This window comes from Paraburkholderia sp. WS6 (assembly GCF_030464835.1).
In the GTDB taxonomy this organism is placed as follows: domain Bacteria; phylum Pseudomonadota; class Gammaproteobacteria; order Burkholderiales; family Burkholderiaceae; genus Paraburkholderia; species Paraburkholderia madseniana.
This window is the reverse complement of the sequence record NZ_JALQCK010000003.1, coordinates 115,344-230,686: the sequence shown is the minus strand read 5'-3', so window position 1 is coordinate 230,686 and position 115,343 is coordinate 115,344. Positions and strand designations below refer to the sequence as shown.

Here is a 115,343-nt window from a genome sequence, read left to right as displayed (position 1 = left end):
CGCTTCGCCATCTCCAACCGGTACCAGTAGAGCCGGTTGTCCGGCGCGCTCAGATTCGGGATCGTGCGCGTAAGCTGACAGGCGCGGCACAGCGTGTCGGGCGAGTCGGCGGGGATCATCCAGTTGCAGACATTTTCGACCGCGTAGTTGTGGCACTGCCGGAACAATGCACCCTCGCCACGCGGATGCAGACTGCGCCAGCGGCCTTCGCCGGCGTCTTCGAAGGCACTGATTTCGGCCAGTTCAGGCACATATCCGAGCAATGCCTCGCACCGTTCGCAACGAACGTTTTCATAGAACACAAGGTGCGAGCAGCGATTGCAGTGGAAGGTTTTCATCGATAGAGCCTGGGTGTGGGGGCAGTCGTGGAGCGAAGCCGACGCGCAATCTTCATGCCGCATTTGCCAGACGTCACTGGTTTAACGCACATTACGTGCATGATCGTGCATCGGCGCTGCGCCGCTTTGGTGCGCGGCTACCGAAAAGGCAGTGGAAAGGCGCGCTGATCGATCGACCGGACGGTCGACAGATGCGGCAAACTTCGCAGTAGGCTGTAATCCGGGCGGTACAGGCAGTTCACGCGGTTTTTCGATCCACGGCATGAAGCTTGCTTTTTGGCGGGCTGCCATCCCTTGTCCAGGAGTCCGGTGTGTCCATACGCGTCGCGTTGAATCATGTCACACATTACCGCTACGACAGGCTGGTTGCGCTGTCGCCCCAGGTCGTGCGTCTCAGGCCTGCGCCGCATTGCCGGACCCCCATTCTGTCTTATTCGATGCGGGTCGAACCGGCTGAACACTTCATCAACTGGCAGCAGGACGCGTTTGCCAACTATCAGGCGCGCCTCGTCTTCCCCGAGAAGACCCGCGAATTCAAGGTGACCGTGGATCTGGTCGCCGAGATGGCGGTCTACAACCCGTTCGACTTCTTTCTCGAACCGTCGGCGGAACGGTTTCCGTTCGAGTATGAACCCGGCCTCGCGCTGGAGCTTGCCCCGTACCTCGTCAAGCGGCCGATGACGCCGCGCTTCGCCGAGTTCGTCGCGAGTATCGACCGTAAGCCGATGATCACCGCCGACTTCCTCGTCGCACTGAATCAGCGGCTGCAACGCGAGATCCGCTACCTGATCCGCATGGAGCCTGGCGTGCAGACGCCCGAGGAAACGCTGGTAAGCGCCGCGGGTTCCTGCCGTGATTCGGGCTGGCTGCTGGTCGAGACGTTGCGGCAACTGGGGCTGGCGGCGCGCTTTGTCTCCGGCTACCTGCTGCAACTCGCGCCCGACGTCAAATCCATCGACGGCCCGAGCGGCACCGAAGTCGACTTCACCGACCTGCACGCATGGTGCGAGGTCTACCTGCCGGGCGCGGGCTGGATCGGCCTCGACCCGACCTCCGGCCTGCTCGCCGGGGAAGGCCATATTCCGGTCGCCTGCACGCCCGAACCCGGCAGCGCGGCGCCGATTTCCGGCGCGGTCGACGAATCCGAAGTCGAGTTCGAGCACACCATGTCGATCGAACGGGTACTGGAGACGCCGCGCGTCACCAAGCCGTTCACCGAAGAAGTGTGGAGCGACGTCGTTAAAATGGGCGAGCAGGTCGACCAGCGCCTCACCGAGATGGACGTGCGCCTGACGATGGGCGGCGAGCCGACGTTTGTGTCGGTGCGCGATCGCGACGCCGCCGAATGGAACACCGACGCGCTCGGCCCCACCAAACGCGGCTATGCGGTCGCGCTGATGGACAAGCTGCGCTCGCGCTACGGCGCTAACGGCTTTCTGCATATCGGCCAGGGCAAGTGGTATCCGGGCGAACAGTTGCCGCGCTGGGCCATGTCGCTCTACTGGCGCGCCGACGGCGAGCCGTGCTGGCAAGACCCTACGCTATTCGCCGACGAACGCGAGCCGGGCACCTACACGGCCGCCGACGCCCAGCGTTTCCTCGCTCATCTGGCGACCAAGCTATCGCTCGACACGGACTGCATCCAGCCCGGCTTCGAAGACGTCTGGTACTACCTGTGGCGCGAGCGCCGTCTGCCGGTCAACGTCGATCCGCTCGATGCGCGTCTGGATGACGAGCTGGAGCGCGTGCGTCTGCGGCGTGTGTTCGACGCGGGCCTGGGCGGCGCGACCGGTTTTGTCCTGCCGCTCGCACGCGAACGCGACGTGCCGAACGAGCCGCCGAAGTGGGTCAGCGGCCGTTGGTTCTTCCGCGACGAACGCATGTTCCTGATTCCCGGCGATTCGCCAATGGGTTATCGCTTGCCGCTCGATTCGCTGCCGTGGGTGTCGAAGACCGACTATCCGTATCAGCACGCACACGATCCGTTCGCTCCGCCGGTGCCGTTGCGCCCGGCTGCGCAATTGCGCATGCAATACGACGGCGAGCAGCGCACCTTGAGCGCCGCCGATGCGCGGCGTGCGGCGGCGTTGTCGTCGTCAGCGGCGGATTTGTTGAGCGGCATGGCGGGCAGCGGCGTGCTGGCCTTTGCGCCTCAGTCAGGCGACCAGCAGCCGCCGGAGCGTGGGCAGTCGTCGAAGGAAACGTTGCGTACGGCGATCTGCGTCGAAGCGCGCGACCCGAAACGGGCCGCCGGTCCGAAGGCGGAAACCGAAGCGTTCGGCAGCGGGCGTTCGCTGCTGCATGTGTTCATGCCGCCGCTCACCGAACTCGACGACTATCTCGACCTCCTTGCGGCGATCGAAGCGACGGCCGCCGAATTGCAGATGCAGGTGGTGCTCGAAGGCTATCCGCCGCCGCGCGATGCGCGCCTGAAGGTCTTGCAGGTAACGCCGGACCCGGGTGTGATCGAGGTGAACATTCATCCGGCTTCGAGCTGGGAGCAACTGGTCGACAACACGGAGTACCTGTATCAGTCCGCGGCCGAGAGCTATCTGAGCAGCGAGAAGTTCATGACCGACGGCCGGCATACGGGAACCGGCGGCGGCAATCACTTCGTGCTCGGCGGCGCGACGCCTGCCGATAGTCCGTTCCTGCGCCGTCCGGATCTGCTGGCCAGCCTGATCGCGTATTGGCACAACCATCCGTCGCTGTCGTATCTGTTTTCCGGGCTCTTTATCGGGCCGACGAGCCAGGCGCCGCGCGTCGACGAGGCGCGCAACGACCAGGTGTATGAGTTGGAGGTGGCGTTCCGCGAACTGCAGCGGCAGATCGATCTGCTCGGCGGCCGCGACAGCGCGAACCTGCCGGCGTGGATGATCGACCGCTCGTTGCGCAACATCCTGATCGATGTGACGGGCAATACGCACCGCGCCGAGTTCTGCATCGACAAACTCTATTCGCCCGATGGTCCGACTGGCCGCCTCGGCCTGCTCGAATTGCGCGGCTTCGAAATGCCGCCGCATGCACGCATGAGTCTCGTGCAGCAGTTGCTGCTGCGCGCGCTGGTGGCGCGCTTCTGGCACACGCCGTACACGCAGCGGCTCACGCGCTGGGGCACGGAACTGCATGACCGCTTCCTGCTCGGCACCTTCGCGAAGATGGATTTCGACGACGTGCTCGGCGAACTCAACCAGGCGGGCTTCGCCTTCGAGAGCAGCTGGTTCGCGCCGCACTTCGAATTCCGCTTCCCGCTGGTCGGCGAGACCACGGTGAACGGCGTCTCGCTGACGATCCGTAACGCGCTCGAACCGTGGCACGTGATGGGCGAGGAGGGCTCGCCGGGCGGCACGGTGCGTTATGTGGATTCGTCGGTGGAAAGGCTCGAAGTGCGTGCGCTCGGTTTGAACGACAACCGCCATGTGGTGACGGTCAACGGTGTGCCGGTGCCGCTTCAGCCGACGGGCCGCGTCAGCGAATATGTGGCCGGCGTGCGCTTTCGCGCCTGGGCGCAACCGTCGGCGCTGCATCCGACCATCGGCGTGGATGCGCCGCTCACCTTCGACCTGTTCGATACATGGACTGGCCGCTCGGTCGGCGGATGCCAGTATCATGTCGCACATCCGGGCGGGCGCAACTATCAGACCTTCCCGGTCAACGCCTACGAGGCCGAAAGCCGGCGGCGCGCACGCTTCTTCGCATCCGGTCATACGCCGGGGCCGCTCACGGTCGGTGTACCGCAGCGCAGCCTCGAGTTTCCGTTTACGTTGGACCTGCGCTACTGGTAACCTGGTAGACTGAAAGCGGCAGCATACTTTTAAGAACGACACGACCTTGGCCTTTCAATCGACTTTTCCTTTCGAAACGTCCGCGGCGCGCGCGGACGCTTCGTCCTTATTGCGGCTGTTGCCGGCCTACGAAGGACATTGGGACGAGTTACGCGACGCCTCGGGCGTGTTGCGCGAGCCGTGGCGGCAGTTCTTCGAGCGGCTCGGCGAAGACGGCATCGCGCGATTGGAGGATCACCGCGCGTCGATCGCGCAGCAGATCCGCGACAACGACATCAGCTACAACGTCTACGCGGATAACGGCGAGCCGCGGCCGTGGGCGCTCGACCTGCTGCCGTTCCTGATCAGCGAGGCGGAGTGGGCGCATATCGAGCGTGGCGTGACGCAGCGCGCGCATCTGCTCAATGCCATCGTCGCCGATATTTATGGGCCGCAGACCTTGCTCGATCGGGGGCAGTTGCCGCCCGCGCTGGTGTTCGGGCATCCGGGTTACCTGCGCTCCGTGAAGGGCTTCACACCGCCTGGCGGGCAATATCTGCAGGTGGTTGCCGTCGATCTGGCGCGTACGCCTGGCGGCAACTGGACGGTCATGGCGCATCGCACCGAGGCGCCATCCGGCCTGGGTTATGCGCTGGAAAACCGGCTGATCGTGTCGACGCTGTTCGCCGAACCGTTCCGCGCGATGCGCGTAAGCCGCCTCGCCCCGACCTATTCGCAACTGATCGCGACGCTTGCGCAGGCCGCTCAGGCCACCATGGCGCACGACAGTTCGGGCGCCGATGGTTTGCCCCATATCGCGTTGCTCACACCTGGACCGTTTAGCGAAACCTACTTCGAGCACGTGTTTCTCGCGCGCTATCTCGGCGTCACGCTGGTCGAAGGCAAAGACCTGACCGTGCGTGACGACATGCTGTATCTGAAGACGCTCGCCGGTCTCGAACGCGTGCACGTCGTGTTGCGGCGTCTGGACGATGCGTTCTGCGATCCGGTCGAACTGCGCGCGGATTCGAGCATCGGCGTGCCGGGCCTGTTGCAGGTGATGCGTGCGGGCAATGTGATCGTGTCGAACGTGCCGGGTTCGGGCTTTGTCGAATCGCCTGCTTTGCATGGCTTTTTGCCGGGCATCGCCGAAGTTTTACTCGACGAAGACCTCGTGCTGCCGAGCGTGGCCACCTGGTGGTGCGGCGAAAAGGCGGCGCGTGTCCACGCATTCGGGCGTCTGGACGAAGCGTTCATCGTACCGACCTGGCCGGTCGCGGCACGCGATGCGCCACCCGGGATCGAGCAGGGCAGGCAACGGCTGTCGACATGGCGTGAACGCATCGAAGCGATGCCCGATGCCTATACGATCCAGCAGCCGCAGCGCTTTTCCTGCACGCCGCGTTACGAAGACGGCACCATTGGCCGCCGTCCGTCGGTACTGCGTGTCTATGCGATTGCCGACGTCAACGGCGGCTGGCATGTGATGCCAGGCGGTTTCACGCGGATGGCCGCCGAGCGCCAGGCGACGGTGTCGATGCAGTACGGCGGCAGTAGCGTCGACACGTGGGTGCTGTCGAGTCAGCCGACGTCGACCTTCACGCTGCTGCCCTCGCCGATGCAACCCGCCGACCTCGCGCGCAAGCATCGCACCGTGTCGAGCCGCGCGGCGGAAAACCTGTTCTGGGCCGGACGTTATGGCGAACGCGCCGAAAACAATGTGCGGCTGTTGCGCCTGATTCTCGGCTCGCTGGAAGGCAACGACGCCGATGCGATGTTCCCCACGCTGGTCGAGCTCGCCATGCATTGCGGTCTCGTGCAATCCGGCGACATGTTTGCGCCGAATTCGCCGCAAGTGTTCGAGCGTGCGTTGGTCGCGAATCTGAGCGAGAGCACCGGCCCCACGAGCATTGGCCAGAACCTCGCATGGCAAGCACGCTCGAACGGCGAAGTGCGTGGGCGTTTGTCGAACGATCACTGGCGCACGATTCTCGCGGCGCGTAACGACTTCCGCGATGCATTGCAGACGTTGATGCCGGCTGCGGGGGGCAACGGCAATGGCAATGGTGGTGGTAACGGTAACGGCAGTGGTAGTGGTTCATCGCAGGGCGGCGCGAATGGTAACGGTCGCGCTGAGCGCAGCGAACGCTACGATCGTTATGACCGTGTGACACTGATGAACGCGCTTGAACGTTTATCGGTGCAGCTATCGGCGATCAGCGGCGCGCAAGGCGACCGCATGACGCGCGACGAAGCGTGGCGTCTGCTATTCGTCGGGCGGCATATCGAACGCGTGTCGGCGATGACGTCGTTCCTGCGGGTGGTCGCCGATAATGGCCAGCTCTCGACACCCGCCGGGTTCGATCTGTTGCTGCAATTGTTCGACAGCACGCTGACGTATCGCTCACTGTATCCGGGTCGTTTCGAAGTACCCGCCTTGCTCGATCTGCTGGTGATCGAGCCCACTAATCCGCGCGGCGTCTATGGCGTCTATGAGCGCTTGCGCAAGAAGCTCGACGAGATCGCCGTGGCGGCGGGCAGCATGCGGCATCGTCCGTTTGCGGAATTGATGCCGCCCGCCGCTTCCTTGCCGGCGCTCGAATCGCTGTGCGCCATCGACGAAGACGATTCATACGCCGACCTGATTGCGGTGTGCGATCAGATTGGCGGCTATGTCGGCGCGGCGGCGCATGAGATCAGCGCGCGCTATTTCAGTCATGCCAGTACGGTGGCATCGCAGGTGTGGTCATGAAGCACGCGCCGACCGTGTTGTCCGTCTCGCATCGCACGACCTACCACTACTCCACGTATGTGGAGACCGCCCAGCATCTCGCGACGATCCGGCCGATCGCCTGTGCGTGGCAGCGTGTGGTCTCGCACAGCGAAAAGATCGAGCCGGAGCCGTCGTATCAGACCAGCCGTATCGACGCTTTCGGCAACGACGTCCTGTACTTCGCGCTGGACGCCCCGCACGAGCGCTTGCAACTCGTCAGCGAAACCACCGTGGCGCTCATGCCGCGCTGGACCGACCTCGACCCCGATGAAACGCCGGAATGGGAGTGCGTGGCGGACGAGCTGCGTTTCTGGGTCGGCGGCGAGTTCCGGCCCGAGGTGGAGTTCTGCTTTGCATCGCCTAACATCGTGCCGCGGCCGTCGTTGCGCGCTTATGCGCTGCCGAGCTTTCCGCCCGGCATGCCGATCGTGGCGGGGGCGATCGATCTGATGCACCGGATTCACGAAGACTTCGCGTACAAACCTTCGGCGACGATGTTCGACACGCCCGCCGAACGCGCCTTCGAATTGAAGAGCGGGGTATGCCAGGACTTTGCGCAGGTGATGATCGGCTGTTTGCGCTCGCTGGGTTTGCCGGCGCGCTACGTGAGCGGTTATCTGCGCAACGATCCGCCGCCTGGGCAGCCGCGGTTGATCGGTGCGGATGCCTCGCATGCATGGGTGTCCGTGTATTGCCCGGAGAGTGGCTGGATCGATCTCGATCCCACCAACGACGTACTCGCCGACATGGACCACGTGACGCTCGCAATTGGGCGCGATTACAGCGACGTGTCCTTGCTGCGCGGGATGATCCTGGGGGGCGGGGCGCATCGGGTTGAGGTCGGCGTGACGGTGCTCGCGCTCTAGGCTGCGGCTTTTACCGGCCGCTTCTACTCGCTTTACCCCTTCAGCAAGCCACTTTCTAGTTGGGCGAATCCGCTCGACGTGCCGCGCGTCCGCTGCGGCACGCTCTTTTATCCCGCTTTCGGGGAAAACCCTCTCTTCTCATTCCCACTCGTCGGGAATCCAATTTTTGAAATCCGAGAATGTTCTGGCATTCTGATTCCGTTATTCATTGTGGGTAGTTTTCATCGTGAACGCGGAACAGGGTGTGACAGGGGCTGAACGGGTGCTGCTGGTGCTGGCGGCGCTCGCCAGTCATGGCAAGGCCATGTCGGTCAAGGATCTGCTCGCTGTCACCGGTCTCGCGCAAAGCACGCTGTACCGGCAAATCGCGCTGCTCAAGCGCTGGGGTTTCGTCGCTGAAAACGCGGGCCATTACGCGCCGGGTCCGATCAGCCTACAACTCGCGCTCGGCTTCGACGTGAATTCGCTGCTCGTCGAAGCGAGCCGCACGGAGATGCAACAACTGGCACGCGCGTCGCAGGAAAGCATCGGGTTGGTGGTCGCGGTCAAGCATCAGGTGATGTGCCTGGAAATGGTCGACAGCCAGCACTCGTTGCGCTGCTCGTTCGAAAAAGGCCGCGCCGTGCCGCTGAAAGCCGGTGCTTCGGCGAAATCGCTGCTGGCGTTCATGGCCGACAAGGCCCGCACCGAAGTGCTCGATAACCTGTTCGACAACGACCCCGCCGGCCGCGCCGCGATCGAAGCCGAACTCGAACAGATTCGCGCTCAGGGCTACGCCGTCAGCGACAGCGAAGTCGATCCGGGCGTGTGGGGCGTGAGCGCCCCGATATTTCATCGCAGCGGACGCGGCGCCGGAAGCAGCGCGTCGATCACGCTGATGGCGCCGTCCACGCGCGCCATCGGCCGCGAAAGCCAATTCATCGACGGGACGCTACGTACGGCCCGCGCTATTTCCGAGCATATGCAAACCGATTGATCGGGCAGGGCCGCTCGCGGCCGTATTCGATCTGGATACCGAACGAACTGAACAAACCGAACGAACCACAAGGAGCCCTCCCATGAAACTGAATCGACTGTTGTCCCTCGCATGTGTCACGTTTGCGGTGACGTTTGCCGGCTTTTCCGGCGCGGCTTCCGCACAAACGCCGGACGTGCTGAACGTCGCCACCGACGCAACCTTCCCGCCGATGGAATTCACCGAAAACGGCGCGCGCACCGGCTTCGACGTCGACATGATGAATGCGCTCGCGAAAGCCATGGGCAAACGCGTGCAATGGACGGATATCGACTTCAAAGGCTTGATTCCGGGCTTGATCGCGCATCGTTTCGACGTGGCGATCTCCGGCATCTACATCACCGATGAGCGCGCGAAAGTGGTCGACTTCACCGATTCATACTACGCCGGCGGCCTTGTCGCGCTGGTGAAAAGCGATTCGCCGATCAAGTCAGTCGCTGACCTGAACGGCAAGAAAGTCTCGGTCCAGGTGGGCACGAAGTCGGTCAACTTCCTGCGCGACAACTACCCGCAAATCAACCGCGTCGAAGTCGAAAAGAATCAGGAAATGTTCGACCTGGTCGGCATTGGCCGTGCTGATGCAGCCGTGACCGGCAAGCCGGCCGCCTATCAACTGGTGAAGACGCGCGGCGGCTTCCGCGTGCTCGATAAGCCGCTGACGACCGAAGCCTACGGTATCGCCGTGCGCAAGGACGAACCGCAACTGAAGGCGGCATTCAACACTGCGCTGGCGAAGATCAAGGCCGACGGCACGTACGCGGCGATCGTCAAGAAGTGGTTCGGCGCTACCGCTCAATAACCGGCTGAACAGACACAATGGAACTCGATTTTTCGCCGGTGATTACCGGCTGGCCGGACATCATGCATGGCGCGCTGGTGACGGTCGAAGTGACCGCCGCCGCGCTCGCGCTGAGCTGCGTGCTGGGCCTGCTGATCGGTATCGGCCGGCTCACGCCGAAGCGGCGCAGCGTGTACGCCTTCTGTACGGCGTACCTCACGTTTTTCCGCGGCACGCCGTTGCTCGTGCAACTTTTCCTGCTGTTCTTCGGCTTGCCGCAATTCGGCATTCTGTTGCCGGCTTTTGTGTGCGGGATGCTGGGGCTTGGCCTCTATTCGGCGGCTTATGTGTCGGAGATCGTGCGCGGTGCGATTCAGTCGGTGGATCGCGGGCAAATGGAAGCGGCGCGTTCGATCGGCATGTCGTCGGGGCAGGCCATGCGCGCAATCATTCTGCCGCAGGCGATCGTGCGGATGATCCCGCCGCTCGGCAACGAGTTCATCGCGTTGATCAAGAACTCGGCGCTGGTGTCGCTGCTGACGATCGACGATCTGATGCATGAAGGCCAGAAGATCATCAGCGTGTCGTACCGTTCGCTCGAAGTGTATCTGGCCATCGCGCTGGTGTATCTGGTGTTGACGCAGGTGACGAATTACGCGCTGCATCGTGTGGAGCGCCGCTTGCGTGCAGGAGGGATGGTGCAATGAACACAGTAAAAGTAGATGAACCTATCGTCAGCATTCGCGGGCTGACCAAATCGTTCGGTTCGCATACCGTGCTCAACGGCATCGACTTCGACATTCAGCCGCAGCAGGTGGTGGTCGTGATCGGGCCGAGCGGCTCGGGCAAGAGTACCTTCCTGCGGTGCTGCAATGGGCTTGAACAGGCAGAAGGCGGCACGATCGATATCTGCGGGCATCGGCTGGTCGATCATGGGGCGATGCTCAAGGAGCGCTCGCTGAATGCGCTGCGCACCGAAGTGGGCATGGTGTTTCAGTCGTTCAATCTGTTTCCGCATCTGTCGGTGCTGCATAACATCACGGTCGGTCCGCGGATGTTGCGTGGCGCCAGCAAGGCCGAAGCCGAAGCGGCTGCAACCGCGCTGCTGGAAAAGGTTGGCCTCGCTCACAAGGCGCATGTGATGCCGGCGAGCCTGTCGGGTGGTCAGAAGCAGCGCGTTGCCATTGCTCGCGCGTTAGCGATGCAACCGCGCGTGATGTTGTTCGACGAGCCGACTTCCGCGCTCGATCCCGAGCTGGTCGGCGAAGTGCTGCAAGTGATGAAGCTGCTCGCGAGCGAAGGCATGACGATGGTCGTCGTCACGCACGAAATGGGTTTCGCGAAGGAAGTCGCCGACGTGGTGGTGGTGATGGACGGCGGCGTGATCGTCGAGGCGGGGCCACCTGCTGAAATCTTCTCGGCGCCGTCGCAGCCGCGCACGCGGGCCTTTCTGCAGGCGGTGTTGTCGCGCGCATGAGAGTTCCATTCGACGACAAGGTATGGAGCGGCCGTTCTGATGATGGTGAGCCCGGCGATACCCGGCGTATTTTCAATCAGGTGGTGCCGTTTGGCGGCGCGCGGCGGCATGAGGATGTTTTACGCGCTGCGCCATGCGCTGAAAGCGATGCGACTGTGATCGTCGGCTTTGGTTCTGACGAAGGCGTGCGGCGCAATCAGGGACGCGTTGGCGCGGCTCAAGCACCTAAGGAATTGCGCCGTGTGCTGGCCGGTCTGCCGGCGAAAACGTCGATGACGACGCTCGCCGATGCAGGCGATGTGGTGTGCGACGACGGCGACCTCGAAGGCGCGCAGGCGGAACTCGCGAACGTGGTGAGCGACGTGCTCGCGAACGGCGGCCAGCCGTTGGTGTTCGGCGGCGGGCACGAGGTTGCGTGGGGGACATATAGCGGTTTGCGCTTGCATGAGGATCGCGTGGATGGGGCTCGAGCTGAGGCCATGGCAACCGCAACCCGCAAGCTACTCATCATCAACTTCGACGCTCACTTCGATCTGCGTCAGAAGCGGCCGGCCAATTCGGGCACGCCGTTCGATCAGATTGCGAACGACTGCGCCGAGCGGGGCGTGCCGTTCAACTACGCCTGCTTCGGTATCAGCGATCTGGGCAACACCGCTTCGCTGTTCGCGCATGCAGAGGAACTCGGCGTGCGCTACGTACTCGACATCAACATGCAGGAGCCGCAATTGCCGCAGCGTCTGGACGATCTCCAGCAATTGCTGGATTCAGCGGACGACGTTTATCTGACCATCGATCTCGACGTGCTCCCGGCCGCTACCGCGCCGGCTGTATCGGCGCCTGCCGCATTGGGCGTGCCCTTGTCGGTGGTCGAAGCGATGGTGCAGCGCGTGCGTGCGTCGGGCAAGCTGCGCGCGGCGGATATTGCGGAGTACAACCCGTCGCTCGATCAGGATAAGCGCACGGCGAGGGCGGCGGCGAGGTTGGCGTATCGGTTGCTTTAATGCACGCTAACTGCACCGTGCGGCATTGAAAAGGTCGCAAGACAAAACGGCTCACCGGATTACTCCGGCGAGCCGTTTTTTATTTGCTCTTACACACGTTCGGACTTTTCGTGTGCATTTTTCAGCGTTGTCCAGTACCACTCGCAGACAGGAAACGCCAGTCTCTCGGAATAAGATTTTTTCAACCCCCAGGAGACTGACGCATGACACATAACGCACGCAAAGAAACGACCTGTCCGTTCGCCACAATAGGATCACTGGAGGAGAGAGGCGGACGCATCACAACGACTACCGGCGGCCTCACAATCGCAGGTCTGGCGAAATCGGAGTGATTCACATGCTCCGTTTGTATATCTGCATCGGCGATCAGCCAGAGACGGGGCGCGCGATCGAGCCATACGTGGGGCCGCCCACAACGTTTTACGGACATCAGGCGGCGATGATTGGCGCAGGCGTTTGCTGCAACGCCTGCAAGAGTACTGGCGTTATCGCCAAGGCAGGCGGGCCGCGCCGCCGGAAACACCACGGCAACGAAATCGCGCTCGACGGCGATATTCTGCTCTGCGGCTGCACGCGATCGCCTCGCATGGTTGCATCAATGCAACGCAATGCCCGGTTCGACGATCTTGCCGAGACGATGGGAGTGGTGGCTTCTGCGAGGACCGCGGGCGGTGGTGTCGCGTCCGTGCTGCTAGGCGCCTATGACGAACAGGTCGAAGCGAGACGCGGAGCGCGGATTGAAGGTTACCCCTATTTCATCGAAACCGAAGACGGGCGCGTGTTCTCGGGGAGGCTCGAATCCGGCTGCCGCCTACCGCGCGTATATACCGCAGTTTCTGATAACTACACCGTATATTGGGGCGATGATGCTCTCGCGAGACAGGATGGAGTCTAAGCAATGCCCAACAAGAAAACCGTAGTTAGAACGAACTCAACGCCTGGCTCCGTCAAGATCGTGGAGTTGAAAGTGGCTACGTTTTCCGAGCTATGGGTAGCCTATCCCAAGAACGAGCCATGCATTGACCCATCGACGGGCAAGCCAGCGTTCGAAGACGAATGCGCGTCCGCCTTGGCACCTGCCTCGCGAACGTGGGAATTACCAATAAGTCTTTCAAAGGCGAAAAGTGCTGGTTCCATGGGCATCCGCCCTGCCACATGCTTCGGGCGAAGGAGGTCGCACAGTGGCTTTATCGGCGCCCGTTTGCTGGCTGTCCTCTACCGGAGACGGTAACAGGAAAAGAATGGCAGACGCGTGTGGAGGGCAGGACCGGTATTATCTTCTTTGGAAGCTACTGGCGTCGCTCGCTCAAAGAGAAAGACCCTTCGGGCGATCATATCGACTTATGGAATGGCGAACGCCTCACGCCGAGTACGCAAACTACATTAAGGTTTGACGTTGGCATTCCAAAGGTCTGGAATCCCTTGTCTCTTATCGGCGTCGGTCCAGAGAATCTTTTCTCCAATCTCGCGGACGCGAAGCAGATTCTGTTTTGGGAAATAGCATGAAGACTGCGATGCAAGTACTTGCGCTATTCGTCAGCGGAGCTATCGTCGGTGGCTTGATTGGGCTGTTTTTCGCTCTGCCGCCTTCGATGGTCGAGTGTGGTGATGAGTGCGGCGTGCGAGCTTTGATTTTCTCCCTTCGCTGTGCATTGGCCGGTGGTGTCGTGCTTGCTGTCGCCGGCCGGATCATGGTGAAATCACGCCTTCGCAGTCGAGCACGTTAGTTTATGCTGCCCGGTGCTTTGCTTCGCAATAAGCCGAATTGGTGGTGAGCCGCTGGATTTCGGACTTAAGTGGACACAGCTCAAAGTTGAGTGAATCCCGATACTTACGCCGAAATTTCAAACAGACATGTGTATGAATTTCCGCATCGGAAATGCTCGTGGCCAGATTCCGCAACATACTGTTCAACGCAAGTGAACTTGACAGAGTGCGTATGCACATATACACTGCGCAGCATGACCCGTCCTCTCTCTTACGACGAATGCAACTGTTTCGCGCTGCGCCAGGCGGCCCGGCACGTCACGCAAATCTACGAACGCCATCTCGGCGAGGTAGGGCTAACGGCTGCGCAGTTCACGATTCTCGCCAAGCTCGCGCGCACGCCGAACCTGCCGATGGTGGATCTCGCGGATGCCATGGTCATGGAGCGCACCACGCTGGTCCGCGCCATGAAACCGTTGCAGCGTGACGGGCTGGTGGTCGCTGAATCGGCGGAGCATGACGGCCGCACGTTTCTGTTCAGTCTCACGGAGAAGGGCGAAACGACCTTCGATCAGGCGGCAATCGCATGGCGTGCCGCGCAGGACGAGTTCGAGGAAAAGTTCGGTCACGCACGTGCCAAGGCGCTGCGCTCCGAGCTTTTCAGCATCACCGGATAAACAACGCGTATGAGCTCGTTCCGACGAGCTTTTTTACGCCGGATTATGTGCATACGCACTCACGAAAAGGAAGCGCAGCGATGGACGGGCTTTTCGACGACGACTGCTTTGCGATCCGCCAGGCCGCACGCTATGTGTCGCAGATTTACGACCGTCACCTGGAGAATGTCGGCCTCACCATCACGCAGTTTTCGCTGATGGGGCGCTTGAAGCGCGTGGGTCCGATGACCATGAAGCAACTGGCGGAAGCTATGCGCATGCAGCGCACCACCCTGGTCCGCACGATCCAGCCGCTGCGGCGCAACGGACTGGTCTCGAGCGAGACGCTTGGGGCGGATGTGCGGGCGTTGTCGATTGCACTGACGGCCGCCGGCGAGGAGCGTTTGCAAGCCGGTCGCAAGCATTGGCATGCGGCGCAAGCCGAATTCGAGGATCGCTTCGGCGAGCAGCGCGCGGCGGCATTGCGTACGGAGTTGTTCGCCATCACAAAAGACCCCGTTTGAATCTGCCCCGCGTGAAGCGGGTCAAGTCCGGCGCAGCGCAACGCGCTTTTTTTCAAGCTTAACGAGTGCATACACACATACAGCCATCATGTCCACTACACCCTCGACTATTGCACCGCCCAGCGTGGCGAACGCCGCCAAACCGGCACGGCGCATTCCGTGGATGCTGCTCGCGGTCATCACAGTGCTTGCGGTGCTGGCACTTGCGGCGTCGTACTGGTTCTTCGTCGGCCGCTTTGTCGAAACGACGGACGATGCCTACGTCGGCGGTGATGTAACCGTGATGTCGCCGAAAGTGAACGGCTTCGTCACGGACGTGCTGGTGCGGGACAATCAGTTCGTCCATGCGAACCAGGTGCTGATCCGGCTCGATGCACGCGATTACGACGCTCGTCTCGCGCAGGCGAGTGCGGAAGTTGAGAGCGCGCAGGCGGCTGTCACCGAGTTGCAGGCGAAGAAGTCCCTGCAGCTTGCCACCATCAACGAGCAGGCAGCCGAAGTTCGCGCGTCCGGCGCCGAGTTGACGCGCAGCACCGCCGATCAGACGCGCTATCGCCAACTGGTGAAGGACGATGCGGTATCGAACCAGGTCGTAGAACGCGCTGATGCCGATCTGACCAAGGCGCATGCCGCGGTCGACCGCAGCAGCGCGGCCTTGATCGCGGCGCAACGGCAGATCGCCGTGCTCGACGCGCAGATCGGTGACGCAGAGGCGCGCATCGCCACTGCACAGGCGGCGCAGCGGGTCGCGGCATTGAATGTGGAGTACACCACGATTCGCTCGCCGATCGACGGTTACGTCGGCAATCGCACCGCGCGCGTCGGCTTGCTGGCGAACATTGGCGTGTCGCTGCTGACCGTAGTGCCGTCGAGCGGACTGTGGATCGACGCCAACTTCAAGGAAGACCAGTTGAAGAAGATGCACGTTGGCGACGGTGTCGATGTCGATCTCGATGCGTCGAGCAAACGGATTCACGGCGTGGTCGAAAGTCTCGCGCCTGCGACCGGCGCGACCTTCAGCGTACTGCCGGCGGAAAACGCGACGGGCAACTTTACGAAGATCGTGCAGCGCGTGCCGGTGCGCGTGCGCCTCGAGGTGCCGAAGGATATGCAAGGCGTGCTGCGCCCTGGCCTTTCGGCGACGGTGAAAGTGCACCTCGACGCTGCTCACGGTTAAACGATCATGACTCAGGTCCTTGCCAATCCCGCCGACCTGCCGACGCGCACCAAAGTGTTCGCGTTCGTGCTGATGTGCCTCGGTTTTTTCATGGCGACACTCGATATCCAGATCGTGGCGTCCTCGCTCAAGGATATCGGCGGCGGCTTGTCCGCGAGTCAGGACGAGCTCTCGTGGGTGCAGACCGCGTATCTGATCGCGGAGATTCTCGTGATTCCGATGTCCGGTTGGCTCACACGTGTGTTCTCGACGCGCTGGGTGTTCGCATTTTCCGCGCTGGGCTTTACGGTCACCAGTATGCTGTGCGGCCTTGCATGGGACATCAACTCGATGATCCTGTTTCGCGGTCTGCAGGGCGCGCTCGGCGCCGCGATGATTCCGACCGTGTTCACGACGGCATTCGTGCTGTTCCCCGGCAAGCAGCGCCTGATTGCGTCCACCACCATCAGCGCGCTCGCCACGCTCGCACCGACGGTCGGCCCGGTGATCGGCGGCTGGATCACATCGCAGTGGTCGTGGCACTGGCTGTTCTATCTGAACCTCGTGCCGGGTCTCGCCGTCACGCTGTTGGTGCCGAAGTACGTGCACTTCGACAACGTCGATCTCTCACTGCTGAAAAAGGGCGACTATCTCGGCATCCTGTTGATGTCCGGTTTTCTCGGGTGCCTGGAATACGTCCTGGAAGAAGGGCCGCGCAAGAACTGGTTCGGCGACGACGTGATCCTGACGTGTACCTGGATAGCGGCGATCTGCGGATTCCTGTTCATCGTCCACGCGTTCACCGCAAAAGAGCCGATCGTCGATTTGCGCGCACTGGCGATCCGCAACTTCGGCATTGGCAGTCTGCTGTCCTTCATCACAGGGATCGGGATTTTCTGCGCGGTGTTCCTGACGCCCGTGTTCCTGTCGCGTGTGCGTGGCTTCGATTCACTGCAGATCGGCGTGGCGTTGCTGTCGGTCGGGTGTTTTCAGTTGCTCGCGATGGTGGCCTATTCGATAGTCGCGCGTTTTATCGACATGCGGGTGCTGATGGTGTTCGGCCTGGTGCTGTTCGGTGTTGGCTGTTATCTCTACGTGCCGCTGACCAATCAGTGGGGCTGGCAGGAGTTGCTGATCCCGCAGGCGTTGCGCGGCATTGGCCAGCAGTTCTGCATTCCGCCCATCGTCACGATGGCGCTCGGTTCATTGCCGATGTCGAGGCTTCGATCCGCCAGCGGCCTCTTCAATCTGATGCGCAATCTCGGCGGCGCGATTGGCATTGCCGTGAGCAGCACGATGCTCAACGATCGTTTGAATCTCCATTACGAGCGGCTCGACGAGCATTTGAGCGCGGGCCGTCCGGTGATCGAGTCGGTGTTGCAGCAGCAAAGCGCGCACTTCGCGGCAGTCGGCGGCGATGCGCTGAATGCGGCCAATGCGGGCCTCGGGGCGTTGCATTCGGTTCTGATGCGCGAAGCGCTCGTGCTCACGTTCTCCGACACGTTCTTTGCGCTGTCGCTCTGTTTCGTCGTCGGTTTGTTGAGCGTGCTGTTCTCGCGCCCGTTTGGCAATACCGCGCCGCCGCCCGATGCTCATTGAGGAACTCAGCATGAAACCAATCGTTATGAAAGTACTCGCGAGCGCGGCACTGCTGACACTTGCGGCATGCGCGGTGCAGCCTGAAACGCATGCGGACCTGCAGCACACGGTCCAGACCGTTGCACCGACCGCGTGGAATGTCGATGCCCCTCAAGACAGCATCAACGCCAACACGTGGTGGGCGCAATTCGGCGATCCTGCCATGCATCAACTGGTGGAGTCGGTGCTCACGGGCAATCTCGATGTGCAGGCCGCGGTGGAACGCGTCAAGCAGGCGCAGGATCTCGCGAAGCAAAATCGGGCGGCCTTGCTGCCTGAATTGAACGCTAGCGCGACCGCATCCGATTCTCGCCAGAACACGCCGCCACCGCTCGGCTATGTGCGTCAGGCCGGCGTCGGCGTGACGGCGAGCTGGACGCCGGACGTTTTTGGCGGCGAACGTCTCGCTGTTCTCGCAGCCGAGGCTCAAGTGTCGGGTCGGCAGGCGGCCTTGAATCAACTGCGCCTGGCACTCGCGGCGAACACAGCCGCGGCGTATATCGATCTGCGCTGGGCGCAATCGCAATTGCAGATTCTCAGCGACAACGAACAGATCCGCGCCCGCGCCCTGAAACTCACGCAGGAGCGTTTGCATTACGGACTGTCGACGCAACTCGACGTCGCGCGTGCACAGAATCAGTTGGAGGATTTGCAGGCACAGGTCCCGCGTATCCAGTCGGCCGTGCAGCATCAATTGAGTCTGATCGCGGTGTATTCGGGGCGTACGCCCGAGAGCGTCGACGGTTTGCTGCTCGCTAACGCTCGCGACATTCCAGTGCCCGCGCAAAGCGTGCCGCAGATGCTGCCGTCGGAAGCGCTGTTGCAGCGCCCGGACGTGCGCAATGCCTACGCCACGGTCGAACAGCGCGCGGCGGAAGTGGGGGTGTCCAAAGCGCAACGCTATCCGCAGTTCAGGCTCAATCTTGCCGATGGTCTGCTGGCCTCGTCGTATCTTGGCTTGCCGACGCTGACCGATAACCTCTTCAGCGCGGCATTGAACGCAACGAGTCCGATCTTCAACGCCGGCCGCATTACCGCGAATATCGATGCGAGCGAGAGCCGGATGCGCGAATCGCAACTCGGCCTGCAGCAAACCATGCTGCAAGCGCTCAAGGAAATCGAGGACAACCGCAGCGACCTGGTGAGCGGCGCGGTGCAGGTGCAACGCCTGGGCGGCGCGCTCGATGCGTCGAACCACGCGCTGCGTCTGTCGAGTGAACTCTACAAGGGCGGCGCGACGGACTTCCTCGATGTGCTCACTGCGCAGGAGGCGTATCTGCGCGATGCGGAATCGTTGAATCAGGCCAAACGCGAGCATGCGCTCGCAGCGGTCGCGCTGTACCGCTCGCTCGGCGGCGGCTGGGATGTCCCCGAAACGGTCACGGCCGCATCGGCGAATTGATGCGCGTGGATGTGGCGTTGAAAGTAGTAGTCCAACTGGAGATGAATGATGAGTACGCGTGAAGTAGTGATCTGCAATCCGGTGAGAACGCCGATCGGCGCATTCGGCGGATCGTTGAAAGAAGTACCCGCGACGGAACTCGGCGCGGTCGCGGTACGTGAGACGCTGCGGCGCAGCGGCCTCGATCCGGCCGCGTTGGCCTCGGTGGTGCTGGGCAACGTGATTCAGGCCGGCAACCGGATGAATCCGGCGCGTCAGGCGTCGATTGGCGGCGGCGTGCCGGTGGCGGTGCCGGCGTTGACGGTCAATCGTGTGTGCGGGTCGGGCGCGCAGGCGATTGCGTCCGCGGCCCAGGAAATCTGGCTTGGTCTCGGCGATGCAGCCGTGGCCGGCGGCATGGAAAACATGGACCGCGCGCCGTATCTGCTCGACGGCGGCCGCTGGGGCTACCGGATGGGCAACGCGCAAATCCACGACAGCCTGCTGCGCGACGGCCTGAATGACGCGTTTTCCGGCGAGCATTCCGGCTGGCATACCGAAGACCTCGTCACGCAGTTTGACCTCACGCGCGAAACGCAGGACCGTTGGGCCGCGCGTTCGCAACAGCGTTTTGCCGAAGCGCAGGCGCGCGGCGATTTCGACGCCGAACTGGTCGCCGTGGAAATTCCGGGGCGCAAAGGCCCGCAGCATTTTACGAGCGATGAACAGCCGCGCCCGGATACCACGGTCGAAACGCTGGCCAAACTGCGTCCGGCATTCCGTCCGGACGGCACGATTACCGCAGGCAATGCGCCGGGCTTGAACAGCGGCGCGGCAGCCATGCTGGTCGCTGAACGTGGGTTCGCCGAGGCGCGCGGCATCGAACCGTTCGCGCGGTTGGTGGCGTTTGGCGTCGCGGCCGTCGAGCCGGGCATGTTCGGCCTCGGTCCGGTGCCGGCCGTGCAAATGGCCCTGGCTCGCGCGGGTTGGCAACTCGATGACGTCGAACGCTTCGAGATCAATGAAGCCTTCGCTGCCGTGCCGATCGCCGTGGCGCGCAGACTCGGCATCGCGGATGAACTGATCAACGTGCAGGGCGGCGCGATCGCGCACGGTCATCCAATCGGCGCGACCGGTGCGGTATTGACTACCCGCCTGCTGCATTCGATGCGCCGCGACGGCCTGAAACGCGGCATCGTCACGTTGTGCATCGGCGGCGGGCAGGGGATTGCGCTGGCATTGGAAGTGATCTGAGATCGGCCGCTGCGGTGCGTCGCGGTGCCACGAACCGCGATGGCGCCGCGGCGGCATCGGCTAGTGAAAGATCGGCAAAGCCATAAAGCCCTTGATGACGATCGCGTTAGCAATGTCGATAAAGAACGCGCCCACCATCGGGACCACCAGAAAGGCGAGATGCGAATGGCCGAAGCGGGCCGTAACGGCCTGCATATTCGCAATGGCCGTAGGCGTGGCGCCGAGGCCGAAGCCGCAATGACCGGCGGCGAGCACGACAGCGTCGTAGTTGCGGCCCATCACGCGGAATGTGACGAAGATCGCGTAGAGCGCCATCAACACGGTTTGCGCAACGAGAATCGAAACGACCGGCAGCGCCAGCGAGGCGAGGTCCCAGAGCTTGAGCGTCATCAATGCCATGGCGAGAAATAGCGCGAGGCTCACGTTGCCCAGCAGGGCGACGGCGTGATCGATAACAGGCTTGCCTGCGAGCCCGAGCATATTGCTTAGCAACACGCCCACGAATAGCACGCAGACAAAACTCGGCAGTTCGATTGCCGTGCCGGCCAATACCTGTGAGAGCGCGTCGCCGGCCGCGAGGCTGATCGCGATCAGCGCCAGCGTCTCGATGAAGGCGGCCGGCGTGGTGGCTTGTTCCGCCTTTGGTTCTTCGAAGGCGAGCGGCGCTTCGGCGGAGTTCTTGGCGTGGCTCTCCGCATGGTTTTCGGCGCGGGCGGCGTCCTTCCTGGCGACTTGCCGCATCAGCACGCGCGCGACCGGGCCACCGAGAATGCCGCCCATCACGAGACCGAAAGTCGCGCAGGCAATCGCGGCCTCCGTGGCGGACTGAAGCCCGTGGTGTTCGGCGAATACCTTGCTCCATGCCGCGCCGGTGCCATGACCGCCGGACAATGTGATCGAACCGACCAGCAAACCGTACAGCGGATCGATGCCCAATACATAAGTGAGAGCGATGCCCACTGCATTCTGCAGTATCAACAGGCCGATCACGAGACCGAGAAAACGCAGCAGCAGCGGGCCGCCGGACTTGAGGCTGGCGAGGTTGGCGTTGAGGCCGATGGTCGCGAAGAAGGCGAGCATCAGCGGCGTTTGCAGCGCTGTATCGAAGCGTACTTCGATGTGGCTCGTCGTGCGCAGGATCAGCAGGACGATTGCCACAAGGAGCCCGCCGGCAACGGGTTCGGGAATCGTATAGCTGCGCAGCAGGGGGATCCATCCGACTAGCCGGTTGCCGAGCAGCAGAACCAGTGAAGCCGTGACGAGCGTTCCGTAGATACCGACGTTCATGGTCGACCTCGTTGAGCATGATTGATGGTCATAGCGGTACGAGGCGTCTGACGGCGTGTGGAGCGGCAAAGGAGCGAGCGAGAAGCGCCTGTGGCGTGAGCGTACCTGAACGGCAGTGATCCAACAACGGTGGCAGCGAGGTGCACCGGCGCGGACCGCCTGGCCGTCGATACCGGAGTAAGACCATATTTAAAGTTTTCTCCAGCATCGGTTTCGTTTAGCATCATTGCCACTTTCACAAGAACACCAAGAGACATGGCACTGATCGCTCGAAACATCCTCGGTATTGCCGTCCTGCTGCTTATCGCTTTCATCTTTTCGACCAACCGGCGCGCCATCCGCTTACGGACTGTAATTGCGGCGCTGCTTGCGCAGATCGGGATTGGTGCTTTCATTCTCTTCGTGCCGGTCGGCAAGACGGTGCTCGCCGCTGCTGCATCCGGCGTCAATCACGTACTCGGCTATGGCAACGCGGGCATCGAGTTCCTGTTCGGCGGCCTCGTGCAATCAAAGATGTTCCAGGTCTTCGGCGACGGCGGCTTCGTTTTCGCCGTGCGGGTGTTGCCGGCCATCATCTTCGTGACCGCGCTCATTTCCGTGCTGTACTACATCGGCGTGATGCGCTGGATCGTGATCGTGCTCGGCACGATATTCCACAAGCTGCTCGGTGTATCGAAGCTTGAATCTTTCTCGGCCGTGACCACGATCTTCCTGGGTCAAAGCGAAATGCCTGCCGTGGTCAAACCGTTCACGCGCGACATGACAGGCGCTGAAATGTTCGCGGTGATGTCGAGCGGCATGGCGGCGGTTGCCGGTTCGGTGCTCGCGGGCTATGCGGGTCTCGGTGTGCGGATTGACTATCTGCTGGCCGCGTCGTTCATGGCGGTGCCCGGCGGCTTGCTGTTCGCCAAGATCATTCACCCGACCACCGAGCCGAGCCGCGTGCACCTCGAAGACCTCAGCTTCGACGAAAAGCGTCCCGCGAATGTGATTGAAGCCGCGAGTTCCGGCGCGACCGTGGGTTTGAAAATCGCCGTGATGGTCGGCGCGATGCTGATCGCTTTCGTCAGCCTGATCGCGTTGCTCAACGGCATTGTGGGCGGCATAGGCGGCTGGTTCGGCCATCCGCAACTGTCGATGCAATCGGTGCTCGGTACGGTGTTCGCACCGCTCGCGTATCTGATCGGTGTGCCGTGGAGCGAAGCCGCAATCGCCGGCAATTTCCTTGGTCAGAAGATGATTCTCAACGAGTTCGTCGCTTATGCTTCGCTGTCGCCGTATCTGAAAGATGCCGCCAGCGTGAGCGCGGCCGGCCTGCAGGCGCTCGACCCGCGTACCCTTGCTATTCTGTCGTTTGCGTTGTGCGGCTTCGCGAACTTCGCGTCGATCGCGGTGCTGACGGGCGGCTTTAGCGCCGTCGCGCCGGAACGCCGCGCTGAAGTCGCGCGCTACGGCCTGCGTGTCGTGCTCGCCGCGACGCTCTCGAACCTGATGAGCGCCACGATTGCGGGCATGTTCCTGACGCTGAATTGAATCGAATCGAGGATCGTTGCATGAATATGGAACAACTGCTGGAACACGCGGGCGTCGCGCGAGAAAAGGCCTATGCGCCTTATTCGAAGTTCAAGGTCGGCGCCGCGCTGCTGACTAAAGACGGCACTGTATTCGACGGCTGCAACGTCGAGAATGCCTCGTACGGACTGTGCAATTGTGCTGAACGTACGGCGTTTTTCAGCGCGATTGCCGCGGGCTATCGGCGCGACCAGTTCGCCGCGCTTGCCGTGATCGGCGATACGGATGGACCGATCGCACCGTGCGGCGCGTGCCGCCAGGTGATCATCGAACTGGGCGGCCCCGAATTGCCGATCCGGCTCGGCAATCTGCATGGCGCCACCCGCGACACCACCGCGCGTGAACAATTGCCGGACGCGTTTTATCTATGAGCAAGCACAAAGTTATCTACGACACCGATCCTGGTGTGGACGACGCGATGGCGCTCGTTTTTCAGGCGCTGCATCCGGACATCGAATTGCTGGGTCTGACGAGCGTATTCGGCAACGCCACGATCGAGACCACCACGCGCAATGCGCGTTTTCTGGCCGGGCGGTTCGTGCCGGGCGTGCCGGTTGCGCAGGGCGCCGCGGCACCGCTCAAGCGTGCAGCACCTGAACCGCTCGCCTGGATTCACGGCGACAACGGGCTTGGCAACATCGCGATTGAAGCCGCTCCTGAAGCCGCGCTCGATGCACGTCCCGCGCATCGTTTCATCATCGACACGGTGCGCGCCCGTCCCGGCGAAGTTACGTTGATCGCGGTGGGCCCGCTTACGAACCTGGCATTGGCGCTGGCCGACGATCCGCAGATCGCGCCGCTCGTCAAACAGGTGGTCATCATGGGCGGCGCGTTCGGCACGGACGGCGTGCTCGGCAACGTGACGCCGGCCGCCGAAGCGAACATCCTCGGCGACCCCGATGCTGCCGACATCGTGTTCGGCGCACCGTGGCCGGTTGCGATCGTGGGGCTCGACGTCACGCAGCGCACCATCATGAGCCAGGATTATCTGGCGTCGCTGCGCGATCGCGGCGGTGCAGCAGGGCGGTTCGTGTGGGACGTGTCGCGGCACTATGAGGCCTTTCATGAGCAAAGCGCGCAACTCAAGGGCATTTACGTACACGACTCGTCGGCAGTCACTTATGTGCTGGCGCCGCATCTTTATACGACTCGCAGTGGTCCCGTACGAGTGCTGACGGACGGTATCGCGGTGGGCCAAACCATCCAGAAGCCTTCTACGATGCCGGTGCCCGCGCCGGACTGGGACAGCCGGCCCGACAGCACGGTCTGCCTCGACGTGGATGTGCCCGGGATGCTCGCACTCTACGAGCGCACCATTTGCGGCACGCTGTAGGGCGATCTTGTGACGCTGCCGCCGTTTGCTAGCTGCCGCCGCCTCTTAAGTGCCTCTCTTCATTCAGCCCGGGGCGTAGCAGACGGCTGGCGGCGCGGCGATTGATCCGACGTGATTGATCTGACATAAAGAACAACGCGGAAACGGTGTGAGAAACCGCGATGCCGCGGTGCAATGCAGCAAACCGGCCCACCATTGTGGCCGATGCGTATCGTCAATCTTTGCTACATTTCTGCAGACGTGCTGCGCAGGCGGTCTTCGAAGCTTTTGCATACCGACCCGGCGCGCGTGACCCACATCTATCAAGAGGCAAAAGATGCGAATTCTAGTAGTAGGGGCGGGCGCCGTGGGCGGCTACTTCGGCGGACGTCTCGCAGCGGCGGGCCAGGACGTGACCTTCCTCGTGCGCCCCGGCCGCGCGGAAAAACTCGCGCGTGACGGCCTCGTCATCAACAGCCCGCGCGGCAATCTCACGTTGCACGACGTCAAGACGATACTCGCCGGAGTCGGCGCGGAGCCGTTCGATCTGGTGCTGCTCAGTTGCAAAGCCTACAGTCTCGACGACGCGATCGATTCATTCGCACCGCTGGTCGGCGAATCGACGCTGATTCTGCCGATGCTCAACGGCATGCGCCATATCGAGGTGCTTAAGGAAAAGTTCGGTGCGTTACGCGTACTGGGCGGTCAATGCGTGATCGCGGCGACGCTCAGCCCAGAGCAGCACGTCATGCATCTGAACGAAACGCACGCGATCACCTTCGGTGAACTGGACGGCGGCACGTCCGAGCGTGTCCAGGCGATCGCGGATGCGATGGCCGGCGCGAATTTCGATACCGTAGTGAGCGACAACATCCTGCTGCGCATGTGGGAAAAGTGGGTGTTCCTGGCCACACTGGCGGCCAGTACGTGCTTGATGCGCGGTTCGGTCGGCGATATTCTGGCTGCGCCGGACGGCAAGCGCATCGTCGAAAACCTGCTCGGCGAGTGCCGTGGCGTCGCGGAGCACAACGGCTTTACGATGGGCCCGGACTTCGATGCCCGAGCTACCCAAACGCTCTTCACGCCTTCGCCGCTAACCGCTTCAATGCTGCGGGACGTCGAAAACCACTCGCATACCGAGGCGGATCACATTCTCGGCGATCTGATCTCGCGCGGCGGCGATGCACAGAAGGGTGAGCATGGCTTATCGCTGCTGCGTATCGCCTATAGTCATTTGAAGACGTATGAAGCGAGGCAGACCCGTACGTCCTGAATGACCGGAACGCGGGCGACGGAGACGGTCACAGCAGCCTAACGTTTCGGAGGTGAAGCATGCCGAGTCCAACCGGATCCGTACCCGCGCTCAGTGCCGCTTCGGCGACGATCTTCTCGATCGGCATCGTTTTTCTCGGCTACTGGGGCTTGTACGAGCCGACCAAATGGCGAGCCTCCGACGTCTTCGTCTTCGTGTTTGCGATGATCGGCTTCGGCTGCCTCGGGCTCGTGCCGTGGATGGCGACGAGCCCGGTTGAACCGGAAAACAGCGACGTCCGCATCCGGGTTGCGCGGCACATGTTCCTTATCGGCGTGCTGTCAATCTGGCTGGGCGTGGCGATCTCGGTGATCTTCTGATTAACGCTCGATCTGCCTGTTCCAACGCGTATCCCACTGCGCGCGATGCGCATTGATCGTGTCCCAATCCACCACGGTCACCTTCTTCACCAGATCGTCGACGTTACCCAGGCTTTGCTGCATCGGCGGCGTCATCTTCGCGAGACGATTGGTCGGAATCTGCTTGCCGGCCTCGGCCGCTTTTGTCTGCGCCGGCGCGGACAGCAGGAACTGCGCGAGTTTCTGTGCCAATTGCGGATCCGGGTTGTTGTTGACCACGCACAGATCGACCAGCAGCAACACCGGACCTTCCTTCGGACTCACATAGCCGACCGGAATGCCCTTGTCCTGCAGATCGCTGACGGCAGTCGGCGTCAACGGGAACAGACCCGCTTCACCGGTCTGGACCATTTCGGAAATCTTCGCGGAATTCGGCACGTACTCCACCACGTTCGGGCCGACTGTCGTGGCCCATTTCGTGAAGCCCGGTTCGACATTCTGCTCGCTGCCGCCCATCAAACGGTTGATCGCCAGAAAGCCGTGCAGGCCGAAGGTGCTGCTCGACGCGGATTGGAACACCACCTTGCCCTTGTACTTCGGATCGGCAAAGTCCATCCACGAAGTCGGCGGCGCCCAGCCTTTTTCAGCAAACAGCTTCTTGTTGTACGCGATGCCGGTCATGCCAAGTTGCACGCCCGCGCCCATGTCGTCCTTCATGCGCGCGAACGGGTAGAGCTCCTTGAGCACCGGCGAGTCGTCGAGCTTCTTGCACACGCCCATGCTGACCGCGCGCGCCATCACGCCGTCGTCGAGAAACACCACGTGGATCTGCGGATTGGCCTTGTTGGCGAGCAGCTTGGCGAGAATGTCCGACGAGGTGCCGGGCACCACGACTACTTTGACATTGTTGGCTTTCTCGAAGTCGGGCAGCACCTGGCTCGTATAGGCCTTTTCCATAGGACCGCCGTTCATGCCGATGTAGATGGTTTTGGTCTCCGACCATGCCGGCGCGGCCGCACCGAATGCGCACAATGCGGCCAGCGCCGCGATCGTCTTGAACAGTTTCATTGAGAGGCTCCTGAGTTTCATTAAACGATAACGAGGCGATGACTGAGCGATAAGAAAGCGAAAACCGAGCGATAACCGAGCGATAACTAAGCGACGGACGGCGCAGCAACAGCAGCGAAGCGATTGATCGAAAAAGCGTCGAGCGGTGTGGTTGTGGCGCCGTCGATCACGAGATCCGCGAGTATTTCGCCGACGCCCGGCGCCAGCAGAAACCCGCCGCCCGAAAAGCCGAACGCATGGAACAGTCGCGGCACCGTGCGGCTTGCACCGATGATCGGGTTGCTGTCGGGTGTTTCGCCTTCCACGCCGCTCCACGTGCGGATCAGCAGCGCCTCGCGCAACGGGGGCAGCAGGGCGCACGCATCGCGCATTACCGCGCGAGTGGTTTCCGTCGACGGTTGACCGTACTCGCCGTCGCCATGTCCGCGCCCGCCGCCGATCACGCAATTGCCGCGCGCCACTTGCCGTGCGTAGATGCCGCCACCGTACACGCCGAGGTTGTGCGTGATGAAATGCGGCAGCGGTTCGGTGACCCACATGTTTGGGTAGATCGGTTTCATCGGCGCGGTTTCGCCGAAGTAACCGGCGACCGTATTAGCCCATGCGCCGGCGGAATTGATCAGCCAGTCGGCGCTGATACGCGTGTCGCCTGCTCGTAGCTGGAAGCGCGTGCCGTCGTGATGGATGTCGGTCAGTTCGGTTTGCTCGCGCACGTCCGCGCCTGCGGCGCGCGCGGCGCGTGCGAACGCGGGCGACACCAGACGTGGATTCGCATGGCCATCGGTCGCACAAAGCGAGCCGCCGACCGCTGCAGCGCCCAGCCATGGATAACGTTGCCGGAACGTGGCGCCGCTGATGACCTGCGCTTGCAGTCCATGGCCGCGCGCCATGTCCGCCCATGTTTCGAGCGCGGCAAGATCGGCTTCGCTGCGCGCGAGCCGCAAATGTCCTGACACGGTGAATTCGCCGTCGATGCCGATCAGCTCCGGCAAGCGGTCCCAGATGCGCCGTGCACGCATCGCGAGCGGCATCTGCTCGGCGGGCCGTCCCTGGACGCGCACGCCGCCGTAGTTCACACCGCTTGCCTGTGCGCCGCAATAGCGCCGCTCGAACAGGCCCACGCGCAAGCCGCGCCGCGCGAGCGCCAACGCCGCCGATGAGCCGACCAGTCCGCCGCCCGCAATCGCGACGTCGTAGTGCAGGGTGTCACTCATCGCGCGCCTCCTCGGGAATCTCGACGACGTCGTCGGCATACATCGCCGGCGATAGCGGAATCGGTTTGACAGGCGCCTGGCTGCGCAAACGGCCGACGGCTTCGAGGGGTTTGCCGGTTTCTTCCGCCAGCAGCGTCAATGCCGCTTCGCCGCACATGCGTCCCTGGCAACGGCCCATGCCGACACGCGTGAGCGCTTTCAGTCGATTGATCTCGCTCGCTTCGCCGCCGCGGATGCAGCGCCGCAAGGTGCCTGCATCGATTTCTTCGCAGCGGCACATGGTCATGTCGTCGGGCCATTGGGCTGCGCATTTTGCGGGTGGTGCAAATGCCGCTTCGATACCCTGGCGAAACACGGCGATACGTTGCAGGCTGCGCTCGAGTGAAGCTGCGTTGCGCATACCGAGGCCACGTGGATGCGCAATGCCGAGGTCATCGAGTAGCGCCAATGCCGTGCGGCGGCCGGCGAGTTCGGCAGCGTCGGCGCCCGCGATGCCCGCACCGTCGCCCGCCAGATAGATGCCGCGCACGGAGCTGCGGCCTGCGGGGTCGAGCTCGGGAAGCCAGCAACGGTTGTGCGTATCGAAGCGGAAGCGGCACCCGGCGAGATCGGCGAGCTGGGTTTCAGGCTTCAGGCCGAAACTGATGCCGACGGCGTCGCATGCGAGGGTTTCGGTCTTCGAACTGTCCGCCGAAGAGCGCCATTCAATCGCACTCACGCCTTGGTCGCCACGAATGCCGATCAAGCTCACGTCGCGCTCGATCCGCACGCGGTGCATCTTTAGCCAGCCGACGTAGTAAAGCCCTTTCGCGAACGTTGCAGGTTGCCGCGCGAGTTTCGGCGCCGCCGCAATCTGCTGCGATAGCGGACTCGTGTCGAGTACAGCTACCACCTGTGCACCGGCTTTCACGTACTGATAGGCCACGAGATAGAGCAGCGGCCCGGTACCAGCGAGTACCACGCGCTGGCCGATCGCACAGCCTTGCGCCTTCAAAGCGACCTGCGCCGCGCCTAGTGTGTAGACGCCGGGCAGGGTCCAGCCCGGCACCGGCAGCACACGATCGGTGGCGCCGCTTGCGATGATCAGATGCGAAAACGGCACACTGATTTCCCGTCCCGCGTGCAGCGTATCGAGACGGCCCGGTGCACAAGCCCAGGCCAGTGTGTCGGGGCGATAGTCGAGATGCGGAAGCAGCGCGGCCATCGTCGTATGTAATGCGTCGGCCTTGTGCGCTTCAAAACCGTAGAGCGTTTTCTTCGAGCGCTGGAATGCGCCGTTCGCAGGCGGTTGACGATAGATCTGTCCACCCCAGCGAGCGTTTTCGTCCAGCACGATGGGCTTGATGCCGGCCGCCACCAGCGTTTCGGCGGCGCGGACGCCCGCCGGTCCCGCGCCGACGATCACCACGCGGTGTTCGTTGCTCATTGCGTGTCTCCGTTTGCCGTCGCGGCAGAGGTAGCAGCAGTCGGAGCAGAGACGGGAGAGACAGCAGCAGTGGCAGCAACGGAAGCAACTTCAGCGAGCTGCGTGACCACCCGCATGCCTTGCGTCACCAGTGTCGAGCACGCGCGCAAACGCAGACCCTCTTCCGTACGCATCCAACAATCCTGGCAAGCGCCGATCAGGCAGAAGCCGGCGCGTGGCGCGCCACTGAATTCGCTTTCGCGCACGCGACGTTGTTGCATCAGCACGGCGGTGAGCAGCGTATCGCCTTGCAACGCGGTGACCTCGTGACCATCGATAACAAAGCTAAGCGGTTCACGCTGCGTTTCCGCAACGCGAACGAATTGCGCATCGCGTTTCGGCGCGGCGGATTCGGAAGACGGCAAATTCGACGGCATGTGAGAGAGTGCGGTAGAGGACATCAGTGCTGGCCGATCAGAATCCGGTTGAGCCCATACACGCGATCGAGCAGCAGCATCGCGCCGGCCGTGATGAAGATCACCAGCGCGGAGACGGACGCCATCATCGGGTCGATTGACTCGGTCGCATACATGTACATGCGCACCGGCAGCGTGACGGTTTGCGGCGAGGTGACGAAGATCGACATGGTCAGCTCGTCGAAACTGTTGATGAACGCGAGCAACCAGCCGCCGGTAATGCCCGGCAGAATCATCGGGAAGGTGATACGGCGAAACGTGGTCCACGCGTCAGCACCGAGCGAGTGCGCGGCATGTTCGACGCTGCGGTCGAGACCGCTGACGGAAGCCAGCACGAGCCGCATCACGAACGGCGTGATGATGATCATGTGCGCGAGCACAAGCCACGCGAACGAACCGGTCGCACCGATCAGCGCGAAGAAGCGCAGCAGTGCGATGCCGAGCACGAGACCGGGAATCACCAATGGCGACAGCAGTAAGCCGTTCAGGAAACCGCGACCCGGAAAGCGCGCACGGCCGATGGCCAACGCGGCAGGCAAAGCGACGATCAAAGACAACGTTGCAGAGGCAAACGCCAGCTTCAGGCTGTTGAAGAACGCCGAGATAAAGTCTGGGTAGTTGAGGATCGCGCGGAACCAGCGCAGTGATACGCCGTGTGTGGGCAGCGTGAGCGTTTCGTCGGGCGTGAAAGCGACCAGGACCACGATCACGAGCGGCGCGAGTACGAACGCGATGACGAGCGTGTGGAAAATCAGCGCAATGGGGCCGTTTTTTCTCATGATGATCTCGGGAGGTTCAACCGAGGCTTCTGGTGTACTTGCGTTCCAGAATCCGGTAGTAAGTGAGCATCACGATCAGATTCGCGACCAGTAGCAGGAGCGCGATGGTCGCGCCGAGCGGCCAGTTCAGCGAGCCGAGGAATTCGTCATAGACGGCGGTGGCGGCGACTTTCAGGCGCCGTCCGCCGAGCAGTCCGGGAATCGCGAACGCGCTCGCCGACAAGCCGAACACCATCAGGCTGCCCGACAGGATGCCCGGCGTGAGTTGCGGCAACACGATGCGGCGCAGCGTGGTGGCGGGGGAGGCCATCAGCGAGAGCGCGGCATTTTCCGTTTGCGGGTCGAGCTTCTGCAATGCGGTCCACACCGGAATCACCATGAACGGCAGCATCACATGCACCAGTGCAATCACGATCGCAAAGGTGGTGTATTCGAGCTTGTACGGTCCGAGCCCGATAAGACCGAACGCCTGATTCACGAGGCCGTTGCTATTGAGCAGCATGCTCCAGCCGAACGCGCGCACCACGACCGAAACCAGCAGCGGCGCGAGAATGATCAGCAGGAACATCGAGCGATACGGATCGCGCATGCGCGACAGCACGTAGGCTTCGGGCGTGCCGATCACGATGCACAGCAGGGTGGTCAGAAAGGCAATGCCGAAGGTGCGCAGGAAGATCGTGTGGAAATACGACGATTGCAGCACTTCCGCATAGTTGCCGAACTGGAATGCGGCGAGCGGGCCGCTCGACGGATCGAAGCGGTAGAAGGTCAGCACCAGCGTCATCACGAGCGGCACCAGCACGAGCGTCGCAAACAGCAGGAAAGCCGGCGCGCACATCAGCCACAACGGCAGGAACGCCTGCCACGGCGCGCGGCGCGCATTGCCGGTCTTCATGCTGTCGTTGTTCGAAGCGGGCAGCGTACTAGCCATGATGCGCATCCCGTTGAATGAAGCGGATCGCCTCGCTGTTCCAGTCGACGCCAACCGCCGCGCCTTCCGGCAACGGTTCGGTGCCTTCGTTCTGGCAGCACACCAGCACTTCGCCGAGCCGGCTGTCCACGCGGTACAACCATTGACTGCCGAGGAAGAAGCGGCTCGTCACCGTGGCAGCCAGACGTCCCGCGTTCGGCGCACACAGGCGCAGTTTTTCCGGACGAATGCACAACGTGACCGCATCGCCGACGCCGATCACGCGTTCACGCATCGGCAGTTGCGCGGTGTGGCCCGTCTCGGCGAGATCGTGTCCGAGGTCGATACGGATCGCGTCGCCGTCGCGCGCCACCACGGTGCCTGCCAGCATGTTCGCCTTGCCGATGAACTGCGAGACGAATCTGTTTTCAGGCCGTTCGTACGCTTCGTACGGCGTGTCGATCTGCGTAATGCGGCCGGCTTCCATCACCACCACTCGGTCGCTGATCGACAGCGCTTCTGACTGGTCGTGCGTGACCATGATGGTGGTCGTGCCGATCTTGCGTTGAATGGCGCGCAGTTCGAACTGCATGTCTTCGCGCAGCTTGGCGTCGAGGTTCGACATCGGTTCGTCGAGCAGCAACACGGGCGGCGCGATCACGATCGCGCGAGCAATCGCCACACGCTGCCGCTGGCCGCCGGACAACTCGCGCGGAAAGCGGTGCGCGAGCGCATCGAGCCGCACCAGTGCCAGCGCTTCGCGCACTCGCTCCTTGCGTTCGGCCTTGTCGATGTTGCGCATCTCCAGACCGAAGCCGACGTTTTCTGCGACGCTCATATGCGGAAATAGCGCGTAGCTCTGGAACACGATGCCGAGACCGCGTTTGTTCGGCTTCATGTGAGTGATGTCGCGGCCGTCGAGCGTGATGCGGCCGCGCGTCGTTTCGACGAAACCCGCGATCATCTGCAACGTGGTGGTCTTGCCGCAACCCGACGGTCCGAGCAGCGAAACGAACTCGCCTTTCTCAACCGACAGGTTCACGTCGGCGACTGCCTGCAGATCGCCGAACGATTTCGCTACGTCCGTGAGTGTGAGGAACGACATGATCTGGCCTTTGGATGGATCGACACCGGTTCAATCGGCTACTACCTCGATGGAACCGACTCTATCCAGCCAAATTGCATGGCGTCAATTTCAAATTCCGTTTGACGGTATAAGTTTAGAAAAAATTCCGATGGATGGAATGTATTCGGCAAGACTGGCATCGATCATTCCGTTCCATGACGTCCGGAAAATCCCTATGAATCTGAATAAAGTGCAAATGGAACGGGCGTGCCGGGAATATTCCATTCATGGATAATTCCCTCTATAGTGTTCCGGTCAATGAAATAAATCGGAGCGACAGAGATGAATGCTGCCACCAAACGAGATGCCGATCCCGCACTGGCCGATACCGGCAGTCCGCCCGGCCCCGGGATGCTGGAGCGCGCCTTCGCGGTGATCCGTGCGTTATCCGAAGCGCAACCCGACGGCGGTCGCGTCACGCGTCTCGCGAAGGCGGTGGGTCTCACGCAAGGCACGGTGCATCGCATTCTTCACGCGCTGATCGCGGAAGGCATCGTCGAGCAGGACGAAAGCTCAAAGCTTTATCGGCTGAGTGTCGATTTCTTCGCGCTCGCCGCGCAGGCCGGCAATCCGAGCGGCATGCGCACGCTGTGCCGTCCCGCGCTGCTGCGGCTTTGCGCGAGTCTTGGCGACACGATTTTTCTGCTGGTCAAAAGCAGCTTCGACGCGGTGTGTCTCGACATTTGCGAAGGGCCGTTTCCGATTCGCTCGTTCACCGGCGATATTGGCGGGCGCGTGGCCTTGGGTGTCGGTCAGGGGAGTCTGGCGATTCTCGCGTTCCTGCCGGAAGCGGAGCGTGAAGAGATCATCCGCTTTAATGTGCCGCGCATTCGCGGCTATGGCGTGCTCGACGAAGTGTATTTGCGCACCGAGATCGAGCGTGTGCGCCAACTCGGGTACGCGGGCCGCAATAGTGGGGTACTCGACGGCATGGCGGGCGTGGCGGTGCCGATTCTGGATCGCACGGGTGTCGCGGTGGCGGCGCTGAGCGTGGGCACGCTGGCGGCGCGTCTCGGCGACGATCGCCTGCCGATGGTGGTCGAATTGCTGCGCCGTCAGGCGGATGCGATCGGCCCGCAAACTAATCCCTTCGATGTCGCGTTGCGCCGGCCGATGCATGGTTTGTCGCGGGCGATGACTACGGAGCGGATCGCGGGTTAATCTGAAACTGAAAGCGAATAGGGCGTCACGTTGAGCCGACGCGGTTTTGCCTGTCAAGTACACCCTGCCAACGCAAAACGGAAGCCACGGCGCTACGGCAGTTTGGCGAGTAGAGTGTCCAGGAGTGACGGCGGCAGACTGATTTCACCGTCATCGCCGTCCGCTGACGTGTCGTAGATAAGCGAGTGGTCTGTCCAAGCAAGGTTCGGTGCATCAAGATTGAAATAGGTCCTTTCCGCTAACAGCTTCTTGGACTTTGCGTCGTATAGACGTAGAAGAATCTTGTTGTTCCACAGATAACTGTAGCTGGCCGTGTAGCGGGCATCCGTATCGGATGGCACGTTGTGCCACGTCGCAGCGTGCGACCGCTGTCGCACGTCCAGCAAATAATTGCCCGTATAGGCCAACGCGACCACAATGGCGAGGCGCTCGGCCGTGAGCAGGGCAATCTGGCGAGTCCGCATGGTCCTGCCGTCACCGCTCGAAAAGATGAACATGACTGACCGGACAAAACTGACCAACGTGACTGTGACGACAATGGAGAGGATGCAAAGCATCAGCATGCTCTCGCTATATCCTTGCAGCCCTTTCATAGAAACCCCAATTCAATTGGTGGATTCAGTCCAATAACCGGGTAGTCGGAATACACGATAAAATCTCCGCCGCGTTGGTGCATTAGCTGCCACTGCCTGAATGAACGGTTTCTAACTGACTTCCGGGAGGTGGAGCGTGGCACCCCCTAGGGCAATTTGGCTAGCAGTCTGTCATACAGCGAAGGTGGCAGGATTACCCAGGAAGAATCGTCGCCACCTCTCGAAAATGAAACATTGTCCTCTTTCCACCACGACAACTCTGGTACGGGTGTGCTGAATGTTCGCTCGGCCAACAGTTCGCTATTCTTTGCGTCGTACACGCGGCCTACGTAGTCAGAATCGTTTCCGGGATTCCATCGCAGTAGGCACAGTTCGGCTATGTAACGTCCTCCATCCGAGGGCGTCTTTCTGCAGTCGTGTGCCTTTGACCTCAGGTCAGCGCCGATCCAGTAATTGACGGCAATCCATAGCACGGCCACGCTGGCAATTCGTGTGACCCACAACCCGGCGATGCGCCCGACGCGAGCAGCCCGTTCCGTTGACTGCGAAAAAATGATGACCAGCGACCGGACGAAGCTAGCCAGCACAACCAACGCAATAAGGACGAGCGCGTAGAACGCCATCATGCCTTCGGAATATCCTTGCATTCCCATCATAGGTAGACCGTCATGGGTGGGTAAATCGGCACAAAACGACAATCCGAATAAACAACAAAGTCGCCGCCGCGCTTATGCTTCATCACCCACGGTCGGAATGAACTGCCCTTGACGGGGTTGTAGATGTTTCCGCTCCCACGCACAACCCCGACCGCAACGGGACAGCCAACGAAGGAGGTTGCGGTTGATCGAGAATCGAGGCCCCGGCGTTGTAGGCGGAGATAACAACGCTCTTATGCGCCTAAGCACAGGGCCTGGAGCCCCGCCCCGCTCAAAACACCTTCACCGGTACATTCACCACCAACCGGTACTCCATATTGTTGCCATCGGAGTAATAGTGCGAGGCGTTGTGCCACATCGCGATGAACGTGACCTTCGTGTCCTTGAAGCGGCCGCTTTGCAGCGTATAGCTCGGAATGAAGCCGAACTCGTGATGGTGGCCGTGCACCGGTTCACCGTTCTTCCAGTACAGGTTGTGCAGCGGCGCGGACGCCGAAGCATTGTCCGCGGCACCCGCCGACGCGTCCGCACCCCAGCCATACTCGCCCCAGAACATCGCCTTGAGCCCCGGCACGCCGGCGTATTTGCCGTCGAACGTGTAGCGCAATTGCAGCGACTGCTCATGCGGCGCGTTGTAGTCGACGTCCATCGAGTTGGTCAGGTAGATACCGTTGGTCTCGTTGACGTAGTCGAAGAACTGATCGCCGAGCACCTGCTGGTAACCGAGCAGCAGCGCATGTGGGCCGTGCTGTGCGGAAACCGACAGGCTGTACGCGTTGCTGTTGATATGCCCCTGGCGTGATGCGCCGGTATCGTGCGTCGAGTAGATATTCGCGAGACCGCTCCACTTGATCGTGGTCGGGTCGCCGAACGACTGCGCGACCGAGCCATAGTACTGACGCCAGACGTCGTCCGCCTGGTCGACGTACAGCGCCATTTCGCCGTTCTTCGCGTAGTGCCACGTTCCGCCCACGTAAGTCAGGCGGTCGATGCGCGTGCCGCCGTACGAGGTGGTCAGGTTAGTCAGGTTCGTGTGGCCGCGTGCATCGACTTTGGTGAAACTGCCGGCCTCCAGCGTCGTGTGAACCAGATCGTTGCTGACCATCGAAACACCGAGGAACGTCGGCGGCAATGCGCGGTTGTCATGCGGTTCGAGGAACGGATTGGTGACGGTCTGCAGACCGTACTTCACGACCGTTTCCGAAATACGTCCCTTGATGTCGTACATGCCGGGGTAAGCCCACGCGAGCTGCTGCGAGCCGCCGCCGTCCTTGCCGACGTGCACCATGTTGCCGGCGCCGTTGCCGCCGTCGAGCTTGAGCGCGGCGAACAGTGACGCGTCGACACCGAAGCCAACCAGGCCCTGCGTGAAACCGGATTCGTAGTTGACTTGCGCACCCTGAACCCACGCGTGACGATAGATCGAGGTGGGCGCCTGGAAGTAGTCGGAATAGTTGCGGAACTGCAGGTTCAGATGGCTATCGGCGATAAAGCCCTTGCTCGCTGCCTGGCTCGACGGCGGCGTGGCTGGCGTCACCGTCTGGCTGGCTTCCGCATTGACGACGGCATTGGTGGTGTCGGGTTGATCGTTGCGCACCTGGCCGCCCTGTTCGGCTCTGCGCTTGCCGGGCGCGTTGGCTTGCGAACTATGCGAGGCGGGCGTTGCTTGCGATCGTTGCGTAGGAGAGGAAAACGTTTGCGCGAGTGTTTGAGTTTTCGTCGTATCGGAGGTGGGCTCCAGTACGACGTCGTCGGCGTAGGCACTCGCGCCGATGGTCAGCGCGGGCAGCGTGAATGCGCAGTAAAAGAAGGTGGCTGCATTAGTTTTTTTTGACCACTTTTTTGTTCGGCTATCTTTCATGTAGTACGTCTCTGTTATTTTGGTGAGTCTTTGGCTGGCGTTTAGCCAGTCCACGCGTATCGTTTGTCCCGCTGATGGCAGGACGAACGAATCCAACGGCGCGGCGGCCCGCCGCGCCGGGGAATACGGTTTAAATTTTCAGACTGATCTCTTTAGCGATGCCCTAAGGGGACTGCTATGGAGGCGTCGTTCACGCGAATGCACGCGACGCGTGTCGCGCTCGCACCATGCGTGACAGCCTGCGGAATCTCGCTGGCGCAGGCCTCGATCGCATCCGGGCAGCGCGTGCGAAACGCGCAGCCGGAGGGTGGGCTGAGCGGCGACGCAATCTCGCCGCGCAACAGCAGATGACGGCGGGCGCGTTCAACCACCGGATCGGGCACCGGCACGGCCGACAGCAACGCACGCGTGTACGGATGACGCGGCGTGCCATATACGTCGCGCTTGTCGCCGAACTCCATCACACGACCCAGATACATCACCAGCACGCGGTGGCTGATCGCCTTGACGACGGCGAGATCGTGCGCGACGAACAGCAGTGACAGCGACAACTCGCGCTGCAGATCGCGCAACAGGTTGACGATTTGCGCCTGGATCGAGACGTCGAGCGCCGACACCGGCTCGTCGCAGATCACCAGTTGCGGTTCGCCGATCAACGCGCGCGCAATCCCGACGCGCTGACACTGGCCGCCGGAAAACTCATGCGGATAGCGGCGCAGATGCTGCGCGTTGAGACCGACGCGTTCGAGCATGGTCAGAACGCGCCGTTGCACGTCGGTGCGGGCAATGTCCTGGCCATGCGTGCGCAAGGGTTCGGAGACGATCTGTTCGATCGTCATGCGCGGATCGAGCGAGGCGAGCGGGTCCTGGAAAATCATCTGCACGTCGCGGCGCAAGCGCGAGGTATCGCGCTGCGCGCCCGTCAGTACGGTTTCCTTGTCGAGCCAGCGCACGCTGCCGCTCGCCACCGGCGCGAGGCCGATGATCGCGCGCGCCAGCGTGGACTTGCCGCAGCCCGATTCGCCGACGAGTCCCACGGTTTCGCCGCGCCGCACGCTGAACGACACGCCGTCCACCGCGCGCAGCGTCGCATTGCCTGACCATGGAAAGCCGCCGCGCGGCACGCCGAACTGCACCTTGAGATTGTCGACTGACAACAGCGTTGCCGGACTTTGGCCCTGGCTTGCAATGGAAGTGGCGTTCATACGTGTTGTACCTCCATGATTTCCTGCACCGGCCGGTGGCACGCGCGCAACGCATCGGCAGCCGTAGGCGACGCGATAAGCGCAGGCCGCGACTCGCGGCAGCGGTCGGAGCAATACGTACAGCGCGGTGCGAATGCGCAGCCCTCGCCGACTTCGCCGGGCAAGGGCGGGTTGCCGGGAATGGTTTGCAGCGGACGGTCATCGTCGTCGGTGAGGCGCGGCAGCGCGTTCAGGAGACCGATCGTGTACGGATGGGTCGGTGCGGCGAACAGCGTGGCGGCGTTCGCCTGCTCGACGGTTTGGCCGGCGTACATCACCATCACGTCGTCGCACAAACCGGCCACGACGCCCATGTCGTGCGTGATCAGAATGATCGCGGTGCCACGTTCGCGGTTCAGTTCGCGCAGCAGTTCGATGATCTGCGCCTGCACGGTCACGTCGAGCGCGGTGGTCGGCTCGTCGGCAATCAGGATTTCCGGCTCGGAGAGGAGAGCCATCGCGATCATCACGCGTTGCCGCATGCCGCCGGAGAACTCGTGCGGATACATGTTGATGCGCCGTGCGGCATCGGGAATACGCACCGTTTCGAGCGTTTCGATGGCGCGGCGGCGTGCTTCGCGGCGCGACATCTTGCGATGCAGTTGCAGCGTCTCGGTCATCTGCCGTTCGATCGTCAGGAACGGGTTGAGCGAGGTCATCGGGTCCTGAAAGATCATGCCGATGCGATCGCCGCGAATTCTGTTCAACTCGGCTTCGTTCATCGTCAGCAGGTTTTCGCCGCGATAGGTCGCGGCGCCCGACACCTTGCCGTTGCCGGGCAGGAGGCCGAGCAGCGCCATCACCGTCTGGCTTTTGCCCGAACCCGATTCACCGACGATGCCAAGCGTGCGGCCCGCTTCGAGCGAAAACGATACGCGCTGCACCGCGTCGACGGGTGCGCCCTCGCGGCGCGTGAAGCGCACGCTCAGGTCTTTGACTTCGAGTAGCGGCATGTCAGCGGTCCTTCGGGTCGAACGCGTCGCGCAGACCATCGCCGACGAAATTCACGGAATACAGTGTGATGCACAGCATCACGGCCGGGCACAACAGCAGCCAGGGCATCGAATCGAGCTTCTGCGCGCCGTCCTGGATCAGCACGCCCCAGCTCGTCATGGGTTCCTGCACGCCGAGGCCGAGGAACGACAGCACCGATTCGGTCAGCACGATATTCGGCACCGTCACGCTCGCGTACACCACCACCACGCCGAACAGATTCGGCACGATGTGGCGCGCGATGATCGAACGCGAACTCACGCCGATCGCACGGGCGGCGTCGATGAATTCGCGCGAGCGCAGCGACAGCGTCTGACCGCGCACCACGCGCGCCATGTCGAGCCACGAAAACGCGCTGATGGTGAGGACGACCAGATAGAACGCGCGGCCGAACAGCGTCATCATCAGGATGGCGATCAGCATGTAGGGGATCGCGTACATCATGTCGACGATACGCATCATCACCGCGTCGACGCGGCCACCCAGATAGCCGGCGGTAGCGCCATATGCGACGCCGATCAGTCCCGATACCAGTGTGCCGAGCAGGCCGACTTCGAGCGACACGCGACCGCCTTGCAGCGTGCGCGCGAGCAGGTCGCGACCGAGTTCGTCGGTGCCGAACCAGTGCATGTTTTGCAGCGTGGGCGCGAGGCTGATCGCGCTCCAGTCGCTATCGATCGGATTGTTCGGCAGGAACCACGGACCGGCCACGCAGGCAATCACGATCAGCAGCAAGACGACAAAGCCGGCGAACGCCGCGCGGTTGCGCACGAAGCGCGCGGCAGCGGTGGCGAGCGGGCCGCGCGAACGCGGCGCGTTGGCAATGGCCGCGAGCGGATCGAGCGCCGCGGCAGTCGTTTGAAATGAGCGGGCCATGGATCAGTACCGGATGCGCGGATCGAGCCATGCATACGCGAGGTCGACCAGCAGATTAAACAGCACGGCGACGGCGGTCGTCAGCACGACGAGGCCGAGCACGAGGGTGTAGTCGCGATTGATCGCGCCGTTGACGACCAGTTGGCCGAGACCCGGCAGCGCGAACACCGATTCGGTGACCACGGCCGCGGTGATCGACGAGATGCAGATCGAGCCGAGCAGCGACACGACCGGCATCAGCGCCGGCTTCATCGCGTGGCGCAACACGATCGTGCGGCCCGGCAGACCTTTGGCGCGCGCTGTGCGGATGAAGTTACCCGACAGCACTTCGATCATGCTGCCGCGCATCACGCGCGCGATCCCGGCGACGTTGATGATGACGAGCAGCACGATCGGCAGCACGCGATAGCGCCACTCGCCTTCGCCCCAGCCGCCGGCCGGCAGCCAGCCGTGGCCTTCGGAAGTCTTCAGCAGGATCGCGAAGATCCACACCAGCACCGGCCCGAGCACGAACGGCGGCACCACGTTGCCGATATTGCCGAGCACCATCACGAAGTGATCGACGAAGCGGTCACGCCGCACCGCGGCCAGCGTGCCAAGCGCGACGCCGATCACCAGTGCGATCGGCACCGATACGCCGCCGACGCCGAGACTCACCGGCAACGCCTTCCACACCAGATCGTTGACGCTCCAGTCGGCGTAGCGGAACGACGGGCCGAGGTCGCCGTGCAGCAACGAGCCCAGGTAATGGAGGTACTGCAGCCACAACGGTTCGTCGAGGTGATACTTGGCGTTGAGGTTCGCGAGAACGGCCGCCGACAGGTGTTTCTCCGTGTCGAACGGCCCGCCGGGGGTGAGGTGCAGCAGCAGATAGCACGCGGTGATCACGGCGAGAATCGTCGGGATCGCCCAGAGCGTGCGGCGCAGCGTATAGGCCAGCATGACGGTGCTCCCGCGCTTAGTGCTTGATCAGATACATGTCTTGCGTGGCGCGCTGGTCGACGTAATTGGTCGACGTGTAGCCGCCGACATACGACTTGACCAGCCGGTCCGCCGAGTACTGGAAGAGCGATACCAGCGGGTAGTCGTTCATGGCCAGATCGTGCGCCTGCGTGAGCAGGGCAGTGCGCTTCGCGTCGTCGAGTTGCAGGTTGCCTTCATCGACCAGTTTGTCGACTTGCGGGTTGCAGTAGCGCTGATCGTTCTGCACGCTGTTGCAGCGTATCAGATCGAAAAACGAGTTGGCGTCGTTGTAGTCGACAAACCAGCCGTCGCGCGAGGCCTGCACCTTGCCGTCGTGGCGTTGCTTGAGCAGGACCTTGTATTCGACGTTTTCGAGCTTGGCGGTCACGCCGAGCTTGGTGCGCCATTCCGAGGTGGCAAACAGCGCGACCTTCTTGTGCAGGTCGTTGGTGTTGTAGGTGAGGGTGAACGTCAGCGGCTTCGCGTCCGAATAGCCTGCGGCCTTCAACAGATTGCGCGCGTAATCGACGCGCTTGGCCATCGGCCAGCTTACCCAGTCAGGCGTGAAGACGTTCGAGCCTTCCGTGCCCTTGGCGATCAGGCCGTACATCGACACCTCGCCGTCGGCCGTTATACGCTTGGTCAGCAGGTCGCGATCCAGCACCATCGCCAGCGCCTGGCGCACTCGCTTGTCCTTGAATGCCGGGTCTTCGTTGTTCAGGCTGTAGTAGTAGGTGGCGATCTGCAGGCCGGTTTTCAGTTCGGAGCCGAACTGTTTGCTGACCTGCGCATAGATGCCCGACGGAATCGAATACGTGTAGTCGAACTGGCCGGCCTGATACATGCGCATCGCCGTTTCGTCGTTTTCGATCGGCAGATAGGTCACTTTCGTGATCACGACCTTGCTGGCGTTCCAGTACGTGCTGCTTTTGGATGCCACCAGCCGGTTGCTTGGCTGCCAGTCGGTCAGCACATACGGGCCGTTACCGACGAAGTTGCCGGGACGGGTCCAGTCACCGCCGAATTTGGTCACGGTCTCACGATTGACCGGGGCCATGGCCGGCATGGCGGTCAGTTGCGGGAAGAAGGCGGCGGGCACTTCTGTGGTGACTTCGAGCGTGTACGGATCGACGGCACGTGCGGCGAGGCTCGTCAGCGGCGCCTTGCCGGCGAGGATCGCCTTGGCGTTCTTTACGAATTCGACCAGCACCGTGTATTTCGAACCCGTTTTCGGATCGAGCACGCGTTGCCATGCATAGATGAAGTCAGCCGCCGTGACCGGCTGGCCATTGCTCCAGCGCGCGTCGTGGCGCAGCTTGAAAACCCACGTAGTCGGCCCGGTGCGCGTCCACGATTGCGCGACGCCCGGCACGATCGCGCCGGCCGCGTCGATGCGCGTCAGACCTTCGAACATGTCGAGCGCGATCGTGTCGCCGGTCCAGGATTCGATATGCGCGGGGTCGAGCGATTCGGTTTCGGCCGGTACCTGGCGGGTCATTTCCTGGCTTGCGGCGAGGGTGACACCTGCGGGTACGTTGACGGCGAAGGCGGAGGGCTGAAACGTAAGGACGAGCGCAGTCAGCGCCGTCGCGTAGGCAAACGGGGTTTTCATCGGTTGAAGTCGCAGGAAAGGTCGAGAGAAGAACGCGCTGGCGCCGGGGCGCCCGGTTATCTGCGGTGCTCGGGGCGGGGCGGCCCTTGTTGCCCGTGCTGGTTGCGCGACATGCAGGATTCCTTACATTTCGTAATGCAGGCAAACCCTGGCCGGATCAACCGGAAAAGGTGCCTGCTTTTTAAAACAGTCTCGGTGTACCCACCCAGACGACCACCGTCTCGATACGCGCGGTATTCGCCCAGCTATGAGGCACCGTCGATTCGTAATGCGCGCTGTCTCCCGCGTGCAACACGAACGTCTTGCCTTCCAGCGTCAACGACACTTCGCCGCTGATCACATACATAAACTCTTCACCGGCATGCGTGGTGACTTCCGAGCGTTTCTGCCCGGGCGGCATCCTCACGAGGATCGCTTCGAGCTGACGGCCGCCCGTCAGATTAGTCAACCGTGCAAACAGATTGGCCGAGTCCGCAAAACCGAAAAACTTCAACTGATCGCCGCGGCACATCGAGCGTTCTTCGCTTGGCGTGTCGACGAAATACTGCACCGTCACCCCGAGTGCGTGGGCAATCCCGGCCAGCGAAGTGATGGACGGTGACGCCAGACCGCGTTCGACTTGCGACAAAAACGGTTTGGAAATCCCCGCCGCTGTTGCCGTTTCATCCAGCGTGCGCTTCAGCCGTTGCCGCAGCGCGCGGATCTTGCTCCCAAGTTCGAGTGCCGGGTTGTTCTTTTGAATTGTCGTGACCATAGCAGGAGGAAATTAGCCCGTCAAAATTTGTTTGATATAAGTAAATATGGTTTGATTGCGGTCCAGGCCGGGGTGGCGGGCCGTTCGGCGCCCGGTCGTGCAAGGGGCCGCAATTTCGAGACAACGCTCTATGTTGCCAGAACCGAAATCCGCGCCAGCCGTTTTGACCGGCAATCGGCGAGAAACTGAAAGCGGATGCGGTAAAGACTGCTGTATGCAATGGGTGTCGGCATTGATGCAAATTGAGTATCAGGAGACGTTAAAGGCATGACATCAAAGACTATTTTCAGCCACACCCGACTGGGGAATGAAGGAATATGGCGCGTAAGAACAGGTAATTGGCGTGGCATCAGTGAATTCCCTGAGTGACGAACCGTGTTTCTGTTTGCAGAATCAGGCCCGCTTGGCGGATGGGCGCACGTGTTTGTATCAGACGCGACGCCAACCGCTGTTTTTTATTCCGCGCGCAGCGATCCTGCGCGGCGGAGCATTGTCCGGCACGTTCCATCAGAACGCTCGCCGGCATGAGGACATGACTATCACTGCCGATTTTTCCCGCCGTGGGCTGTGTGCCCGCCGCCCGGCGCGGCCGTCATCTGCCGCCCGCCGGATAGCCGTTCCCCACAATGCTTTATCATTGAGCCCGTTCCGCTTGCCGGAACCCGAGCCCGATGTGGCGAAGCGTCCCCCAAGGGCACTTCCTTCGGGACGTCCCGCGTGGCGGGCCTCCATCCCATTCCCTGGTTTTTCTGCTGGTACAGGCGCCTCACTTTGCAACGTGGCTTGCAGATGAGCGCGTAGCTGAGCGTGCCGCTGGCTACGCACATGCCTATGCAAATGCCTGTGCCGCGTCGCGCCGGCTCCGCCGACCGTTTTCCCAGATCCAGTTTTTCGCGCCGCGTGGCCAGTCCGCGTGCCGCTGCAACCGTAAGAACAAGAGGTTCATGATGAATTCGTCCAATCCCGCCAGCGCACCGGTCTCGCAGACCCGTTCGTTCTCGACGGTCTTTCTGATCGAGATGTGGGAGCGCTTTGGCTACTACGGGATGGCCGCGCTGCTGGTCCTGTTCATGATCGACAAGCTGAACTTCACCGACAGCCACGCCACCCTCACGTGGGGCGCGTTTACGGCACTGGTGTATGCATCGCCGTCGATCGGCGGCTGGATTGGCGACAAGATTCTCGGCGCGCGCCGCACGATGATCTTCGGCGCCGGCGTGCTGGCAGCCGGCTATCTGATGCTGGCGTTACCTAATGAGCAATTGAGCTACATGTACGCGTCGCTCGGCGTGATCGTGGTGGGCAACGGGCTGTTCAAGGCGAATGCCGCGAATCTCGTGCGTCGCATCTACGAAGGCGACGACGCGCGCATCGACAGCGCATTCACGATCTATTACATGGCGGTCAATATCGGCTCGACGGTGTCGATGCTCGCCACGCCGTGGATCAAGGACCATTGGGGCTGGCATACGGCATTCGCGGTCTGCTGCGCCGGCATGCTGCTGTCGGTGCTGAACTACTTCATCATGTTCCGCACGCTCGCGCAAATCGGCTCCACGCCGGACGCCGAGCCGATTCGCTGGAAACGCGTCGGCGCGGTTGCGTTGGGCGGTATCGTGCTTGGCGCGGTCACAATGTTCGTGCTGCAGCACAAGGCGATTGCGGTGGCTTGCGTGTACACGGCGGGCGTCGCGATTCTGGCGATCTTCGGCTACATGCTGGTGAAGTGCGAACGCTCAGAGCGCTCGGGCCTGGTGGCGGCGCTGATCCTGACCGCGCAGGTGATCCTGTTCTTCGTGTTCTACGTGCAGATGTCGACGTCGCTCACGCTGTTCGCGCTGCGCAACGTCGATCCGCGTTTCATTCTGTTCGGCCAGACGTGGTTCACGTGGAGCGCCGCGCAGTTCCAGGCGCTCAATCCGATCTGGATCATGTTGCTGAGCCCGGTGCTCGCGCTGCTCTATACGAAGCTCGCGAAGAGCGGCAAGGACGTGCCGGTCGCAGTGAAGTACGCGTTCGGCTTCGCGGTGGTGGCGGCCGGCTTCTTCGTCTATGCGGCGAGCGGCAACTACGCGGTGAACGGCCGCGTGTCGTCGTGGTTCATGGTGGGCGGCTACGGTTTGTATTCGCTCGGCGAATTGCTGGTGAGCGGCCTCGGCCTCGCGATGATCGCGCGCTACGTGCCGGCGCGGATGAGCGGCTTCATGATGGGCGCTTACTTCGTGGCAACCGGCGTGTCGCAATATCTGGGCAGCGTGGTGGCGAACTTCGCGCAGATGCCGGCGGGCAATCTCGATCCGCTCGAATCGCTGCCGCTGTACACCAAGTTGTTTAACGGCTTGGGCTGGCTTGCGGCGTTGGGCGCGCTGATCGCCGTGCTGCTGTTGCCGCTGATGCGCAAGCTCTCGCGTGAGCATCAGCGTTGCGGCGATGAAGCGCGTGAGAACGCGCGGCAAGCGGCTGCATTGAATGGGGCAGTGGTGGAGTAATCGCTTCCCGGTAGTGCAACAAAGATGGCGCGCCTCGTATTACAGAGGCGCGCCATTTTGCGTTTTATGCGCGGTTCCTTGTCGTAAATGTCCGGTACGTTTCTGCTCCGATGGCGCCGACGGAGGTAAGCTTACGGTCGGTATTGGTCTTTCGGAATAAGCATTTCCCGGATATTTAAGGTAGCCACTCGGATGGACATCCATATCGCGGTCGACGGGCGTCACGATCTGTCCGGACAGATCTACCGGCAGTTGCGTGCCGGCATACTCGAAGGGCGCCTCGCCGGCGGCACGCGTTTGCCGTCCACGCGCGATCTCGCCACGCAATTGGGCGTCTCGCGCAAGACCACACTCGAAGCATTCGAACGCTTGCTCTCTGAAGGCTATTTGAGCGCGCACGCCGGTTCGGGCACCTTCGTCGCCGATGGTCTGGAGCGTCTGCCGGCGGAGCGCTCGTCGCATGCACTAGCGGTTGAGTCGGCGCGCGAGCGGGCGAAGGCGAAGCCGAAAGCGGCAGCGCGTGCCCAACCGCTGTGGGAAGAGATGCCCGAGACTTTGCCATTGCCGCGGCCCACGGTGGCCTCGCCGCACGATTTCGTCGGCGGCGCGACCGACAAATCGCTGTTCCCCTTCGACGTCTGGCGCCGTTGCGTGAACCACGCATTGCGTGTGCAGGCGCGCGGCCCAGGCACGTATCGCGACGTGGCCGGCGAACAGGAATTGCGCCTCGCGATTTCGCGCTACCTGGCGTTCAACCGCGCGGTCACGAGCAACTGGGACGACGTGATCGTCACGCAAGGCGCGCAGCACGCGCTCGATCTGATCGCGCGCATCACATTGCGGCCCGGCGAGATCGCGGCGCTCGAAGACCCAGGCTATCCGCCGGTACAGGCGTGCTTCACGGCTACGGGCGCACGCGTGGTGCCGGTGCCGGTGGACGCCGAAGGCCTGATCGTGAGCAAGCTCCCGGACAAGGCGCGGATCGTCTACGTGACGCCCTCGCATCAGTTCCCGCTCGGCATGCCGATGAGTCTGGAGCGGCGCGTCGAGTTGCTCGAATGGGCGCAGAAACGCGGCGCCGTGATCATCGAGGACGACTACGACTGCGAGTACCGTTTCGAAGGCCGGCCGATGGAGCCGCTGAAGAGTCTCGACCGCGCCGGTCTGGTCGCATACGTGGGGACGTTTTCGAAGACGATTTTTCCGGAACTGCGGGTCGGCTACGTGGTGCCGCCGGCCTCCCTCTATGGCCCGCTTCTCAAGGCCCGACAGATTGCCGACTGTCACGGCTGCACCCTCACGCAAACCGCGCTCGCGACCTTCATGCTCAACGGCGACTTCGCCAAACATCTGCGGCGCATGCACAAGACCTATGCGGCGCGCCGCGCGATGCTGCTGAAGCATTTGCAGGGCGACCTCGCGCCGTGGTTCGAACCGATTGTGCCGACCGCCGGCATCCATATGGCGACGTGGCTGAAGGCGCCGTTGACCGAGGAGGCGCTAGTGAGCGCCGCGCGTGAAGCGTCGATCGGTTTGTATGGGCTCGCGCCGTTTTATCAGCGTGCGAAGCCGCAGCCCGGTTTGATGTTGGGTTACGGCAGCATTGCGGTCGAACATATCGACGCGGCCCTTACCAGGCTCGCCGACATTCTGCCGCGGCTCGCCCGCTGACGACTCAAAACACGCTCGAAGATTACTTAAGCCTATCCTTGAAACGGCCTGCGATTTTCTGTCGCAGAGCAATGTTAGCCGCCCCTTGCAGAGACTTTCGCTGCAGGGGGCGTGTTTTTTCCGTCGCGTGAATCGGCGTGGCGAACGCGTCGGCGAGTCACGGTTTCGCCATCGAGTCGCTATCCGTCGACGATCGCCCGGTGCCGAAAGTGCCTCAATTCAGGCGTCGAAATGGCTTGTAACGCACGTTACGTGTTCGTGTTGCAGACCGGTCCGACGCGCGCCGCCGCACGTTTACCCGCTAAAACAAGGATCAAAATGTGTTGCGCAGTCTGCGCCGCGCAACAAACCTTCGCTGTTATACACAAAAGAGTCGCGCAAATCGTATTAGCGCTTGTAGAATCCGGCGTTGAAGCGTGCGCATACCGTGTGCGCTTCGTGCAATTTACTGACCACTACAGGTAGGAGAAACATGCCGACTTCCGCAAAAAAGGTGGCCAAGAAGGCTGCTGCCCCGGTACCGACCAAGAAGGTTGCTGCAAAGAAAGTCCCTGCGAAGAAAGCCGTCGCAGCTAAGAAGGTCGCCGTGAAGGCGTCCAGCGCTCCGTCGCCGATCAAGGACACCTTCACGAAGGCCTCGCTGGCTGCACACGTCGCTGAACGCGCTGCTGTGGAACCGAAGACCGCCAAGGCCGTTCTGGCCGCGCTCGAAGACACGATCCTCGGCGCTGTGCACAAGAAGGGCGCTGGCGAATTCACGCTGTCGGGTCTTCTGAAGATCGTCGTGCAAGCTGTGCCGGCGAAGAAGAAGCGCTTCGGCAAAGACCCGTTCTCGGGCGAAGAGCGTTGGTTCCCGGCCAAGCCGGCTAGCGTGCGCATCAAGGCACGTCCGCTGAAGAAGCTGAAAGACGCAGCAGCAGGCTAATCGTGCTTCATGCGTTGCCGCGGTTTTTGAGCGTGGTTGTTTAACGGTGCGTTTTTAACCGTGCGCTTTTAACCTTGGTTAACGTTTGAGCCGACCCGCAGTGCGAGTTGTCCGAATCCCCGTGGATGCGAATCCGCGGGGATTTTTTATGCGCGCCTGCCGTGGTTTGGCGAACTCGCCGCTGCCCGCCAAGGTGCCGCTTATGCACCGTACTAGCGCATCATGAGCCGCCGCAGTACGATGGCAGCGAGGCCATGCCGGTCGGGATGCGCTGTTGGCGTGCATGCACTGTATTTGGCACGCGAAAAGCTCAATGGCATAGCGCTTGCTTCAACGATTGTCGAACACCGAATGCGCAGCGCATTCGCCTTCTATCCGACAACAAGAGCGGGGCGTGACATGCGATGCTATGACGAGATGCGTCATCATGACGATGCCGTGCGGCCACACTACGCGCGCTTTGAGCGGTGGCTGGTGAAGCAGGGCAATGAGGCGATCGCACGCAAGCGTGCGGAAGCCGACCTGCTGTTCCGCCGGGTCGGTATCACCTTCGCGGTGAACGGCGATTTGTCCGGCACCGAGCGGCTGATCCCTTTCGATCTGATTCCGCGCATCATTCCGCGCAGCGAATGGCAGACGCTGGAGGCCGGTTTGCGCCAACGGGTGCAGGCGCTCAATCTGTTTATCCACGACGTCTATCACGATCGCAACATCGTGCGTGCCGGCATCGTGCCGGCCGAACAGGTTTATACCAACGCGCAATACCGGCCTGAAATGCAGGGCGTCAACGTGCCGCTCGGTGTTTACGCGCATATCGCCGGCGTCGACGTGGTGCGCGCAGGCGACGAGGGCGAGTTCTACGTGCTCGAAGACAACCTGCGGGTGCCGTCGGGCGTGTCCTATATGTTGGAAAACCGCAAGATGATGATGCGGCTTTTCCCCGAGCTGTTCGTGCAGAACCGCATTGCGCCGGTCGCGCATTATCCCGATCTGCTGCTCGACACCCTGCGCTCGGTGGCGCCCGAAGGCGTCGACGATCCGGTCGTGGTGGTGCTCACGCCGGGCATGTACAACTCCGCGTACTTCGAGCACACCTTCCTTGCGCAGCAGATGGGTGTCGAACTGGTGGAAGGCAAGGATCTGTTCGTCGACGACAACTATGTGTTCATGCGCACCACGCAGGGACCGAAGCGTGTCGACGTGATCTATCGCCGCGTCGACGACGATTTTCTCGATCCGCTCGCTTTCCGCAACGATTCGGCGCTGGGCGTGCCGGGTCTGTTGACCGCCTATCGGGCCGGACGTGTGGCGCTGGCGAACGCCATGGGCACCGGTATCGCCGACGACAAATCGATCTACCCGTACGTGCCGGAAATGATCGAGTTTTACCTCGGCGAGAAGCCGATCCTCAACAACGTACCCACGTTCCAGTGCCGCAAGCCTGACGATCTCGCGTACACGCTCGCGCATCTGCCCGAGCTGGTCGTGAAGGAAGTGCACGGCGCGGGCGGCTACGGAATGCTGGTGGGACCGGCATCGACGAAAGCCGAAATCGAATCGTTCCGGGAGCGCCTGATTGCGCGGCCCGCGGGTTATATCGCGCAGCCTACGCTCGCGTTGTCGGCGTGTCCGACCTTTGTCGAATCCGGCATCGCGCCGCGCCATATCGACTTGCGGCCGTTCGTGCTGTCCGGCAAGAGCGTGACGATGTGCGCAGGTGGTCTCACGCGCGTGGCGTTGCAGGAGGGCTCCCTCGTCGTCAATTCGTCGCAGGGAGGCGGGACCAAAGATACGTGGATGGTCGACTGACGCGGTTGCCAATGCGGTTGCTCATGCTGGAGTTATTGCAGCATTTCATGCAACCGCGCCCGCAACCCAACGTGCCGGCGAAGTAGTCGAACCGCCGCCGGTGCACACGGATAACCAGCGCGAGCCTTTTTACTTTTACCAGGGTCTCGCGTCATCAGATACGGAACGCCGTCATGCTAAGCCGAACCGCCGATCACCTCTTCTGGATGGCCCGCTACATGGAGCGCGCGGAGAACACCGCCCGCATGCTCGACATCAACCTGAAGGCGCTGCTGTTGCCGCAAACGCCCGAACAGGAAGCGCGCGCGCAACGCTCGGTGCTGCGCATTTCCGAGCTCGAAAGCGCGTTCGCGCAGCGCTACGACGAACCGACCCGCGAACATGTGCTCGATTTCATGGTGGCCGATGCGACCAATCCGTCGAGCATTCACTCGTGTTTGCAGGCCGCGCGCGAAAACGCCCGCGCCGTACGCGGCACCTTGACGACCGAATGGTGGGAAACCATCAACGACACCTGGCTCGAATTCAACGAACGGAGCCAGTCCGGTCAGGCCGTGAGCAATCCGGGCGCGCTGTTCGAGTGGGTGAAGTTCCGCTCGCACCTGTCACGCGGCGTGACGATCGGCACTGCGTTGCAGGACGATGCGTTCTTCTTCACGCAGCTCGGCACCTTCCTCGAACGCGCCGACAACACCGCGCGGATTCTCGACGTGCGCTTCGCCGACGTCGAGCCGAATTCACGCGATGCCGCCCGCCAGCTCGAAGACTTTTACTACTGGACCTCGATTCTCAGTTCGGTGTCGGCGCTGGAGATTTATCGCAAGGTGTATCGCGATGTCGTCACGCCGGCGCGAGTGGTCGAATTGATGATCCTGAACCAGCAGATGCCGCGCTCGCTGCTCGCTTCGCTCGAAGGCGTCTGCACGAATCTGGCGATGCTGCGCACGCCGGGCTCGAACCAGTGCGAACGGTTTGCCGGCAAGCTGCGCGCCGAGCTGGTGTATTCCGACATCCGGCAGATTTTCGAAGCCGGCCTGCACGCCTATCTGACACAGTTCCTTGCTCGCGTGTTCGAGCTCGGCAATCTGGTTGCGCGTACCTATCTGATGTTGCCAGTCGCCTGACGGAGTTCTTTTTATGTACCTGACGATCCGCCACGACACGTCCTATCGCTACGAAGCGACTGTCCATTATTCGATCCAGCAACTGCGTCTGACGCCGGCAAGCGGCGCCTCGCAGGTGGTGCGGCGCTGGAGCATCGATGCGCCCGGCAAGCTCGACGCCACCTTCGACGCCTACGGCAATGTGCTGCATACGCTCGTCATCAACAAGCCGCACAGCGAGATTCGTCTGCACGTAGCGGGCGAAGTGGACACGATTGCGCTGAAAGATGGCCAATTGCCCGACGCGGTCGGGCCGATTCCGCTCGAGCATTTCACCTGCTCGACGCGTCTCACCGAGGCCGATGCGGCAGTCCGCGAGCTGGCCGCATCGGTGCCGAGTCTTGCGACGTCCAGCAATCTGATCGAGTTGTCCGAACAGATCGTGCAGCGCGTGAAGTACAACGCCGGTATCACCGAAGTCACCAGCACGGCGGCCCAGGCGCTCGCGCTCGGCAACGGCGTGTGCCAGGACCACGCGCATCTGATGCTGGCCTGCTGCCGCGCGCGCGGCATCCCGGCGCGTTACGTGAGCGGTTATATCGAACCCGGCGACGTGAGCGAAGGAGGAAGTCCCCTTGGGGCGGACCACGGCGCGAGCCACGCATGGGTCGACGTGTGGCTCGACGGCAAGGGCTGGATTTCCGTCGACGTCACGCATGCCGCGTTTGCCAGTGAGATCTACTGCCGGCTCGCCGTGGCGCGCGACTACGAAGCTGCCGCGCCGGTGCGCGGCCGGCGGATCGGCGGGCTGGAGGAGCATCTGAAGGTGTCCGTTACGGTCAGTGGGCAGATGCCGCAATAGGGGGCGGGGACTGACGGTCGGCTCAACTGGGCGCCCGGGGCTGCATGACAGGCCGCCCGCGGCCGCCTCCGCGGTCACATCACAGGACGGCTTACCGGGAGGGCTGGCGAGGCGTTTAAGTGAGCGTCAGCCCGCATAGCCGTTCAGATTCGGCGCGCGGCGGCCGTAAAACGGGGTAAGGCGCATGTGCGCCGCATTACAATAGCGCCGTTCAGTCGTTTTTTGCGGGTACTTTTCCTTATGACTTACTGTGTAGCGATGTCCGTCGATGACGGGCTCGTGTTCCTGTCGGACACGCGCACCAATGCGGGCGTCGATCACATCAGCACCGCGCGCAAGATGTCGGTGTTCGAGCAGCCGGGCGAACGCATGCTTGTGCTGCTGGGCGCGGGCAATCTGTCGCTCACGCAAGCGGTGCTGCACGAGCTGTCCGAGCCCGTCGACCCTTCGCAGCCTACGCTCTGGAGCGCGCCCACCATGGCCGACGCGGCTCGCGTGATTGGTCGCGCGGTACGCCGCGTGCATCAGCGCGAAGCCGAGGCGCTGCAGGAGTTCGGCGTCGAATTCAATTGCAGCTTCATTCTCGGTGGCCAGATCGCCGGCAACCGGCCGCGCCTGTTCATGATCTACGCAGCGGGCAATTTCATCGAAGCGTCGGCTGTGAACCCGTATTTCCAGATCGGCGAGGCCAAGTACGGCAAGCCGATCATCGATCGCGTGCTGACGCCGTCCACGCCGCTCGACGAAGCGGCCAAGTGCGCACTGATTTCGATGGACTCGACGCTGCGTTCGAATCTCTCGGTCGGGTTGCCACTGGATCTGCTGGTGTATGAGAAAGATTCGCTGCACGTCACGCGCTTCGTCTCGATCGACCACGACAATGCGTACTTCGAGATGATTCACCGCACGTGGGGCGAGCGGCTGCGTCAGGTATTCGGCGAGATTCCCGATCCGGACTGGCAGGAATCGCCTGATGTGCCGCTGCTGCAGCGCGAGCGTGCATTGGTGCTGCATCGCGCGCCGGTGGGAGCGGACGGCGTGGAGCACGAGCTCGATGCGAAACCGGCGCAGACATTGGCGCAGGCGGAGAAGGGCAAGGCCCAGCGGCGCTAGCCGGTTTCAGTTGAGGGTAGGCCGGCCACACCAGGGGCTGCAGCCGGCATCTGGGTCGTACGGATTGTGCGTTGTGTAAAACGGCTGTGCGCATCACACCAAGGTCGTCACGAGCCTGCTAGGGGCTTGCTGGCGGCCTTTTCTTTTGCATCGTCCGTTCAGTGGATCACGATGGACGTGCGGCGCGTGCGCGGTTGTCCGTCTATCCGCTACGTGTTTTGCGCATGCCAGGGTTCGCGCGCATGCGCCAGAACCAGCAGACGAAAAAAAACCAGCCACCGGCTTGCGCCCGTGGCTGGTTTTCAACTGCGTGTTGCTTCAGCAGTTGGTCAAGTTCGATTAGAACTTATGGCGGATGCCCAAGCTAACCATTTCTTGCGAGCTGGAAGCCGAGTCGTAGCCGTACGAACCGATTGCAGCGCCTGCGTTGACGACGGCCGAGCCGCCACCCGGCTGTGCCTGACGCTGATTGCCGCTGGCGTGCTGATATGCGCCAACCAGGTAGATGTCCGTGCGCTTCGACAGGTTGTAGTCGCCGCCCAGCGAAACCTGGTGGTACGTTGCACCCGTGTCGCCGCTAGACTTCGTGTAGATGTAGCCTACGCCCACCAGCATTGCCGGCGTTGCCTGGTAACCCAGGAAAGCGCCACCGACGTTGAACTTCTCGGTCGAACCGAAGCCCGACTGAGCGTCCGGCTTGTATTGAGCGTTGCTGTAGCGCAGGCTGGCCGTGAACGGGCCCGCAACGTATTGCGCTGCCACCGAAGCGATGCCGATCGACTTGGCCGTCGAGTAAATGCCGCTGACCTGGTTGTCGAACGTGCCGTCCGACGTGCCGCCCCAACCCGTGCGCGGAGTCGTCGCGGACGGGTTGTCGGCGCGGAAGTAGCCTGCAGCAACGCTGAACGGACCCGTTGCGAACGTTGCAGCACCCGACCACGTTTGCCCCGAACCCGTTTTACCGGCTACGCCGCCCAGAGCGTACATACCTTCGAACTGGAAGCCGCCCCACACCGGCGAGGTGTACTTGACAGCGCTGTTCGTGCGCGAGGTGTTGTCGTTGTTGTCGACGTCGCCCGGCGTTGTGAAGGTGGAACCGAAGTAGTTGTCAGCCGTCAGCGGCTGAACCAGGTCGACCACCGGGTCGTACTGACGACCCAGCGTGACCGTACCCCACTGATCGCCCGTCAGGCCGACATAGGCTTGACGACCGAACATCTTGCCGCCTTGACCCAGTGCGCCGGTGTTGACGTCAAAGCCGTTTTCCAACTGGAAGATTGCCTTCAGGCCACCGCCCAGGTCTTCCGTACCCTTCAAGCCGAAACGCGGGCCTTGCAGGTTGCCACCGAACAAGGCGACTAGATTGGCGTTCTTACCGGACGCGTCTTTCGTATTGTGAACGTACTGGATCGATTCATCGATCAGGCCGTACAGGGTAACGCTGCTTTGAGCATGCGCCACGCCGGTGACGCCGAGAAGCGCCAGCGAGAGGGTAGACAGTGCGACTCGTTTCATCCATTTCTCCACGCAGATGATTAGTTTGTTGTTGCGGAAAGGAGAATAGCTCACGGCCTCAACCGGCAAGAACCGGAAAAAAAAGAGTGTCTCCAAAAACCGACAAACGACGCAAAGCCTTGTATTTAAAGCCCGTTAACGATTGTTGCTATTTCCGCAATATTGATTGGTTGACCACGCATTATTGTTGTTTTGTTGACAGTGAAGGCCTCGCCACCCTCAATTTAGACACTTGTTTGAATGGCCTTTGTAATCTAGTCGTCTAGCTGTTCTCGCCGCTTTGCAGCATCCATATAAAAATGGAGCCGGGTTTCGCTTGACGGACGCGCTAGACAGAATTTATGCGTTGTGGGCAGGCAGCAGCCGCTGCGGTTGCAGCCTTTGGTTGAGATTTGACTTTGTGGTTTGTCGTGGTGGTCGGCGGTTACGGCCCGCTGCGATGGTCCGCCGCCATGGTCCTCATGTCGGGGCAGGCTCTTCTGGCGGTGTGAGTGCGAGACGCCGCCCGCTTCAGTCTTCACGCGCCACGGCCGTTATCGTCCCCCATTGCGGCGCGCCACCGCAGCGGCAGCGAGTCCAGCCGCTGCCGCAAACAACACCGAAGTCCACGGATGCCGTCTGACATAGCGATCGGCGGCGACGGCCGTGCGGCCCGCTTCGACCAATGTGACCGCGGCGACACGTGTCGCTTGCGCTTCGGCAAGGACGACAGTGCGGCCGATCTTGACTACGGTCGCCCGCGCTGAAGTCTTCTTTCGCGGTTCCAGCGGCGGTAAAGCTGACGCTGGCGTTGCTGCGGCACGCGCCACGGCGGCAGCCGCTCCGGTTGCTGGGGCAAGCCCGGCAGCACGGGTTTCGCGGTCTTCCACGCGAGGCTGCGCATCGATCGATACCGTCGATGCCGCCAGCACCGAAGCAAGCACGGCACGGCTGCCGGGCGGCGAGTCTTCCTGCATGCCCCAGCCGCCGCGCGGATCGTGCATGCGCCCGCGCGCCGCCGAAAACTCCGCACCGAGCAGGAGCACGGCGGCCGAGAAGTACAGCCACATCAGCAGCACGGCCAGCGAACCGGCGGCGCCGAATGAACTCGCCATTCCGGCATGCGCGATATACAGCGCGAACAGTTTCTTGCCCGCCGAGAACAGCATAGCCGCGACGATCCCGCCGACGAACGCATCGCGCCACTGCACCTTGGCGTCCGGCAGAAACTTCAGCAGTCCGGCGAAGGCGAAGGCCAGCACCAGCAGGCCGACGCCTAGTTGCAGCAGGTTGCCGATCACCACATACGGCGAGTTGCCCCACAGCCATTTGCCAATGAACGTGATGACCGTATCGAGCACCAGCGAGACGATCAGCAGGAAGGCGACACCGAGCACGAGGCCGAACGAAATCAGGCGCACGCGCACCATCGCGATCACGCTCGACGAGCGCGGCCCGGTATACGGCCACACCAGATTGAGCGCGCTATTGAGCGACGAGAAGGTAGCCGAGGCGCCGATCGCCAGCATCGAGAACGAAATGATCGCCGCGATGCCGCCGGCGCTGCCGCTGTGATGAGCGTTCTCGACGATCGTTTGCACGCCCGCGGCGGCCTGGTCGCCGAGCAGGCCGTGAATGTGGGTGAACAGTTCACCGCGCGCGGCCGCGGCGCCGAAGAACCAGCCCGCCACGGCGATCACCATGACCAGCGTGGGCGCGAGCGAGAAGGCCGCATAGAAGGCGATGCTGGCGGCCATGGCCGCGCAACGGTCGTCGGAAAACTGTTTGAATGCGCCAATTGCCCAGTTGGCCTGCCTGCGCGCTACCAACTGGAGGTTCTCGGAGGAGAGCGTGTCGATGTCCATGGTCGTGTTTCTCAAGGGGATACTGGCGCCGCAAGCGCAGTGTGCGAGCCGCTAAGGTGGCCTCAATGCAGCATTTGCAGACTTCGCATCGACGCCTTTCGTAAACCTTGTGCCTGTCACTATAACAAGCGCGTCGTGCCCATGCGCGTGATACGCCGCGAGCATGTGTGCCGTTAGAATGCCGCCGCCCCGGCAAGCAGCACCAGTCAAGCTCCGCCCCATAGGTCAACGCACGAAGGCATCAAACACACGCATCAAACAAACGCTGAAGTTTTCTCCCGCTCCGCCGTTATTCCGAAGATTGACATGAACAGTTACGGTGCCCGCCCGCGCGGCGCCGGCTATAAGTACAAAGGAATACGGAGATGGAACGTTTTCGCCTGAAAGTGCGGCTTTGGCTCGCGCTAGCAGTAATGTGCATGGGAATTCTGGCCATCGGCCTGTGGGGCGGGTTCAAAACGCGCGACACGATGATCGCCGACCGTCAGGCCGAGCTGAAAAACGTGGTGAGCGTGGCCTACAGCGTGCTGGATCGCTATAACGGCCTCGTCGCGGCCGGCACGATGTCGCTCGCCGACGCGCAACGCACGGCCATGGCCGACCTGCGCGCGATGCGCTACGACGGCGCCGGCGGCTACCTTGTGCTCGAGGACGCGCATGCAAGAGTGCTGATGCACGGCGTGCGGGCCGATCTCGAAGGCAAGGACATGAGTGGCTTCACGGACCCGAAAGGCCGCCACGTGTTCAAGGACGGCTCGGATCTCGCCCAGCGCGAAGGCGAAGGCTTCATCCACCTGCAGTTCCTGAAGCCGGGCTCCAATCAGATGGCGCCGAAGATCAACTACGTGCGGCTCTACAAGCCATGGGACTGGACGATCGTCACCGGTGTGTTCACCGACGATATCGACGCCGCGTTTTACACCACCCTCGTGCAGTACGTCGGTGCCGCGCTGATTCTGTGTCTGGTGGTGGGGCTCGTGATCGGCGTGATCCTGCGCAGCATCTTGCGGCAACTCGGCGGCGAACCGGCTTACGCGGCGCAGATCGCTTCACGTATCGCCGATGGCGACCTCGATGTGGTCGTCGAGACGAAAGCCGGCGACAACGTCAGCCTGCTCGCCGCGATGCAGCGCATGCAGCATCGACTCGCGCAGGCGATCATGCAGATTCGCAGCGGCGCAACGCTGATTTCGACGGTGTCCAACGAGATCGCCGCCGGCAACGCGGACCTGTCGCGCCGCACGGAACAGCAGGCGACCGCGCTCGGCGAAACCGCTTCCAGCATGGAGCAGATCACCGCGACCGTGAAGCAGAACGCCGATAACGCCAAGCAGGCCAGTCAACTGGCGCACAACGCCTCGGAGACGGCGGCGCGCGGCGGTGAAGTGGTCGGCCAGGTGGTCGAGACGATGCGTGGCATCTCGCAGTCATCGCACCGGATCGGCGACATCATTGGGGTGATCGAGGGGATCGCATTTCAGACCAACATTCTTGCCTTGAACGCGGCCGTCGAAGCGGCGCGCGCCGGTGAGGAAGGGCGCGGCTTTGCGGTGGTGGCGGGCGAAGTGCGCAGCCTCGCGCAGCGTAGCGCGGCGGCGGCCAAGGAGATCAAGACGCTGATCGAAGAATCGGCCGCGCAGATCGAAGGCGGCTCGCAGTACGTGGGCCGGGCCGGTGAAACGATGCAGGAAGTGGTGCACGCGGTGCGCCGCGTGACCGACATCATGGGCGAGATCAGCGCGGCGTCGGTCGAGCAAAGCTCGGGCATCGAGCAGGTCAACATCGCGGTGGCGAGCATGGATCAAACGACCCAGCAGAACGCTGCATTGGTGGAAGAAGCCAGCGCGTCGGCCGACGTCCTGAAAGCACAGACCGGGCAACTGGCGGCCGCGATTGCCGTGTTCACGCTGCCCGGAAGGGGCGTGAACAGCGTGGGGCACGCGAGGCGCCAGACAGACTGAATGTCGTGGCCAAGGTGACGCAGTGGCCAGGCGGGATTGTAAAACGGGTGAGTTTTACCGCAATGTGGTCAATATGACTGGTGAGGCGAGCATAGCCGTGATCGTGGCGCGCGTGACGCCGCCTGATGGAGGCGTCACGCGACCAGTTGCGTGACAGCGCCTGACCGCGCGCCAGCGAGCGTTCGCTCAGATGATCAGACGTGAGACCTTGGTGCCTTCGAGCGACACCCCTGCCATCAAGCCGCCGTTTGTCAGCACAAACGCTTCGACCGGGCTGGTGGCGGTCGACGTATCGATCGCGCCGTTCGCACCGACCTTCAGCACGGCAACCGTTGCATCGGCGCCTGCTGCCCATCCCTGGCTGCTGAGGAATGTGTCGAGCGCCCCTTGCGTCATGAACAGGAAGACCAGCGCCTTGGACTGGGCGCCGATCTGCAAACCGAACGAACCCGCGACAGTGCTGTAGTAGCCCGTTGTGCGTCCGGCCACGCGCAACGCGCCTTCGCCATATTGCGCGCCAACCCAGAAGCCCGCGGAAATTACCGACGGGAACACCAGCACGCCTTGCGCCTTGCCGACCAGTTCACGCGAGCCGGTGACGTTCGCGTAGAGACGCGACAAGGTGGAATCGACGCCGGCGTTGATCGTGTCGCGCTTGCCGGCGTTCGCCGACTCAGACGCGCTCGAGGATGGCGACGTGGTCGTGCAGCCGGCGAGGCCAAAACCCGCCGTAGCCAAAGCGGCGCTCGTGGTCATGATGAATTGTCGTCTGCGCATGATTGTTCTCCTGGTGCGTAGTGAAGATTGCGTTTTCTTGTCTGACAGTGAGTGCCGTGACTTCGGCACATGCGTACGTCGGCAGCCCGTATGCCTGCTAATCAGCATTTAGCGTGCCTGACGCCGCGGCCTGTGTATAGACAACTGTCATGCGCTGACGTTCGCGGGGGGATTCACGGCGCTCAACGCCGCTTCCCCCCTCAACTTCCCCCTCGATTCCTAAGCCGCCGGGCGGATATTCTGATTGTGGCGGAACAGGTTGTCAGGGTCGTAGCGGTTTTTCACGGCGCCGAGACGCTCGTAGTTTGGCCCATACGCGTCAGCCACCCGGCCGCCTTCCTCCTGCGTCATGAAGTTGACGTACACGCTGCCTAGCGCGAACGGTGCGGCTGCGTCGAAGAAAGCGCGCGCCCAGGAAATGCAGCGCTCGTCATCGCTCGCGTCGTCCCAACGGCCGTGCACGTTCATGGCGTATTGCGTGTCGCGGCTCGAATAGGCCGTGGCTTCGACCGGCACGCGGCTCGTCTGCGCGCCGATCTGCCCGAAGAAGATTTCGCATTGCGGTGACGGCAGCTTGCCGATCGCATCGAGCAGCGCATCGATGAGACCATCCGATATTTTGTCGAGATTGTGCGACTTCCAGTAGTTACGAGCGCCCGGCGTGAGCAGTGGATCGAACGCCTGTTGCCACATGGCGTACGGCATCGGCCCGAGATGTTCGCCGACCGGTGTGCCGAAGCCGCGTACGGCCTCCACCACGGACGGCCCGTTTTCGATGGAGCCCGAGTAGCACATCGCGAATACGATGACCGGTTTGCCGTGCACTTCGGGCGGCAGGAACGGCAGCGGTGGCGCAAGCCGTAAAACGGCCCATACGCTCAGCTCCTCCGGCATCTGTTCTGCAGCCGTGCGGTACTTGAGCAGGGCATTTTTCGCCTGATCGATCGGCAGCACGACGAGGCCGCCGTACACGAGCGGCCCGACCGGGTGCAGCGCGAACTCGAAACGCGTCACGACGCCGAAATTGCCGCCGCCACCGCGAATCGCCCAGAACAGATCGTCGTGCGAGTCCGCGCTTGCGTGCAGCAACTCCCCGTCGGCGGTGACCACGTCTGCTGAAATCAGATTGTCGACTGTCATGCCGTATCTGCGGCTCAGCCAGCCGAAGCCGCCCCCTAGCGTCAGGCCTGCCACGCCAGTGGTCGAGTTGATGCCAAGTGGCGTGGCGAGTCCGAATGCTTGTGCTTCGTGGTCGAAATCGCCGAGCGTAGCACCAGGCTCGACATACGCGCGCTGCGCGACCGGATCGATGAATACGGATTTCATCGGCGACAGATCGATCACGAGGCCGTCGTCGCATAGCGCGGTGCCGGCGATGTTATGGCCGCCGCTATGCACCGCCAGCGGCAGATTGTTGTCGCGCGCGAAGGCTACGCCGCGGCGCACGTCGGCCACGCCGGCGCAGCGCAGAATCAGCGCCGGATGCCGGTCGATCATTGCATTCCAGATGCTGCGGGCCTCGTCGAAACCCGCGTCGCCGGGCCGCAACAGTTCGCCTCGAATCGCGGCTTTGAGTTCTTCTGCGGCGCTGCTGGACACGCTTACCATGACACACCTCCAGACATTAATGGGAGACGCTCTCGAAACACCATTGAGCTGAACAAAGCAAATTGAAAGCGTCTGGACAGGTTCAAGTTGCGTCCAGTAAACGGCCCTGCTTCCTTAAGTCAAACGAAGGTAAACCCGCGTCCGCGATCGACACCGCGCGAAAGCACGTACGGCAAGTGTCCGTGCGCTGCGGCACGAGTCATGGCTGTCGTCGCCGCTGTGTATGGTGGAAATACTTCGGGAAAAGACTGCGAGAGGAAGTGTTGGTTGTGCGCCGCGGTGGTGGCTGCGCGGCGACACTTTGGTGGGCGAACGGTGGAATTTTCGTTTGCGTACCTTGCGGACGTGTCGATTTACATGCGGCTTCGCACGGAGGAATATGCCCGTATCGACTCGTTCACGATCAATCGCTGGGGAGGCGTGATGTCCATGCAAGCTCTTGTTCTCAGGCAGCACAACGGCCCGCTCGAACTGAACGAACTACCGCGCCCCGAGCCTGCGCGGGGTGAGGTGCTGGTGCGAATCGCCGCGAGCGGCCTAAATCCGCTCGACACAAAAATTCGCGCCGGCGCCGCCGGGCACGCGAAACATCCCTTGCCGGCGGTGCTGGGGATCGACATGGCCGGCGTCGTCGAGGCAGAGGGCGCCGGTGTCGACAGGTTCAAGGCGGGTGATCAGGTGTACGGAATGACGGGGGGCGTGGGCGGCCTGCAAGGTTCGCTGGCGCAATACGCATCTGTCGATGCGGATCTGCTGGCCTTGAAACCGTCCAATCTCTCAATGCGCGAAGCCGCTGCGCTGCCGCTTGCTTTCATCACGGCGTACTCGGGCATTGTCGATCGCGCGCATCTGCAGGCAGGGCAAACGGTGCTCGTGCATGGCGGGGCAGGGGGAGTCGGATACGTCTCCGTGCAGTTGGCGCTCGCGCTGGGTGCGAAGGTCTTTACGACAGTGAGCGAGCGCGACCGCAGCGTGGTGGAGGCGCTCGGCGCCAGACCGATCGATTACCGTGCACAGTCGGTCGAGCAATATGTCCAGTCTGCGACGGATGGCGTGGGTTTCGACCTGGTTGTCGATACCGTCGGCGGGACGACGCTCGACGCATCGTTTGTCGCCGTCAGGCATTTCGGCCATGTGGTGAGCGCGCTCGGGTGGGGCACGCATGCGCTAGCGCCGCTGTCGTTTCGCGAAGCCACCTACTCGGGCGTGTTCACGCTGCATGCGTTGCTTTCCGGGAAAGGCCGCGCGCATCACGGCGAGATGCTGCGAGTGGCGGCGCGGCTTGCCGAAGAAAACAGGCTTGCGCCTCGCCTCGACGCGCGGCGCTTTGATCTGGGCACCGCGCAGCTTGCGTATGAAGCACTGGCCGACGGTAGCGCGCGAGGCAAAGTTGTGGTCGAGGTCAGTTGAGCGGAACGCTGAGCGCAGCGTTGCTGCGCGCTTTTGGATTAACCCTTCACGAGGCCGCCGTCCACGATCAGATCCGCCTGGATCGGCAGGACACGATCGCCGAATTCGTCTCTCAGCGCGTGAGCCAGCGTTTCGCTCTTACAGTAATTCACCACGACGCCGGCGCCTTCGCGTACCAGTGCGCGTGTGATCGCGGCACCGAGTCCGCGAGCGCCGCCCGTTATCAGCACCCATTGTTCGGATAAAAGCATTTCTCTTCCTGTTGTCGATGAGGTTGCGATCTTCCTGTTGTCGCCTGATTCGGTTTTCTCGCTCGCTTAGTGGGGTGGCGCACGGATAACGATGGCGCGGACGCAGAGCGCCGGTCGATGTCCGCGACGAGGCGCGCTTCGTTTGGCCGAGTGATGGGTCGCGCACCGTAGTACTGTCTGTGTGATTGCGCTCACTCCCGTCTTTGTAAATTCTCTTTTGTGTCCGGACAAACACATAGGCAAAACAATTGTTCGCGTCACGGTCCCCGTATCTCCACCGAAACTGCTCACTCCTGGGTAAATAGTTTGTTTGCGGCTGTTCGAATCATCTGATTAGGCGAGCCGGACTTGAAGTAAAAATAATAGTTTGGACTGCGTATCTGGAGATGAGGATTTCCGACGCTGTTAAAAACGGTAATTGACGATCTTTGACAGTCGTGCAGCGCAATTAATCGGAAACAGGCGAGCAATCTCGCATTGCGTGGGGTAACGCACGGTCATTGGATGACGCTCCGCATAACTTCAACTTCCATCGGGCCCCTGCTGTGCTCTTTTCAAACCTTTGTTCGCGCACAGCCAGTCGCTTCTCCCGGATCACGTCAAATCGGACCGGGAGTATCTGCGGATGCGATGCCGGGAGTCGCGCGCTTTTCGTGCGGTGCCTGGCAATGTCGACTGGGCTTTGAAGTTTCATTTTTAACAGCGAACAGAGATTCACTCGTTATCTGGATCTGTCTTTCGAATTATATGGTTAGGAGAATGAAATGAAAAAGAAAAACGGGGACACGCGGACGTTGGGGACAAGCAAAGCGGTATTGGCGATTGCTGTGAGTCTTTATGCGGCGATGGCCGGCGCTCAAACGAGCCCGGCAGAACCTGTGGCGCAGTCCGCAAGTTCGACGAAGCTGACGGTTGCGCAGGTATTGCCGATCGATTGCCCGCTATTCGACACGCTCGGCTGCAAGCAGGATGACGGTGGGCTGCGGGCGTTCGGCGGAAGTGGAGTGGCAGTGGCTGCGGGGCTGGGGTCTACATCGGCGTCGGGCTCGCAGAGCAGCAATGGCAGCGGGACTTCGTCGACTGGAGCGGGCGCTAACGGTAGCGGAGGCGGCTCGACGTCCGGCGCGGTGGGACTCGGCGCCGGAAGTGTAGGGAGCGGCGGTGGAGGGAAGGGCGGGACGGGTGGTGGAACGGGCAGCGGTGGAACGAAGGGCGGGACCGGTGGTGGAACGGGCAGCGGTGGAACGGGCAGCGGTGGGACGGGAAGTGGTGGGACGGGAAGTGGTGGAACGGGAAGCGGTGGGACGGGTAGTGGTGGAACGGGAAGTGGTGGAACGGGAAGTGGTGGAACGGGAAGCGGTGGGACGGGTAGTGGTGGGACGGGAAGCGGTGGGACGGGTAGTGGCGGGACAGGCAGTGGTGGGACGGGTAGTGGCGGGACAGGCAGTGGTGGGACGGGAAGTGGTGGAACCGGCAGTGGTGGAACCGGCAGTGGTGGAACCGGCAGTGGTGGAACAGGCAGTGGTGGAACAGGCAGTGGTGGAACGGGCGGAAATGGCAACGGCGGCCACGGCGATGGCGGCCACGGGGATGGCGGTCATGGCGATGGCGGTCATGGCGACGGCGGTCACGGTGACGGTGGCCATGGCGATGGCGGTAATGGCGACGGTGGCCATGGCAATGGCGGTCATGGTGACGGCGGTCATGGCGATGGTGGTCACGGTGACCGTGGCCATGGAGATGGCGGTCATGGCGACGGCGGCCACGGCGATGGCGGCCATGGTGACGGTGGTCATGGCAACGGCGGCCACGGCGACGGCGGTCATGGTGACGGTGGTCATGGTGATGGCGGTCATGGAGATGGCGGTCATGGCAACGGCGGCCATGGCGATGGCGGTCATGGTGACGGCGGCCACGGCGATGGCGGCCATGGTGACGGTGGTCATGCCAATGGCGGCCATGGCGACGGTGGTCATGGAGACGGTGGCCATGGCGACGGCGGTCATGGCAACGGTGGCCATGGAGATGGCAGCCATGGCGACGGTGGTCATAGCAACGGCGGCAAAGGCGACGGCGGCAAAGGCAGCAGCGGCCAGGGCCATGGCGGCGGTTTCGGTGGAGGCTTCGGCGGCAGTGGCGGCCATGGTGGCGGTTACGGCGGCGGCCACGGCCACTAACGCGTCTTGCAACCCTCAGCGCGCGGGCGGCCGACAAACGGCCGCCCGCGCCGCTTCAATCACCTGCCTTCTGAAGTTCGAAAAACATCCGCTCGACGCGATCCACGAAAACACAAACAACGTCCACCTGATAGAGTGCCGTCCATGATTAAATGCCGGGTCTCGCTCACCGCGTAAAACGCCAAAGCCAGCCGCCGGCGTGCACACCGCAACAGTCCATTCAGAACGGAGTCCGCGTTGAATAACAAACAGGCCTCGCTGCCGCAAGCACCTTTGCGAATTGCGGCGGCGCAAGCGCAACCGGTTTCCGGCGACGTCACGGCGAACATTGCCAGAACGGTCGAACTGACCGGCGTTGCAGCCGACCACGGCGCGAAACTGGTGGTCTTTCCCGAGAAATTTCTAAGCGGCTACGAGCCTGACCTGATTGCCGGCGACCCCGCGAAATACGCCTTCGACGAACACGACGCGCGGCTCGAACCGATTCGGGAAGTTTGCCGCGAGCGAGGGATCGCCGTAGTCGTCGGTGCGGCAACACGTTGCATAGGCAGCGTGGACGCCCTTCATATTTCGTCGCTGATCTTCAACCATTCCGGCGAGCTGATCGAGCCGTATCACAAACAGCATCTCTACAGCAGCGAAACGAAGACTTACCGACCCGGCACACAAGGCTGCATGCTGGAGATCGACGGATGGCGGCTCGCGCTCGGCGTGTGCTACGACTCCGGTTTTCCTGAGCACGCGCGCAACGCCGCTGTGAACGGCGCGCACGCTTATCTGGTGAGCGCGCTCTTCAGCGTGAAGACTGGCTATCACCAGTCGCGCATCTGGTTTCCCGCGCGTGCTTTCGACAACACCCTGTACGTGCTGTTGTCGAATCACGTCGGCATCACCGGCGGTTGGGAAACGTGCGGTGCGAGCGCGATCTGGGGCCCCTATGGCAACGTGCTGAAGGAAGCGAGCCGCGATCGGGAGGAAGTGATTACCGCGCTACTCGACCCGGCGGTGCTGGCCGATGTCCGTGAGCGCGAAACAGTGCTCGCGGACTTCAAGGCACACGCGGTTGAGACGGCGAGTGAGTACGTGGTGCGCCGACTGGATTAACCGCACGCGCGGTGGCGACCCTACGTCTCGCTCGTCAGGACGTAGCATTCTCTGTGCCACGGGCCCTGCCGCTCAACTGCCTTTGCGGCTGTGATTACCCAGCATCGGCGGTCGGTGGCACGCAACATGTCATCCGCTACAATGGCACGCACTACCCACCTGGAGACTCGCCTTGAAATCTATCGTTGCTTTGGTCGCCGCGGCTGTTCTTTCTTCCACGGCGATGGCCGCTTCCACCACTGAGAAACTGCCTTCCGGCGTAATCGTTGAACATCTTACGCAGGGCACGGGCGCCCAGCCGGCCGCAGACGATGTCGTCAAGGTCAACTATCGCGGCACGCTCGCTAACGGCACCGAGTTCGATAGCTCGGCCAAACATGGCGGTCCGGCAACTTTCCCGCTTAATCGCGTGATTCCGTGCTGGACGCAAGGCGTGCAAAAAATGAAGGTCGGCGAGAAGGCCAAGCTGACCTGCCCGTCGGCCACGGCCTATGGCGAGCGCGGAGTTGGCCCGATTCCGCCGAATAGCGACCTGACGTTTGAAGTCGAACTCGTAGGTATCGTCAAGTAATACCGCGCGAAGTGCGCTGAGACTGAACCCCGCTCGGGAGATCGAAGCGGGGTTTTTCTTTTTCAGGGCACTGCATTTGCCCACTGAAATCTATCTGTGATAGAAATCGAGTCACTCTCGCGGTGACTGAACCTGACGTGTAGTCGATCGACTGGATTCTCTAAAAGAAAAGAAGTTCTCGCCTTACTCGGCTGGCGCGAATAGCATCGACACATACACAATAGTGGACACGACGATAATGCCGACACCGACGAAGACTTTGGTACGATTGAATTCAAGGCAGCCGTTGATGGCCACGCCAATGCCGACTACGGAAGAAAGCGTACCGATAGTGGCCAGCAATACGTGAAGCTTGCTGCGTATCAGGCTACGCCGCTCCGGACTTGCGCCTTCTCTCCACTCCTTGAGTTTCATTGCAGTATCCTTTTTCACCGGTGTTCAGGTGGTCCGAAGATTCGCATGAGAGACAATGCGACAGAGCACGCCGTTTCGGCCTGGAACAGATCACCAGTTGGGGCGCCGCGATCTACCAGTTCAACAAAAACTGGTTCGGCGCAGCGATGATCTACTATCAGCGATTGACGGGCTCGGCCGCCGAAAGTCCGATCGTCACGCAGCGCGGCACGCGCAATCCGATCACGTATGGGGTAGGCGTGGCGTATGCGTTCCGCTAAAAGTAGTCGCGTTCTTTTTAAAGTCCTGTTGCACTCGGTCGTTTACCCTCTGCGCGTGCGGCGACACTGCAATCGCCGCTTTGCGCATTGCGGAAGATCTAGCCGTCATTCGTCGCGCGTCAGGAGCGTCTGCCATGAATATCGACTTTCACTACGGGGTGGTCTATATCGTCGCCCGTACCGGCGGGATGGCGCCCGCTGAGGCGCTCACGGTGGCCCATGCCTGCCAGTATGTCGACGATGCGACCACTTCAGGAATACTGCGTTTTGCGGGCGGCGAGACTTTTGAGCGCTTTGCCACGGCGCACAAGCTATTCGACTACACCAACACGGAAGACGACCAGAACCGTCTGGTGTGGACGCCATTTCATTTTCTGCCTGCCGGTGAGGGGGAGACGCTTGAAGAGAAGGCGGTGTGCCGGCCGGATAGCGCTGTTGCTCGCGAGGTGGTGCGCCGCGCGATCCGGCAGCGGGGCACGGACACGGCATTGCACCGCTTGGGCGTGACGCTGCACGCGTACGTCGATACGTGGGCTCACCAGGGCTTCGCCGGTATCGAAAGCCCGATGAACCGCGTTCATATGCTGGAGGCGGAAGATTGCACGCGGGAAGGCTGGCTTGCCCGTCTTACCCGCGCCACGCGGCATCTGGTCCAACACGTCGAGGAAGATGTACTGACGCTTGCACTGCCCGTCGGTCATGGGGCCGCTTTGCACTATCCCGATCAGCCGTGGGCGAAATGGCATTACATCGACGGCAGAAATGAGCGCGTTAAAAGGCACAATCTGCCGGAGTTCATGCAGGCGGCCGAGATGACTTGCCGCGCGGTGCGCGCCTATGTCGCGGGACGGGAAGATTTTGAATCCCAGCCTGGCTTGCCGGAAGATGTCAAAGCCGCGCTCACGAAGCTTCTCGATACCAATCGGAATCTCGACGACAACAAGCGCCTGCAGATCATTTGCGAAGCGGTGAAAACCGACGCCATTCCAGGCCTGTCAGAGTCGATTCCGGACTATGTAGCCAAGGGGCTCGGCTCCTGGAAATATAAAGCCACCGGTTTGCAGTCCGACGACGACAGCGGGGACCGCCCCCGGTGGAGCGACGTCTTTGAGAAAAGTGATTACCGGCGCTTTCACGACGCCGTCAAAGAGCACCGTTTTGTGATTACGCAGGAGATTCTGCCGACTCGCGGTCTACGGATCGCGTGAAAAGAGGGCGCTTTTGCGCGTCATTTCAATAGCCGCCCCAGCGGCCGCGTCCATGCCATTCGTGCTCGCGCCATTGCTCGCGACGCCATTCACGTTCACGCCATTCGCGGCGTTCGCGCCACTCGCCGTGGCGGTAGAAGGACAGTCCGGACGCAGGTGAAACAGCGCTGCGAGATTGGTAACGCGGGGTTACCGGCAAAAAAATGAACTGCTGCCCTTTGAATCTCCGGATGCTTGCCTATAGTAGAAGCGACTATTGCCGCATTGCACGGCGGCCGGCTTCTCTTGACATAGGTGACGGGGAAATAGAAATGACGCCATCGAATGCTGCAATCTATCAGGCTCAGGCTTGCACGCCGGATTCATTACGAACGCTTGCGGCCTATCTCGAACTGGCGCTCGACGAGGGAGAAAGCGTGGTTCTGATGCGGATCGGCACGCAGGTGCGCAGTATTTATGTCGGCAATCCGTCCGGCACGCTGGAGGATTTGACGGATCACGGCGTAGTGGCCGCTTTCCAGGCCGACGAGATGCTCGCATTGACGCAGTTGGGACTCAACCGGATAACCGCCGACGATCAACAGTACCGGTTCGTGCGCAGCGTGCGGTATATCGCCGACCGCCAGGTTGTCGTTTTTACGCCGACTTGAGCGGCTGGCTCGCAATGGGAAAAGCTAAAGAATGCGGCTATCGGGTACAGGACGCGAAAGGTTCGTACTCCACGCGATGCGCTCCCGCGTAAACCTGATGCCCTTATAGGCGCGTAGATCTGCCTTTCTCGCGCTATTCATGGCATAGTGCGATCGATTACCACATAAGGAGCAATCAAATGCCCACGTTAGAGCAAATCCAGGCGAAGCTTAAGAAACTCCAGGCGCAAGCTGACGTCCTTATTGCCAGGAAAGCACAAGCCGCGGTCGACCAGATTCGCGACCTGATGCTCAAGCACGGCCTCACTACCGCAGATATCGAAGAAAAGGCAAAGGCGAGACGCGCCGCGCGCGCCTTGAATGGTCATGCTGCAGGTGGCAAGGTAAAAGCAGTCAGCGCGGGTAAGTCGCTGCCGAAGTACCGCGACCATAAAACCGGCGCGACATGGACAGGTCACGGGCGTGCACCGGCCTGGATTGCTGCCGTGAAAGACCGGACTCAATTCCTGATTGAAGGCGCAAGCGAACTGAAGTCCGCGGCAAAGGCAGCGGTGACTCCCAAAGGCAAAAGTAAAGGCCAGCCTAAAGGCGCGCAGCCGCCCAAGTACCTCAATCCGAAAACCGGTGCGACCTGGAGCGGACGCGGCCCGGCGCCGGCATGGCTCGCCACGGTCAAGGATCGCACCAAATTTCTGATCGATAGCGCTGCGGCCACCAGCAATGTCGCCGCCCAAAAAACCGTCACGGCGAAAAAGGCAGTGGCGTCCAAAGCGGCTGGGAAGAAGGGTACTGCGGCGACTAAAAAGGCTGCGGCAAAGAAAAGCGCGGCCAAGCCCGCTGCGAAGAAAGCCGCGGTAAGGAAGACTGCCGTGAAGAAAACCGCAACGGCCAGGAAAGCACCGGGCCGCAAGACGGGTGGTAAAGGCAAAGCCGGCGCGACGAGCGTTGCCGCAGCGCCGCAAACCTCGACGGTACAAGCCGGCGTGTGAGCGCAACGGAGTCGTGAAGTAGATGACCAGCATGCTAGAAGTACCCCAGCAGGAGGACCATGTCGTCCTGCTGGACTCCGTTCCTCATCCGGCAGCCGATGCCGCCGAACCATTCATTGTCGCCAGCGACCGCCGGGTGATTCTGGCTTATCCGATTGCTGAATCCGACTTCGAACGGTTCGGACCATTCGATTCCGACGACGATCCATTTTGCACGGTGCTATTTCCCGACGCCGTGTTTCATCGGCTCGGGCCGCCCGGCGATGTCGATCTCGAGATCCATCCACTCGCGTCGCAAGGGCTCAGTGGGTACTCGGTTCACGAAGTCATGAATTCGTCGCTGGCCGCCGAGATTTCGGCCGTTACGTCGCCCGGTCCTGTACAACGCCATTTCGTCATCACGTTTCAGGGCGCGACGTTCGAATGCGTGGCGTCGGACTATACGGTGGTCGGCGTGTATGGCGCGGGTGAGATCGCCTGCCGGGAAGCCGTCTCGCTGGTCCGATAGTGTTGCTCACGCCCGTCGGGAAGTTCGCGCCGCTGCTGGCTACGCAGCGGCGACGGAATGACTGCGCAACGCGCTGCTGTTTCCTTTCAATAACATTTTCCCACCAAATTCGAACATATGCTCAATGACTTTTTTTAGCTTTTATTTTTGAAACATGTTAAAAAGATTTCCGTCATCGTATATTGACATGAAGTCTTCACGCAGTGAGGGCAGACTGGCGTCAACGAATGGCGTGCCGCAGAGATTGAAGCAACGTATTCGAAATTACATATAAATATATTACGAGGCATCGAACGCTCGATTGAAGCGGACCTGAGTTCAGGCGCGCGTCACGAAGAGCAGGCGGGTATCACGTCGAGTGGTACATGTTTTCGGTGCAGCAGCGGTCGTCGCGGATCGGATTTGCCGGCGTAATGGTACGTAAAGGCAAATCGCATGGGCCTGATCCCCGGTAGTACGGCCGCAAGGCGTCCGCGAGCGCGGGCGCGGTATCGGTACGCATTTGCCTTGCGCAAGTGCATGCGAATACGCCATGCCCATCGAAAAACTCCTTGTTCCGCTACCGGCGGGCCTGAAAGTCTACGTTGAACGTCACGTATTCGATCCGGCCTTCGAGAGTGTCATTCTGATCAACGGCGCGCTGGCCACCACGGCGTCGTTCGGACAGACAATCAAATACCTCGGCGAACGCTATAACCCAATTTGTTTCGATTTACCCTATGCGGGTCAATCGAAAGCGCATAACGTGTGCGACTTCGTTCTGACAAAAGACGATGAAGTCGACATTCTGCTGCATCTAATAGGCTTATTCGAGCCAAGCTTCCTGTTGTCGGTGTCGTGGGGCGGGGTGGCGTCGCTGCTGGCGCTCTCGCGGGCGCGCACCAGCGTGCGACGCGCTGTGATTGCGTCGTTCTCGCCGCGGCTCAACGCGGCGATGACCGCGTACGTGACCGCGGCACGCGACCACATCGCCGCCGGCGAAAATCTGAAGGCCGCGCAGTTGCTCAACGATACCGTTGGCCAGCATCTGCCGCGCATCATGAAGCTCTATAACTACCGCTACCTCTCAACGCTGCCACGCGATGAGCAGGATCAGGTGGCCTTTCACGTCGACCAGATTCTGGCCATTCGTCCAGAGGACTATCTGCACGAGTTCCGCAACATCGAGTGCGGTCTGAAATTCCTCAACGGCGAGATCGACGACTACACCACACCGGAGGACGCCCGCTCGCTTAGCGCGCATCTGAAGCGCGCCGAGTTTCTGACGATCGAGCAGGCCGGGCATTTCCTCGATCTCGAAGGGCGGGCCGCGCTGCGCCAGGTTCGGACGGCCATTTTCGATTACTTCGGCGCCGCGCGGGCGCAGGCGCCAGGCCGTGGGCTCGACTGTTTCGACACGTTCGCCGCCCGCGCGCCCATCATGCCGGTGCAACAACCCGCCATCGCGAACGTCGCGAATGTCGCGTTGCAAGCTTCCGCCGATCACTCGTTCCAACAGGTCGAACTACCGTGAATATCGCTCAGAGCATCGCTATCGTCGTACCGTGGACGCTGTGGCTGCTGTATTGGATCGCGACGTCGAACCGGGTCAAAGAAACCGCGCGCAAGGAGGCGTCTCTATCGCGCACGTTGCAGTCGATTCCGTTGATCGGCGGAGGCGCATTGATCGTCCTGCCGGACTTCAACACAGCGGCGTTGTCCTTCGATCCGCATGCGATCGGGCCGTTGCAGTTGGCAGGCCTCGCCGTGCTGCTGGCCGGCCTCGCATTTTCCGTGTGGGCGCGGCTGCATCTCGGCACTAACTGGAGCGTGTCGGTCACACTGAAGGAAGGGCATGAGCTGGTGCGCAGCGGACCTTATGGACTGGTTCGTCATCCGATCTATACCGGCTGCCTGCTGGCGCTTCTCGGCGCTGTCCTGATCGGCGCGCAATGGCGTGGCGTGGCTGGTTTATTGCTGATTTTCGCCTCGCTGGCGTACAAGGTGCGGGTCGAAGAGAGCTGGTTGACCGGTCACTTCGGCCGCGCTTATTCGCAGTATCGTCGCGACGTCGCCGCGCTGATTCCCGGTCTCTTCTGAGCGACCTGAATGACGAAAGTCATCATCACCGCGATCGGCTCGGCGGGCGACGTACATCCTTTACTCGGCATCGGCGCGGCGTTGGCTGCGCGCGGCCACGAGATCGTCTTCTGCACGCATCCGCCGTTCGCGGAGGCTGTCTCGCGCCAGGGTTTCGCATTCGTGCCGATCGGCACCGCCGCCGAATATGAAGCGGCGATGGCGAACCCGGCGCTATGGCATCCGCGTACGTCATTCCGCACGCTGTGGGCGGTGATTACGCCGACGCTGCGACCGCATTTCGACACGCTGGCTGCGTTGACCGATAGCGACACTGTGCTGGTCGGCACGTTGTGGGCTTTTTCAGCGCGGTTGATGCAGGAGCTGTATCGGGTGCCGTTCGTGTCGGTGCAGGTCTCGCCGTCGACACTGCTCTCCGCGCATGCGCCGCCCACCCACCCGCGGCTGACGATTCCGCGTGGCTTGCCGCTGGCTGTAAAAACGGCGCTGCTGCGGCTGATCGAGCGCCAGGCGCTCGACAAGGTCTGCGGCCCCGCATTGAATGCGTTGCGCGTGGAACTGGCGCTCGCACCGGCGCGGCGCATTTTCGGCGAGTGGCTGCATTCGACCGACGGTGTGCTGTGTCTCTTTCCGGACTGGTTCGCGCAAGCTCAGCCGGATTGGCCGTCGCCGCGCTGCCTCAGCGGTTTTCCGCTGTTCAACGACACGGGCGTGCACGCGCCCGATCCGCAACTCGACGCCTTTCTCGCCGCGGGCGAGCGGCCGGTGGTTTTCACCGCCGGTTCGACCTTGATCGATCAGGCGCGCTATACGAATGCAGTGAGCGCGGCGCTGGCGGAAAGCGGGTTGCGCGGGATTCTTTTGACGCCGGATGCGCCGCAAGCTCCGTTGGACGGGCAGACAGACGCACAGGGCATGCTGCTCAAGCGGCGCTACGTGCCGCTACAGAAGCTGTTGCCGCGCTGCCGGGCGCTGGTGCATCACGGCGGCATCGGCACGGCGGCGCTTGCGTATGCTGCCGGCATTCCGCAAGTGGTGACGCCGTTCGCGCACGATCAGTTCGATAACGCGCAGCGTGTCGTCGTGAGCGGTTGCGGCGTTCGGCTCGATAAGCCACTGGAGCCGCAGGCGCTTGCGCGTGCGCTGAGGCATTTGCTCGGCAGCCCGTCAATCGCGACGCAGTGCGGGCGCGTGCAGGACCGGCTCGCGTCGTCGCAGGATGGTTGCGAGGCGGCCGCACGCTATATCGAAGGTTTCATGCCGACCGGCATGCGCGCGCAAACCGTCGGCCGCATGTCTTTGCCGGCATTCGCAGACAGCGGGCATAGCGTATGAGCGCCGCCACGCCATTGCCGAAACGCGCCGCGTCGTTTGACGAGGCGCATGGCGTCGGCCCTGGCGCCACCGGCGAGCGCAGCGTACCCGGCATGCGCGGTGCGCGGCTCGCCTTGCTGACGTTCGCGCTGTCGCTGGCCACATTCATCGAAGTCCTGGATTCGACGGTAACCAACGTCGCGGTACCGGCTATTTCCGGCGGCCTCGGCGTGTCCAACAGCCAGGGCACGTGGGTGATCAGCTCGTATTCCGTGGCCGCCGCCATCGCCGTGCCCTTGACGGGCTGGCTCTCGCGGCGGGTCGGCGAAACGCGGCTGTTCCTTGGCGCGGTGATCCTTTTCACGTTGACGTCGCTGCTATGCGGCGTGGCCGGCGACTTTCATCTTCTGGTGGTATGCCGGGCATTGCAGGGGCTCTTTTCCGGGCCGATGGTGCCGCTTTCCCAAACGATCCTGCTGCGGACCTTTCCGCCGGATAAGCGCGTCGTGGCACTCGCGCTGTGGGCGATGACGGTGCTGCTTGCGCCGATCTTCGGTCCGGTGGTGGGCGGCTGGATCATCGACAATTTTTCGTGGCCGTGGATCTTCCTGATCAATCTGCCGATCGGCATCTTCTCGTTCGCAGTGTGCATGACGCTGCTGCGCCGCGATGCACCCGTCGGCAAGGCGGTGCCGATCGATCTGCCTGGCATTATCTTGCTGGTCGTCGGCGTGGGCTCGTTGCAGACGGTGCTGGATCTCGGTCACGACCGCGGTTGGTTCGATTCGCCTTTGATCCTGACGCTGGCGATCATCGCCGGGTTGGCGATCGTGTCGCTGTTGATCTGGGAGGCGGGCGAACGGCATCCGGTGATCGATCTGAGCCTGTTCCGTGATCGCACGTTTTCGTTCTGCGTGCTGATCATTTCGCTGGGCATGATGAGCTTCTCGGTGGTGGGCGTGATCTTTCCGCTCTGGTTGCAGGCTGTGATGGGCTACACCGCGTACCAGGCCGGACTCGCCACCGCGCCGCTTGGCGTGCTCGCGCTGGTGTTCTCGATTCTGGTCGGCATTTATGCGGCCCGTTTCGACGCGCGCGTGCTCGCGACTTTCGGCTTTCTCGTGTTCGCGGCCGTGCTCTGGTGGGATGCGCATTTCACGCTGACCATGACTTTCACGCAGATCATCACGCCGGGTCTGATTCAGGGCATCGGCTTGCCGTGCTTCTTCATTCCGTTGACGGCAGCGACGCTCTCGCGCGTATCCGACGACAAGCTCGCCGCGGCCTCCAGCCTGTCGAATTTTTTGCGCACACTGTCGGCGGCGTTCGGCACGGCGATGAGCGTCACGCTATGGGATAACCGCGCGCTGTATCACTACGACGTCGTCGCGCAGTCCGTGACGAAATCGTCCGGTAATACGCAGCGCTTCGTTCAGAGTCTGCACGGCATGGGCATCGACGGCGCGCGCGAACTCACCACCTTGCATCACGTCGTGCAGCAACAGGCCTACATGATGGCGACCGGCGACATGTTCTACATGGCAAGCATCACCTGCCTCGTGCTCGCCGCCATGATGTGGCTCACGCGTCCCAAGCGCGGCGCGGCGATGGCTTTAGGTCACTGAGGAACTTCGAATGACGATCCTGGGCGCGTTGATCATCCTGTTTCATCCGAGTGAAGAGCAGCTCGCGCGTGCGGTGGCGATGCGTTCGGCGTGCGACCGCTTGCTGGTGGTCGACAACTCGCCGTTGCCGGACGCGCGCGCCGCGATGGTCCTGGGTAAGGCGGGCGTCGCGTTGCTGCATCACGGTAATCGCAACGGCATTGCCGGCGCCTTCAATTGCGGCTTGAGTGCGCTGTTCGACGCAGGCGCGGATGCGGTCGCGCTGTTCGATCAGGATTCCGAGGCGCCGGAGGCTTACTTCGCCGTGATGCGCGACCGGTGCACGTCGATGAGTGGCCGGGCATTTTTAGCGGGCCCGCGCATCTTCGATGAAAACGATCAACGCTTCCTGCCCGAACTCGCGACGAGCGGTTTGGCGGTAGAGAGGCTGTCGATACACGCCGACGCCGCGATGCAGCGCTGCGCGTTTCTGATTTCGTCCGGCTGTGTCATTTCACGCGAGGCGTTCGCGCGCCTCGGCCGCTTTGACGAAGCGCTCTTTATCGACCACGTCGATACCGAATACTGCCTGCGTGCATTGCTGCGTAATGTGCCCGTGTACGTGGTGCCGTCGCTCGTGCTGCTGCATCGGATCGGCTCACGGCGCCGCCACAAACTGGGTTCTCTGGAATTGACGACGATGAATCACCCCGGTTTCCGCCGCTATTACAGCGCGCGAAACGCGATGCAGCTTGCGCTGCAATATGGAATGCGTCTGCCGGTCGCAATCGTGCCGAACGTGCTAACGCTCTGGCAAATCGTGCAGATTGCGCTGCTTGAAAAAGACAAGCTGGCCAAGCTCAACGCGATTGCGCTGGGTCTATTCGATGGGTTCTTCGGACGAATGGGGCCGCTTGAGCGGACCCGTCCGCGATTTGCGGCCAAAGTGGCCAGGTCCACGAATGCGGTTAACGCGGCGAATTCGGCGAGCTTTGGCGAGATGAATACGCCGGTAGCAGGAGAACGTGCAATGCCTCTTACCCGGCACTCATGAGACGGCATATGCAATTCCCTATGCCACGCACCTTGCCGTTGCTGCTGCCGCTGCTGCTGATTGCAGCGGTGCTGACCGGTTGCGTGAGCGAGGCGGGTCTGCAAGCGAACGTCAAACCGATCAAGCCATCCGCCGATGCACTTTCGCAGACCATCGGGCCAGGCGCGAACGGTGCATGGCCCGCGCCCGATTGGGTCAAGCGCTACCGCGATCCGCAACTGGATGAGCTGACCGTCGAAGCCTTGCAAAACAATCCCGACCTGCAGATTGCCAAAGCGAGAGTGGGTGCCGCGCAGGCACAACTCGAACAGTTTGCATCGCTCACCGGCCTCACCGGCACGGCGGGCGCGACGGTGAGTAAAGCCCGCTTACCGCAGCCGAACGATGTGGCCAACGTATCCGTCGGCGGCCAGCAGATTCCGGTGCAGTTGTTCAATGATCCGGTGGTGTCGCCGGCCGCGTTGTTCGCAGGCCTGAGCTACCAGCTCGACCTGTGGGGCAAAAATGCCGCGCTGACCGGTAGCCTGCTGTCCACGCGCGACGCCGCACGAGTCGATGCGGAGCAGGCGCGGCTCACGCTGACGGTCGCGCTCGTGACGCTCTACTGCGAGCTCGACCGCGCCTTTGCGATGCAGGACATTTTGCTGCAAAAGCAGCAGGCCGCGGACAGGGTCGATGCGGTCTTGCGCGAGCGTGGCGCGCGTGGCATCGATAACGCGTACGACTCGGCCGATGCCACACTCAAGCGAAGCCGGCTCGCTTCACAGCAGGCGCTCAACGACGAGCGCATCAAACTGACCGAATTGCAGATCGGCGTGTTGACGGGGCGCGGCGCGGAGCGGGGTTTGTCGCTGCATCGTCCGCAACTGGCCGCGGCGGCCGATGCGCCGATGCCTGCGCAATTGCCGGTCGATCTGTTGGGCCGTCGGCCCGACATCGTGGCGGCGCGTTTGCGGGCTGAAGCGGCGCTCGCCAACACCGACGCCACGCGGGCCCAGTTCTATCCGGACGTGAATCTGGTGGCCTTTGCCGGACTGACAGCATTGACGCCCGGCGCGCTTTTCTCGCGCGCGGCGTTGACCGGCTCGGTGGGACCGGCGATCTCCTTGCCGATTTTCGACCGGACCCGGTTGCACGCGCAATTAGGCGGCGATTACGCCAACGTCGACGCTGCGATCGGCCTTTACAACAAGACCGTCGACGAGGCGCTCGGGGAGGTCGCGCGTCAACTGACTTCCTTGCGCACGGTCGATACGCTCGCGACCGAGCAGACGCGCGCCGTGGAAGCGGCGTCGCATATCGTCGCGATCGCTGAAGAGCGGCATCGCCGCGGCATCGGCATGCAGAAGGACGTGACGCTGGCCGACCTGTCCTTGCTCGACGAACGCGCGCAGCAGGTGGATTTGCAGGGCCGCCGCAGAATGCTGCAGGTTGCGCTGGTCGGCGCGCTCGGTGGTGGCTTCGACGTACGCAAGGTGGCGGGCGCACCGATTTCTCACTATCAGGCCACCTTTCCCTCCCACGCACGCATCACGGATACGCACTTCGATTGAATGCACAACGATAAACAGGCACAACATGCCGCGGGCTGGACCGAGGAGCAGGCAAACCCGGCAAACGCGGCGGGCGTAACGAGCGACGCGCATGATTCGAAACGGGCGGCGCGTCGGCGCCGTTTTGCCGCTTTCTTCGGCGTGGTGGCGCTCGCCGGTGTGGCGTGGCTGACGTATTGGGGCTTAAGCGCGCGTTTCTTCGAAGAGACCGACGACGCCTACGTGGCGGGCAACATCGTCCAGATCGCCGCGCAGATACCCGGCACAGTCACCGATATTCTGGTGGACAACACGCGCCAGGTGCGAGCCGGCCAGCCGCTCGTCAAACTCGACGATGCCGAGGCAGCCGCCGCGTTTGCGCAGGCCAAAGCGCAACTGACACTCGCCGTGCGACAAGTGGCAAACGCGACGATCTCGCGCAAGCTCTATGTCCAGTCAATCGACGCGCGCCGAGCCGAACTCGCGTTGGCGCAACGTGCGCTGGCGGCGCGCGATCATGCGTCGGTGGAAGTCGTGTCGCCGGAAGAATTGGCGCGCGCTCGCGAAGCGGTAGCAGTCGCGCAAGCGAACCTCGCCTCGGCGCAAGTCCAGCTCGATGCCGCCCGCGCGCTCGGCGGGAAATTCCCGGTCGAAGCCAGCCCGCCGGTTCTGCAAGCCGCGGCGCAATTGCGGCTCGCTTACCGTAATCTGCAGCGCACCACTGTCGTTTCTCCCGTCGACGGCACGGTCGGACAGCGTTCGGTGCAGATCGGCCAGCAGGTCGGGCCGGGGCTCGCACTCATGTCGATCATTCCGCTCGAGCGTCTGTGGGTCGAGGCGAATTTCAAGGAAGGCCAGATTCGCAGCATGCGTGTGGGTCAGCCGGTGCGAATCGTGTCGGATGTGTACGGCTCGCAGGTGGTGTATCAGGGGCACGTGGAGGGCTTTTCTGCAGGCACAGGCAGTGCGTTTTCGATGCTGCCCTCGCAGAACGCTGCCGGTAACTGGATCAAGGTCGTGCAGCGCGTGCCGATCGTGATTTCGCTCGACCCGGCCGAACTCGCGGCGCATCCGTTGCGGCTCGGCCTGTCGATGCAGGTGTCGGTGGATACGCATGTGCGCAGCGGTCATCTCATCGGCAACGATACGCCGGCGGCCACGCAGAGTACCCGCGTTCACGATAACGTCTCGCGCGATGCGGACGTGCTGATCGCGCAAATCATTCGGGACAATAGTGACCGTGGTGGTGCTACTGACTAGATTGCCGCCGCTGCACTACTGTGACTAGTTGCCCGGATCGATCACAGGCTTGTCAGGATCTGCCAGCGTTTTATAGGGTAGCGACGCTGCGTGCGGGTTGGTTGTGGTGTCGTCGATCACGCGATCGACGTCCGCTGTTTTCGCGAGTTCCGCGAGGAACATCTGTTTGTCGAAGCCTGGTGCGACGCAGCCTTGCACGTAGATGAAACGACGTTGCAGCGTGAGCCACAGCGTCGACTGTTCGCGCCAGTGGGTGGCGTAATTAATGTTGGTGAGACGCCGTTGGACGGCGTCGGCGATTTCCGCGTCGTAGAGGTAAGCGTTCGACAGACGGCAACGGCCCTCCACCCAGCAGCTATTGCCGCGCTCGATCCGGTAATGACTGTCGTCGAGCCATTCCTGCTCGGTCTCGAGTGGGCCTAAGGGCGCCGGGCAGTCGCTGATCGCTTTGGATATCTGAAAGAACGGGTCGTGGCCGCGATTGACGCGTTGCGCTTGCGCCTGGGCATGCGTCGCGGCCATGCAGATCAGCAGACTCGCCAGGTGCTGTTGGATCAGGCGCTTCATCGTCTTGGGCTCCGGGATTTGAGCGTGGGGCAGACGGACCGACGGTTTTGATTCTCGACTACCCAGTCGAGATTATGCAGCGGCTCAGGGCATCACTGACTCTTGCGACGATTTTCAACGGCGAACTTGATCAACTCGGCCTGGCCTTCGATATCGAGTTTGCGCTTCAGGTTCAGCCGATGCGTTTCCACCGTGCGCACCGAGAGGTCGTTGCGTTGAGCGATCTGCTTGCTCGAGAGACCTTCCGCGAGCGCATCGAGAATATCGCGCTCGCGCGGTGTGAGCCTTTCAATGGGCGACTGCGTCGCCGATGCCTGGATCAATCGCGCGCCCAGCCCCGCGCTGAAAAACGTCTTGCCTTCCAGCACCGCGCCAATCGCCTGAATGATTTCGGTGGCGGGCGAGTCCTTGAGCACATAACCGCTGGCCCCTGCGCGCACCGCCTGGGTCACGTACTCGAGGTTGTCGTGCATGGAGAGCATCAGCACGCGTATCGCCGGGAAGCGCTCATGAAACATGCCGGCCAACGCGATGCCGTTCATTCCGTTCATGCCGACATCCATCAGCACCAGATGAGGTTCCTGGCTGGCGGCGAGTGCGAGTGCTTCCTGCGCATTGCCCGCTTCGCCGACGATTTCGATGTTGCGCACGGCTTCGAGCCGGGCGCGCAAGCCGTCGCGTACAAGCGGATGGTCGTCGATCAGAATCAGACGTGCGATGGCAAGTGACATGTCGTTCATAGTGAGGTTTCCTGCAAGGCCGGCGATTGAAGCCCAGACGCAACGATCGGCACGCGCGCGGTTACGATCGTATGACCGGCTTGCGAACTGAGCGACAGCTTGCCGCCCAGTACGTCCAGCCGCTCGCGCATATTGCGCAGACCCACGCCTGCGCGTGGACTGACGAGTGCGTGCGCTACATCGAATCCGCGCCCGTTGTCCGAAATCGTCAGCGTGACGGCGTCGCTCGATACTTCCAGCGAAAGCGCCGCGCTGGACGCCTGTGCGTGCCGCACGATGTTCGTCAGTGCTTCCTGGGCGATACGGAACAGGACCGTATTCACGGCTTCCGGCAAAGCCGCTGCATGGGTGTGGGCGATCTGCGTGAAGCCGATCTCGATGCCGGATTCGTCGCTCAACTCGCGCGTGAGCTGCTCCAGCGCGGCTGCAACGCCCAGGTCATCGAGCATCGACGGACGCAGCGCGTGGGAAATGCGGCGCACTTCACGCAAGGTATCGCCGATGCGCGCCACGCTGGTCGATAGCGCGGCTTCCGCCGCAGGCACGCGTACATCGCTGCGTTCGAAGCGCGCCAACGCCGATTCGAGCAGCAACTTCACGGAAACCATCATCTGACTGATGCCGTCGTGCAATTCACGCGACAGGCGCGCCCGTTCGTTTTCCTGCGAGTCGACCACCTGCTGCGCGAGCCGCTTGAGTTTTGCATCGGCACTGCGGTATTCGGTGACGTTGAGTACCAGCGCACACAATGCGATCACGGCGAGCCCGGCGAGTGCGATGGCGTCGATCCACTGCATCGTGCGGTCGATGTTGGCCGCCGCGCGCTGATCGATGTCAGCGAGCGTGGCGTCGACGTCGTCGAGATAGATGCCGGTGCCGATCATCCAGCCCCAGCGTTCGAGCGGCACCACGTAACCCAGTTTCGACGCGAGCTTGCCCGTCGACGGACGATGCCACACGTAGCGCACATAGCCGCCGCCGCGCGTGGCCGCGGCGAGCAATTGCTGGATCGTCAGCTTGCCTTGCGGATCGCGCAGCTCCCAGAGGTCGCGTCCGACGAGATCGGGTTCGCGCGGATGCATCAGCGAACGGCCGTGCATGTCGTAGACGAAGAAGTAGCCGTCCTTGCCGAAATCCATTTTCTCGAGGATGCCGAGCGCGCGGGTGCGCAGCATTGCGTCGTCGCGCGCGTTGTCCTGGCCGGCGTTGTAGAGCGGGGCGATCGCCGTCGTCGCGAGCTCGACGTAGTGTTTGAGTTCGATTTCCTTGCTGGCCAAGTACGCGGCCTGGGTGGTCGCGTGCTGCGTTTCGGCGAGCGCCGTGGCTTCCCGGCGCACGCCAATTTCAATGCTGGCGATGGCCGCCAGAAAGGGCACGATCGCCAGCAGGACAATCTTTGCTTTGAGTTTCATCGTAGACAGGACGGCCGACGGGCTACGTAGTATTACGTAGCCGGCTTACGTAGTTGCGCGCTTGTGAGAGCGCTCACGAAGGCGAATACTACATCCCCACGACGCACCGTGCTTTTCGGCGCGCGGTTTCAATAATAGACCTAGGAGACGTTTGTGGAGACCTCCCAATCTGCCGGCCGTTCATGGCTATGGCTAATCCTGCTGATCCCGTACATCGCGTTGCTGTGGTTGCCGTTCTATAACGACACGCGGCCCTCGTTCGCCGGCTTTCCTTTCTTCTACTGGTATCAGTTCTTGTGGGTTCCGTTGACCTCGCTACTGATTTACGTCGTGTACCGAGGTGTCAAATGAGCGATGTCAATCCTGTGAACCCGGTCGCGATGACCGTCTTTATCGCGTTCTTTGTTCTCGTCACTGTCATCGGGTTTTTTGCCGCGCGCTGGAAGCGGGGCGATCTGACGCAACTGCATGAGTGGGGCCTGGGTGGCCGCCAATTCGGCACGGTGATTTCGTGGTTCCTCGTCGGCGGCGACTTCTATACCGCTTATACGGTGATCGCGGTGCCCGCGCTGGTGTATTCGGTGGGCGCGTATGGCTTCTTTGCGCTGCCGTACACGATCATCGTCTATCCGTTCGTGTTCGCGGTGATGCCGAAGCTGTGGAAGATCGCGAAGGCGAAGGATCACATCACGGCAGCGGATTATGTGCAGGGCGAATACGGTGGCAAGTGGTTCCCGGCTGCGGTTGCATTGACCGGCATTGTCGCGACGATGCCATATATCGCGCTGCAACTGGTGGGCATGCAAGTCGTGATCAAAGGGCTAGGTGTGACGGGCGAGATGCCGCTGATCGTCGCCTTCGTGATTCTTGCGCTTTACACGTACGCAAGCGGCCTGCGGGCGCCGGCGATGATCGCGTTCGTCAAGGACATCATGATCTATATCGTCGTGATCGCGGCGATTTGGCTGATTCCGGCGAAGCTCGGCGGCTATGCGCATGTGTTCGATGCGGCCGATACGTATTTCAAGGCCAAGGGCGGCGCAACCGGGATCATTCTGAAGCCGGCGCAGTTCACTGCTTATGCATCGCTGGCTTTGGGTTCGGCACTGGCGGCGTTCATGTATCCGCATACGATGACGGCGGTGTTGTCGTCATCGTCGGCTAATACCGTACGCAAGAATGCGATTTTCCTGCCGGCTTATACGCTGTTGCTGGGGTTGATTGCGTTGCTCGGGTATATGGCGATTGCGGCCGGTGTGCATGTGAAGTCGGCGTCCGATATGGTGCCGGCGCTGTTTAACACGCTGTTCCCGTCGTGGTTCGTTGGCTTTGCTGCTGCGGCTATTGCGATTAGCGCGTTGGTGCCCGCCGCGATCATGTCGATTGGTGCGGCTAATCTGTTCACGCGGAATTTGTGGCGTCCTCTTGTTTCGCCGGATATCACGCCTGAGGCTGAGGCTTCTACGGCGAAGATCGTTTCGCTGGTTGTGAAGTTTGGGGCGCTGTTGTTTATTGTGTTCTTGCCTACGCAGTATGCGATTGATTTGCAGTTGCTGGGTGGGGTTTGGATTTTGCAGATCTTTCCAGCTATTGTGTTTTCGTTGTATACGCGGCGGTTGAATACGGCGGGGTTGTTTCTTGGGTGGGTGGTCGGGATCGTGCTTGGGACCGGGCTTGCTGTTTCTCAAGGGCTAAAGCCGGTGTTTGCTTTGCATGTTGGGGATGCGGTTTATCCGGTTTATATTGGGTTGATTGCGTTGGCTGCGAATGTTGTAGTTAGTTTTGTTGTGTCGGTTTTGTCGCCGCGGAGGGTTGTTGCGGCGGTTTGATGTTGCTGTTTTGGCTGGCTGGCGCAGTCGGAGTGCTTGCTCGGGCGGCGTTGGCCTTTCCTTGTTTTGTTAGTGGTCTATTAGCGTTGCCCCTGTGCGGGGCGGCACTTACTTCTCTTTGCCGGCTGCAAAGAGAAGTAGGCAAGAGAAAGCAGCTCAAACCACTCCTGCTAAGCGGGGCCCATAGTTTACACAGGGTAGTGGTGCATCTGGAATCTGTGTGCGTGCACCTGCATACGCTTGTGACAAGGGCGTCATACTTCCGGCGGCGCTGCGCTCGCCGAAGAGTACTTCGAAGACCATTGGTCATCTGTAGCCTAGCTCCGTCGAGGTGCGATGGCGACGCAACGGCGTGATTTTTATCAGCGTCTCCGCCGGAAATTAATCCCCACGAATACCGCCATCAATGTCAAAAATCCGCCAAACAACAGGGCGGAATTGACGACAACGTGTCTGACGCCAAGCACGTCGACGTAAAAAATTCTACGGCGTGCTACGTGAAACACCGACCGGCTGCAAACGGTTCACTACCTCGGGTATAGCCGAGCTTGCGGGCGACGTTTCATCAATTGCCGTACGGCCGCCGTCGTGGAAGAACGCGAGTTCCGCAGCCTTATTCAGCACGAGAATACTGATCCGCCGATTGGTCGGTTCGTCGGCGACGTTGCTGTTCAGCGGCAATACATCGGCGAGTCCGCGCACCTGCAGCAGCTTCTCGCCGCGCATGCCGCCGGCCACCAACGCGCGGCGCGCGGCATTGGCCCGGTCGGACGATAGTTCCCAGTTCGAGTAGCCCTCGGGCCCGGCCGTGTATGGCACCGCGTCGGTATGGCCGGCTATCGAAATGCGGTTCTCCACGTCGTTGAGCGCGGCGCCGATCTGCGTCAGGATCGTCACGGCGTAAGGCTGCAACTTCGAACTGCCGGACGGAAACATCGGACGATTCTGCGAATCGACAATCTCGATGCGCAGACCTTCGTTCGTGATCGAAATGCGGATCTGATCCTTGAATGCCCTCAACGCCGGGCTCTGCTCGATCAAGGCGGTGAGCCTCTCTTTCAATTGCTGAAGCCGTGCCGCGTCCGCTGGCGCCACGATCGGTGGGGCCGTGGTCGGCGGCGTCGGTTCGGTCTGGCTCTTCTTGCCGTCGCCGGGCCGGGTGTCGGAAATGTCGCGCCCGCCGCCCTGGATGACGCTCGGACGTGCCGCTGCCGTGCCCTCGTTGCCGCCGAGCAGGCTCGACAGCGGAGTGTTGAAATAGTCCTCGATGCCCTGCTTGTCGTACTTCGACGTCGAACCGAGCAGCCACATCAGCAGGAAGAATGCCATCATCGCGGTGACGAAGTCGGCATAGGCGATTTTCCATGCACCGGCGTGATGGGCGCCATGATCGTCGCTCTTTTTCGAGCGGCGCACGATCACGGGAGCGGGTGTTTCGACCTGTTGGGACGCGCGCGATCTTCTTTCACTCATGATGCCGCTCCTCGTCAGGCCGATTTCGGCATCTTGGTGGCGCGCACGGCGTCGTCCAGTTCCTGGAAGCTCGGACGGTCGGCGGTGAACAGCACCTTGCGCCCGAACTCGACGGCGATCGGTGGTGCATACCCGGAGAGCGAGGCGAGCAACACGGCCTTCACGCACTGATAGGGTTTGGCTTCGGCGCGGCCCTTGGCATTGAGCAGATCGGCGACCGGACCGATAAAACCATAGGCGAGAAGAATGCCGAGGAAGGTGCCGACCAGTGCGCCGGCGATCATTTCGCCGAGCACGGCGGGCGGCGCACCGACCGAGCCCATCGTATGAACCACACCCATCACGGCGGCAACAATGCCGAATGCAGGTAAGCCGTCGGCCATTTTCTGGATCGCGTTGGCGGCGATCGACACTTCCGCATGATGCGTGGCCAGTTCTTCGTCCATCAGGTCCTGCACTTCAAGCACGTTCACGTTGCCGCCGGACATCATGCGCAAATAGTCGACGATAAAGTCGAGCAGATGCTGGTCCTCCAGCACGTGCGAATACTTCTGGAACAGCACGCTTTCTTCGGGCGCGGCGACGTCGGCTTCGAGCGACATCATGCCTTCCTTGCGTGCCTTCTGAAGCAACTCGTAAAGCAGCGCGATCAGTTCAAGATATTTTTCCTTCGTATACCCACCGCTTTTGAAACACGAAGGAATCGCCTTGATCGTTTTCTTCAGCGTGGCGGTCGGATTGCTTACGACAAACGCGCCTATCGCCGCGCCAAAAATGCATAGCAATTCGAACGGTTGAACAAGCGCGGGAAGATGCCCGCCTACGCCGACAAAACTACCGATCACAGAAGCGATTACCACTACCCAGCCGATTGCGACAAACATGCTCTCTCCATTATCTTGCACGACGCACGTTCGGTGGAACAGGCCCTATTTCAAGGGCTTTTTCGAAGGCGCCACTAGTATTCTGTATGTACAGGTAAACGGCCAGAGTCGCGCTGTCTAAAGTGTGCGCATCCGTGAAAATAAAAATATTCACCGATTGGTTAATCGATCGAATCGACTTCCGGTAATTTTGTCCGTCGTGTTGCGACCAGTCGTTGTGGTCGCAACCAATAGTGGCGATTTGCGGACCGGATGATTAAGGATGTGGTTGCATGATCGGGTTATCCAAAACGCATGGTGTGGCATTTTTACCGGGCGGTCTGCTAGCATGGCAAACAATTTGTAACGACAGCCGGTTCCGGCGCTCAATGCCGCCACGCGGCTTCTCGTCGGCTCACGAATGCCGGCAGCGACAGCGGCCCATCCGGAGATGCGAAAAGCATGTGGAATCTGAATTCTGCCGAGAACATCAAGCTGACGACCAAAGCGGCCTCCTGCATTGCCGGTCTCGGGCTCCTATTCGCGTCCAACGCGGCTCACGCCCAGGAGTTTTCCCTATTCGGCGGCGGCTCGCGCGCGGGCAGCACGAACACCTACACGTGGGCAATCGACTATCAGGAAGGGCTCGGGCAATACTTCGCCGCGAGCTTCACGTGGCTGAATGAAGGGCACATTCCCAATCATCATCGCGACGGCCAGATGATCCAGCTATGGGGCCGTATTCCCGTCGGCAGCCCGCAGTTCGTCCTGCAGGCGGGCGTCGGTCCATACCGTTACTTCGACACCACCACGGCCGTGCAAGGCGGAAGCTATTCGGACACTCACGGCTGGGGCGTCGTGTATAGCGTGCGCGCGGCGTACTACGCGTCGAGCCGGTGGATCACGCAACTGCAGTTGAATCGCGTGCATGTGCAGCGCGGGCCGGATGCGACCAGCGTGATGTTCGGCGTCGGCTATCAGCTCGATGCCCCGGGCACACCCGGTCCGCGCGACTGGGCGAGCGGCAGTACGCAAAAGGTCACCAACAACGAAGTGGCGGTGTACCTCGGCGAAACCATCATCAATTCGACCAGCTCGCCGACTGCACTTGGCGGCGCGATCGAGTACCGTCGCGGCCTCGCGAAATACCTCGATGTGACGGTTGGCTATCTTCACGAGGGCAGCAGCAAGGTGGCGCGTCGCGACGGCTTGACCAGCCAACTGTGGGCGACGCGTGCCTTCCTGAACGATAAGGTATCGCTCGGGCTCGGCGTCGGCGCCTACTACGCGATCAACGAAAACGAGAACAGCCTCACGCCGGGGCCGGGCGCCGGGAAGTTTTCGGGCCTCGTCACGATCGCCGGCTCGTACCGCTTGACTGATCACTGGAATGCGCGGATCGAATGGAATCGTGTCGTGACACGCTATGATCGCGACTCGGATGTGATTTTCGGCGGTGTGGGCTACCGTTGGTGATGGCTCACCGTGCCAGCAGAAGCAGTCTTCTAGAACCGATAGTAAAGATTCACACAAAAAAACCGGAGAAGAGCATGAAAGCCAGCACCATCGCCGAACGGGAGGCCCGTGGCCGTGCCGCCCGTGAGCACTCGAAGCGTTCGAGCCATCGCGCGGTAGGCGAGTTGCATCGCAACCCGATCGAATTGCTCAAGCAAAGCAGCGAGGGGCGAGTCGAAAGGCTCGTGCCGCTGCGCTACGGGCGTATGTCGGTGTCGCCGTTCACCTTCTATCGCGGCACCGCGATCATTCAGGCACACGACCTGAGCCGTGTCCCCGACACCGGCCTCACCATGCCGATTTGCGGCGACGGCCATCTGATGAATTTCGGCGGCTTCGCGACACCGGAGCGTCAACTCGTATTCGATCTGAACGACTTCGACGAAGTCGCCACAGGTCCCTTCGAATGGGACCTGAAACGCCTGACCGCAAGCCTCGTGGTCGCCGCGCGTCATATGCGTTTGAGTCGTGGCGCAGCGGAGAATCTGGTGATGACCGCCGTCACCGAATACCGCGACCGCATGGCGCAATACGCGCAGTGCGGCGCGCTCGAACTCTGGTACGACCGCATCACCTTCGACCGCATGGCGGAAACCGCGCTGACCCCCGAGCGCCGCCGTATCGTGCGCCGCGGCATGGAAAAGGCCGCAAGCCGCACCCACGAAAATCTGCTGGAGAAAATGGCCGAGCACGACGGCGACCGCTGGACGATCCGCGATGCGCCGCCGGCGCTGTTCCACGTGCTAGGCGCGAACACGCTGTTCACGCCTGAAGAAACCGAGGCATTCAAGGGCCACAACTGGCGCAAGATGCTCGAACGCATGTGGGGTGAGTACCTGAAGACGATGTCGCATGACCGGCGCGAGTTGCTCAGCCATTTCACCGTGCAGGACATCGTATTCAAAGTGGTGGGCGTCGGCAGCGTCGGCACGCGCTGCATGGTCGTGCTGAACGTGGATCACATGGGCAAGCCATTGTTTCTGCAGCTCAAGGAGGCGCGGCCGTCGGTGGTCGCCCAGTACTACAAGTCGCCTCCCGTCAAGCACGAGGGCGAACGCGTCGTGCAAGGGCAGCGCATGTTGCAGGCCGCGAGCGACATCTTTCTCGGCTGGGCGAACGGGCCGTTAGGGCGCCATTTCTACTTCCGGCAACTGCGCGACATGAAGCTGTCGGCGAACATCGAACTGTTCGACACCGACCTGCTGGAGGGGTACGCGAAACTCTGCGGCTGGATCATGGCGCGCGCGCATGCCAAGGCGAGTGGCGAGGCGATCGAAGTCAGCGCGTATATCGGCCGTAGCGACCAGTTTGCGGAGTCGCTCGCGGCTTATGCCGCCAGCTACGCTGACCAGGTGGAGCGTGATTACGACGTGTTCCTGAAGGCCTGCCGCAGCGGCGAGCTCGAGGCGCGCACGGACGAAGACATGGCGGCGGATTTCCGCGTGTAACAGTCAATCGCGCCTGAGCTGTGCTTGAGCCGCGTGAGCAATGTTTGCGTGGCTCGCCGCGTGCCGTGGCCGAACCACGCGGAAAGATTGCTCACAGTTCAGTCGTCGATGCGTGCTTCGCGCAGCGTAACGAAGCGCAGGTGCTGGCTGCGCGCCGCGTCGATCACGCGCGGCAGGACGGCGAGTATCAGCGGTTTGCCCTCGATGGTGAGCGCGGCATTGCCATCGTGCAGCAGCAGGATGTCGCGCGGCGCCAGGCCGCGGAGTAGCCGGTGCGCGACCACGTGGGGATCGCGCTCGCGCGTGTCGTAGCCGCGCCGCGTCCATGCCGCGAGCCGCAAATCGAGTTTGCGCAGCACGGGCTCGAGAAAGATGTTGCGCAACCCCGCCGGGGCGCGGAAGAACATCGGCCGCTCGCCGCTCAATGCCTCGAAGGTGCGCTGCGCCGCGCCGATCTCGCGGGTGAGCGCGCCCGGAAACGTGATCGAAAACGTGTGGACGTGAACCTGCGAATGGTTTTCCAGCGCATGGCCGCGTGCGACGATTTCGCGTGCGAGTTCCGGGTAGCGCTGCGCTTTCGCGCCGATACAGAAGAAGGTGGCGCGCACCTTGAAAGCGTCGAGCAGATCCAGCACTTGCGGGGTGACGACCGGGTCGGGGCCGTCGTCGATGGTCAGTGCGATCGCGTCTGCGTTGCGCGCGCCGGCGGGCAGGTGCGTCCAGTTCGGGCCAAGCAGCGAGGTGCGCGGCAAAAGGCCGGCCACGGTAAAAATAGCGTGATTCACGAAGATCGCGGCGAGCCACCACGGCCATGCGGCGGGTGCCAGCAGCCAGCCCGCCAGTACGAATACGTGCCATGCGGCGGTGGCCGTGAGCATCGCGGGATAGCTGGTGCGCGGCCAGCGGCGCTGCGGCGGAGCCTCGTTGCGTTGCTGCGGCGTGAAAAGTTCGTTCATAAAGCGTGCTTCCTGTCTTCCTTCCTCCGTCCTGGGAAGGCCCTGAATCGCGCGCGTGACGCGCAACAGCCAACGATACCATTGATGCGCAATGCGACGCTGTTGCGGAAGGTAACGATAAGTAATGAAAGAATGCTGAAAGACGCCATGCTTCGCGACGGCTGCGCCGTTGCATTTGTGATGGGCGATCCGCTGTTGTATGGTGCTAAGGCCCAGGAAACGGAGCAGGAGAGGTGCTGTGACAGGAACGGGAATCAAGAAAGTCGCGCTGGTGACGGGCGCGGGCAGCGGCATCGGCCGGGCCTGCGCGCTCAAGATGCTGGAACACGGTTATAGCGTCGTACTCGCCGGCCGTCGCCAGGCGCCGCTCGACGCTGTGGTCGAAGAAGCGCAGCAACTGGGCGGCGACGCGCTTGCAGTGGCCTGCGACGTGACGGATGCCGACAGCGTCGCCGCGCTGTTCGACACGATCCGCTCGCGGCGCGGCCGTCTCGACGTACTGTTCAACAACGCGGGCCGCAACGGCTCGCCGGTGGATATCGATGAGCTCGATGTCGACGAATGGCGCTCGGTGGTCGACACCAATCTCACGGGCGTGTTTCTTTGCACACGTGCCGCCTTCGGTCTGATGAAAACGCAGACGCCGCGGGGCGGCCGCATCATCAACAATGGCTCGATTTCCGCGCATGCGCCCCGGCCGAACAGCATCGCCTACACGGCGACCAAGCACGCGATTACCGGCATCACGAAAGCGGTTTCGCTCGACGGCCGCAAATACGACATCGTGTGCGGGCAGATCGACATCGGCAATGCGGCGACAGAAATGGCCGAGCGGATGGCGCGCGGCGTGCCGCAGGCGAACGGCGAAATTGCGGTCGAGCCGTTGATGGACGTGCAGCACGTCGCCGACGCGGTGCTGCATATGGCCGAATTGCCGTTGTCGGTGAATGTGCAGTTCATGACCATCATGGCGAGCAAGATGCCGTTCGTCGGGCGGGGCTGAGCGGGGCGCCGCACGCATCGCGGAAGATCAACTTATACTGGGCGCTTCCCGCCTTCTGGAAAAAGCGATTCGCCGTGCCCCGCGCCACACCCAAGGACGACCCGCAGCCGGTGCCGCCCGCGCAGCCCGACCTCGACGATTGTTGTCATAGTGGCTGCAATCCGTGTGTCTTCGATCTCTACGATGAAGCGCTCGAACGCTATCAGTCAGCGCTCGCCGAATGGCAAGCGCGGCAGGCGGCACTGAAGGTGCAAAAGGTACGAACGGTGCACGCACGGCCGAGCAAACCGCGTACGCGCCGCTAAACGGTGTTTCAGGTTTTACGCCAAGGCCGCAGCCATACCCCGTCCCCGTCATGACCGACCTTCAGTCCGCACCCCTCGAACCCTTCAACGAATCGCACACGCTGGACGACCTGCATACCTTCGTGCAGCGTTATCCGCGTCTGTTCGTGCTGACCGGCGCGGGCATCAGCACTGACTCCGGCATTCCAGGCTATCGCGACGACAACGGCGAGTGGAAACGTTCGCCGCCGATCACGCTGCAGGAATTTCTCGGCACCGCCGCGATGCGCCGGCGCTATTGGGCACGCAGCATGGTGGGCTGGCCGGTGGTGGCCGACGCGCAGCCGAATGCCGCGCATACGGCATTGGCCCGGCTCGAGGCCGCGGGCCATGTGCCGACGCTCGTTACGCAGAACGTCGACGGTTTGCATCAGCGGGCGGGGAGCCGTGAGGTGATCGAACTGCATGGCGGTATCGACGGCGTGACGTGTCTGGACTGCGGCATGCAGCATTCACGCGCGTCGATCCAGCGCACGCTGGAAGCCGACAATCCCGCGTTGCTGAACGTCACTGCCGAAACCGCCGCCGACGGCGACGCGCATCTGGAGTGGCACGATCTCGACGCTTTTCGCATTCCGGCGTGCACGAACTGCGGCGGTTTATTGAAGCCCGCCGTGGTGTTCTTCGGTGAAAGCGTGCCGCGCGAGCGTGTCGAAGCGGCGTCGCATGCGCTCGACGCGGCGGACGCAGTGCTGGTGGTCGGCTCGTCGCTGATGGTCTATTCGGGCTACCGCTTCTGCGTGTGGGCGCAGAAGCAGGGCAAGCCGATCGTCGCGATCAATCTGGGGCGCACGCGCGCCGATCCGCTGTTGTCGCTGAAAATCGCCGCGCCCTGTGCCGACACGCTGACCGCGCTGGCGAGCCGTCTGGCACTGGATTGAGCGGACCGCCTGAGCCTCCCGATCAGCGCGCGGCCCACATAAATCGTCGATAATCCCAATCCCACGCAGCGCCGCCCTCACAAAAAGCAACCGTCCCGCAAAAAGGAACGCCGATGTTGACGACGATCGAACAGCTCGAAGCAATCTACGGTCAGCCCCACGAACGCGCAGTGAAGAAAGAAATTCCCTATGTCAACGAGGACTATCGCGCGTTCATCGAAGTCGCGCCCTTCGTCGTGCTCGCCACTGCCGGTCCGGAAGGCCTCGACTGTTCGCCGCGCGGCGACGCGCCGGGCTTCGTGCGCGTGATCGACGAACGCACGCTCGCGTTGCCGGACCGCATTGGCAACAATCGCGTCGACAGTCTGCGCAATATCATCGTTGAGCCGCATCTGGCGCTGCTGTTCATCATTCCGGGCGTCGGCGAAAGTTTGCGCGTGAATGGCCGCGGCCGCATTTCCAACGATCCGGAATGGCTGGACAGTTTCGCCGTCGAAGGTAAACTGCCGCGCACCGTGCTGCTGATCGACGTCGACGCGGTGTACTTTCATTGCTCGAAGGCGCTGGTGCGCTCGAAACTGTGGGATCCCGCGCGTCACGTCGAACGTTCGCGTCTGCCGAGTGCCGGCGAGATCCACCGGCGCATCAACGGCGCGAGTTTCGATGCCGCGACCTACGACCGTGAACTCGCCGAACGCGTGCGCACGGCCCTGTACTGAAACAACGTGAATATGACTGATTCCCATCCGGCGTTGCGGCAACACTCGCCGTCCGCCGAACGCAATCGCGAACCGATCCTTGCCGTATTGCGCGAAGTGCTGCCGGCCACCGGCCGCGTGCTGGAAATCGCGAGCGGCACGGGGCAGCATGCTATCTGCTTCGCCGGCGCATTGCCTGGGCTTGACTGGCAACCGAGCGATATCGATGCGGATGCGCGTGCGTCGATTACCGCGTGGATCGCGCATGCAGGGCTGGCGAACGTGCGCGCACCGCTCGCGCTCGATGTGCATCAGCCGGAGTGGGGCGCGCAAACGCTGGATAAGGTCGATCAGTTCGACGCCGTGGTCTGTATCAACATGATTCACATCTCGCCGTGGAGCGCGACAGAAGCGCTATTCGCCGGCGCGAGCCGCCGATTGGTCGACGGCGGTGTACTGTATCTGTACGGCCCTTACAAACGTGGTGGAGCGCAAACCTCGCCGAGCAACGATGCGTTCGATCAGCAATTGCGCAGCCGCGACCCCGCGTGGGGCGTGCGCGACATGGAAGCGGTGGTAGCGTTGGGCGCATCGGTCGGACTTGTGTGCGACGAGCCGATCGAGATGCCGGCCAACAATTTCAGTCTGGTTTTCAGGAAACGCGTGGACGTGGCGCGGGTCTGACGGACGTTGCGTAGTGCGGTGCGTCATAAAGCGCATCACAGGGCGCCGCATAAAGTATCTCGTGAGGGCCCGCACACCGTGGAAAGCCCGCTCGTTGAGTGTTAATGCGCGCCAGCGAGCGGCAAGCCGGCATTTCTTTTATCCTTTCACCCTCGACGTTCCGCCGACGTTCTTTCCGGCGCGGCGTCTCGACATTTTTTGGACTCTGGAGAATTCACATGGGCAAACAGGCAATCGGCGTGGTGGGGCTAGCGGTCATGGGCCGCAATCTGGCGCTCAACATCGAAAGCCGCGGCCACGCGGTCTCGGTGTACAACCGTAGCCGCGAGAAAACCGACGAACTCATCGCCGAATATCCGGACAAGAAGCTGGTGCCGGCCTTCACGCTGGAAGACTTCGTGGAGTCGCTGGAAAAACCGCGCCGCATTCTGCTGATGGTCAAGGCAGGCGAGCCGACCGACGCCACCATCGCGCAACTCAAGCCGCTGCTGGACAAGGGCGACATCCTGATCGACGGCGGCAATACGCATTTCACCGACACCATCCGCCGCAATCAGGAACTGGCGAAAGCCGGCCTGCATTTCATCGGCACGGGCGTGTCGGGCGGCGAAGAGGGCGCATTGAAAGGCCCGTCGATCATGCCGGGCGGCCAGCGCGACGCCTATGATCTCGTCGCGCCGATCCTCACCGAAATCGCCGCCAAGGCGCCGGACGGCGAGCCGTGCGTCGCGTACATGGGTCCGGACGGCGCGGGCCACTTCGTGAAAATGGTGCACAACGGCATCGAATACGGCGACATGCAATTGATCGCCGAGAGCTATGCGGTGCTCAAGCAGGTCGTCGGTCTGTCGAACGAGGAGCTGGCCAAGGTCTACACCGAATGGAACGAGGGCGAGCTCGACAGCTACCTGATCGAAATCACCTCGAAGATCTTCAAGAAGAAAGACGAAGAAACCGGCAAGGATCTGGTCGACGTGATCCTCGATCGCGCGGCGCAGAAGGGCACCGGCAAGTGGACCAGCCAGAACGCGCTCGACCTCGGTGCACCGCTGCCGCTGATCACGGAAGCTGTGTTCGCGCGTGTGTTGTCGTCGCTGAAAGTTCAGCGCGTGGCGGCGAGCAAGGTGCTGGAAGGGCCGGCAGCCAAGCCGCTCGGTGCCGAGCGTGACGCGTTCATCGAATCGGTGCGGCGTGCGCTGTACTTCAGCAAGGTGATTTCGTACGCGCAAGGTTTCGCGCAACTGCGCGCGGCATCGGAAGAGTACAAGTGGGATCTGGATTACGGCGGAATCGCGAAGATTTTCCGCGCCGGCTGTATCATCCGCGCCCGCTTCCTGCAGAAGATCACCGACGCCTATACGAAAGACAAGGCAATCGCCAATCTGCTGCTCGATCCGTACTTCCGCGATATCGCGAAGAACTATCAGTCGGCGTTGCGCGAAGTTGTGATTGCCGCCATCAATGCGGGCGTGCCGGTGCCGGCATTCGCGTCGGCCGTCGCCTATTTCGACGCGTATCGGTCGGAACGCCTGCCGGCGAACCTGGTGCAGGCTCAACGCGATTTCTTCGGCGCGCATACGTTCGAGCGTATCGACAAGCCGGGCAGCTTCCACGCGAACTGGAGCTGATCGTTTGAATCGTGGCACGGCGCGCGCTTGCTGCAAGGCGCGCCGGGCCACGCCAGCGATTGAAATCGAGACGGGCAATTATTGCTGATAGCTATCGGACAGATAGCGTGGCAGCACGCCGGACCGTCTACTATTGCGAATTTTGGAATAGAGTTTCATCGTTTCAGGGGTTTCCCCTAGATGTCGACGCTCCTAAACTTCTACTTAAGCGCTACGGGACAACGAGCCCAAAGCGCATTAAATACAAGTTCTGGAGGTTTACATCATGAAGACGCTTATCTCTGCTGTTGTCGTCGCTGCCGCTCTGGTCGCTCCTGTTGCTTCGTTTGCTCAATCGAACCAGCCGCTTACCCGCGCTGAAGTGCGCGCTCAACTGGTGCAACTGGAAAAGGCCGGTTACAACCCGATCGGCGATCATGTCGACTACCCGGCTAACCTGCAGGCTGCGCAAGCCCGCGTCGATGCAGAGAACGGCACCGTTCAAGTTGTGAACAGCGGCTACGGCGCACCGATCGCTGGCACCTCGCAAGCCGGCCGTCCGGTGACCGGCAACGACCGTAACTCGGTCTACTTCGGCAACTAATTCGCCAAAGTTGATGTGAACGCCGCCTGGCTGACAGGCGGCGGGTAATGAAAAAAACGCCGACCGGATTGCCGGGCGGCGTTTTGTCGTTTACGGCCAAGCCTATAGCCTGGCCGTCAGATCGATTTGAAGACGCGCTTCAACGGTTCGGCAAATGCGGAATCCCTTCGTTGCTGGTCAGATTGAGCTGGTGAATCTGCCGATGCGCCTTGTTCAGATGCGCCTGCGCGGCGACGCGTTGCGCTTCCAGTTGCGACACCTCCTTGCGCACCTGATGCTGCCGGTTCGACACGGTCTGTTCCTGCGCGCCACGCCGTTGCAGGTCTGTGCGCAGCCGTTCGGCCTGCGCCTCGGAGCGCGCGATCATGCGAGCAAGCTGTTCGTTTTGCGCCTCGAGTTGCGCGCGGCGTGTTTCGCCGTCCGAGAGCCGCGTCGCCTGTTCCTCGAAGTGATGGAAGGCGGCTTCCGCGGCTTCAAGGTCGGCGGCTTTCAGCGCGCGCCACAGCGAGCCGTCCTGATAAAGCGCGACGTAGTACGTCAGTTCCTTCGCGTGGAACAGCAGACTGACCGAATAGGCGAAGCTGCGGAACACGCGGAACGGTGTCAGCGCTTCTTCTTCGGCGAGCCATTCGATTTCGGCGGTGTCGGCCATCTGCACGCCGCGCGCGCTGACCTGCGAGGGCACCACCGGCACTGGCCGTAACGTCGTCACCGGCCGCGCCGGCTCGGCGGTTGGTGCGGCCGGTGCGCCAGCGGGCGTGACGCCGGCCGCCGCGGCCAGCGCCGCCTCCTCGCTGTCGTCGGGCGTTACGGGATCGGCGGCGTTCTCTCGAGCGACCTGCACGAGATGCGATGGACCTGCCAGCACGCTGCGGCGATTCAGGAGACTTTTCACGGCGGTTCCTCCGGTTGACTCGCCCGAAACCTTCAGACGGCGTCGACAGTCAAGCATGCCGGACAATCTGGCGGTTCGGGCGGTGAGCGAAAAGTGGCGGACCGGCGGCACTAGCGCTGAGCACCGGGGTGCGCGGCAGTGCGGATGCGTTTTCCGCGAGCGCGGCTTTAATGCAACGTGCGATGCCGGCGGCCTATTTCATCGAACAGCGCGCGGCTGGGTTCGAGAGCAAGCAACCAGGATTCGTCGTAACCGCTGAGATTGTCGAGCGCCTCGCGTAGCCGTTCGATCGCCAGAGCCGGAATCTCGACGCTGGCTTCGACGCCGCTCGACAATCCCGCGATGCTGGCCAGTTGGACCAGTGCGTCGGCGGCTTCGGCGACGTCTGCCGCGAAAACCAGATGGGTGTTCAGCAACTCGACCAAACCGGGCGACGCCGCAACATCGTCGACGTTGAGTTGCACGGCCAGAAACGTGGCTTTGTTCATCCTCAACTCCTCGCAGGATCCAGGCGTTTGCGTACGGTGCGTTGCGGCAGCATGACTGAGTATAGGCGAGGGTTGAAAGGATTCAATAATCACACGAATGCGCTCGCGCGGCCGTGCGGCGGCGGTCGGGCCTGCCGCAACACCTATAATGGGGGCCGTCGAAACGCGTGATCCTGCTGGGCCGGGCGGCTCGGTATGCGGCACGGATAACGCCTCGACAGCGACTGTTTCTCAACCCACTATTCACCATGAAGATCATTCGCAGCAAGAGCTTCACCGCGACGCGTCCGTGGGGCGCGCTCGATATCGCCAACATGGGCGGCATCACGACGCGCCTGCATTGGACCGATCAGCCGTACAAGTGGCATGTCAACGACGGCGAGGAAGTGTTCGCCGTGCTCGACGGCCGCGTGGAGATGCGCTATCGCGAAGGCGGCGTGGAACAGTCGGCGATTCTGGAAACGGGCGATGTGTTCTACGCGTCGGTGGGCACCGAACATGTTGCGCATCCGATCGGCGTGGCGCGCATTCTGGTGGTCGAGGCCGAGGGCAGTGTCTGACGGTTCCTTGGCCCATGGCGTGTCGAAGTTGTCGCCAACGCGCACGGCGGCATAATGGATACGCGCCGTGGCGCCCGTACCGAGCGGCACGGCGAATGCTTGGGGCTGATTGAATCCGATTGAATCTAAGTGTCGAGGAAAATCACATGACAAGACAATGGCAATTCACGGCGGCCCGGTTGCTGATCTCAGCGACGCTCGGCGTGATGATCAGCGGTTGTACGTCGATGCCGTGGGAAAGCACGCCGTTCTATAGCAGCGCGCCGTCCCGCCCGACTACCCTCGGCACGGTCCCTGTGCCGGCCGGTTACTACCGCGCCAATCCGGGTGACACGCTGGCGGGCATCGCGTCGGCGTACGGTCGCAAGCCGCAGGAGATTGCAGTATGGAACGGCCTCGCATCGAATGCGGCGGTCAATCCGGGGCAGGTGCTGCGGGTGGCGCCGCCGATTGCATCGGGTAGCGTGGTGACGCCGCCGGTCAATGTGGCCGGTCAGAATGGCGCTGCCGCCACGCCCGGTGCGGCTGGCGTCGCGCAGCAAGGCGTGCTGCTGTGGCCGCTGCGGGGTCCCGTGCTGAAGGCCTTTGCGCCGGGCAAGTCGAACGGTATCGTGATCGGCGGTCGCGCAGGCGATCCGGTCAAGGCCGCCGCGACCGGCCGGGTCGTTTACGCCGGCACGGGTATCGAGGCGTACGGTCCACTCATCATCATCAAGCACGACGACTCGCTGATTACCGCCTACGGGCAGAACAGCACGCTGCTGGTCAAGGAAGGCGACGCTGTCGCGCAAGGACAAACCATCGGCGAAGTCGGCGTGGATAGCCGGGGCGTGGCGTCGATCCAGTTCGAAGTCCGCCAGAACGGCCAGCCGGTCGACCCGCTTGCATGGCTGCCGAAGTCAGGTGGGTGAGCCGCGCTTATTAGCGCGGTTCTCAGCGCTGCGTTAATTAATTGAATACACTGTGTGGCTCCACAGCCGGAGTCGTGGCCGTTCATCGAAGCAGATGAAGCAGTGCGCGGGCCGGCGGTCACAGGCTTGTCATGCATTGACACAAACAGGGACACACGAGGCTCTCACCATGATCGATTTGCGCAGCGACACCGTAACCCGTCCAACTCCTGCCATGCTCGCGGCGATGTCGGCCGCCGAAGTGGGCGACGACGTCTGGGGCGACGACCCAACCGTGCTGCGCCTGCAAGCAACGGTCGCGGAGCGCACCGGCAAGGAAGCCGGCCTGTTCTTCCCGAGCGGCACGCAAAGCAATCTGGCGGCGTTGATGGCGCATTGCGCGCGCGGCGACGAATACATCGTCGGCCAGTTGGCGCATACCTATAAGTACGAAGGCGGCGGCGCGGCGGTGCTCGGCAGCATCCAGCCGCAGCCGCTCGAGAATGCCGCCGACGGTTCGATCCCGCTCGAGAAGATCGCGGCCGCGATCAAGCCGATCGACAACCACTTCGCGCGCACGCGGTTGCTGGCGCTGGAAAACACCATCGGCGGCAAGGTGCTGCCGGCGGGTTACGTCGACGAGGCGGTGCAGTTGGCGCGCCGGCATGGCTTGTCGGCTCACCTCGACGGCGCGCGGGTCTACAACGCGGCGGTCGCATCGGGCAAGCCGGTTGCGGCGTTGTGCGAACGGTTCGATTCAGTCTCGATCTGTTTTTCGAAGGGCCTGGGCGCGCCGGTCGGCTCGGTTCTGGTCGGCAGCCAGGCGCTGATCGATGTGGCGCATCGCTGGCGCAAGGTGCTGGGCGGCGGGATGCGTCAGGCCGGCGTGCTGGCAGCGGCATGCCTGTACGCGCTGGATCACAACGTCGAGCGTCTCGCCGACGATCACGCGAACGCCGCGCATCTGGCGGCCGGTCTGGAATCGATCGACCAGGTCAAGGTGCAGTCGATCGCGACCAACATGGTGTTCGCGCATTTTCCGCAGCAACATTGCGTACCGCTCGAAGCGTGGCTCAAGGAGCGCGGCATCCTCACGCAGATGCTCTACGCGTCGCGCTTCGTCACGCATAAGGATGTGTCGCGCGCGGATATCGATACGTTTATCGGCGCAGTGAAAGGGTATTTCGCCGCGCATTAATCGAAATGCCGGGAAGGAAAAAAGGGCGCACTGCCACAGCAGTGCGCCCTTTTTGTTTACTCCGCCGACGCTTTCGCGTGCACGCCCGCGCGATGCGACGGCGCGAACAGCCGCAGTCCGCTCGCAAGGCTCGCCGCGCCTGCAAAGAAGGCGCCGGCGCTGAGCGCGAGTGTGGGTCCATGCCGGCCGGCGATGCCGAAGCTCAGCGCGACCAGCGCTGCACCGGTGGTCTGCCCAAGCAGCCGGGCAGTCGCTACGATGCCGCTGGCGCCGCCGCTGCGCTCGGGCGGCGCGCTCGCCATCAATGCCTTCAGGTTAGGTGACTGGAAGAAGCCGAAGCCCGCGCCGCAAATCGCCATGCGGATGCCGATGTCGAGCACATGCGGATGCACCGGCAACAACGCCAGCGACGCCATCCCCGCCGACATCACCGCAAGGCCGATCGCGCCCAGCAGGCCCGGTGGATAGCGGTCGGACAGACTGCCCGCCAGCGGCGCGGCCAGTGCGACCACCACGGGCCACGGCGTCATCAGAAAGCCGGTCTCGACCTGGCTGCGATGCAACACGTCCTCGAAGTAGAAAGGCAGCGACACGAACGCCAGCCCTTGCGCGGCGAACGAGCACACCGCGGTCACCGCCGACAACGCAAACACCGGCCGCTTGAACAGATCGACCGGCAGCATCGGCGCGGGGTGACCGGCTTCACGGCGAATCAGCAGTACGCCGAACACCACGGCGATCGCGGCCGCGCTCAGCACCAGTTGCGTCGAGGCGCGCTGGGCCGCTTCGCCCAGCGCGAAGATCAGCGCGGCGAAGGTGATCACGTTGAGGAGCGCCGCAATCGGGTCGAAGTTGTGCTTGCCGCGCTCGGTGTGCGGCAGCGCGGGCCATGCAAAGGCCAGCGCCAGCAGACCGAGCGGCACATTGACCGCGAACAGCCACGGCCATGCGGCAACGGACAGAATCAGCGACGCTACCGTCGGCCCGACCGCGAACGACACGCCGACGATCAACGCGTTAGTGCCGAGGCCGCGTCCGAGCCGATGCGGCGGATATAGATAGCGGATCAGCGCCGTATTGACGCTCATGATCGCGCTCGCGCCGAGCCCTTGCAGCACGCGCGCGGCGGCCAGCAGCGGCAGTGTCGAAGCGAGCGAGCAAGCCAGCGACGCCAGCGTGAACAGCGCAATGCCGCCGATATAAATCCTGCGATGCCCGACGATGTCGCCGAGTGCGGCAAGCGGCAGCAGTGTCGCGACTATCGCGAGCTGGTAGGCGTTGATGATCCACACCGACGCCGCGGGCGCCGCGTGCAGATCCGCGGCGATGGCGGGCAGGGCGGTGTTGGCGATCGCGGTGTCGAGCGTGGCGAGCGCGACTGCGAGCATGATCGCGGCCATCGCGCGGCGATTGGCGGCGCTCATCGGGCCGTCCACTGGAAAGGTCTGGTCGAGCGTGGCGCCACGGGTGGCGCTGGGTTTGTCGGACAAGGCGTGGCTCGTCGGGTTATGCATGCCGCAGCGCCGGGTGCGTCGGAGGGACAGCGCGGCGGCGTGCAGGCGGCAGGGTTGCGAGGCATGAAGCGCGGGGCCCGAGTCCAGCGGTCAGGGCGGCGCGCGCGGCGAATGAAGTGATTGTTACAGAGACGTGGAAATCGTGCTGGGAGGCCGGCAGGGCGGGGCGCTCGGTCGGACGTCCACAATGCAACTAACGGTCAAGCCCGCGCGGCGTCTTCGAATCGGCGCGACCCAGCGTTGTCGCATATCGCTCCGGCGTAACAGTTCAGCAGACGAGGCGCTCCGATTTGACCACGTATCGAACCAGTCAACGCATTCATCGCCACGTCACACGTCGAAAAAGATAATCATGCTGCCTCTCCCATGCAGTCGGCTTTCATTGCTTGCCGTCGTTTGCCTGTTTTGCGGGCCGATGCACGCGCCCAGTGCCGCGCACAGGCTGCCTCTGCACCGCGTGCGTGCGCGGAATGCGTGAAGCCCCGCATGTCGGCGGGCATGGCATGTGCATGAACACCCGCTCGCGCTCGCCGGTGTCCGCGCGCCGTAAAATGTCGTACTCTGTTTGTTAACCCGCCTGACCGACCCGCGCCTCCCGTCCGTCATCTATGCGGTTCGCGTATGTCGCGTCGTTATTTCCCGGAGGCTTCGATGACAGCCGTCGATCTGGATTTCGACCAGCTCAACAGTACCGTCGACGCGCTACGGCGCTCAATTTCCAATCGCATGATGTACGGCGTCGGCAAGGACGCCGTCACCGCTCATCCCCATGACTGGCTGCACGCCGCGGCGCTCGCCGTGCGCGACCGGCTGGTCGCGCGCTGGATGAAGACCACGCGCCTGCAGTACGAACAGGACGTCAAACGCGTCTACTACCTGTCGATGGAATTCCTGATCGGCCGCACGTTTACGAACGCGTTGCTGGCGCTCGGCATCCACGATCAGGTGAAGGAAGCGCTCGCGGGTCTCGGCGTCGACATGGAGACGCTGGTCAATATCGAGCCGGACGCGGCCCTCGGCAACGGCGGCCTCGGGCGGCTCGCCGCCTGTTTTCTCGATTCGATGGCGACGCTCGGCATTCCGGGTTTCGGCTACGGCATCCGTTACGAATACGGCATGTTCCGTCAGGAGATCGTCGACGGCGAGCAGGTCGAAGCGCCGGACTACTGGCTGCGCGCGGGCAATCCGTGGGAGTTTCCGCGGCCTGAGATCAAATACATGGTGCATTTCGGCGGGCGCACGGTGCAGCGCGGCGAGCATGTCGAGTGGATCGACACCGAGCATGTGAACGCCACCGCGTATGACACCGTCATTCCGGGTTACGCGACGGACGCGACCAATACGCTGCGCCTATGGTCGGCGCGCGCCACCGAAGAACTCGACCTCGGCGCGTTCAATCGTGGCGACTACCGCAACGCGGTCGATACGAAGAACATGTCGGAGAACGTCTCGCGCCTGCTGTATCCGGACGACTCGACGCCGGCCGGCCGCGAACTGCGGCTGCGGCAGGAATACTTCTTCGTCTCGGCGACCATGCAGGATCTGATTCGCCGCTATCAGCGCACGCACAGCACGTTTGGCCGCTTCTCCGAAAAGGTGGCGGTGCATTTGAACGACACGCACCCGGTTCTGGCGATTCCGGAACTGATGCGTTTGCTGGTGGATGTTCATCATCAGCCATGGGACAAGGCGTGGCATCACGTCACGAAGATTTTCTCGTACACGAACCACACCTTGATGCCCGAAGCGCTCGAAACGTGGGACGTCGAGATGCTTGCGCGTCTTTTGCCGCGGCATCTGGAGATCATCTTCGAGATCAACGCGGGCTTTCTCAAACATGTCAGCGAACAATCGGGACACGACGGCGAGATGATCCGCCGCATTTCGCTGGTCGACGAGTACGGCCAGCGGCGTGTGCGGATGGCGTATCTGGCGATCGTCGCGAGTCACAAGGTGAACGGTGTATCGAAGCTGCATTCGCAACTGATGACGCGCGATATTTTCGCCGACTTTGCACGCATCTATCCGGACCGCTTCACGAACGTCACCAACGGCATCACGCCGCGGCGCTGGCTGGCGCAGGCGAGTCCGTCGCTGTCGTCGTTGATCGATCAGCAGATCGGCAAGCATTGGCGCAGCAATCTGTTCGAGCTGGAGCAACTGCGCAATCTGCGCAACGACAGCGCGTTCATCGACGCCTTTCATGAAGCGAAGCGGCAGAACAAACTGCGGCTCGTGCAGCGGCTTGCGCATCACACGAAACTGAACTTCGATCCCGATGCGTTGTTCGACCTTCAGGTCAAGCGCATTCACGAATACAAGCGGCAGTTGCTGAACGTGTTGCACGTGATCGTGCGCTACAACCAGATTCGCGCGAATCCGGAGCGCGATTGGGTACCGCGCGTGGTGATGTTCGCCGGCAAGGCTGCGTCCGCGTATCGCATGGCGAAGACGATCATCAAGCTGATTGGCGATGTCAGCGAGAAGGTCAATCACGATCCGTTGATCGGCGATCGTCTCAAGGTGGTGTTCGTGCCGAACTACGGCGTGAGCGTGGCCGAGTTGATCATTCCGGCGGCCGATCTGTCCGAGCAGATTTCAATGGCCGGCACCGAAGCGTCAGGCACCGGCAACATGAAGCTCGCGTTGAACGGTGCGTTGACGATCGGCACGATGGACGGCGCGAACATCGAGATCTGCGACGCAGTGGGACGCGAGAACATTTTCATCTTCGGCCATACCGCCGACGAAGTGGACAACCTGCGCGCCACCGGCTACCGGCCGCGGCAAGTGTACGAGGAGAATCCGCAACTGCGCATGGCGCTCGACCAGATTCGCACGGGTTACTTCTCACCGGATGATCCGCTGCGCTTTTCGGACATTTTCCACACGTTGGTGGATTGGGGCGATCACTATATGGTGCTCGCCGATTTCGCCGCGTTTGCGAAAGCGCAGGACGAAGTGGATGCGCGTTTCGTCGACAAGCGCGCGTGGACCGAGAGCGCGATCGAGAACGTCGCGGGCATGGGGCAGTTTTCGTCGGACCGCACCATCGGCGAATATGCGCGCAATATCTGGCACGTGAATCCGCTCAGTATGGAGTGACGCAGGCACGTTTGTGTATGGCGCTTGCTCAAATGAAAAAGGCCGTGCGAATTTTTTGCACGGCCTTTCTTTATTGATCGATGACTATCACGGGGCGAATCGTTCGCTCTCTTGCGCGGCATGCAACCCGAACTGTCCACGCGGGAAATCGAACAGCACGTCGATGTTCTGCATGGCCATCAAACCGACCACGATGCGGTTAGCGTCCGGCTTCGCCTTGACGATCGTGACTTGCGCCTTCTCGTAGCGGTGCACCCACGATCCAGTGCCGATGGCCGTCTCGTAGTTGCCCTGATCAAGCACATTGCCGACATCGCCGTCACCGGTCCAGTTGGGCGCTTTGTCCATTTCGAGGCGGATCATGCCGGTGCTGCCGGTTGCGAACACCAGCGGCGCGCAGAAGGTCATCTTGTTGCCCACATTCACGCAGCCTCGCGGCCATTGCGCCGTGCCGTCTTTCGACATTGTCATCGGCACCATCGTGTAGTCCTTGGTAATGGTGCTCGAGGGACTCAACACCATGTACGGCTTCGCGAAGTTCGAGTGCACCAGATAGCGTTGGCCGATATTGCCGGGCAATGCGCGCAACGGTTGCGTGTAGCTGTTGTCGTCGGACTGCGCGGCGCCGACGCCGACGATGCCGGAAAACGCCCAGCCGAATTCACCGGTGTAGCCGTCCATCCCCACGCACTTGCGCGCGTTCGGCAGGCAACGTATGACATCCACCGCTTGCGCGGCGATCGGCGTTGGCGTGGTGCCGGCGAGGCTGAACGGCACCTTCACGGCCGAGCCGAGAATCTCCACACCGTTCGCGAACGACAACGACGTCACGCCGCCGGCGCTTGCATAGTTCGAACCCGGCAGTACCGACTTCAACACCCGCGTACCTTGCGTACCCGTGTCGAGCGCCATGTACACCGGCTTGCCGTCGAGCTGGACCGGCAGGCCGAGGCGTGCGTGGTCTTCGTCGGCACGCTCCACATGCAGCGGAATCAGCAGGCCGTCGTTGCCGCCGTTGATCAACGCGGCATTGGGGGCTGGCGGCGTGGGGGTGGGGAAGGTGACGGAGCAACCGGTCAGTGCGGCGAGCGCGCCGGCTGCAACCAGTGCCGCTGCGGCTGAACGACGAAATTGAAGACGGAATTGAAAACGAAAATGAGGACCGACATGCCGGCGCGCGGCATCGAGAGACGACAGGAACATAGGATCACGCTTTGCAAAGAGGCGGGTCCCTGGCGGAGGCGATGCATCGTGAGCTGTGGGTTGGACTACTCGAACAGCACTGGCGGCAATCTCACTGGATTGCCGCGGCGTGGGCGGGGGAACCGGGACGCTTGCGGGGGCCTGCGGGAGGGAACACGCGATAACAGGAGCGGCGACTCTACACGGCCACCCGTGGGCAATTGCAAAGATGTGTAAAGGTTTGGGGGACGGCTAGCAAGTCGTCCGTGCAAACATTGATCTATGTCAATAGTCGCGCGGACGGCGGATCACGGTGGATTGTGCGCGGCCGAGCGTGGCGCGGTCGAGGGCGCTTGTCAGCAGGCTGATCACGTCGTCGAGGGTGCGCGAGGTGACTTCGACACGAAAGGTCACGCGCTCGTGTTGCTGGTCGACGGTCATGACGTAGAGGCGCAGATCGTCGCCGAGAGCGGTATGCAACGCGCGCCGTCCATGTGCCGACGAAGTGCCGGGCACGGTGACGTCGATAATCACAAGCGGAACGACGACATGCGTGCGGCGGGGAAGGCGTGATTCGCGCGCTGCGCGCGGGACGGAGACTTCGGACGTTGCAACGGGCGTGAGCATCATGATTGCGCCGATTCGGCGAGGCGGCGCGCGTTGTTGACACCCAACCACTCTAGCGGCGCGCGCCTCAACGACGCGCAAAAGCTGCCGCGTCGCGAATCAATTTTCTGTTAACGCGCCCCGCCTCGCGTATAACGGACGGCGATTGCTCAGGCCTTGGGCGCCGCAGTGACGGCCTGCGCCTCGTGCACGGCCGCGGCGACGCGCTCGACGAACTCGCGATCGGTGCTCATGAGCGCCTCACGCAGGCCATTCGCGGTCTGCACCATCAGACGATGCGTGATGTCCTGGGTCACCCAGGTGAGCCAGCCGACCACGATCAGCATCGTGCCGCACACCATGCCGACCGGCGAGCGCAATATCCCGCCGGCAATAACGCCCACGAGTCCGACGAGCGAGATCGCACGCGGCAGCGCTTTGTTCTTCTGCACGGTGACGACTTGCACGTCGACGATGTCGCGCAGCGGAAACACCTGGCCGGCCGACGAGAGTGCGTTGCGCGTGACCGACACGCCGCGATCGTTGAAAGGAGTTTCCATCGAGTCCAATGCAATCCGTAGCAAAGGGCGCAGCGTACCAGATCTTGGGTTGACTATTTCCGAAGCTCGCCTTCACACGGTTCGCCAAAGCTCGAACCGCTCGAAAGGTCGGTCTGTATTCAATCTTCCACCGAAAGCTAATCGAAAGAAATTGAATGGACCTGATGCACCCGCCAGGCATTGGCCGAGAACCCGGCCAGGTGCCAGACGCGATCGACGCGCGGCGTTATTCCTACTCCGGCCGGCCAATCCGAAGAACGTCACTGGGTTTGCCCTACTGCAAGTGTAGGGGGGTGACCCATCCCAGGCTCCGTCGCTCTTGTTCAGAATCCAGATACGGACTGATGTAACGACGTAACCAGCCCGCATTCGCAGTAGAGCATGACGTCCAGCGCGTATGGCGCTGGCTGACCCCTGGGACGGAGGTCATATGTTCAGTACCCGCGCTTATCACAGCAGTGTTGCCGCGCTGCTGTTCCTGCTATTTGCAGTTCCTTCGTTCGGCCAGTCGTTCCGGGTGCAATGCCCGCCGACCACGCCGGCGCATCCGACGGCGCTGCCGCCCGGTACGGGGGAGCCCGCCTACACCGGGCCGTCCTACACGGGACAGACCTCCACGTCGACCGGCGTCATCAACGGCGCGGTCAAGTGCCAGCAGATCTCGGGCGGTGATGGTTACGCCACGATGGCGAACGGCGTGCAGACCTACCTGTTCGCTTTCGGCCCGTTGTCCGGGCTTGCCGACATCAAGGCCGGTCTTCCCGGCACCGAGTTCGCCTCGGTGTTCAACGCCGTCGGCGACCCAAGGTCGGACCCGACCTACAACGGTGCGGTCGGCCTCGTGCCTGATCCGGAATCTGTGCCTCCGGGCCAGTTGACCGGCCACGTCGATCCGCGCCCCATCATGGATATCGGCGTGATGAACGGCAACGAGCCGGCGCCGACGATGGCGATCGACGAGGACGACGAGTTCTTCCTCACGCTGACGAACGTCGGGATGATCATGCGCCCCGACCTGTTCGAGCGGCACACGGTGCACTTCCACGGCTACCCGAACGCATCGTCGTTCTATGACGGCGTGCCGGACGCGTCGGTGGCGATCAACATCGGCGCGAGCTTCACGTACTACTATCTCGCGCCGGATGCAGGCACCTACTTCTGGCACTGCCACATCACACCGCCCGAACACTTGCAGATGGGCATGGTCGGCCAGATCTTCGTACGACCGCGCCAGAATCGCGTTCCCGGCGGTGCGTCGCTGTATAGCTCGCTGCTGCTGCAGCAAAAGGATCTGCGTACGGCGTGTGGCAATGACATTCTGTGCACGACACCGCTGCCGCCGGCGAACAGCGTGGCCCACTTGAACAACAAGAGCAACACGCCGACGCTGTATGCGTACAACGACGGCGACGGTTCGACCGCCTACGACGTCGAGTATCCGGTGCAGATACACGGCTTCGATCCGAACTTCCACTTCATCGGCATGACGTTCAATCCCGAGCCGTTCACCGACATGAAGGACAAGCTCTTCATGTTGAACGGACGCAGCTACCCGGACACCGTGAATCCGAACCCGCTGTCGACACAGGTCGCCGACGGCACACCGCATTTTTCGCAACCGCTGCCGACGCTGATCAACATTCCGGCGGGCGGCAGGGCGCTGCTGCGGATCTCAGATCTGGACGTCACTGAGTTTCAGACGCTGGCGTCGCTGGGCATTCCGATGCACGTAGTCGGTGTCAACGCCCGCTTGCTGCGCGACATGTCCGGCAACGACCTGACCTACAACACGAACTCGATCACGTTGGGGGGCGGCGAATCGATCGATGTGATCCTCGACGCCAGCGACACGACGAAATATAAGCCGGGTGCGATCTATTACCTGTACACGCCGAATCTCGATCACCTGGCCAACGACCAGGAGAACTTTGGCGGCTTGATGACCGAGGTCCACATCTGCAACGCAGTGGACCCGACCAAGAAGTCCTGCACCTAGGAGAAGAGCCGTGGGACACATCAATCACACCACATGGATCGCCACGCTCGCGCGCCTTGGGCGGCTTGCACGGTTCGGCGCGGCGATGCTCGCCACGCTCGTCTGCATGCACGCGCAAGCCGCCGCGCCCGGCATCACGGGGACGCACTTCGATTTGAGTGCCGAGGCGAACCGTATTACCCAGCCCGACGGCGCGAGCATTTATTCGTGGGGCTATGGATGCCGCACGGCGCCGTCCGGCTTTTCGCCATCCACGATCGCGGGCGCGAACTGTCCGAGCATGCAGATTCCCGGTCCGACGCTGATCGTGAAGCAGGGCGACGTCGTCACCGTGACGCTCACCAATAACCTGCCGGCGGCGGCGGGCAACACGTCGATCCTCTTTCCGGGATTCCAGGTCTGCGCCGCGGTGCTGAACCCCGACGGGACCTGTCCTGCCGCGCTCACCGGCTCGCCGGGGTTGCTGACCCGCGAGGCCGCCCACGGCAGCACGGTCACGTATAGCTTCGTCGCGGCGACGCCTGGCACGCATGCCTACTACAGCGGCACGCAGGGCGATCTGCAGATCGAGATGGGCCTGTATGGCGCGATCATCGTTTTGCCGACCTCCTCGCCCGGCACGGTTGCGGTGCCTACTGGTTGTCGCGCGGTCGCGGCGACGCTGCCGGACGGGCAGCCGGACTTCCGCAATGCCGGCGCGGCCTATAACCACAGCGCGGCCTGTTACGACCGCGAGTACCTGTTTCAGTTCGCCGAATTGGATCCACGCATCCATGTGCAGGCGGAACAACAGGCGGCGAACGCGTGCACGGCGCCGAACGGCTGCATGACCGTGGAGACGGAGCCCTATCACCCGGCCTATTTCATGGTCAACGGCCGCTCGATGCCGGACGACATGGACCCGAACTACGCGGTGCAGTATCCGCATCAGCCCTACAACGGCAATCCGCACATGCATCCGGGTGAACTGGTGCTGTTGCGGATCATCGGCACCGGCCGCTGGCAGCATCCGTTCCACGAGCACGGCAATCACGTGCGGGTGCTGGCGCGCGATGGAAACATGCTGCTCAGCAAGACGGACCCGACCAAGGTCGCCGGACCGCTGCTGTTCACGACGACCACGACGCCGGGCCTCGCGATGGACGGTATTTTCTACTGGACGGGCAAGGGTCTGAACTGGGATGTCTATGGGCATAAGCCTGGGGACCTGTACACCGATACTGATCCGAAATATGCGGCTTACGTCGGCAAACCGGTCGTCTGCATTCCGGACGTGAACGGCTATTACACGGCCGACCCGCTCGCGCCGAACTACTACGAGTGGTGCGCCGATCACGGCAAGGCGCTCGAAGCGCATCCGTTCGGCAACGTCGGCAGCGGCGGGCCGGTCACCCTGCCGGATTCGCATGTGGTGACCAACGGCTTCTGGTTTGGTGGCAGTCCTTATCTTGGGCCTGACGCGACCATACGCGCCACCGCGCCCACCGGGACGACGCCGCCGAGCGGGACGATCGCGAATCCACCCGCAACGGAAGCAGGTTTTGCATTCATGTGGCACTCGCATAACGAGCGCGAGATCACTACGAACAACATCTTCCCAGGCGGAATGATGATGATGATGCTCGTCGATCCACAGGTTTTCCTGATTGACGAATCCAATTAGAGGCGGGGAGAAGCGCGATGAGATCCACTCAGTTTAAGGCGACCCTCTTCGCCGTGCTCAAGGCAGGGGTCACAGCGTCCATTCTGCTGACTGCCAGCAGCATATCTTTTGCTCAAGTCGTCAATCTGACGGCGAAGGCGACGACTGCCACGCTGCCCGACGGGCAGGCGGTGCCGATGTGGGGCTACACCTGTACGCCGGCTGCGGTTGCGCCGGCGACCTGTGCGGCGGCAAATCCGGGCGCCGGAGCGAACTGGTCGCCTGTGGTGATCACCGTGCCGCCAGGACCGCTGACGGTCAATCTCACCAATAGCTTGCCCGGTGCCGTGCCGACCTCGCTCGTCGTGGTGGGGCAGTTGGGCGGCGGGCTGGGGACGACGGCGACGAGCATGCCGAGTCCGCCGCATCCGACGCAGACCGCAACAACCTGGCCGATTGCCACCACCGCGAGCGGCGCGACTTTCACGCCGCCCGCGCAAGGGCCTCGTGTCCAGTCGTTTGCAACCGAGGTGGCGACCGGCAAGACTACCTCGCTCACCTGGAGCAACCTCAGCCCCGGCACTTACCTGATCGAGTCGGGAACACATCCGTCGATCCAGGGGCCGATGGGACTATACGGCGTGCTGGTGGTGAAGGCACCCGTCGGTGGCACCGTAAGCTGCCCGGTAGCGTCGCAGCGGTATCAGGCTTACACGAGTCCGGCTATCTGCTATGACGCCGACGTACCGCTCGTGCTGAGCGAAATCGATCCCGTGCAAAACACGGCTGTCGCAGCGGCAGTGACGACGACAGGCTTCAGCGAAACCCTGGCGTGGTCGGGTCAGCCCGGCGGCTGCGGCGATTCGAAGTCGACGGCGTTCGGCACCTGCTATCCGCCGACCGTGAACTACGATCCGCGCTACTACCTGATCAACGGCGTCGCCTTCGACCGCACCAATCCCGGCGGGTCTTCGTTTGCCGCCACCGCGCCTGTTGCGACAGGCCAGGTGCTCGTGCGTTTCGTGAACGCCGGTTTGCGGATGCACGTTCCGTCGATAGTCGGTGCACAAACCGGCAATCCCGTCGCTTCCGGTTTCTCGCTGATCGCCGAAGACGGCAATGTGTTGCCCGGTAACGCGCGAGTCCAGTCGGAAGTGTTTCTGGCCGCGGGCAAAACCTACGACGTGATGATCAACGCACCGGCTACAGGCGCAACGGCGCTTCCGGTGTTCGACCGCGAACTGAGCCTGTCTACAAACAATCAGCGTGACGGCGGGATGCAGGCTTATGTCGCCGTCAATGGCGGCGTGCTGCCGACGGCTGGGGCCGCGAATCAGAATGCGATTGCCAATTCCGCTGCCTACTTCTTTGTCCCGGGCACCACGTTGACCGTGTCGGACCCTGCCAAGGGCGTGAAAGCCAAGGACGTGAATGTTTACGGCGTGGAGGTCAAGACGACGACCACCGGCGGCGCGCTGACGCTGAACCCGGATGGCACGTTCGTCTATGTGCCGAATGCCGGTACGACAGCCGACAGCTTTGTGTATCAGGCCAACGGCAATCCCGCGGTATCGGCGACGGTCACGCTGTCGGCCTGCAGCGCCGGCAACGGTTGTCTGTCTGGCCCGCCGGTGGCCAGCAATGGCGCTTACGTCAGCAACATCGCGTCGCGGCTGCAAATCGGCGCGCCCGGCGTGCTGGCCAATGCCTCGGATCCGAAGGGGCTGCCGCTCACCGCGGCGATTTCGGGTGCTGTGACAGGCGGGACCGTCACGTTGAATCCGGACGGATCGTTCACCGCGATTCCGACGACGCCGCCGGTCGGCAGCACTGCGACTGCCACCATGACGTTCAAATACACGGCAAAGAATTCGCAGAACACGTCGAGCACCGCCGCGACCGTGACGGTGACGTTCAAGGGCGGCAGCGGACTTATCGTCAAGCCGCTGGACGCGCCGAGCGCGGCGCCGGGCAAGACCGCGGTTCAGCTTGCCGACTACCGCTGGATCATCGAGGAAGACCGTACCTTCCAGATCGATCCCGCATGCCAGACGACCGCGACAACGCGCCCGGCTACGTGCCCGCCGCTGCCGGTTCCCAGCCTCGGCGCAAATTTCCACACCAGCTACATGCCGGTGGTGGCAGCAGGTTGTGTCGGCAAGGTCGCCTGCGAGTCGGGGCAAACGGTATATGACCCGGCGAGCAACTCGCACTTGCCGGCTGTGTGCGATATCGGCAACGGCGTGTGCCGCACGACGGCTGCGCAACAGGTGCCGGTCAATCCGAGCCAGGTGGCGCTCGATCCGAAAAAGCACTACTACATCTCGATCTTGCCGGGGGACGCCGGTAACAGCTTTGGGAACGGTGCGGGCTTGCCGCAACCGGTTAATCCGGCGAACCCGACCGGGCCGCAGAGACAGTTCGACATTTCCAAAGACTGCCCGTCGGGTCCCGCCGGCGCGGATTTTGCGCCGGGCACGGGTAAGTGCGGCCACACCATGGGTGGCGCCCCGATCGCCCCCGGACAGACCAGCGTCAACGTGCTGTTGCAGGAGACGCCGATGGCGACCGCGAAGGTCTCGGTGTTTGTCTTCGAAGACGACGCCCCGGTGAATGGCGAAGTGGACGTCAGTGGCGGTACCGACACGTTCGGCTCGGCGCGCGAACCAGGACTTGGCGGATTCGAAATCAAGCTCTGGGACGACGCGGGCGGCACCGGCGACCCAACCGGACAGATGACGTACGACATGTTCAACATGCCGCTGTCCAATTCCTTGCAGGGGACCATCGATCCGGTCACGGGGCTCAATGCCTGCCCGATTTCGACGGCGACCGACGGAATTGTCGGCATGGTCCCGACGTGTCCGAAATTCGAGTCGGACGGCAAGACGTTGTCGCCGCTCGTCGGCCAGGCCATCATTGCCAACCTGATGCCAGGCCGGTACGGCGTCGTCGCGACGCCGGCAGCCGACCGGATCGGCAGGGGAGAGGAATGGCTGCAGACGAACACGCTGGACGGACAGAAGGCACACGACGCGTTCGTCAAGGTGGGTGGGCCGGCGTACTTCCAGGAGTTCGGGCCGGCAGGCTTTCACGTGGCGGTCGGCTTTGCCAATCCGAAAATCATCAATGCTCGCCTGCCGCTCCTTTGCGCAGGTGCGACGTGCACCAGCGGGCTCAAGGGCAGGGTAACGAACCTGCACTACAGCCGTCCGCCGAACGAGAATCTGTATGGCGCCGGCTCGCGTACCTCGCTGAGTTTCACGCAGTGCTATGTCAGCGTCGGCGATCCGGACGGCGAGGATGTGGCGTTCACCAAGTGCAACGCCGACGGGACGTTCAGCTTTAGCGGCTTGCCCGCAGGCACGTTCAGAATCACGATCTTCGATCAATGGAACGATCAGATCGTCGATGGGCTCGCGACTGCGGTGCAACTGGCGACCGGCCAGACTGTGGATGTCGGGGATCTTTCGGTGCTCCAATGGCACACGAATCTCTACACCCGGACGTTCATGGACACGACCGGCTCCGGCGTCTCGCAGACGAGTTCGCCAGGGCTCCCGCTGGTTCCGACCAATATCCGCTTCCGCGACGGCAGCTATTCGAACTTCAACAACACGGACCTGAACGGCTATGCGTCGTTTAACGAAGTGTTCCCGCTGTTCAACTGGTACGTCGTCGACACCGACGAAACCCGCTTCAAGCAGACTGGCGTCCATGTGGTCTACGACGCCGGCGGCCCGCCCGACGGCACACCCGGAGGCGGCACCTCGACCATTGCGGCCAATTACGCCAACACCCTGGAATCCGCGACGGCGCACCTGCCCACGAACCTCCGGGTACCGGGCGCGGTGTATTGCAACGACGCGGACTGCAAGGACCGTACGGGGTCGAATCCTTCGACCGGCAGAGTCGATCCGCCGTGGGTGACCACGATGGGTTGGCAGGGCTTCTCGGGGCAGAGTTCCTTTATCGAGTTCGGCAAGGCGCAGTTTGGCGCGACTGAAAACGGCGGCATCCGGGGCGAAGTCATCTACGCTTCGACGCGGCCGTTCGACGATCCTTCGCTGCTGATCCACACAAAGTGGACGCCGGACGTGCCGAACGTCACGGTGAACCTGTATCAGGAGGGCGTCGCGGCGGATGGCACGACCAGCCTGACGCTGGTGGACACGACGAAGACCGCCAGCTGGGATGACTGGGCGCAGGGCTTCCGCTCC

100 protein-coding genes and 3 pseudogenes (2 of these 103 cut by a window edge) are annotated in these 115,343 nt (G+C 62.3%); 65 read left to right on the top strand and 38 right to left on the bottom strand.

All coding sequences use genetic code 11. From position 1 onward, the window contains the following. A pseudogene (locus M0D64_RS05420) lies at positions 1 to 338 on the bottom strand (putative zinc-binding metallopeptidase) (its annotated part extends 724 nt beyond the left edge of the window); the annotation flags it as partial. A gap of 311 nt (positions 339 to 649) precedes the next feature. Here M0D64_RS05420 and M0D64_RS05415 point away from each other — a divergent pair. From M0D64_RS05415 to M0D64_RS05335, 17 genes are all read left to right on the top strand, one after another. Further along, the gene (locus tag M0D64_RS05415; protein ID WP_266256908.1) at positions 650 to 4,123 is read left to right on the top strand and encodes a DUF2126 domain-containing protein; all 3,474 of its coding nucleotides are present in this window, start codon (positions 650 to 652) and stop codon (positions 4,121 to 4,123) included. A 46-nt stretch (positions 4,124 to 4,169) separates the two neighbouring features. After that, positions 4,170 to 6,854, top strand: a complete 2,685-nt coding sequence (locus tag M0D64_RS05410) for a circularly permuted type 2 ATP-grasp protein (RefSeq protein WP_154562851.1) — start codon at positions 4,170 to 4,172, stop codon at positions 6,852 to 6,854. Further along, a complete protein-coding gene (locus M0D64_RS05405; protein ID WP_266256907.1) occupies positions 6,851 to 7,741 on the top strand; it encodes a transglutaminase family protein in 891 nt (296 codons plus the stop codon). The genes M0D64_RS05410 and M0D64_RS05405 overlap by 4 nt, the downstream gene beginning before the upstream one ends. Before the next feature lie 226 nt (positions 7,742 to 7,967). After that, positions 7,968 to 8,717 (top strand): IclR family transcriptional regulator, encoded by a 750-nt coding sequence (locus M0D64_RS05400; RefSeq protein ID WP_200619279.1) that lies wholly within the window; start codon positions 7,968 to 7,970, stop codon positions 8,715 to 8,717. Positions 8,718 to 8,799: 82 nt separating this feature from the next. After that, a complete protein-coding gene (locus tag M0D64_RS05395; protein WP_266256906.1) occupies positions 8,800 to 9,555 on the top strand; it encodes a transporter substrate-binding domain-containing protein in 756 nt (251 codons plus the stop codon). Between the two features lie 17 nt (positions 9,556 to 9,572). Further along, entirely contained in the window at positions 9,573 to 10,241 is a 669-nt protein-coding gene (locus M0D64_RS05390; protein ID WP_266256905.1) for an amino acid ABC transporter permease, read from the top strand. Further along, entirely contained in the window at positions 10,238 to 11,011 is a 774-nt protein-coding gene (locus M0D64_RS05385; RefSeq protein ID WP_266239862.1) for an amino acid ABC transporter ATP-binding protein, read from the top strand. The genes M0D64_RS05390 and M0D64_RS05385 overlap by 4 nt, the downstream gene beginning before the upstream one ends. Further along, positions 11,008 to 12,012 (top strand): formimidoylglutamase, encoded by a 1,005-nt coding sequence (gene hutG / locus M0D64_RS05380; RefSeq protein ID WP_266239864.1) that lies wholly within the window; start codon positions 11,008 to 11,010, stop codon positions 12,010 to 12,012. Before M0D64_RS05385 ends, hutG begins: the two co-directional genes overlap by 4 nt. 337 nt (positions 12,013 to 12,349) lie before the next feature. Further along, entirely contained in the window at positions 12,350 to 12,907 is a 558-nt protein-coding gene (locus M0D64_RS05375) for a PAAR domain-containing protein (protein WP_266239993.1), read from the top strand. Between the two features lie 161 nt (positions 12,908 to 13,068). Beyond that, positions 13,069 to 13,518, top strand: coding sequence for a T6SS effector amidase Tae4 family protein (locus tag M0D64_RS05370; protein ID WP_266239866.1), 450 nt, complete (start codon positions 13,069 to 13,071; stop codon positions 13,516 to 13,518). Beyond that, positions 13,515 to 13,739: a hypothetical protein gene (locus M0D64_RS05365; protein ID WP_266239868.1), complete on the top strand. Its 225-nt coding sequence runs from the start codon at positions 13,515 to 13,517 to the stop codon at positions 13,737 to 13,739. The genes M0D64_RS05370 and M0D64_RS05365 overlap by 4 nt, the downstream gene beginning before the upstream one ends. Before the next feature lie 234 nt (positions 13,740 to 13,973). Next, positions 13,974 to 14,396 (top strand): MarR family winged helix-turn-helix transcriptional regulator, encoded by a 423-nt coding sequence (locus M0D64_RS05360; RefSeq protein ID WP_154562865.1) that lies wholly within the window; start codon positions 13,974 to 13,976, stop codon positions 14,394 to 14,396. 80 nt (positions 14,397 to 14,476) lie between these two features. Then, complete coding sequence (locus M0D64_RS05355; RefSeq protein ID WP_097395805.1) at positions 14,477 to 14,899, top strand: MarR family winged helix-turn-helix transcriptional regulator; 423 nt, start codon at positions 14,477 to 14,479, stop codon at positions 14,897 to 14,899. A gap of 88 nt (positions 14,900 to 14,987) precedes the next feature. After that, positions 14,988 to 16,076, top strand: a complete 1,089-nt coding sequence (locus tag M0D64_RS05350) for an HlyD family secretion protein (RefSeq protein ID WP_171927860.1) — start codon at positions 14,988 to 14,990, stop codon at positions 16,074 to 16,076. A 6-nt stretch (positions 16,077 to 16,082) separates the two neighbouring features. After that, positions 16,083 to 17,654, top strand: coding sequence for a DHA2 family efflux MFS transporter permease subunit (locus M0D64_RS05345; protein WP_154562867.1), 1,572 nt, complete (start codon positions 16,083 to 16,085; stop codon positions 17,652 to 17,654). Positions 17,655 to 17,664: 10 nt separating this feature from the next. After that, a complete protein-coding gene (locus M0D64_RS05340) occupies positions 17,665 to 19,095 on the top strand; it encodes an efflux transporter outer membrane subunit (protein WP_266256904.1) in 1,431 nt (476 codons plus the stop codon). A 48-nt stretch (positions 19,096 to 19,143) separates the two neighbouring features. Beyond that, on the top strand, positions 19,144 to 20,328 hold the full coding sequence (locus M0D64_RS05335) for a thiolase family protein (RefSeq protein ID WP_266239876.1): 1,185 nt from the start codon (positions 19,144 to 19,146) through the stop codon (positions 20,326 to 20,328). A 60-nt stretch (positions 20,329 to 20,388) separates the two neighbouring features. On the opposite strand, the gene gltS is transcribed toward M0D64_RS05335, so the two are convergent. Next, positions 20,389 to 21,615 carry a sodium/glutamate symporter gene (gene gltS / locus M0D64_RS05330; RefSeq protein ID WP_266256903.1) on the bottom strand — a complete coding sequence of 409 codons (1,227 nt, stop codon included), beginning with the start codon at positions 21,613 to 21,615 and terminating at the stop codon, positions 20,389 to 20,391. Positions 21,616 to 21,870: 255 nt separating this feature from the next. On the opposite strand from gltS, the gene M0D64_RS05325 reads away from it, so the two are divergent. From M0D64_RS05325 to M0D64_RS05305, 5 genes are all read left to right on the top strand, one after another. Further along, on the top strand, positions 21,871 to 23,148 hold the full coding sequence (locus tag M0D64_RS05325) for a NupC/NupG family nucleoside CNT transporter (protein WP_266256902.1): 1,278 nt from the start codon (positions 21,871 to 21,873) through the stop codon (positions 23,146 to 23,148). A gap of 20 nt (positions 23,149 to 23,168) precedes the next feature. Continuing rightward, positions 23,169 to 23,558, top strand: coding sequence for a cytidine deaminase (locus M0D64_RS05320; protein WP_301717209.1), 390 nt, complete (start codon positions 23,169 to 23,171; stop codon positions 23,556 to 23,558). After that, positions 23,555 to 24,520: a nucleoside hydrolase gene (locus tag M0D64_RS05315; protein ID WP_266256901.1), complete on the top strand. Its 966-nt coding sequence runs from the start codon at positions 23,555 to 23,557 to the stop codon at positions 24,518 to 24,520. Before M0D64_RS05320 ends, M0D64_RS05315 begins: the two co-directional genes overlap by 4 nt. Before the next feature lie 316 nt (positions 24,521 to 24,836). Further along, positions 24,837 to 25,772: a 2-dehydropantoate 2-reductase gene (panE, locus tag M0D64_RS05310; RefSeq protein ID WP_266256900.1), complete on the top strand. Its 936-nt coding sequence runs from the start codon at positions 24,837 to 24,839 to the stop codon at positions 25,770 to 25,772. A gap of 59 nt (positions 25,773 to 25,831) precedes the next feature. Beyond that, on the top strand, positions 25,832 to 26,131 hold the full coding sequence (locus M0D64_RS05305; protein ID WP_154562881.1) for a hypothetical protein: 300 nt from the start codon (positions 25,832 to 25,834) through the stop codon (positions 26,129 to 26,131). On the opposite strand, the gene M0D64_RS05300 is transcribed toward M0D64_RS05305, so the two are convergent. The 7 genes from M0D64_RS05300 to M0D64_RS05270 form a co-directional block, all read right to left on the bottom strand. Next, complete coding sequence (locus M0D64_RS05300; RefSeq protein ID WP_171927865.1) at positions 26,132 to 27,178, bottom strand: ABC transporter substrate-binding protein; 1,047 nt, start codon at positions 27,176 to 27,178, stop codon at positions 26,132 to 26,134. It abuts the gene before it with no gap. Positions 27,179 to 27,264: 86 nt separating this feature from the next. Continuing rightward, positions 27,265 to 28,392 carry an FAD-binding oxidoreductase gene (locus M0D64_RS05295; RefSeq protein ID WP_266256899.1) on the bottom strand — a complete coding sequence of 376 codons (1,128 nt, stop codon included), beginning with the start codon at positions 28,390 to 28,392 and terminating at the stop codon, positions 27,265 to 27,267. Then, positions 28,385 to 29,818: an NAD(P)/FAD-dependent oxidoreductase gene (locus M0D64_RS05290; protein ID WP_266256898.1), complete on the bottom strand. Its 1,434-nt coding sequence runs from the start codon at positions 29,816 to 29,818 to the stop codon at positions 28,385 to 28,387. The genes M0D64_RS05295 and M0D64_RS05290 overlap by 8 nt, the downstream gene beginning before the upstream one ends. Next, positions 29,815 to 30,258, bottom strand: a complete 444-nt coding sequence (locus M0D64_RS05285) for a (2Fe-2S)-binding protein (RefSeq protein ID WP_266256897.1) — start codon at positions 30,256 to 30,258, stop codon at positions 29,815 to 29,817. Before M0D64_RS05285 ends, M0D64_RS05290 begins: the two co-directional genes overlap by 4 nt. Beyond that, positions 30,258 to 31,052 (bottom strand): ABC transporter permease, encoded by a 795-nt coding sequence (locus M0D64_RS05280; RefSeq protein WP_054040373.1) that lies wholly within the window; start codon positions 31,050 to 31,052, stop codon positions 30,258 to 30,260. The genes M0D64_RS05285 and M0D64_RS05280 overlap by 1 nt, the downstream gene beginning before the upstream one ends. Positions 31,053 to 31,068: 16 nt before the next feature. Beyond that, positions 31,069 to 31,983, bottom strand: coding sequence for an ABC transporter permease (locus tag M0D64_RS05275; protein ID WP_266256896.1), 915 nt, complete (start codon positions 31,981 to 31,983; stop codon positions 31,069 to 31,071). Then, positions 31,976 to 33,067 (bottom strand): ABC transporter ATP-binding protein, encoded by a 1,092-nt coding sequence (locus M0D64_RS05270; protein ID WP_266256895.1) that lies wholly within the window; start codon positions 33,065 to 33,067, stop codon positions 31,976 to 31,978. Before M0D64_RS05270 ends, M0D64_RS05275 begins: the two co-directional genes overlap by 8 nt. 303 nt (positions 33,068 to 33,370) lie before the next feature. Here M0D64_RS05270 and M0D64_RS05265 point away from each other — a divergent pair, with 303 nt between their 5' ends. Then, positions 33,371 to 34,249 carry an IclR family transcriptional regulator gene (locus M0D64_RS05265; RefSeq protein WP_154562894.1) on the top strand — a complete coding sequence of 293 codons (879 nt, stop codon included), beginning with the start codon at positions 33,371 to 33,373 and terminating at the stop codon, positions 34,247 to 34,249. A 92-nt stretch (positions 34,250 to 34,341) separates the two neighbouring features. On the opposite strand, the gene M0D64_RS05260 is transcribed toward M0D64_RS05265, so the two are convergent. The 11 genes from M0D64_RS05260 to M0D64_RS05215 form a co-directional block, all read right to left on the bottom strand. Then, entirely contained in the window at positions 34,342 to 34,842 is a 501-nt protein-coding gene (locus M0D64_RS05260; protein WP_266256894.1) for a hypothetical protein, read from the bottom strand. Then, the gene (locus tag M0D64_RS05255; protein WP_266256893.1) at positions 34,839 to 34,985 is read right to left on the bottom strand and encodes a DUF6402 family protein; all 147 of its coding nucleotides are present in this window, start codon (positions 34,983 to 34,985) and stop codon (positions 34,839 to 34,841) included. Before M0D64_RS05255 ends, M0D64_RS05260 begins: the two co-directional genes overlap by 4 nt. Positions 34,986 to 34,988: 3 nt before the next feature. Continuing rightward, a complete protein-coding gene (locus M0D64_RS05250; RefSeq protein ID WP_266256892.1) occupies positions 34,989 to 35,468 on the bottom strand; it encodes a hypothetical protein in 480 nt (159 codons plus the stop codon). A gap of 26 nt (positions 35,469 to 35,494) precedes the next feature. Beyond that, the gene (locus M0D64_RS44850; RefSeq protein WP_367619649.1) at positions 35,495 to 35,641 is read right to left on the bottom strand and encodes a DUF6402 family protein; all 147 of its coding nucleotides are present in this window, start codon (positions 35,639 to 35,641) and stop codon (positions 35,495 to 35,497) included. A 128-nt stretch (positions 35,642 to 35,769) separates the two neighbouring features. After that, on the bottom strand, positions 35,770 to 37,359 hold the full coding sequence (locus tag M0D64_RS05245) for an OprD family outer membrane porin (protein ID WP_266256891.1): 1,590 nt from the start codon (positions 37,357 to 37,359) through the stop codon (positions 35,770 to 35,772). A 152-nt stretch (positions 37,360 to 37,511) separates the two neighbouring features. Continuing rightward, positions 37,512 to 38,564: an ABC transporter ATP-binding protein gene (locus M0D64_RS05240; RefSeq protein ID WP_266256890.1), complete on the bottom strand. Its 1,053-nt coding sequence runs from the start codon at positions 38,562 to 38,564 to the stop codon at positions 37,512 to 37,514. Continuing rightward, complete coding sequence (locus M0D64_RS05235; RefSeq protein WP_266256889.1) at positions 38,561 to 39,556, bottom strand: ABC transporter ATP-binding protein; 996 nt, start codon at positions 39,554 to 39,556, stop codon at positions 38,561 to 38,563. The genes M0D64_RS05240 and M0D64_RS05235 overlap by 4 nt, the downstream gene beginning before the upstream one ends. A 1-nt stretch (position 39,557) precedes the next feature. Further along, a complete protein-coding gene (locus tag M0D64_RS05230; protein ID WP_154562902.1) occupies positions 39,558 to 40,472 on the bottom strand; it encodes an ABC transporter permease in 915 nt (304 codons plus the stop codon). A gap of 3 nt (positions 40,473 to 40,475) precedes the next feature. Beyond that, positions 40,476 to 41,414 (bottom strand): ABC transporter permease subunit, encoded by a 939-nt coding sequence (locus tag M0D64_RS05225; RefSeq protein WP_054040391.1) that lies wholly within the window; start codon positions 41,412 to 41,414, stop codon positions 40,476 to 40,478. A 16-nt stretch (positions 41,415 to 41,430) separates the two neighbouring features. Then, complete coding sequence (locus M0D64_RS05220) at positions 41,431 to 43,047, bottom strand: peptide ABC transporter substrate-binding protein (protein ID WP_154562904.1); 1,617 nt, start codon at positions 43,045 to 43,047, stop codon at positions 41,431 to 41,433. A 181-nt stretch (positions 43,048 to 43,228) separates the two neighbouring features. Then, complete coding sequence (locus tag M0D64_RS05215) at positions 43,229 to 43,801, bottom strand: cupin domain-containing protein (RefSeq protein ID WP_154562906.1); 573 nt, start codon at positions 43,799 to 43,801, stop codon at positions 43,229 to 43,231. 947 nt (positions 43,802 to 44,748) lie between these two features. Between M0D64_RS05215 and M0D64_RS05210 the strand changes: the two genes are divergently transcribed. The 7 genes from M0D64_RS05210 (at position 44,749) to M0D64_RS05180 (ending at position 53,773) form a co-directional block, all read left to right on the top strand. Next, a complete protein-coding gene (locus M0D64_RS05210) occupies positions 44,749 to 46,290 on the top strand; it encodes a peptide MFS transporter (protein ID WP_266257003.1) in 1,542 nt (513 codons plus the stop codon). Between the two features lie 192 nt (positions 46,291 to 46,482). Beyond that, positions 46,483 to 47,961, top strand: coding sequence for a PLP-dependent aminotransferase family protein (locus M0D64_RS05205; protein ID WP_266256888.1), 1,479 nt, complete (start codon positions 46,483 to 46,485; stop codon positions 47,959 to 47,961). A gap of 472 nt (positions 47,962 to 48,433) precedes the next feature. Beyond that, positions 48,434 to 48,886: an HU family DNA-binding protein gene (locus M0D64_RS05200; protein WP_007177969.1), complete on the top strand. Its 453-nt coding sequence runs from the start codon at positions 48,434 to 48,436 to the stop codon at positions 48,884 to 48,886. Between the two features lie 399 nt (positions 48,887 to 49,285). Beyond that, positions 49,286 to 50,695, top strand: a complete 1,410-nt coding sequence (locus tag M0D64_RS05195; RefSeq protein ID WP_154562910.1) for a circularly permuted type 2 ATP-grasp protein — start codon at positions 49,286 to 49,288, stop codon at positions 50,693 to 50,695. Between the two features lie 173 nt (positions 50,696 to 50,868). Then, the gene (locus M0D64_RS05190; RefSeq protein WP_154562912.1) at positions 50,869 to 51,819 is read left to right on the top strand and encodes an alpha-E domain-containing protein; all 951 of its coding nucleotides are present in this window, start codon (positions 50,869 to 50,871) and stop codon (positions 51,817 to 51,819) included. Between the two features lie 13 nt (positions 51,820 to 51,832). Further along, positions 51,833 to 52,660, top strand: a complete 828-nt coding sequence (locus M0D64_RS05185; protein ID WP_266256887.1) for a transglutaminase family protein — start codon at positions 51,833 to 51,835, stop codon at positions 52,658 to 52,660. Between the two features lie 240 nt (positions 52,661 to 52,900). Beyond that, positions 52,901 to 53,773 carry a proteasome-type protease gene (locus M0D64_RS05180; RefSeq protein ID WP_154562916.1) on the top strand — a complete coding sequence of 291 codons (873 nt, stop codon included), beginning with the start codon at positions 52,901 to 52,903 and terminating at the stop codon, positions 53,771 to 53,773. A gap of 339 nt (positions 53,774 to 54,112) precedes the next feature. On the opposite strand, the gene M0D64_RS05175 is transcribed toward M0D64_RS05180, so the two are convergent. Beyond that, a complete protein-coding gene (locus M0D64_RS05175) occupies positions 54,113 to 55,288 on the bottom strand; it encodes a porin (RefSeq protein ID WP_266256886.1) in 1,176 nt (391 codons plus the stop codon). A gap of 533 nt (positions 55,289 to 55,821) precedes the next feature. Beyond that, positions 55,822 to 57,132, bottom strand: coding sequence for a YihY/virulence factor BrkB family protein (locus M0D64_RS05170; RefSeq protein WP_266256885.1), 1,311 nt, complete (start codon positions 57,130 to 57,132; stop codon positions 55,822 to 55,824). A 365-nt stretch (positions 57,133 to 57,497) separates the two neighbouring features. Here M0D64_RS05170 and M0D64_RS05165 point away from each other — a divergent pair, with 365 nt between their 5' ends. Beyond that, complete coding sequence (locus M0D64_RS05165) at positions 57,498 to 59,093, top strand: methyl-accepting chemotaxis protein (protein WP_266256884.1); 1,596 nt, start codon at positions 57,498 to 57,500, stop codon at positions 59,091 to 59,093. A gap of 186 nt (positions 59,094 to 59,279) precedes the next feature. Here M0D64_RS05165 and M0D64_RS05160 read toward each other — a convergent pair whose 3' ends face one another. Together M0D64_RS05160 and M0D64_RS05155 are read right to left on the bottom strand one after the other, a co-directional pair. Beyond that, positions 59,280 to 59,870 (bottom strand): YSC84-related protein, encoded by a 591-nt coding sequence (locus M0D64_RS05160; RefSeq protein ID WP_266239923.1) that lies wholly within the window; start codon positions 59,868 to 59,870, stop codon positions 59,280 to 59,282. Positions 59,871 to 60,089: 219 nt separating this feature from the next. Beyond that, positions 60,090 to 61,478, bottom strand: coding sequence for an FAD-binding oxidoreductase (locus M0D64_RS05155; protein WP_266256883.1), 1,389 nt, complete (start codon positions 61,476 to 61,478; stop codon positions 60,090 to 60,092). A gap of 423 nt (positions 61,479 to 61,901) precedes the next feature. Between M0D64_RS05155 and M0D64_RS05150 the strand changes: the two genes are divergently transcribed. Continuing rightward, positions 61,902 to 62,888, top strand: a complete 987-nt coding sequence (locus M0D64_RS05150) for a zinc-dependent alcohol dehydrogenase family protein (protein WP_266257002.1) — start codon at positions 61,902 to 61,904, stop codon at positions 62,886 to 62,888. A 38-nt stretch (positions 62,889 to 62,926) separates the two neighbouring features. Here the strand turns inward: M0D64_RS05150 and M0D64_RS05145 are convergent, their stop codons facing one another. After that, positions 62,927 to 63,139, bottom strand: a complete 213-nt coding sequence (locus M0D64_RS05145) for an SDR family NAD(P)-dependent oxidoreductase (protein WP_308101792.1) — start codon at positions 63,137 to 63,139, stop codon at positions 62,927 to 62,929. Between the two features lie 1,239 nt (positions 63,140 to 64,378). Between M0D64_RS05145 and M0D64_RS05140 the strand changes: the two genes are divergently transcribed. The 3 genes from M0D64_RS05140 to M0D64_RS05130 all read left to right on the top strand — a co-directional run bounded on the left by M0D64_RS05140 (position 64,379) and on the right by M0D64_RS05130 (position 66,991). Continuing rightward, a complete protein-coding gene (locus tag M0D64_RS05140) occupies positions 64,379 to 65,464 on the top strand; it encodes a hypothetical protein (protein ID WP_266256882.1) in 1,086 nt (361 codons plus the stop codon). Between the two features lie 89 nt (positions 65,465 to 65,553). Beyond that, a complete protein-coding gene (locus tag M0D64_RS05135) occupies positions 65,554 to 66,420 on the top strand; it encodes a carbon-nitrogen hydrolase family protein (RefSeq protein ID WP_266256881.1) in 867 nt (288 codons plus the stop codon). Positions 66,421 to 66,643: 223 nt separating this feature from the next. Beyond that, positions 66,644 to 66,991, top strand: coding sequence for an FKBP-type peptidyl-prolyl cis-trans isomerase (locus tag M0D64_RS05130; protein ID WP_233465191.1), 348 nt, complete (start codon positions 66,644 to 66,646; stop codon positions 66,989 to 66,991). Positions 66,992 to 67,174: 183 nt separating this feature from the next. Here the strand turns inward: M0D64_RS05130 and M0D64_RS05125 are convergent, their stop codons facing one another. Further along, complete coding sequence (locus tag M0D64_RS05125; protein WP_266256880.1) at positions 67,175 to 67,405, bottom strand: DUF2964 family protein; 231 nt, start codon at positions 67,403 to 67,405, stop codon at positions 67,175 to 67,177. On the opposite strand from M0D64_RS05125, the gene M0D64_RS05120 reads away from it, so the two are divergent. The 12 genes and pseudogenes from M0D64_RS05120 to M0D64_RS05065 all read left to right on the top strand — a co-directional run bounded on the left by M0D64_RS05120 (position 67,405) and on the right by M0D64_RS05065 (position 79,863). Next, complete coding sequence (locus M0D64_RS05120; protein WP_266256879.1) at positions 67,405 to 67,665, top strand: MipA/OmpV family protein; 261 nt, start codon at positions 67,405 to 67,407, stop codon at positions 67,663 to 67,665. The two genes, M0D64_RS05125 and M0D64_RS05120, sit on opposite strands and share 1 nt — an antisense overlap. A 134-nt stretch (positions 67,666 to 67,799) precedes the next feature. Then, positions 67,800 to 68,873: a DUF6765 family protein gene (locus M0D64_RS05115; protein ID WP_266256878.1), complete on the top strand. Its 1,074-nt coding sequence runs from the start codon at positions 67,800 to 67,802 to the stop codon at positions 68,871 to 68,873. A gap of 311 nt (positions 68,874 to 69,184) precedes the next feature. Beyond that, the gene (locus M0D64_RS05110; RefSeq protein WP_115776790.1) at positions 69,185 to 69,523 is read left to right on the top strand and encodes a hypothetical protein; all 339 of its coding nucleotides are present in this window, start codon (positions 69,185 to 69,187) and stop codon (positions 69,521 to 69,523) included. 179 nt (positions 69,524 to 69,702) lie between these two features. After that, positions 69,703 to 70,512, top strand: a complete 810-nt coding sequence (locus M0D64_RS05105; protein ID WP_266256877.1) for an H-NS family nucleoid-associated regulatory protein — start codon at positions 69,703 to 69,705, stop codon at positions 70,510 to 70,512. Positions 70,513 to 70,534: 22 nt separating this feature from the next. Then, the gene (locus tag M0D64_RS05100) at positions 70,535 to 71,020 is read left to right on the top strand and encodes a hypothetical protein (RefSeq protein ID WP_266256876.1); all 486 of its coding nucleotides are present in this window, start codon (positions 70,535 to 70,537) and stop codon (positions 71,018 to 71,020) included. A 532-nt stretch (positions 71,021 to 71,552) separates the two neighbouring features. Next, positions 71,553 to 72,389: pseudogene (locus M0D64_RS05095) on the top strand (alpha/beta fold hydrolase); the annotation flags it as partial. Between the two features lie 140 nt (positions 72,390 to 72,529). Continuing rightward, a complete protein-coding gene (locus M0D64_RS05090) occupies positions 72,530 to 73,099 on the top strand; it encodes an isoprenylcysteine carboxylmethyltransferase family protein (protein WP_266256875.1) in 570 nt (189 codons plus the stop codon). A 9-nt stretch (positions 73,100 to 73,108) separates the two neighbouring features. Continuing rightward, on the top strand, positions 73,109 to 74,434 hold the full coding sequence (locus tag M0D64_RS05085) for a glycosyltransferase (RefSeq protein WP_266256874.1): 1,326 nt from the start codon (positions 73,109 to 73,111) through the stop codon (positions 74,432 to 74,434). Between the two features lie 92 nt (positions 74,435 to 74,526). Further along, complete coding sequence (locus tag M0D64_RS05080) at positions 74,527 to 76,038, top strand: DHA2 family efflux MFS transporter permease subunit (RefSeq protein WP_266257001.1); 1,512 nt, start codon at positions 74,527 to 74,529, stop codon at positions 76,036 to 76,038. A 10-nt stretch (positions 76,039 to 76,048) separates the two neighbouring features. Beyond that, a pseudogene (locus tag M0D64_RS05075) lies at positions 76,049 to 76,927 on the top strand (glycosyltransferase family 2 protein); the annotation flags it as partial. Positions 76,928 to 77,091: 164 nt separating this feature from the next. Then, positions 77,092 to 78,624 (top strand): efflux transporter outer membrane subunit, encoded by a 1,533-nt coding sequence (locus tag M0D64_RS05070; protein WP_266257000.1) that lies wholly within the window; start codon positions 77,092 to 77,094, stop codon positions 78,622 to 78,624. After that, positions 78,625 to 79,863 carry an HlyD family efflux transporter periplasmic adaptor subunit gene (locus M0D64_RS05065; RefSeq protein WP_266256872.1) on the top strand — a complete coding sequence of 413 codons (1,239 nt, stop codon included), beginning with the start codon at positions 78,625 to 78,627 and terminating at the stop codon, positions 79,861 to 79,863. A 24-nt stretch (positions 79,864 to 79,887) separates the two neighbouring features. Here M0D64_RS05065 and M0D64_RS05060 read toward each other — a convergent pair whose 3' ends face one another. The 3 genes from M0D64_RS05060 to M0D64_RS05050 all read right to left on the bottom strand — a co-directional run bounded on the left by M0D64_RS05060 (position 79,888) and on the right by M0D64_RS05050 (position 82,582). Beyond that, positions 79,888 to 80,430, bottom strand: a complete 543-nt coding sequence (locus M0D64_RS05060; RefSeq protein WP_266256871.1) for a hypothetical protein — start codon at positions 80,428 to 80,430, stop codon at positions 79,888 to 79,890. A gap of 92 nt (positions 80,431 to 80,522) precedes the next feature. Further along, a complete protein-coding gene (locus M0D64_RS05055) occupies positions 80,523 to 81,170 on the bottom strand; it encodes a response regulator transcription factor (RefSeq protein ID WP_171928246.1) in 648 nt (215 codons plus the stop codon). Continuing rightward, positions 81,167 to 82,582 carry a cache domain-containing protein gene (locus M0D64_RS05050; protein WP_266256870.1) on the bottom strand — a complete coding sequence of 472 codons (1,416 nt, stop codon included), beginning with the start codon at positions 82,580 to 82,582 and terminating at the stop codon, positions 81,167 to 81,169. The genes M0D64_RS05055 and M0D64_RS05050 overlap by 4 nt, the downstream gene beginning before the upstream one ends. A gap of 153 nt (positions 82,583 to 82,735) precedes the next feature. Here M0D64_RS05050 and M0D64_RS05045 point away from each other — a divergent pair, with 153 nt between their 5' ends. Continuing rightward, positions 82,736 to 82,933, top strand: coding sequence for a DUF3311 domain-containing protein (locus M0D64_RS05045; protein WP_093634922.1), 198 nt, complete (start codon positions 82,736 to 82,738; stop codon positions 82,931 to 82,933). Further along, complete coding sequence (gene mctP / locus M0D64_RS05040) at positions 82,930 to 84,411, top strand: monocarboxylate uptake permease MctP (RefSeq protein WP_266256869.1); 1,482 nt, start codon at positions 82,930 to 82,932, stop codon at positions 84,409 to 84,411. Before M0D64_RS05045 ends, mctP begins: the two co-directional genes overlap by 4 nt. A gap of 483 nt (positions 84,412 to 84,894) precedes the next feature. Here mctP and motB read toward each other — a convergent pair whose 3' ends face one another. Continuing rightward, positions 84,895 to 85,884, bottom strand: coding sequence for a flagellar motor protein MotB (gene motB, locus M0D64_RS05035; RefSeq protein ID WP_266256868.1), 990 nt, complete (start codon positions 85,882 to 85,884; stop codon positions 84,895 to 84,897). Positions 85,885 to 85,898: 14 nt separating this feature from the next. Beyond that, positions 85,899 to 86,768 carry a flagellar motor stator protein MotA gene (gene motA / locus M0D64_RS05030; RefSeq protein WP_266256867.1) on the bottom strand — a complete coding sequence of 290 codons (870 nt, stop codon included), beginning with the start codon at positions 86,766 to 86,768 and terminating at the stop codon, positions 85,899 to 85,901. Positions 86,769 to 87,209: 441 nt separating this feature from the next. On the opposite strand from motA, the gene M0D64_RS05025 reads away from it, so the two are divergent. After that, a complete protein-coding gene (locus M0D64_RS05025) occupies positions 87,210 to 88,223 on the top strand; it encodes a hypothetical protein (RefSeq protein WP_266256866.1) in 1,014 nt (337 codons plus the stop codon). A 74-nt stretch (positions 88,224 to 88,297) separates the two neighbouring features. Beyond that, the gene (locus tag M0D64_RS05020) at positions 88,298 to 89,710 is read left to right on the top strand and encodes a DUF2252 domain-containing protein (RefSeq protein WP_266256865.1); all 1,413 of its coding nucleotides are present in this window, start codon (positions 88,298 to 88,300) and stop codon (positions 89,708 to 89,710) included. Between the two features lie 98 nt (positions 89,711 to 89,808). Here the strand turns inward: M0D64_RS05020 and M0D64_RS05015 are convergent, their stop codons facing one another. Next, the gene (locus tag M0D64_RS05015) at positions 89,809 to 90,666 is read right to left on the bottom strand and encodes a polysaccharide deacetylase family protein (protein ID WP_266256864.1); all 858 of its coding nucleotides are present in this window, start codon (positions 90,664 to 90,666) and stop codon (positions 89,809 to 89,811) included. A 238-nt stretch (positions 90,667 to 90,904) separates the two neighbouring features. On the opposite strand from M0D64_RS05015, the gene M0D64_RS05010 reads away from it, so the two are divergent. The 7 genes from M0D64_RS05010 (at position 90,905) to M0D64_RS04980 (ending at position 96,487) form a co-directional block, all read left to right on the top strand. Then, a complete protein-coding gene (locus M0D64_RS05010; protein WP_171928239.1) occupies positions 90,905 to 91,669 on the top strand; it encodes an SDR family oxidoreductase in 765 nt (254 codons plus the stop codon). Between the two features lie 74 nt (positions 91,670 to 91,743). After that, positions 91,744 to 91,974: an oxidoreductase-like domain-containing protein gene (locus M0D64_RS05005; RefSeq protein WP_168435930.1), complete on the top strand. Its 231-nt coding sequence runs from the start codon at positions 91,744 to 91,746 to the stop codon at positions 91,972 to 91,974. Positions 91,975 to 92,024: 50 nt separating this feature from the next. After that, entirely contained in the window at positions 92,025 to 92,894 is an 870-nt protein-coding gene (locus tag M0D64_RS05000) for an NAD-dependent protein deacetylase (RefSeq protein ID WP_266256863.1), read from the top strand. A 113-nt stretch (positions 92,895 to 93,007) separates the two neighbouring features. Further along, positions 93,008 to 93,613 (top strand): pyridoxamine 5'-phosphate oxidase family protein, encoded by a 606-nt coding sequence (locus tag M0D64_RS04995; protein WP_266256862.1) that lies wholly within the window; start codon positions 93,008 to 93,010, stop codon positions 93,611 to 93,613. 12 nt (positions 93,614 to 93,625) lie between these two features. Then, entirely contained in the window at positions 93,626 to 94,276 is a 651-nt protein-coding gene (locus M0D64_RS04990; RefSeq protein WP_266256861.1) for a DUF938 domain-containing protein, read from the top strand. Between the two features lie 218 nt (positions 94,277 to 94,494). Then, the gene (gndA, locus tag M0D64_RS04985) at positions 94,495 to 95,904 is read left to right on the top strand and encodes an NADP-dependent phosphogluconate dehydrogenase (protein WP_266256860.1); all 1,410 of its coding nucleotides are present in this window, start codon (positions 94,495 to 94,497) and stop codon (positions 95,902 to 95,904) included. A 265-nt stretch (positions 95,905 to 96,169) separates the two neighbouring features. Next, positions 96,170 to 96,487, top strand: coding sequence for a DUF4148 domain-containing protein (locus tag M0D64_RS04980; RefSeq protein WP_266256859.1), 318 nt, complete (start codon positions 96,170 to 96,172; stop codon positions 96,485 to 96,487). Positions 96,488 to 96,626: 139 nt separating this feature from the next. Here the strand turns inward: M0D64_RS04980 and M0D64_RS04975 are convergent, their stop codons facing one another. Together M0D64_RS04975 and M0D64_RS04970 are read right to left on the bottom strand one after the other, a co-directional pair. Next, the gene (locus tag M0D64_RS04975) at positions 96,627 to 97,382 is read right to left on the bottom strand and encodes a DUF2968 domain-containing protein (protein WP_266256858.1); all 756 of its coding nucleotides are present in this window, start codon (positions 97,380 to 97,382) and stop codon (positions 96,627 to 96,629) included. A 167-nt stretch (positions 97,383 to 97,549) separates the two neighbouring features. Next, positions 97,550 to 97,870, bottom strand: a complete 321-nt coding sequence (locus M0D64_RS04970) for a hypothetical protein (protein ID WP_054041885.1) — start codon at positions 97,868 to 97,870, stop codon at positions 97,550 to 97,552. Between the two features lie 248 nt (positions 97,871 to 98,118). Here M0D64_RS04970 and M0D64_RS04965 point away from each other — a divergent pair, with 248 nt between their 5' ends. The 3 genes from M0D64_RS04965 to ltaE all read left to right on the top strand — a co-directional run bounded on the left by M0D64_RS04965 (position 98,119) and on the right by ltaE (position 100,518). Then, positions 98,119 to 98,430 carry a cupin domain-containing protein gene (locus M0D64_RS04965; protein WP_054041883.1) on the top strand — a complete coding sequence of 104 codons (312 nt, stop codon included), beginning with the start codon at positions 98,119 to 98,121 and terminating at the stop codon, positions 98,428 to 98,430. 146 nt (positions 98,431 to 98,576) lie between these two features. Then, complete coding sequence (locus M0D64_RS04960; protein ID WP_266256857.1) at positions 98,577 to 99,341, top strand: peptidoglycan DD-metalloendopeptidase family protein; 765 nt, start codon at positions 98,577 to 98,579, stop codon at positions 99,339 to 99,341. A gap of 169 nt (positions 99,342 to 99,510) precedes the next feature. Continuing rightward, entirely contained in the window at positions 99,511 to 100,518 is a 1,008-nt protein-coding gene (ltaE, locus tag M0D64_RS04955) for a low-specificity L-threonine aldolase (protein WP_266256856.1), read from the top strand. A gap of 56 nt (positions 100,519 to 100,574) precedes the next feature. Here ltaE and M0D64_RS04950 read toward each other — a convergent pair whose 3' ends face one another. Beyond that, entirely contained in the window at positions 100,575 to 101,942 is a 1,368-nt protein-coding gene (locus M0D64_RS04950) for an MFS transporter (protein ID WP_266256999.1), read from the bottom strand. A 741-nt stretch (positions 101,943 to 102,683) separates the two neighbouring features. Here M0D64_RS04950 and M0D64_RS04945 point away from each other — a divergent pair. Beyond that, on the top strand, positions 102,684 to 105,137 hold the full coding sequence (locus M0D64_RS04945; RefSeq protein WP_266256855.1) for a glycogen/starch/alpha-glucan phosphorylase: 2,454 nt from the start codon (positions 102,684 to 102,686) through the stop codon (positions 105,135 to 105,137). 87 nt (positions 105,138 to 105,224) lie between these two features. On the opposite strand, the gene M0D64_RS04940 is transcribed toward M0D64_RS04945, so the two are convergent. The 3 genes from M0D64_RS04940 to M0D64_RS04930 all read right to left on the bottom strand — a co-directional run bounded on the left by M0D64_RS04940 (position 105,225) and on the right by M0D64_RS04930 (position 107,485). After that, complete coding sequence (locus M0D64_RS04940; RefSeq protein WP_266256853.1) at positions 105,225 to 106,340, bottom strand: hypothetical protein; 1,116 nt, start codon at positions 106,338 to 106,340, stop codon at positions 105,225 to 105,227. Positions 106,341 to 106,604: 264 nt separating this feature from the next. Further along, positions 106,605 to 106,949 carry a hypothetical protein gene (locus M0D64_RS04935; protein WP_266256852.1) on the bottom strand — a complete coding sequence of 115 codons (345 nt, stop codon included), beginning with the start codon at positions 106,947 to 106,949 and terminating at the stop codon, positions 106,605 to 106,607. A 146-nt stretch (positions 106,950 to 107,095) separates the two neighbouring features. Then, the gene (locus M0D64_RS04930; RefSeq protein WP_266239976.1) at positions 107,096 to 107,485 is read right to left on the bottom strand and encodes a DUF6232 family protein; all 390 of its coding nucleotides are present in this window, start codon (positions 107,483 to 107,485) and stop codon (positions 107,096 to 107,098) included. A 430-nt stretch (positions 107,486 to 107,915) separates the two neighbouring features. Between M0D64_RS04930 and M0D64_RS04925 the strand changes: the two genes are divergently transcribed. From M0D64_RS04925 to M0D64_RS04915, 3 genes are all read left to right on the top strand, one after another. Continuing rightward, the gene (locus M0D64_RS04925; protein WP_266256851.1) at positions 107,916 to 109,481 is read left to right on the top strand and encodes a multicopper oxidase family protein; all 1,566 of its coding nucleotides are present in this window, start codon (positions 107,916 to 107,918) and stop codon (positions 109,479 to 109,481) included. 85 nt (positions 109,482 to 109,566) lie between these two features. Beyond that, entirely contained in the window at positions 109,567 to 111,144 is a 1,578-nt protein-coding gene (locus M0D64_RS04920; RefSeq protein WP_266256998.1) for a multicopper oxidase family protein, read from the top strand. A gap of 17 nt (positions 111,145 to 111,161) precedes the next feature. Next, positions 111,162 to 115,343, top strand: partial view of a choice-of-anchor Q domain-containing protein gene (locus tag M0D64_RS04915; RefSeq protein ID WP_266256850.1) — the 5' portion only. 4,092 nt of this gene lie beyond the right edge of the window; the window shows 4,182 of its 8,274 coding nt (coding positions 1–4,182); the start codon lies at positions 111,162 to 111,164; its stop codon lies beyond the right edge, outside the window.

Coding starts and splice junctions, on each gene's coding strand:
- M0D64_RS05020 (WP_266256865.1), top strand. CDS start 88,298: ATGAAAGCCAGCACCATCGCCGAACGGGAGGCCCGTGGCCGTGCCGCC.
- ltaE (WP_266256856.1), top strand. CDS start 99,511: ATGATCGATTTGCGCAGCGACACCGTAACCCGTCCAACTCCTGCCATG.
- M0D64_RS04980 (WP_266256859.1), top strand. CDS start 96,170: ATGAAGACGCTTATCTCTGCTGTTGTCGTCGCTGCCGCTCTGGTCGCT.
- M0D64_RS05125 (WP_266256880.1), bottom strand. CDS start 67,405: ATGAAACTCAAGGAGTGGAGAGAAGGCGCAAGTCCGGAGCGGCGTAGC.
- M0D64_RS05300 (WP_171927865.1), bottom strand. CDS start 27,178: ATGAAACTGTTCAAGACGATCGCGGCGCTGGCCGCATTGTGCGCATTC.
- M0D64_RS05180 (WP_154562916.1), top strand. CDS start 52,901: ATGACTTACTGTGTAGCGATGTCCGTCGATGACGGGCTCGTGTTCCTG.
- M0D64_RS05100 (WP_266256876.1), top strand. CDS start 70,535: ATGACCAGCATGCTAGAAGTACCCCAGCAGGAGGACCATGTCGTCCTG.
- motA (WP_266256867.1), bottom strand. CDS start 86,768: ATGTTTGTCGCAATCGGCTGGGTAGTGGTAATCGCTTCTGTGATCGGT.
- M0D64_RS05015 (WP_266256864.1), bottom strand. CDS start 90,666: ATGAACGAACTTTTCACGCCGCAGCAACGCAACGAGGCTCCGCCGCAG.
- M0D64_RS05235 (WP_266256889.1), bottom strand. CDS start 39,556: ATGCCGCTACTCGAAGTCAAAGACCTGAGCGTGCGCTTCACGCGCCGC.
- M0D64_RS05055 (WP_171928246.1), bottom strand. CDS start 81,170: ATGAACGACATGTCACTTGCCATCGCACGTCTGATTCTGATCGACGAC.
- M0D64_RS04965 (WP_054041883.1), top strand. CDS start 98,119: ATGAAGATCATTCGCAGCAAGAGCTTCACCGCGACGCGTCCGTGGGGC.
- M0D64_RS05070 (WP_266257000.1), top strand. CDS start 77,092: ATGCCACGCACCTTGCCGTTGCTGCTGCCGCTGCTGCTGATTGCAGCG.
- M0D64_RS05340 (WP_266256904.1), top strand. CDS start 17,665: ATGAAACCAATCGTTATGAAAGTACTCGCGAGCGCGGCACTGCTGACA.
- M0D64_RS05290 (WP_266256898.1), bottom strand. CDS start 29,818: ATGAGCAACGAACACCGCGTGGTGATCGTCGGCGCGGGACCGGCGGGC.
- M0D64_RS05145 (WP_308101792.1), bottom strand. CDS start 63,139: ATGCTTTTATCCGAACAATGGGTGCTGATAACGGGCGGCGCTCGCGGA.
- M0D64_RS04970 (WP_054041885.1), bottom strand. CDS start 97,870: ATGAACAAAGCCACGTTTCTGGCCGTGCAACTCAACGTCGACGATGTT.
- hutG (WP_266239864.1), top strand. CDS start 11,008: ATGAGAGTTCCATTCGACGACAAGGTATGGAGCGGCCGTTCTGATGAT.
- M0D64_RS05265 (WP_154562894.1), top strand. CDS start 33,371: ATGAATGCTGCCACCAAACGAGATGCCGATCCCGCACTGGCCGATACC.
- M0D64_RS05225 (WP_054040391.1), bottom strand. CDS start 41,414: ATGCTGGCCTATACGCTGCGCCGCACGCTCTGGGCGATCCCGACGATT.
- M0D64_RS05085 (WP_266256874.1), top strand. CDS start 73,109: ATGACGAAAGTCATCATCACCGCGATCGGCTCGGCGGGCGACGTACAT.
- M0D64_RS05065 (WP_266256872.1), top strand. CDS start 78,625: ATGCACAACGATAAACAGGCACAACATGCCGCGGGCTGGACCGAGGAG.
- M0D64_RS05165 (WP_266256884.1), top strand. CDS start 57,498: ATGGAACGTTTTCGCCTGAAAGTGCGGCTTTGGCTCGCGCTAGCAGTA.
- M0D64_RS05285 (WP_266256897.1), bottom strand. CDS start 30,258: ATGTCCTCTACCGCACTCTCTCACATGCCGTCGAATTTGCCGTCTTCC.
- M0D64_RS04990 (WP_266256861.1), top strand. CDS start 93,626: ATGACTGATTCCCATCCGGCGTTGCGGCAACACTCGCCGTCCGCCGAA.
- mctP (WP_266256869.1), top strand. CDS start 82,930: ATGAGCGATGTCAATCCTGTGAACCCGGTCGCGATGACCGTCTTTATC.
- M0D64_RS05295 (WP_266256899.1), bottom strand. CDS start 28,392: ATGAGTGACACCCTGCACTACGACGTCGCGATTGCGGGCGGCGGACTG.
- M0D64_RS04995 (WP_266256862.1), top strand. CDS start 93,008: ATGTTGACGACGATCGAACAGCTCGAAGCAATCTACGGTCAGCCCCAC.
- M0D64_RS05305 (WP_154562881.1), top strand. CDS start 25,832: ATGCCGAGTCCAACCGGATCCGTACCCGCGCTCAGTGCCGCTTCGGCG.
- M0D64_RS05240 (WP_266256890.1), bottom strand. CDS start 38,564: ATGAACGCCACTTCCATTGCAAGCCAGGGCCAAAGTCCGGCAACGCTG.
- M0D64_RS05315 (WP_266256901.1), top strand. CDS start 23,555: ATGAGCAAGCACAAAGTTATCTACGACACCGATCCTGGTGTGGACGAC.
- M0D64_RS05185 (WP_266256887.1), top strand. CDS start 51,833: ATGTACCTGACGATCCGCCACGACACGTCCTATCGCTACGAAGCGACT.
- M0D64_RS05170 (WP_266256885.1), bottom strand. CDS start 57,132: ATGGACATCGACACGCTCTCCTCCGAGAACCTCCAGTTGGTAGCGCGC.
- M0D64_RS04935 (WP_266256852.1), bottom strand. CDS start 106,949: ATGATGCTCACGCCCGTTGCAACGTCCGAAGTCTCCGTCCCGCGCGCA.
- M0D64_RS05000 (WP_266256863.1), top strand. CDS start 92,025: ATGACCGACCTTCAGTCCGCACCCCTCGAACCCTTCAACGAATCGCAC.
- M0D64_RS05270 (WP_266256895.1), bottom strand. CDS start 33,067: ATGTCGTTCCTCACACTCACGGACGTAGCGAAATCGTTCGGCGATCTG.
- M0D64_RS05205 (WP_266256888.1), top strand. CDS start 46,483: ATGGACATCCATATCGCGGTCGACGGGCGTCACGATCTGTCCGGACAG.
- M0D64_RS05250 (WP_266256892.1), bottom strand. CDS start 35,468: ATGATGGCGTTCTACGCGCTCGTCCTTATTGCGTTGGTTGTGCTGGCT.
- M0D64_RS05105 (WP_266256877.1), top strand. CDS start 69,703: ATGCCCACGTTAGAGCAAATCCAGGCGAAGCTTAAGAAACTCCAGGCG.
- M0D64_RS04925 (WP_266256851.1), top strand. CDS start 107,916: ATGTTCAGTACCCGCGCTTATCACAGCAGTGTTGCCGCGCTGCTGTTC.
- M0D64_RS05335 (WP_266239876.1), top strand. CDS start 19,144: ATGAGTACGCGTGAAGTAGTGATCTGCAATCCGGTGAGAACGCCGATC.
- M0D64_RS05175 (WP_266256886.1), bottom strand. CDS start 55,288: ATGAAACGAGTCGCACTGTCTACCCTCTCGCTGGCGCTTCTCGGCGTC.
- M0D64_RS04920 (WP_266256998.1), top strand. CDS start 109,567: ATGCTCGCCACGCTCGTCTGCATGCACGCGCAAGCCGCCGCGCCCGGC.
- panE (WP_266256900.1), top strand. CDS start 24,837: ATGCGAATTCTAGTAGTAGGGGCGGGCGCCGTGGGCGGCTACTTCGGC.
- M0D64_RS05230 (WP_154562902.1), bottom strand. CDS start 40,472: ATGGCCCGCTCATTTCAAACGACTGCCGCGGCGCTCGATCCGCTCGCG.
- gndA (WP_266256860.1), top strand. CDS start 94,495: ATGGGCAAACAGGCAATCGGCGTGGTGGGGCTAGCGGTCATGGGCCGC.
- M0D64_RS05130 (WP_233465191.1), top strand. CDS start 66,644: ATGGCCGCTTCCACCACTGAGAAACTGCCTTCCGGCGTAATCGTTGAA.
- M0D64_RS05025 (WP_266256866.1), top strand. CDS start 87,210: ATGTGGAATCTGAATTCTGCCGAGAACATCAAGCTGACGACCAAAGCG.
- M0D64_RS05405 (WP_266256907.1), top strand. CDS start 6,851: ATGAAGCACGCGCCGACCGTGTTGTCCGTCTCGCATCGCACGACCTAC.
- M0D64_RS05060 (WP_266256871.1), bottom strand. CDS start 80,430: ATGAAGCGCCTGATCCAACAGCACCTGGCGAGTCTGCTGATCTGCATG.
- M0D64_RS05150 (WP_266257002.1), top strand. CDS start 61,902: ATGTCCATGCAAGCTCTTGTTCTCAGGCAGCACAACGGCCCGCTCGAA.
- M0D64_RS05350 (WP_171927860.1), top strand. CDS start 14,988: ATGTCCACTACACCCTCGACTATTGCACCGCCCAGCGTGGCGAACGCC.
- M0D64_RS04940 (WP_266256853.1), bottom strand. CDS start 106,340: ATGTTCCTGTCGTCTCTCGATGCCGCGCGCCGGCATGTCGGTCCTCAT.
- M0D64_RS05110 (WP_115776790.1), top strand. CDS start 69,185: ATGACGCCATCGAATGCTGCAATCTATCAGGCTCAGGCTTGCACGCCG.
- M0D64_RS05375 (WP_266239993.1), top strand. CDS start 12,350: ATGCTCCGTTTGTATATCTGCATCGGCGATCAGCCAGAGACGGGGCGC.
- M0D64_RS05220 (WP_154562904.1), bottom strand. CDS start 43,047: ATGAAAACCCCGTTTGCCTACGCGACGGCGCTGACTGCGCTCGTCCTT.
- M0D64_RS05195 (WP_154562910.1), top strand. CDS start 49,286: ATGCGATGCTATGACGAGATGCGTCATCATGACGATGCCGTGCGGCCA.
- M0D64_RS04930 (WP_266239976.1), bottom strand. CDS start 107,485: ATGGAAACTCCTTTCAACGATCGCGGCGTGTCGGTCACGCGCAACGCA.
- M0D64_RS05155 (WP_266256883.1), bottom strand. CDS start 61,478: ATGGTAAGCGTGTCCAGCAGCGCCGCAGAAGAACTCAAAGCCGCGATT.
- gltS (WP_266256903.1), bottom strand. CDS start 21,615: ATGAACGTCGGTATCTACGGAACGCTCGTCACGGCTTCACTGGTTCTG.
- M0D64_RS05210 (WP_266257003.1), top strand. CDS start 44,749: ATGAATTCGTCCAATCCCGCCAGCGCACCGGTCTCGCAGACCCGTTCG.
- M0D64_RS05160 (WP_266239923.1), bottom strand. CDS start 59,870: ATGCGCAGACGACAATTCATCATGACCACGAGCGCCGCTTTGGCTACG.
- M0D64_RS05200 (WP_007177969.1), top strand. CDS start 48,434: ATGCCGACTTCCGCAAAAAAGGTGGCCAAGAAGGCTGCTGCCCCGGTA.
- M0D64_RS05245 (WP_266256891.1), bottom strand. CDS start 37,359: ATGAAAGATAGCCGAACAAAAAAGTGGTCAAAAAAAACTAATGCAGCC.
- M0D64_RS05395 (WP_266256906.1), top strand. CDS start 8,800: ATGAAACTGAATCGACTGTTGTCCCTCGCATGTGTCACGTTTGCGGTG.
- motB (WP_266256868.1), bottom strand. CDS start 85,884: ATGAGTGAAAGAAGATCGCGCGCGTCCCAACAGGTCGAAACACCCGCT.
- M0D64_RS05325 (WP_266256902.1), top strand. CDS start 21,871: ATGGCACTGATCGCTCGAAACATCCTCGGTATTGCCGTCCTGCTGCTT.
- M0D64_RS05260 (WP_266256894.1), bottom strand. CDS start 34,842: ATGAAAGGGCTGCAAGGATATAGCGAGAGCATGCTGATGCTTTGCATC.
- M0D64_RS05115 (WP_266256878.1), top strand. CDS start 67,800: ATGAATATCGACTTTCACTACGGGGTGGTCTATATCGTCGCCCGTACC.
- M0D64_RS04960 (WP_266256857.1), top strand. CDS start 98,577: ATGACAAGACAATGGCAATTCACGGCGGCCCGGTTGCTGATCTCAGCG.
- M0D64_RS05385 (WP_266239862.1), top strand. CDS start 10,238: ATGAACACAGTAAAAGTAGATGAACCTATCGTCAGCATTCGCGGGCTG.
- M0D64_RS05215 (WP_154562906.1), bottom strand. CDS start 43,801: ATGGTCACGACAATTCAAAAGAACAACCCGGCACTCGAACTTGGGAGC.
- M0D64_RS05080 (WP_266257001.1), top strand. CDS start 74,527: ATGCGCGGTGCGCGGCTCGCCTTGCTGACGTTCGCGCTGTCGCTGGCC.
- M0D64_RS05050 (WP_266256870.1), bottom strand. CDS start 82,582: ATGAAACTCAAAGCAAAGATTGTCCTGCTGGCGATCGTGCCCTTTCTG.
- M0D64_RS05280 (WP_054040373.1), bottom strand. CDS start 31,052: ATGAGAAAAAACGGCCCCATTGCGCTGATTTTCCACACGCTCGTCATC.
- M0D64_RS05190 (WP_154562912.1), top strand. CDS start 50,869: ATGCTAAGCCGAACCGCCGATCACCTCTTCTGGATGGCCCGCTACATG.
- M0D64_RS05365 (WP_266239868.1), top strand. CDS start 13,515: ATGAAGACTGCGATGCAAGTACTTGCGCTATTCGTCAGCGGAGCTATC.
- M0D64_RS04950 (WP_266256999.1), bottom strand. CDS start 101,942: ATGAGCGCCGCCAATCGCCGCGCGATGGCCGCGATCATGCTCGCAGTC.
- M0D64_RS05370 (WP_266239866.1), top strand. CDS start 13,069: ATGCGCGTCCGCCTTGGCACCTGCCTCGCGAACGTGGGAATTACCAAT.
- M0D64_RS05390 (WP_266256905.1), top strand. CDS start 9,573: ATGGAACTCGATTTTTCGCCGGTGATTACCGGCTGGCCGGACATCATG.
- M0D64_RS05320 (WP_301717209.1), top strand. CDS start 23,169: ATGAATATGGAACAACTGCTGGAACACGCGGGCGTCGCGCGAGAAAAG.
- M0D64_RS04945 (WP_266256855.1), top strand. CDS start 102,684: ATGACAGCCGTCGATCTGGATTTCGACCAGCTCAACAGTACCGTCGAC.
- M0D64_RS05360 (WP_154562865.1), top strand. CDS start 13,974: ATGACCCGTCCTCTCTCTTACGACGAATGCAACTGTTTCGCGCTGCGC.
- M0D64_RS05355 (WP_097395805.1), top strand. CDS start 14,477: ATGGACGGGCTTTTCGACGACGACTGCTTTGCGATCCGCCAGGCCGCA.
- M0D64_RS05345 (WP_154562867.1), top strand. CDS start 16,083: ATGACTCAGGTCCTTGCCAATCCCGCCGACCTGCCGACGCGCACCAAA.
- M0D64_RS05275 (WP_266256896.1), bottom strand. CDS start 31,983: ATGGCTAGTACGCTGCCCGCTTCGAACAACGACAGCATGAAGACCGGC.